Here is a 113,055-nt window from a genome sequence, read left to right on the forward strand (position 1 = left end):
GGGTGTGGGTAATTTTGTGGGGGGATTTCACTTGAATATAAAGTTTAACCGCCCCCCAGTTGGTGTTTCAGGTCCCTGCTAGTGGGTTCCGTAGACGTTGAACTCGGCGGCCGACCCGAAGACCGCCCCGTTGAGCGAACTCGTCCCGACGAACTTCACGTAGCGCCCGGGCTTCGCGGTGAAGTCGACCCGCTGTACGGCGGTGGAGTTCGGGAACTGTCCGGTCGCGACCGGCGTACCCCAGTCCTGACCGTCCGCGCTGACGTAGATCTCGTACCCCTTGAACATCCCGTTCGTACCACTCTGCCGCGGCAGGTAGCTGAACCCGTTCACCTGGTACGACGACCCGAGGTCAAGCGTCATGTAGTGCGGGAAACCGGCCGGCGTACTGACCTCGGACCAGGCGGAATGCCAGATAGTACTGGGGTTTCCGTCGAGCGCCGAGGTCGCGGCTCCGCCGGTGCCGACATCCTCACTGTCCACGGCCGTCACCTTGATGCGCGACTGCGGCACGATGCCCGGCGGTAGCACCGTGGCCTCGCCCGTGATCGTCGCCTGACCACCCGTTGCCGTCAGCACGTACTTTCCTTCCGGCGTTCCGGCCGGGGGAGTCACGTCCCAGGTGGTCTTCGCGGTCGCACCGGCGGCAACCGTGGCGTGCGTCGCCGGAGTCGTTGCCGTCACGGTCCAACCATCCGGGGCGGCGAGACCGAGCGTGATGTTGTTCGCGGCAACCACGTCGTTGTTGGTGAACATGGTCGTCACGGTGTTCGCCTCACCCGAGACGAGACCGGTCAGGCCGGTGACCGCGACCGACGTGCAGTCGGCCGGCTCCGACGTCGTACCGAGATCGGTGACGGCGAAGTTGTCCATGACGAAGTCGGACTGGTCGCCGCCGTCGGTGAGTTTGCGCAGTCCGACCCAGTAGTCGCCACCGCAGCCGGCCACGAACTCCTGGTTGTACGTCGCCTTGCTCCGCTGCTCGCCGATCGGAGTGGCCTTCACCTCGACCGAATCAGGCCGGTCGACTCCCTGGACCCAGGCGTACTGCCCGGCGCGACCACTCTCGTAGTCGAAGCTGACCTTGTACTTGTGGCCCGGCTGGAAGTTCACCGTCCACGGCGCGGTCCGGTAGACCAGACCCTCGTTCTCCTCATGCGACTTCAACGACCAGTCGCCGTCCAGCACGTCGTCGACCAGCTTCCCGTTCCACCCGGCCTGGGTGTACGGCGCGTGTTTGCGAGCGAGCACGGTTCTCGGGTCTGTCACTCCACCGGCGTCACCCTTCACGAACGGTCCCCAGCCCTGGTCGACGTTCTCGAAGTCGTCGACGAGTCCCGCCGCTGGCCGCTTGGTCTCCACCACACGAACGTCGTCCAACCGAACTCGCGCCGTACCTGCGGCTGCTCCGATGGTCAGGTCGGCGCCGGTTCCCTTGGCCTGGAAGACGACGCGGGCGCGCTGGTAGTAAGCGTCGTGTTTGTCGTCGGCGGCAACCATGTTCTGCGCGGTCGATCTGGTCACCACGTTCTTCACGCCGTCGACCGTGATCGTCGTCGGACGCGACTTGCCGGGCTCGACCTCCACCCATGCCGACGCGCTGTAGATCCGACCGCTGGTCAGCCCGGTGATGCGCTGGCTCAGGGACGACGCCTTCGTGCCGAGCTCAGCCACGTGCTGGCCGTTCTCGAGCGTCGCGCTGGTCGCGCCACCGTTCGCGTTCCAGGCCTCGAGGTTGCCGGCGTTGAAGCCGGGGTCCTTGAGGTGCGAGCTCTCGCCCCAGTTCGCGGGCTGCTGCTGCGGAGCGACGACCGGGTAGAGCACGTACGGCTGGCCCTTGACCGCGTCGACGGTGATCGTGCCGCCCTTGACCGGGACGCTGGTCACCTTGACGCGGCCGGTGTCGGTGAGCTTGTAGACCGAGAAGGTGCGCGCGCCGGCGAAGGCCGCAGGGACCTGCCAGGTGGTGCTGCCGCCGGCCGGGTTGTAGTGGTACAGCTTCTTGTTGTTGTCCCACGGGAGCAGGTACTTGTCGCCGTCGAGCACCTTCGCGTTCCCGACGTACACGGTGCGCCTGCCGTTCTCGACGGCGCCGCGGACACCGCCGGTGAACGAGATGTCATTGGTGTTCCAGTCCACGATCTTCTGCTGCTGCAGGAACTTCGCGGGCAGGTTGCGCTGCCAGATGTTGGCGTAGAACGCGTTCCAGTCGGTCTCGCCGGTCCAGCCCTCGAACTCGACGATCGCGGACTGGCCGAGGATCGGGTCGTTGTTCCAGACATCCTTCTCGTGGTTGCGGACGAACCGGATGATCTTGGAGTTCAGGCCCTTGTTGGTCGCGCCACCGTAGTCGAGGTCGTTGGCCCAGTGCGACCACAGCGAGGTGCGCTCGTGCCGGTCCGCCCACTCGGTGGCGATCTGCCAGCCCTGCGCGCCGAGCTGCCGGGTGAGTCCGTCGGCGAGCCAGCCGGACTGGTAGTACACGTCGATGTACAGCTCCTGCAGGTTCTTGTCGGTCTCGTCGCGGAGCTGCTGGAACCGCTTCACGATGTTGCCGGAGGCAAGATCAGGGCGCTGCTTGATGTAGTAGCTCTGGTTCAGCCAGTTCCAGCCCTTGGCGTTCTTGTCGACCAGGTCCTCGCTGAACGCGTTCGCCTCGGGGTAGGACTCGGTCGCGTTCACGTGCACACCGAACGCGGCGTTCCAGGACTTGCCCTGCTTCAGCAACGTGTTCAGGTCGGTGAGACCGCCGGCGCGGGTGTTGTAGTTGCCGCCGTAATCCGGGTGGGCGGAGTCGTGGCCCTCGGAGCCGTACCCCTTGAGGATCGCCATCTGGCCGAGACCGTCGGTGGACAGCGAGATCCGCTTCACGTCGTCGAGCGTGCGCAGGAACGGGTGCGTGGCCTGACTGGCGAAGTTGAACGGGATGTGGGTGACCACCCGGTCCTTGACCTGATCGCCACCGTTCGGCTCGGTCATGATCGAACGGAACGCGACCGCGCCGTCCTCCCAGTCGACGGTGTTGTCGTTGTTCGCGTCCGGCGTGACGACGACCTTCGCCCAGGGGAGCGGCTCGGTGTACGGCGAGGTGTCGGCGCGGTACGTCCACTGCCCGCTCCACACGCCGACCCGCGTGCTGCCGTCCGCCGCCTTGCGCGCGCGGTGCCAGAACCGCGCGCCGTCGTCGACCGACGGACCGGACGGCTTGTCGTACGTCGAGTTCGACTCGATCCCCGCGGCCAGCCCACTGGTGTTGACGAACGCGTACGCCGCTCCGGTCGCGGTCGTCTCGGCCGGAGTACTCGCGGTGACCGGCGTGATCTTGTCCGCCGTCCGCGTCGAGTCCGGATCGAGGGTCGTGAAGGCCGTCGTCGCGCCGGCGTCCGTGCTCGCCACCGACACCAGGTCGTGGTTCGGGATGTCGATCGTGTGCACCCGACTCGCGTCGGTGTCCCGCACCGCGTCGATCGCGAACGTCGTCACCCGGCCCGCCACGTTCAGGCTCGCGTCCAGCTCGACGCCGGGCAGCGCGTCGAAGGCGAGCGTGTACGACGCCTTGCCGGCGGCGATCGTGGCGGGTTCGGTGAGGTGCGCGACCCGCGCCACACCGTCGATCGTCACCGTCGAGATCGCGTCCGGCTGGCCACCGAGAGCCCGGCCGGAAGCGTTGTCGACGTACCTGATCACCCGGGGGAAGTCCGCCCCGACAGTGACCGTCAAATCCGCGGACCGCAGCGTCAGGTCGCCGGCGGAGCTCTGAGCGTGCGCACCTGAGGGCACGATCAACACACCGGCAGCCAGCGCTACAGCGAGTACTCCAGACCCCACTGAACGTTTCATGGCGAGAAAGTTCGCACGTAAGCGCGAAGCCGTCAAGAGAAACGAACACTAATGAACAAATCAGCGCAAGATGCCCAAAGATTCAGCTCTGCTCCGAGGTGGAAAAAGACGTGCAAAGTCAACGGTTGAAACCGTTGAAAACCTTCCACTTCACATGATTGATTGCCCTAGGTAGTCGATCGACTACCCATATCGAAGGAAGGGTCATCACCATGAGCCTCACCGCATTCGAGCTGGACCTCGATGTCATCCCCGCGTCCGACCCGGCCCTGGGCCGGCCGGCGCGTCCCGAGGACGCCCGGGACGTCGACGAGCGGAGCGGCCTGACGCCGACCACGGTGAACACGTACGCGGTCGGCATCGCCGCCTGCGTCCCGTGCTGCTGACGCCGGTCTGATCGGCGCACCGTGACACCACCGGACGAGTTCCGGCCGGGCGCCTTCGCGGTGCTGCGGCTGGCAGCCTCACCCGCTGCCGCCGCAGCACCCACCCGAGCCGCCCTCGACGATCTCAACGCCTACCTGTGTGAGGTGCTGAAGGACTCGGAGCTCCTGGAGGCCATCGACCTCTCGAGCCCGTCCCTCGCCGCATCACTCCGCCGCGTCCTGTCCGGTGAGGAACTGGACCGGGCCAAGCTCGAACGCGGAGCCCTCGCCACGTCCCGCTACCTCCTCCGCATGACCGGCCGCCCGACGCCGTTCGGTCTGCTGGCCGGCGTCGCGCCGGTGGCCTTCGACAACTCCACCAAGATCCGTATCGGCACCGCCCACACGCGGCACGTCCTGCCGGACGCAGGCTGGCTGCACGCTGAGCGCCAACGGCAACAACCCGCGCGCGTCGTCGCCAACAACCTGGCGGGGGTCCGCGGCGATCGCCTTGTCCTCCCGTACCTTCGCAAGCTGACCGAGCAAACCCCCGGCCGCGAGCTGACCCTCGCAAACTCCGAAGCCGTCCAGTTCATCCGGGAAGCGGCCCACCACCCGATCGAGTACGCCGTCCTGCGGGCGCGACTGGTCGACGCGACACCCGACGCCACTGCCGATGACGCAGACCGCTTGCTCGGCCAACTGCTGTCCCGCGAGATTCTGCTCGGCGAGTATGCCGACGTCTCATCAGCTGATGAGGTGCAGGTCGATCTTCGGATGGATGCCGATGTCCTGTTGCCGCAGGCGGTTGCGGAGGAGGCGGCTCGCGCGGCCTCGCTCTTGTGGCGCTTGTCGCCGCCCGGTGACGGGCTACCCGCGCTCGCGAGTTACCACCGCGCCTTCCTCGACCGGTATGGGACCGATCGGGTGGTGCCTGTTCTCGAGTTGATGGATCCGCATGTCGGGCTTGGTCCGCCGGCGGGGTACCAGATCCCGATTGGCGAACGCGGCCGCGAGGAGTTGCCGAGCAACACCTATCCGGCGGCTCGCGACCAGGCCCTCGCCGCCGCGCTGGGAGCCGATGCGCTGACCGGAGCCGATGAGCTGGTCCTGGACGACGAGTTGATCAGCCGGCTGGTGGCCGACTCGGATGATCAGCCGCCGGACTCGCTCGACCTCTGTGCGCAGCTGTTGGCCGACTCTCCCGAGGCTCTGGACCGCGGCGAGTTCTTGCTGGCCGCAACCAGTGGATCGATTGCCGCGGGAGCGATGATCGGGCGGTTCGCGTCGATGCTCGATCTCGAGGACCGATTGGGCGAGTTGCTCGACGTACCTGGGCCGTTGCCGGTGCAGCTGGAGTTCGCGCCGTACGAGCCGCGGTTCGGGAATGTGCTGCGGGAGCCGCGGGTGGTGCCGCACTCGTTGGCGGTCGGGACGTTCGCGGATCCGGATGATCCGGGGACCGTGGATGTCCGTGACGTGTGCGTCGGCAGTACCGGCGAGCGGCTGTACGTGTTCTCGGCGAAGCTCGGGCGTCAGCTCGCCGTCATCCGGCCGAACATGCTGAACGTCGTCACCGGCGCTCCCAACGTGGCGCGTTTCCTAGCCGCGATCGGTCTGGCCGGCCGTCGGTTCTGGACGCCCTGGCAGTGGGGCCGCCTCGAAGTACTACCTCGGCTGCCTCGGGTCAGGTATGGCCGCAGTATCCTCGCGCCCGCCTTGTGGCGAACGGATCCAGACCTGTCGACGGCGGCTGATTGGGACCAGGCTCTCGACAGCTGGCGCGAGCGTCTCGCGGTACCGGATGTGGTGCGGGTCGGTATGTTCGACCATCACCTCGACCTGGATCTGCGCGCCCCGCTGCACCGCCGCCTGCTCCGCGACCAGTTGCGCAAGGAGCCGTCGTCGGTGGTGAGCGAACCGCTGACCGGGTACGGCGTCACCGCGGGTCACGCCAACGAACTCGTCGTACCGCTGCTGTCCGTCGCCGAACGGCCGGAGGTCGCCGCCAACCCGTCGTGGAGTACGGCGACCCAGCGCCCGCCGCGGCACCTGCCTGGCGGCGAGTGGCTGTCCGCGAAGATCTACCTCGCTGCGGACCTGCAGGACGCACTGCTCGCCGGACCCGTCCGCCAACTCGTCGAACGCATGGGAGCCGAGCGCTGGTTCTTCCTGCGCTACCGCGACCCCGACGCGCATCTCCGGATCCGCTTCCACCACGGCGATCCCGCGATCCTCAACGCCTGGGCGACGGACCTGATCGACGCCGGCCGGATCCGCACCGTCGTACTGGACGAGTACGAGCCGGAGGTCGCGCGCTACAGCGGCCCCGAGGTGATGGCCGCGGCCGAAGACGTGTTCTGCGCCGACAGCCAGGCTGTCCTGGAGCAGTTGAGAATGCGCATGACCATCCCGAGGGAGTCACTCACGGCCCTCAATCAGCTGGACATCCTCGACAGCTTCGGCGATCTCGAACAATGGTTCGTCGACACCTACTCGATCGATCTCTCCAACGCCGTTCCGGCCGCCGACCGCAAGGCCTTCAATCAACTCTTGGAAAGCTTTGAGCCACTCGATTGCTGGCGGCAACGACGTGCGGCGATCGCGCGCTACGCCGGTGTCGGGATGCCCGCCGTGATGAGCGTTCTGCACCTGCACAGCAATCGGCTGCTCGGGACCGACCGGGCACTCGAGCGGCGCGCGTACGGCGTACTCCGGACAGCGTTGAAACAGCGGATCGACCGACGGAGGCACGGCCGATGAGGGAGCAAGCGGCGAAGCTGATCGACGAACTCGCGGACCGCCTGCGAGACCCCGAATCGGTGATCGAAGCAACGATCGCGAACGGTGCGGTGATCGATATCGCCGACCTTCGCTGCCCGCCCTGGGACCCATCCACGCTCTCCCGCGGACCGGCCGCACTGGCGATTCTCTTCACCGAGCTCGGCGAGCGCGACGTCGCGCACGAGTACCTGACCAGAACCGTCGCGTCCTCGGCGTCCGCACCGGTCGCCGGCGCTCTCGAAGGCCTGGGCGCGCTGGCGACGGCCACTCGGATCGCTGCCCGCGAACCTGGCGACTACGCAGGCATCCTGACGCGACTCGACGACCGAATGAGCGAGCATGCGCGCTGGCTGGTCAGGGTCCACGACGCGACGCGGCGGGCCGGCGTGCCGACCTGCGCCGGTGTCGTCGACGTGGTGAGCGGGCTGAGCGGTGTCGGGCGGTACCTGCTCTCGCGCGAGCGGTACGACGTACTCGCGGAGGTACTGACGTGTCTGGCGTCGCTGCGTGAGCCGCTGCTCGTGGACGGGATCGAGGTGCCGGGGTGGTGGTTCGACGGGACCGAGAAGACGATGGTCGGGCCGGGATTCGAGCGCGGACAGGCGAACTTCGGCCTGGCGCATGGGATCCCCGGCCCGCTGGCGTTACTGTCGCTCGCGTGGACGGCCGGGACCCGCATCGACGGTCAGCGCGAGGCGATCGCCCGTATGGCCGAGTGGTTGCTCGAACACCGTGAGACAGATGCCTACGGCAAGTACTGGACCGGTTTCGTGCCGCTGGATCTGTATGCGAACAGGGCGGATCGGCCGCCGCCGCAGCCGGCGCGTGCCTCGTGGTGTTACGGCGCACCCGGCATCGCGCGAGCGCTGCACTTCGCTGCGGAGGCGTTGGACCGCCCGGAGTGGACAGAGGCAGGACTCGATGCGTTTCGCTCGTTATTGGCGCGGCCGGTCGACGACTGGGGCATCAGTGACGACGCGTTCTGTCACGGCTGGGCGGGAATGCTCTATCTTTGCGTGCTGTTCGATCGGCAGCATCCCGGTCAGGAGTTCGGGGCGGCGGCCGATCAGCTGGCCGAGCGCTTGATCGAGCGCTTCGATCCGGCGCTCCCGTTCGGGTATCGCTACTACCAGCCCGCCGCTGATCTGCACCTCCACCTCCCGGGCCTGATGGAAGGGGCCGCCGGGATCGCGCTCGCCTTGAGCGCGTACACCCGGCCGCCCACCACCGGCTGGGACTCGGCCCTGCTGCTCAGCTGACGGCCGGCCCGATCTTGCCGGTCACCTCACCGAGCCCGAGGCGAGACCCGTCGGCGGCCGTCGCCCACGCCGCGATCGTGACCTCGTCGCCGTCCTCGAGGAAGGTGTGCTCCTTGCCGTCGACAATCAGTGGCTCGCGGCCGCCCCAGCTGAGCTCGATGAACGAACCACGCTGGTTCTTCCCGGCGCCGCTGACCGTTCCGGACGCGTACAGGTCCCCGGTGCGGACACTGGCGCCGTTGACAGTCATGTGTGCGAGCATCTGCGCGGGAGACCAATAGAGGTCCTTGTACGGCGGTGTGCTGACCAGGTGACCGTTGAGGAAGACCTCGAACGTGATGTCGTAGTTCACGAGGCGGTCGCCGGACAGGTACGGGAGGACAGGCGGGTCCTGCGCCGGCAGCGGTACGGCGGAGGCCGACAGCGCGTCGAGGGATACGACCCACGGGGAGATCGACGTCGCGAACGACTTGCCGAGGAACGGGCCGAGCGGGACGTACTCCCAGGCCTGCAGGTCGCGTGCGGACCAGTCGTTGACGATCACGACGCCGTACACGTGGTCCTCGAAGTCGTCGACGGACACCGGCTTGCCGAGCGGGGACGGCGTACCGACGACGTACCCGAGCTCGACCTCGATGTCGAGGCGCTGGGACGGGCCGAACGTCGGGGCGGGCGCGTCCGGGGCCTTGCGCTGGCCGGACGGGCGGACGATGTCGGTGCCGCTGGCAACGATGGTGCCGGCCCGGCCATGGTAGCCGACCGGGAGGTGTTTCCAGTTCGGCAGCAGCGGTTCGGAGTCCGGGCGGAACAGCCGGCCGAGGTTCGACGCGTGCTCTTCGGAGGCGTAGAAGTCGACGTAGTCGGCGACCTCGAACGGGAGCTGCATGGTGACCGCGGACTGCGGGATCAGGTGCGGCTCGACGGCGTCCCGGTCGTTCTCGTTCCGGACCAGGTCGAGCAGCCAGTTCCGGGTCGCGCGCCAGGCCGGACGGCCGAGCGCGAGGAACGCGTTCAGCGTCGGTTCGGCGAACAGTTGCGCGCCGTCCAGCATCTGCGCCGACGCGACCGGCGCGAGGTCGATGACCTGGTCACCGATCGCGGCACCGACCCGCGGCTCCTCGTCACCGTGCTTGAAGACGCCGAGCGGCAGGTTGTCCGGCCCGAACGGCGAGCCTGCCGGGATGTCGATCCAGGTCATTCAGTCCTCCAGCAACCGCAGGTTCGTCAGGTCCGCACGCGGCTCGTCGATACTGCACGACCCGAACGACGTGAACCAGCGGCGCGTGCTCGCCGCCTGGTCGTCGGACAGCGCCCGGGCGCGCTCGGCGAGCGTCTCGCCGTCGCGCTCGCCAAGCAGCGCCGCCAGTTCGTCCTGGTTCGCACCGTCGAGTGAGGCTCGGGTGGCCAGCAGGACGTTGAGGAAGCCGTGGTGCTCGAACCCGGTGTCCGCGGCCGTGTGCCGGACCGCGTTGTGCAGGCCGGCCGTGCACTTGAACGCGACCTCCCGATCGAGGCACGCGGTGATGAACGCGGCGACCTGGTGCTCGGTCGGGAACAGCGCCGCGTCGAGCCCGCCGGTGCGGAGCTTCGCGGCGTACCCGGCGTCCGCGACCACGTCGAGGGCACGCTCCCAGCCGCCGTCCAGCCCGACCTCGACGTACGCCGACTCCTCGTCCATGCAGTCGTCGCACGCGCGGACCACGCGCAGCGCGTTCCGGGACAGATCGTCCTCGTCCCGCAGCCGGACCTCGACCGCCGTCACCTCGACGTCCTTCGACCGGTCGCCCCAGCGGACCGTGGGCTCAATCCCGCCGGCGCCGCCGGAGATCACCACGGACACCCGGAGCGGGGCCGCTCCGGAGCGGGCGGCCTCGGCGGCGACCTTCATCAGGTCGTCGTCGGTGCAGACGAACGGGCCGACCAACTCGGCGTACGGCGACTGCAGGTGGGCGTGGTGCGCGGCGACCGCGTCGGGGAGCGGCAGGTTGCCCGGCGGGAACATCGACGCGTCGTCGACCAGGTGCCGGTACAGGACGGGGACGGTTGACATGACCCTGAGCCTAACGGATGCTTTCGTTAAGCGGACGCGTGCGTCCGAATATCGTACGCCGTGAAGAATTGATTCGGCAGGGAGCAGGGGTACAGCGATGGCGTTCTACCGGCAGGTCGGGGAAGTTCCGCCGAAGCGGCACACGCAGTTCCGGAAACCGGACGGCGGGCTGTACTACGAGGAGCTGATGGGGGAGGAGGGCTTCTCGTCGGACTCGTCGCTGCTGTACCACGCCGGCGTACCGTCCGCGATCGTCGACTCCCAGGTGTGGGACCTGCCGGATCTCGCCACCGTCGCCAACCACCCGCTCACCCCGCGGCACCTGAAACTGCACGACCTGTTCACCGACACCTCCAAGACGAACGCCGTCGAGGACCGCCGCCTGGTGCTCGGCAACGGTGACGTCCGGATCTCGTACGCCGTCGCGGAGCAACCGTCGCCGTACTACCGCAATGGCATCGGCGACGAGTGCGTGTACGTCGAGAAGGGCTCGGCGACCGTCGAGACCGTGTTCGGCGTACTGAACGCGGTCCAGGGCGACTACGTGATCATCCCGCGCGCGACCACGCACCGGTGGATCCCGGGGCCGGACGGCGTGCACGCGTACTGCATCGAGGGCAACTCGCACATCGCGCCGCCGAAGCGCTACCTGTCCCGGTACGGGCAGTTCCTCGAGCACTCGCCGTACTGCGAGCGCGATCTGCACGCGGCGGGCGAGCCGCTCGTCGAGGAAGGGACCGACGTCGAGGTACTGGTGAAGCACCGGGGGAACGGGGCCGGCGGGATCGTCGGGACGCGGATGACGTACGCGACGCATCCGTTCGACGTGGTCGGGTGGGACGGGTGCCTGTACCCGTACACGTTCAACGTGAGCGACTTCGAGCCGATCACCGGGCGGGTGCACCAGCCGCCGCCCGTGCACCAGGTGTTCGAGGGCTACAACTTCGTGGTCTGCAACTTCGTGCCGCGGAAGGTCGACTACCACCCGCTGTCCGTGCCGGTGCCGTACTACCACTCGAACGTCGACTCCGACGAGGTGATGTTCTACTGCGGCGGCGACTACGAGGCGCGGAAGGGCTCCGGGATCGGGCTCGGGTCGATCTCGCTGCACCCCGGCGGGTACGCGCACGGACCGCAGCCGTCGGCGATCGAGGCGTCGCTCGGCGCGGAACGGTTCGAGGAGCTGGCCGTGATGGTCGACACGTTCCGCCCGCTCGAACTGGGTGAGGCCGGCCAGGCCGTCGACGACGGCGTCTACGCCTGGACCTGGGCGGGGCGCCGCAAGAACTGAGCGTGCGGGCGTGTCCCCGGCCCGGGTGTGGGATTCTTTCCCCGTGAGTGCGGACGGGGACACATCGCAACAGGTTGTCGAGCAGGATATTGAGCAGGATGTCGAGAACGATGTTGAGCAGGATTCACCGCAGCTGACGTCAGAGGAGCCGCCCGAGGCGGCCGGACCGCCGGAGGTGCAGGTGGAGGTGGAGGTGCCGCCCGGACAGGCGCGTGACCCGGGCCTGCCGTTCGTGGTCGGGATCGACCGGAACGCGGTGGTGCATCGCCGCGCGGTCGTGCGCACCGTGGAGCGCCGCGGTGCCTGGGCGACGCTGGTGATCGCGGTGATCGGGATCGCCGCCGCCCTCTACGCGCTGGTCGCGTTCCGGGGCGCGGGGATGTGGCCGTTCGCGGTGCTGCTGATCCTGGCCATGGTCCCGCTCGCGCTGAGCACCGTGATGGTGTTCCGCATCCAGGCCGAGCGGCAGGAGTGGTACGCCGCCAACGAGCTCCCGCCCGTGGCGATGCGGATCTCCGCGAAAGGGCTCGAGCTCGCGTGCGACGGAGCGGCGTACCCGGTTGTCCTGCCGTGGGCGTCGGTGCGCGGCTTCCGCCAGCAGAAACTCCTCGGCCAGTACGTGCTCGACCTGTCGCTGGCCCGCGGCGTGAGCGCGACCACCGCCGGCGTCCGCGGCCTCGACCAGCCGTCCGTCCGCACGGTCGTCAAGCCGAACCCGCTGCTGCGCCCGATCGGCCTGTTCCTCGTCACCGCGCTCGACCAGCCGGTGCACATCATCGACGAAGCCATGCGGCACTTCTCCCAAGGTGCCGCCGGCATCGAACGCTGAGCCTGCCGGTCAGCAGGGGAGGGCTCGGAAGGTGTAGCCGAGTTTGGTGAGTTTGGTCAGGGCCTGATCGAGAGCGGCGACGGTCTGGGACCGGTTGCCGCCGCCGTCATGCATCAGGATGATCGCGCCGGGCCGCGCGCCGGCCATGATCGCGTGTTCGATGTGCGCGGTGCCGGGCTTCTCCCAGTCCTCGGTGTCGACGTCCCAGAGCACCTGCCGCTGGTGGTACGCCGCCGCGATCGCCTGGATCTTGGCGTTCGTCGCACCGGTCGGCGGGCGCAGGCACTTCGACTTCACGCCGGTGCTGATCTCCTGCCGGATCTTCGCCTCCGGCAGCAGCGTCAGCGTCTTGTGGTCGAACGTGTGGTTCCCGACGTGGTGACCGGCGGCCCGCTCGGCCGCGACCAGTTCGGGGTACTGCGCGACCTGGATCCCGAGCACGAAGAACGTGGCCTGCGCGTGGTGTTTGCGCAGTACCTGCAGGACCTTCGGCGTCCACTCGTGCTGCGGGCCGTCGTCGAAGGTCAGGTACAGGACCTTGCCGTGCGCGGCCAGGTTCCAGTCGTCAGCGAGTGGCTTCGGAGCCGGCGGTTTGGCGGCCGGGGGTTTGTGGGGCGTGGTCGGCTCGCCCCGCTTGGAGGTGACCGGAACGCTCAGCAGCCCGTGGCTGGGCGTCTGGGCGACCGGCGCGGCGGCGGACGTGACCGACGGCGCGGAGGGCGTGGCGATTTGGGCGAGGACGGCACCGCAGAGCAGGGCGGCGACCAACGGCAGAACTTTGCCGGGCGGCTTGGTCATGAGGGGCATCTTCTCTTGCGACCCGGGCCATCTGTCCACCGGGTGGGGGTGTGTCGCCCGTATCGTGGGCTCGCGTGCCGGAGATCCCGGCGAACGGACCAGTGAGGCGGCCGATGACGGACAGCGGTGAGCGTACGACGATGACCAGACGAACCCTGATCGGTGGCGCGACCGCCCTGGCCGCGGCCGGGTTCCAGGCCGTTCCGGCGTACGCCGGAAGCGGACCAGGCGGATCCGGAAAGACCGTCCGGCTGACCGTGATGGGGACCACGGACCTGCACGGCAACGTCTTCAACTGGGACTACTTCAAGAACACCGAGTACGACGACTCCGCGCACAACGACATCGGTCTGGCCAAGGTCTCCACCCTGGTGACCGCGGTCCGCGACCGGATCGCGCAGGACCGGCAGGCGCCGCACCCGTTGCTGCTGGACGCCGGCGACACCATCCAGGGCACCCCGCTGGCGTACTACTTCGCCAAGATCGAGCCCATCACCGGTGGCCACACGCACCCGATGGCGGCCGCGATGAACCGGATCGGGTACGACGCCGCCGCGCTCGGCAACCACGAGTTCAACTACGGCCTCGACATCCTCCGCAAGTTCCAGCGGCAGCTGCAGTTCCCGCTGCTCGGTGCGAACGCGCAGGACTCCACCACGGGTCTGCCCGCGTTCCCGCCGTACGTGCTGAAGCGGGTCCAGGTACCGGGCGAGAAGCCGATCACGGTCGGCATCCTCGGCCTGACCAACCCGGGCATCGCGATCTGGGACAAGGCGAACGTCGAGAACAAGCTCACGTTCGGCGGCATCGTCGAGCAGGCCCAGGTGTGGGTGCCGCGGGTCCGCAAGGCCGGCGCCGACCTCGTGATCGTCTCCGTGCACTCGGGGATGGACCTGTCCTCGTCGTACGGCGACGCGCTGCCGTTCCCGGAGAACGCGGCGGTCCTGATGGCCGAGACGGTCCCCGGCATCGACGCCGTACTCGTCGGGCACGCGCACCAGGAGATCCCCGAGCGGCTGGCGACGAACAAGACCAGCGGCGAGCAGGTGGTGCTGAGCGAGCCGCTGAAGTGGGGCATGCGGCTGTCGCTGTTCGATCTGGACCTGCAGAAGGTCCGCGGGCAGTGGAAGGTGGTCGGCCGGCACAGCCAGGTGCTGAACGCGAACACCGTCGCCGCCGACCCTCGTGTGGTGGCCCTGCTGCAGAAGGACCACGACAAGGTCGTCGAGTACGTGAACTCGAAGATCGGCACCTGCACCGAGGCGATGTCCGCGGCCACCGCGCCATGGGAGGACACCGCCGCGCTGGACTTCGTGAACTTCATCCAGGCCGACGCGGTCTCGAAGGCACTCGCCGGTACGCCGCAGGCAACGCTACCGGTGCTCGCAATCGCGGCGCCGTTCAACCGGGACGCGTCGATCCCGGCCGGCGACGTGTCGGTCCGCGACGTGGCGGGGCTGTACGTCTTCGACAACACGCTGCTCGCGGTGACGATGACGGGTGCTCAGGTGAAGGAGTACCTCGAGTTCTCCGCGCAGTACTTCAAGCAGGTCACCGGCACGGGCCCGTTCCCGTCGGACCAGGTCACCAACGCGCCGACCCCGACCGCGCCGCCCGGTACGCCGGACTACAACTACGACATCCTCGGCGGGTTGACGAAGCCGCTCACCTACAAGATCGACATCGCGAAGGCCGTCGGCTCCCGCATCACGGACCTCGCCTACGACGGCGCACCGGTGGCCGCCGACCAGCAGTTCGTGGTCGCGGTCAACAACTACCGCCAGTCCGGCGGCGGCAACTTCCCGCACGTCAAGACCGCACCGGTCGTCTACAACCGCCAGGTCGAGATCCGCCAACTGATGATCGACTACGTCACCACCACCGGCACCGTAGACCCCAAAACCTTCCACAGCACCGACTGGTCCCTGGTCTCCAACGGATCCACCATCACCATCACCAGCTGACGGCAGCTCGACAGGAGGTGTCCGGCGGGTGCAGGCCGTTTTACGCTCAGCGGCCTGACCCGCCGGGCGCTACCGGCCGACACGTCCTGTCGAGCTGCAGAAACCTACTGACCCTGAGCGGCTAGGTACTCCTCCAGGCCGGGGCCGTTGAGGGGGTAGTAGTCGGAGAGCCGGCCGCCTTCGTCGAGGCGGCGGCGGGCGAATTCTTCGCGGCCTTGGAGTTCGAGGGAGTCGGCCGACAGGGAGACGGCGACTTTCTGCGGTACGGCGACCGCGCCGTCCTCGTCGGCCACGATGATGTCGCCTGGGGTCACCAGTGTCCCGCCGACGCCGACCGGCACGTTGAACGCGGCCGGGAACAGCTCGGTCTGCGACGCGTAGTGCGGTGTCACGCCGGTGCACCACACCGGCACCCCGAGCGCGCGGATCCGGGCCGCGTCGCGGACCCGCCCGTCGACCACGATGCCCGCGCCGCCCCGGAGCTTGAAGTACCGGACCAGCATGTCGCCGAGGCACCCGGTGAACTGGCTCGCGTACGCCGACACCACCAGCACGTCACCCGGCTGAATCGACTCCAGCACGCCCCACAGCGCCGTCTTGCGCTCGGCGTACTCCTGGTCGGCGCTGGTGAAGATGTCCTCGCGCTGCGGCAGGAACTGCAGCGTGACCGCACCGCCGAACACCTTCACGTCGGGTGTCCGGTGCAGCGGCACCGGGCCGTTGATGAAGGTCCGGGTGATGCCCTGCTGGTGCAGCTTGGCGCAGGCAGTCGCCGCGCTCACGTCGGTCAACGCGCCGAGCATCTCGGCGGTCGGCCGGGAGAACGTCGCCGTCTGCACGGGGGACAGCTGTGCGTCGTAGGTCTCCGGATGCGCCGCCGCGCGATCACCGTTCAGGTCCATGTGCTGCCTTTCGCTGCGCCGATGACTTTATCGCCTATCGATGATAGATGTAACTGCCGGGACAGGTTCGCTGTCAACTGGATCTTGACTCCGGACCGCTTCTCCATAAGATCATCTATCGATAGGCGATCATAGGAGGTGAGGCAGATGGCAGCACGGCACTGGTGTGTGGCAGTCGCGGTAGGCCTGCTCGCGTCCGCGGTCGTCGCTCCGGCGCAGGCGGCCGGGCCGACCACCTACTACGTCGCGCCCTCGGGCGACGACTCGGCAGCCGGTACGTCGGCGGCGCCTTTCCAGCACATCCAGCGGTGCGCGACGGTGATGGTTGCCGGCGACGCCTGCGAGATCAGGTCCGGCACGTACCGCGAGACCGTCGTACCAGCGGCTTCCGGTACGTCGTCTGCGCCGATCACGTACCAGGCCGCGGCCGGCGCGACGGTCCGGGTCGACGGCACCGAGCCGGTCACCGGGTTCGCCAAGGTGACCGCGGCGGACCTCGCGACCCTCGAGGCGTCCGACTCCTACCTGGCCGGCTCGGACTTCGCGACCGCCGTCGGCCAGGGCCAGATCTACCGGGCGAGCGTGACGCTCGGCGCCGACGCGCAGATCTTCGTCGACGACCAGATGTACATCCAGGCGCAGTGGCCGTACCCCGGTCTCGACCTGATGAACCCGACCATCGAGCGCAGCCAGACCGGTACCACCAACACCACGATCGTGGACGCGAACCAGACCAGGCCGGCCGGTTACTGGAACGGCGCGACCGTCCTGATGAGCTACTGGTACGCCTCCCAGACCGGCACGGTCGCGAGCTCGTCACCCGGCTCCATCACCCTCGCCGCGGCGGCCGGTTGCGCGGGCATCAACGCCGGTGACACCCGCTACGCACTCTCGGGCAAACTCGGCGAACTCGCGCACCCCGGCGAATGGTTCTACAACGCCGGCACCCTCTACCTGTACGGCGATCCCGCGGGCCACGCCGTACGGGCGAAGTCCCGCGATCTCGCCTTCGACCTGACGTCGGCCAGCTACACGACGGTCCGGAACCTCGACCTCTTCGGCGCCACGCTCAAGACCTCGGGAACCGGCAACGTGTTCGACGGTCTCGACGCCCGCTACCTGACGCACTACACCCAGCTCACCGCGCCCGGCACCAGCTGCAACGTCTCGGTCGGCGCGAGCACCGGCCTCCAGCTCCGCGGCTCGAACAACGTCCTGCAGAACAGCACGATCGCCTACAGCGCGGGATCCGGCGTACTGCTCGCCGGGACCGGTAATCGGGTCGACAACAACAAGATCAGCACCGTCGACTACATGGGCACGTACGCGTCCGGCATCGCCGTCACTGGCAGCGGGGCGACCGTGACCCGCAACACCGTTACAGACGTCGGTCGAGCGGACGTGTCAGTTGTCTGGGGCAACGGATTCAGTCCGTCGACGATCTCGTACAACGACCTGTCCGGTTACGACCACCTGAGCACCGACGGCGCCGCGATCTACCTGTGCTGCGGTTCCGACATGGCCGGTACGACGGTGCACCACAACTGGCTGCACGACGCGGCCAACCTGCCCGGGATCAACGCGTTCGCGGAGGCCGGAGCGTACGCCGACAACGGGCAGAGCAACCTGGTTTTCCACAACAACGTCGGCTGGGGCAACCTGCACGGCACGGTCATGCTGCACGGCCTGAACGGCGCCAGCCCGAACAACCTCGTCTACAACAACGACGGCGGGGTCTACCTGCTCGGCATCACAAGTGCTTCCGGCACCCAGATCGTCAACAACCTCGGCGATGTGTCCAACCCACCAGCAGCCGGCTCCGGGATCACCCTCTCGAACAACCTGCCAGCCAGTACCGATCCGCAGTACGTCGCGCCGGCGAGCAACGACTACCGCCTGCAGGCGACGTCACCCGCGCGGAACGCGGCGACGCCGATCGCCGGCGTCACGGACGGATCAACCGACCCGGTGCCGAGCCTCGGCGCCTACCAGTACGGGGGAACGTTCTGGATTCCGGGGGCCACGTGGTGACCAGCTCACGACTGTGGCCCTTGACAACGACTAAGCACTGGAGTGTGAACGACATGAGACAACTGTGGCGTCGTGCCTCAATCGCCGCGGTTGCGGCGACGGCATTGATCGGACTGGCGGCCTGTGGCGGCGGCGAGTCCGGGTCGTCGGGCCAGTCCGGGCCGACCACGCTGCGGGTGATCGTCAACATCACCCCGAACCTCACCGAGGCGTACTGGACCGAGCTGTTCGGCAAGTACGAGCAGGCGCATCCGGACGTCAAGGTGAAGCTGGAGCTGACCGGCACGATCTCGGCGAGCGCCAAGCTGACGCAGGACCTGGCCGCCGGCGACCCGCCGGACATCGCGCAGCAGATCACGCCGACCAAGGACAACGTCAGCCTGCTGGCCGACCTGACCGACGAGGCGTGGGTCAAGGACACTCCGCTGAGCGAGCAGTACGCGATCGACGGCAAGCGGTACGTCGTCGGTGTCGGGGAGCAGATCCAGTCGCTCGTCTTCTACAACAAGGCCGCCTTCACCAAGGCCGGTCTCGACCCGGCGACCATCAAGACGATGGATGACTTCGGTGCCGCGATGGCGAAGCTGAAGGCGGCCGGCTTCACCCCGCTGCAGACCTCCGGCCAGTGGGTCCCGGGGGCGCAGTTCTCGATGATGGCCGACGCCGGCGTGCTGACCGCCGACCCGGACTGGACCGTGAAGCGCAACGACAAGCAGACCACCTTCAAGGACAGCGGGTACCTGCCGTACCTGAAGGCGTACAAGTCCTGGATCGAAGCGGGGTACGTCGACAAGAGCGCGCTCGGTCTGACCTACGCCGACGGGCAGACCGCGTTCCTGAACGGGAAGTCCGCGATGTACATCATGGGCTCGTACTTCGTCCCGGCCGTCGACCAGGCGAAGAAGAGCGACCAGATCGGTGTCATCACGATGCCGACCGACGGCGCCTACCCGTCCGGCCAGTTCGGCAACATCGCGAGTCCGTACGTCGTCGTCAACAACTCCAAGCACAAGACGCAGGCGACCGAGTTCGTGAAGTGGCTGGTCACCGACAAGGCCGCGGTCGAGAGCCAGCTGGCCTCCGACGGCAACCTGCGCAAGGGCTTCACCTACAAGACGTCCAGCCTCGGCACCGGCGTCCAGAAGATCCTCGACAGCACGCCGTCGGTGCTGGTGAAGTCCGGCACGCACCAGCCGATCGAGGGGTTCTCGGGTGAGCTGAACACGCGGGTCCAGTCCCTGTTCACCGGTGCCTCGCCGGAGCAGGTCGCCGACGGTTTGGACAAGTGGTGGAACTCGCAGAGCTGACTCGTCGGCGGCACGTGCGTACCGCGAGGCTCCGGGAGACGGCGATCTCCGTGGGCCTCGCGGGCCCGGCCGTGCTGCTGTACACCGTGATGACCATCGTGCCGGTCGGCGTCGCCGTCTACCTGAGCCTGACGAACTGGAACGGCTTCTCCGACGCCGTGTTCATCGGGCTCGGCAACTACCGGCACCTGTTCGACGACCCGAACTCGACCCGGGCGTGGTACGTCACCGCGATCGTGGCCGTGGCCGGCTCGGTCCTGATGCTCGGCGGCGGCCTGTCGTACGCGCTGATCCTGAAGGAGAAGTCGCTCGTCAACTCGTTCTTCCGGGCGCTCGCCTACTACCCGCATGTGATCAGCGCGCTGATCCTGGGCTACCTGTGGGCGGCGATCCTGGGCACGAACGGCGCGATCAACAACACCCTGCAGAAGTTCGGCGTCGGCCCGGTCGGGTTCTTGTTCGAGGAGAAGCTGGCGCTGGTGACGCTGATCGCCGTGATCGCGTGGGCCGGCTTCGGGTTCAACGTCGTCCTGTTCGTGGCCGCGTTGCAGACGGTTCCGGCCGAGCTGCTCGAGGCGGCGCAGATCGACGGGGCGAGCGCCCGGCAGATCAACACCCAGGTGATCATCCCGATGATCGCCCCGGTGGTGACGGTCGCGACCGTACTGAACCTGATCGGGCTGATCCGCACCTACGACCTGGTCGTCAGTTTGACCGGTGGTGGACCGGCCGGCGCGACACAGACGTACGGGTACCTGATCCTGGCCAAGTCGTTCGAAGGAACGAAGGTCGGCTACGCCACCGCGCAGGCGGTGTTCCTGATGGTCGTGTCGGCCGCGCTGGCGCTGGTGGTGACCGCGTTGCGGAACCGGCAGGACCGAGCGGCGACAGGTTAGGAGGCGGAGATGGCACTCGATCTCGAGACGAAACCCTCGATCCAAGCGGTCCCACGGCCGGAGCCTCCACAGACGGCACGCCGCAAGCTCGTCGTCCGCCCGGTCATGCTCGGACTGTTGTTCGTGCTGATGACGATCCCGGTCTACCTGTTGCTGGTGAACAGCTTCAAGGACCAGGAGGACATCCTCAACGGAGCGTTCTCGATCCCGTTCGGGAAGCTCACACTGGAGCATCTGCAGGCGGCGATCAGGAGTCCGCAGTTCAACGTGATCCGCGGGTACGGGTTCACGCTGTTCCTGGTGGTGGCCGTGGACGTGCTGTGCATCCTGTTCGCCGGACCCGCGGCGTACGTGATCGCGCGGAGCATGAAACGCCGTACCCAGATGTTGATGCTGTACTTCCTGGCCGGGACCTTCATCCCGGGCGCGGCGCTGATCATCCCGGTGATCTATGTACTGCGCTCGCTCGGGCTGGCGAACACGGTCGCGGGACTGATCGCGCACGACGTGGCGTCGACGCTGCCGGTGAGCATCTTCTTGTTCGTCGGGTTCATCCGGACCATCCCGGTGGACATCGACCAGGCGGCGCAGATCGACGGCGCCGGCCGGTACCGGACGTTCTGGACGATCATCTTCCCGCTGATGCGGCCGGGCGTGGTGACGGTGCTGATTCTGAACTCGATCGGCATCTGGAACGACTTCGTCAGTCCACAGATCCTGCTCAGTCCGGGCTCCGGGCGGTACACGGTGACGACGGCGATCTATGCCGGGATCAGTCAGTACTCGACGGACATGACGAAGGTGTTCCCGAACCTGCTGCTGGCGATCGCGCCGGTGATCATCTTCTTCATCTACATGCAGCGGCACATCATCAGCGGACTGACCGTCGGCGCAGTGAAGGGTTGAGAGAGGAGGTGCTCCGCGGAGCACCTCCTCCTTTCACTTCTTGGTAGTGCGCTTCGCCTTCTTCTTGGCCATCCGGGCGTCCGGCACCGGGCCGCGACCGCCCGCGTGGTTGGCGAACGCGTCCGCGGCGGCGTCGGCGTCCGGCTCGCGGAGCAGCTGGACGAGGCGGCCGTGCTCGTCGGCCATCGCGTCCCAGTCGCCCTCGAACAGCGGGTCGCTGATCGCCCGCAGGGCCCGCAGGTTCGGCTCCAGGACCTCCCACATCCGGGTCAGGAACGGGTTGCCGGCCAGCTGGATCACCTGCGTGTGGAAGGCGATGTCGACGTCGCGGAACATGCTCAGGTCGCCGGACTTGGCGGCCTTGTGCAGCTGCTCGACGAGGTCGTCGAGCTCGCGGAGGTCCTGCTCGCTCATCCGGGTGGCGGCCAGTTGCGCGGCCAGTCGCTCGAGCGGCTCGCGGACCTGGCGCGCGTACTCGACGTCCTCCTGCGAGATCTCCACGACGAAGTTGCCGCGCCGTGGGATGTGCACCAGCAGACCCTCGCGGGCCAGCTGCTTGACCGCCTCGCGCACCGGAGCCTGGCTGACCCCGAGCTGGCGGGCGATCTCGGACTCGACGACGCGTTCGTTCGGCCCCAGGTCGCCGTCGACGATGGCCTGCCGGAGCAGCTCGTACGCGCGCTCCGAGATCAGTGTGGCGCGGAACTGGTCCTTGTTGCTCGCCAGCGTGGAGGCGAAGTCACCCTTAGCCATGAAAGCCCCGATTCGTGCGATGTCCCGAAAACCCTTGTCATCATACTTCTCTGATCGCCTAGCAGGTATCGATAACGTTCGTCCCCTCCAAGAGGTTCCCGGCCAGACGATAGGCGCGAACGGCGGTCCCGTGCAGGACCAAGGCCCGTTCGTCGGCCGTCAATCTCGCCAGCCCACTGCACGCGAGCTCCAGTGAGTCCGCCCGCGACCCTCGCGGCAAGCAGATCGGCCAATCCGATCCGACCAGGCACCGCTCCGGCCCCACCGCGTCCACCGCCCGCTCAACCAGCTTCGCAACCCGTTCAAGCGGTACGCCGTTCTGCTGCGTGAGCAACCCCGAGATCTTCAGCAACACGCCCGGCTCTCGCGCCGCCAACCGCAGTCCACGCTCCCACTCGGTGAGATCACCAGTGCGGAGATTCGGGGGATTGCCGAGATGATTCACGACGACGGTGAGTCCCGGATGCGCCTGCGCCAGCGCGGCGGCGGCGCCGAGCGCGTCGGTCAGCAGGTTCAGGTCGAGCGTGACGCCGAGCTCCGCGAGAACCGGCAACAGCCTGGTCTCGTGCGGTTCCGGCAGGCCTGGCCCGCCGAGGCGCATGCCGTTCGGTCCTGCCTCGGTCAGCAGTCGCGCGAAGGCCGACGGCGCGATTCCTTCGTAGACCTTGAGATTCCCGACGTAGCCGGCGACCAGGTCGGGGCGTGTGAGCCGCAGTTCGCGCAGGGCGAGGGTCTCGCCGCGGTCGCCGCGGGACGCCTCCACCAGGATCGATCCGGCCAGGTCCAGGCCGTCGCCGCTGCGGTCCAGATCGCTCACCGTGAAGGTCTTGTCGTGCGCGGATCCGGGCTTGATCCAGCCGAAGCCGTGGCCGCTGTGCCACAGGTGCGCGTGACAGTCGATCAGGCGCATCGTCGTACCCCTCTCGCGGTCTTGACACCGTCGCGTCGGATCAGGCTAAATCATCGGGTATCGATCAGCGATAAGGGGTGTGTTTCTTCATGCTCAGCACGGAAACCGTGCACGCGACCCGTCGGCTGACCGCGCCGCCGGCGTGGGCCACGCTGGAGCGGGAGCTGTTCGCCCAGCAGGACCGGGCCTGGCGGGTGTTCGCCGATCGGTACACCGAGGGCGACGGCCGGCTGGTGTTCCGGGACCGGCTCGGGGTCGGGCTCGACGGCCGCGACGGTGTCGACGACTTCTACGAGCCGTTCTTCAACTGGCCGACGCTGTACCTGCTCGGTGGCAGCGCCGACCTGCTCGACGCGTCCCTGCGGCACTGGCACGGCGTGACCAACCAGCTGTCCGAGATGGGCATGCTGGTCGACAGCTACGAGCGCGGCTACGACTGGTTCCACCAGGGCGAGAGCATGGTGCTGTTCTACGCGCTCTGCCTGGCGCGGCCGGACGACGCCGAGCTGCGGCGGCTGGCCGGTCAGTTCGCCGACCTGTACCTGCCGGGCGGTCCGAACTACGACGCCGAGCACCGCGTGATCCAGGCGCCGCACAACGGTGCCGCCGGACCGCGCTGGGGGTTCATCGACGGCGAGAAGTACTTCCCGTGGAGCCTCCCGCTGCGTCCGTACGGTCTGCCGCTCGACTGGATCGGTGTCTCGTCCTTCGACGAGCTCGTCGACGACCCGTCCAAGGCACGTGAGTACGGGCAGATCATGTGGGACCGGATGGGCCGCGGTGACACGCTCGCGAACCTCGCCGCGACCGGACTCGCCACGAACGCGTATCTCTTCCACGGCGACTCGTCGTACGCCGACTGGGTCACGGAGTACGTCGGCACCTGGCAGGACCGGCTCGCCGGGCGGGAGGTGATCCCTGACAACGCCGGCCTGAACGGTGTGGTGGGCGAGCACCTCGACGGGCGTTGGTACGGCGGCCACTACGGCTGGGCCTGGCCGCACGGGATCGAGTCCGTCGGCTCGTCGGCGGTCGTCGGCGCGGTCAACGCCACCCTGGTCTCCGGCGATCGCGGGTATCTCGAGCTCGCCCGGAACCCGCTCGACGCGGTGCTGAAGCAGGCGGAGTACCGGAAGCTCGCGGACATGGGGACGCTGACGAAGCGCTGGCTGCGGCATCTCGATCCGGAGCGGCCGACGCTGGCGGTTCCGCAGCGGTACAACGACTCCGGCTGGTTCGACTACAACGTGATGCCGACCCAGCTGCCGATCGCGCTCTGGCACTTCAGCCGGGACGCGGCCGACGCCGAGCGGATCGACCGGCTGCGCGAAGGATCCGACTGGGACTGGACCGCCGTCCACGACCAGCGGAACAAGGACGAGGGCGGTCATGAGGAGCCCTGGTACGAGTTCCTCGCCGCGCGCAACCCGGCCTTCCCCGAACGGATGCTGCGCTCCGCGCTCGAGATCTCCGCCGCCCGTCTGGACCTGATCGAGAACGACGGCATCGACCCGACGGTCGGCCCGGACGCCCTGGACATCCACCACTGGCAGAACGTGAACCCGGTCGTCACTGAGGCGCTCCTGCAACTCACCACCGGCTCACCCCAGGTTCTGTACAACGGTGGCCTCACGCAACTACATGTCCGGTACTTCGACGTTGCCAACCGTCGGCCGGGTCTGCCGGACGATGTCGCGGCGCTCGTCTCCGACATCCGTCCCGAGCACACCGTCGTCGAGCTCGTGAACCTCGGCACCGCGCCGCGCTCGGTACTCGTCCAGGCCGGGTCCTTCGGCGAACACGTCGTACAGACCGTTGCGGTGGACGATGCCACGCCGGTGCCCGTCGACGGACAGTACGTGCAGGTCGAGTTGCCGGCGTCGTCGGAAGTGCGGTTGACGCTCGCGATGACGCTGCATGCCCGGAAGCCGGTGAACCAGTCGCCATGGGAGGCGTGATGCTGCCCCGCCTGGGCATCGGTACGGCGCCCCTCGGCGGACTGTTCCGCGAGGTGGCCGAGGAGGACGCGGCCGCCACGGTGAAGGCCGCGGCCGAGGCCGGCGTCCGCTACTTCGACACCGCCCCGCGCTACGGTCACGGGCTCGCCGAGGAACGGCTCGGCCGGACCCTCGGAGTCGTCGAGGAGCCGGTCATCTCGACCAAGACCGGTTGGCTGCTCGAGCCCGAGGGTGGGGCCCGCGCCGACTTCAGTGACCGCGGGATCCGCGAGTCCTTCGAGTCCAGTCTCGCGCGGCTCAACCGGTCCTCGGTCGACATCCTCTACCTGCACGACCCGGACGAGTACCCCGACGAGATCCGTCGTACCGGCTATCGGGCCGTGCGGAAGTTGCGCGATGAGGGTCTTGTGCGCGCCATCGGCTTCGGGATGAACCACAGCGCGCCGCTCGCCGCGTACGTCGACGAGTTCGACGTCGATGTGGTCCTGATCGCGGGACGGTTCTCCCTGCTCGACCACGATGCGATGGGCACGTTGCTGCCGTTGTGCCAACGTCGCGGCACGTCGGTTGTCGTCGGGGGAGTGTTCAACACCGGCCTGCTCGCGGATCCCAACCCCGCCGCGATGTTCAACTACCGCCCGGTGGATCCGGACGCGCTCGCCCGCGCTCAGCGATGCGGCGAGCTCTGCGCGCAGTACGGCGTACCGCTGCCGGTCGCCGCCATTCAGTTCCCGTATCTCCATCCGGCGGTGACGTCTGTCGTCGTCGGCTGTCGCTCCGCGGACGAGGTGACCGCGAACGTCGCCGCTCTTGAGCGGCCCGTGCCGGCCGAGCTCTGGCAGCGGCTGGCGTCCGAGGGCTTCGTCCCACAGTCGTTGGTCTAGGGCTTCTCTCCCACTCCCGAGAAAGGGGAACTTGTAAGTAGGTGTAATCGATAATCGACCAAAGGATGTTCTGCGATGAAGCGATATCTGGCAGCCGTGCTTGCCGCCGGTCTGCTGGCGACCGCAACTCCAGCGGTAGCCGCCACTACCGGCCCGGGCCCACGCGCCCTCTACGTCTCGACCACCGGCGACGATCACAACCGGGGAAGCATCGACAAGCCGCTCCGGACCCTGGAAGGCGCCCGCGACGCGATCCGCACGCTCAAGAAGGCGCACCTGCCCAAGGGAGGTGTGACCGTCTACCTGCGCCAGGGCAGCTACCAGCGCAGTGCGACCTTCGCCCTCACCGATCAGGACTCCGGCACCGCGGACTCCCCGATCACCTACAAGTCCTACCCCGGCGAGACCGCGACCCTCACCGGCGGCACCCAACTCCCGTACGACGGATTCGCGCCGGTGACCGACGAGTCGGTGCTCGACCGGGTGGTCGACAAGTCCGCCCGCCCGAAGATCCTCCAGGTCGACCTCCGCGCGCTCGGCCTCACCGACTACGGCGAGGTCAGCCGGCACGGCTACTGGCACGCGAACGACGTCAGCAAGACCCCGCCGATGGAGTTGTACGTCGACGGCGAAGGCCAGACGCTCGCCCGCTGGCCGAACAACGGCACCGTGCAGATGAACAAGATCATCGATCCGGGCCCGACCCACAACGACCCGGACCTCCAGGATCGCGGCGGCACATTCAGCTACAGCTACGACCGCCCGAAGTACTGGACCCAGGCCAAGGACATCTGGCTGGACGGGATCTTCGGGTACAGCTGGGAGTGGTCGTTCAACAAGATCCAGTCCATCGACACCACCGCCAAGACGATCACCCTGCGGTACGGCGAGATGTCCGGGCTGATGAAGTCCTGGTTCCCGGACTTCCACTTCGCGCAGAACCTGCTCGAGGAACTGGACGCGCCGGGCGAGTACTACATCGACCGCGACAAGGGCGTGCTCTACCTGGTGCCGAACGCGTCCTTCCTCGCCAAGCGCGGCGCGGTCACCGTGACGACCCTCGACGAGCCGATGATCCGCACCGACAACACGTCGTACGTGACGTTCGACGACCTGGTGATGGAGTACGGGCGTGCCACAGCGGCGGTCATCCTCGGCGGCAGTCATGTCACCGTCTCGCGCAGCGACATCCGCAACTTCACCGACGGCGGCGTCCTGATCAACTCGCCTGGCCGCTATACGTACGACGGTATTCCGGTGAACCGTGGCGGGACCGACCACGCGATCGTGTCCACCGAGCTCAGTCACATCGGCGGTGTCCCGGTCGTGCTGCAGGGCGGGAACAAGACCACTCTCGCGCCCGGCCGGAACAGGGTGCAGAACTCGCACATCCACGACTTCGCCTACTACCACAAGGCCTACAACGCCGGTGTGATGTTCGACGGCGTCGGCAACATTGCCCGGGGCAACGAGATTCACGACGCACCGCATCCGGGCATTATCGTGCAGGGGAACGACCAGCTGATCGAGGACAACGAGATCTACGACGTCTGCAAGACGTTCCAGGATCTCGGCGCGATCTACATGAACGCCGGGTCGACACCGCAGCAGCGCGGCAACGTGTTCCGGCGGAACTACTTCCACGACATCGGCAAGGGCCGCGCCGGCGTCGAGGGCATCTACGCCGACAACCTCACGATGGGCCTGACCATCGACCAGAACGTCTTCGCCGACATGGGCAACGACGCGGTGAAGAGCGGGTCCGGTGACTACGTGACCGCGACGAACAATATCTTTGTCGACACGAAGGTGCCCTACGACAACTACGAGATGTGGATGGGTAACCAGGAGGGCAACGTCGTCGACCGGTCGTACATGCCGGCCTGGAAGAAACTCTTCGCCGACAACAACAACTTCGAAGGGACGCCGTACCTGACGAAGTACCCCGAGCTCGGGCACTTCTTCGAGGACAACCACTACTACCCGGCGAACAACAGGTTCGCGAAGAACCTGGTCTGGAACCCGACACTCGCCCGGCAGTCCGACGTGAACGCGAACGGCGCGCGGGACGTGAAGAACCTGCTGAACTACGCCGACAACTGGGTCACGACCGATGATCCGGGGTTCGTCGACTGGCAGAAGGGCGACTTCCGGCTGCGCGCGGACGCCCCGGTCTTCGACCACATCCCGGGCTTCCAGGCGATCGCGTTCGACCGGATCGGAACCCACGGGCATGTCGGGCAGACGCGGACACCGGAGACCATCCCGCTGGAGTCGGTGGCGTTCCCGTCCAGCGACCTCTCGATCGACCTCGGCGACCAGGTCCCGTTCGCGGCGGCCGCCGTACCGTGGAACAGCACGAACGCCGCGGCCACCTACACGTCCAGCGATCCGACGATCGCGACGATCGACGCGAACGGGCTCGTCACCGCGGTCGCGCCGGGAACGGCGACGCTCACGGCGACCTCGAAGGCCGATCCGGCGATCAAGGACGAGGCGAACCTCGTGGTCCACGAGGGCGACGGCGTACTGCACTACACCGACTTCGAGTCGGGCGCGAACGGGTGGCCCGTCGACGGCAACCGCAATGTGGTCGACGACGGCTCGGGGAACCACGTGTACCGGATCGTCAACGGTGCCAACGCGCAGCTCCCGCGGGACTTCACCGAGTACGTTCTCGACTTCACGGTGACGACTCCCGCGGACCTGCCCGACGGCGCGGTCATGCTGGTCTACGACCGGACCGGGACCACCCCGGGCGGCTACATCAGGTATCGCCACCTGGCCTCGGGTCCTGTCTGGACGATCTACGACAGCAAGTGGGCGGTCATCCAGCAAGTGACCCTCGGCGCGGACGCGGCCTTCATGCCGGGGACGACGTACGCGGTCAAGGTCGCGGTCCAGCCGGGCGGGATCAAGGTGCTGGTGAACGGCCAGCAGGTCGTCGCCGGAGCGAACCCTGCTCCCGCGGCCGCCGGCAAGGTCGGCTTCTACGTCTCTGGCGTGAGCCGGTTGGACTTCGACAACGTCGGCTTCTCGATCGTCTCCACCCAGGTCAGCGGCATCGACCTCGGTACGACGCAACTCGCCCTCGAAACCGGTGAACGCCGGACCGTCGAGGCCACCGTCTCGCCGGCCGGCGCGTCGGACACGAGACTGGCCTGGACCTCCGACACCCCGGGGGTGGCGACCGTCGACAGCACCGGGAAGATCACCGCGGTCGCGGCCGGTACGGCGACCGTGAAGGCCACCTCGGTGTCCAACCCGGCCGTCTCCGCGACGCTGGCCGTCACGGTCCAGGACGGCCAGTACGCCGTCACCGACCTGACCACGCAGCTCTCGGACCAGGTGAACTGGACGACCTCGCCGAACCTGGACTTCAGCCAGGGCACGGTGCGGGCGACCGGCGAGGGCGTGTTCGGATACAAGGCCCAGAAGTTCGGTGACGGGCTGCTCCGGTTCAAGGCCGAGGTCGGTGCGTTCGCCGGCGGCTGGTACGGATTCCAGGTGCGCTCGCATGAGACCGGAGTACCGGCCTGGCAGAACTCGAACACCGGGTACCTGGTGGTGATCAAGGAGGACACCATCGAGCTGCAGAGCTGGACACCCGGGCAGACGCTGCTCGACGTGATCCCGAACGACGTGATCGCGCCGAACAGTACCCACGACATCGCGTTCGGCACGAGCGGCGGCAATCGTGTGGTGCTCAAGGTCGACGGCAGAACGGTGTGGAGCCAGCTCGACACCAAGGCCAACAACCCGATCGGTGCCGACGGCTACTTCAACCTCTACAACTACGCCAAGGGCAACCCGATCCGGCTGCTCCCCGCGTAGTCCTCGCGGCACCCGGTCTCTGTCCGCTCCATGACGGAGACCGCGGGCGGGGGCGGCGGCGTCCATGGGTCACACCGCCGCCGACAACTGGGAGTTCCGCTTGCCAACCATGAACCAGAGCAGGCTCCCGATGAACGGTGCCATCACAATGAACACGATCCACACCAGCTTCATCCCGGCCGTTGCCGAGGAGAACAAGGCGCTGAAGAAGGCGCCGACGACGAGTAGGACGTAAGCGATCAGGATGCCGACCAGCAGTGCGGCTCCCACGACCCCGAAGGTCTGGTCGGTCGTGCTGCTGGCGGCGATCTCGGTGAGCATCATTTGGCTGCCTTTGCTGGAGTGCTGTGCCAGTCCGGGTGGCCCGGCATCGGAGGGGTGGTGGCGCCGTAGATCCAGGCGCGGAAGTACTGCGTGAGGTCGCGGCCGCTGACCTGGTTGGCGACGTCGATGTAGTCCTGGGTGCTCGCGTTGCGGTCGCGGTACCGGTCGAAGAAGGTCTGCTCGATCCGGTGGAACGTGGCGTCGCCGACCAGGGTGTTGAGACCGGTGAGCATCAGCTGACCGGGCACGTCGGTGTCGAAGAGCAGCCCGAACGGAGCCTTGACCCGACCCATCGGACCGGAGTCGGTGCGGTGCTGCTGGTCCTGCTCGTAGAGTTCCTTGAGCTCCTTGGTCAGATCGATCTGGCCGCGCGCCGCGGCGTACTTGCGCTCGTAGTACCGCGCGTGGCCTTCGCTGATCCACATGTCGTCCCAGCTGCGGACGGCGACCGCGTCACCGAAGTACTGGTGCGTCATCTCGTGGACGAGAGTCGAGGACTCCTGCGCGGGCGGGAGCGAGAGACCGGCGCCGAACGTGGATAGCGTGGTGGTCTCCAGCGCGACACCGTCGTACGGGCTCGCGAGACCGAGGACGCCGTACTGCTCGAAGGGGAACGGGCGGCCGATCTGCCGCTCGAGCCACCCGAGCTGCGCCGGTGTCTCGCGGGCAGTCACCTCCATCGCGTCCGTGAACGTGTGCCCCTGGAGCGCGGCGAGCGCGAGATAGCTGCGCACCGGCAACTGCTGCGGCCCGGTCTGCCGCACTTCACGGAACTTGCCGACGGCAATCGGTAGGACGTCCGTCGGGACGGGGTGATCGGTCCGGTACACCCAGGTCGTGTCGCCGCCATGCACGTACTTCGTGATCAGCCGCCCGCCCGACAGCCCCATCCGGTCGCTCGGCGGGGAGATCCGGACCGTGAACCGGGCCTTGTCGCTCGGGTGATCGTTCGACGGGAAGGCGAGGTGCGCGCGGTCCGGCTGGCTCATCACCGCGAACCCGTCCGCGGTGTTGTTCCAGAACTCCATCGGGTACGGCGTCCCCGCGGGCCAGTGCATACTCGCCGGCGCCGGGTTCAGCGCGCGGTCGGCCGTGTACACCACTCGCACGCTGAACGGCACGTGGTCGGGCAACGCCCGCGCCGGCGTGACGGTCAGCTTCTCGCCCGCCTGTGAGAACGTCGCCGGCCGGCCGTTGACGGTCACCGACGAGATCGCCTGCCCGACCGAGTCGAGCCCGAACCGGGACAGCTCCTGCGTGGCCACCGCGCGTATCGTCACCACCCCCGGCATCTTGGTCGTCCCGACCCGATACCCGAGGCTGATGTCGTAGCTCTGCGCGTCGTACCCACCGTTACCGAGCCCGGGGAACAGCCGGTCGCCCAGATCTTCCGCGCCGGGCGTCGCCGCCTGCGCGGTGCTCACGCCGAGCGGGAGCAGCACGATGGTTGCCGCGAGCAAACTGCCGATCCGTCGTCTGGTTGCCATGTCCCCAAGAGTTCCGGATTCCGCCCCTCGAAACATCGGTCGCAGGGCTCGAACTTGGGTACTACCAAAGTGTTAATCCACGGTCGTTTCGTCGCAGGCCCTACGGTGGTGTCATGCGGCTCGAGTGGTGGGACGGCAAGCTCCGGACACTCCTGTTCGACATCGTGTTCGCCGCGGCGGTAACCGCGGGCATGTCGCTCGACATCACGAACAACGGCACCCTGCACTGGTACGGCGCGGTGTTCCTCGGCGTCCTGTTCCTCGGGATGCTGGTCCGCCGCCGGTTCCCGCTGCTCTTCGTCGCGGTCGCACCGGTCAGCCAGGTGTTCCCGAGTGTGCCGGTGACGATCTCGGCGTACACGACGGCGAGCCGCAAGGGACTGCATTGGCAGACCGCGGTGTCCGCGGTCGTCGGTGCGGTGGTGATCGTCATCTGGCCGGTCCCCGGCCGCGCGAACCTGACATGGGGCGAGCAGGCGGCCTCGGTCGTGCTGTTCGTCGGCGGGCCGATTCTGCTCGGGCTCTGGGTCTATCAGCGGCGTGCCCTCCTCGTCGCCCTCCAGGACCGGGCCGAACAGGCCGAGCGCGAGCGCGACCTGCGCTCCGAGCGTGCGGTGACCGCCGAGCGCCGCCGGATCGCGCGCGAGATGCACGACGTGGTCGCGCACCGGGTGAGCGCGATCGCCTTGCAGTCCGGCGCGCTGACCATGACCGCGCCGGACGAGCAGACCGAGCAGGTCGCCGAGGTGATCCGCAAGACCAGTACGGCGGCCCTCACCGAGCTCCGCGAGATCCTCCAGGTGCTGCGCGACGAGCTGCCGGGGGAGCCGGGGCACGTCGCGCCGTCGATCGGTGCCGTCCCGGTGCTGGTCGCGGATGCGGTCACGACCGGGCAGGTGGTCGAGCTGGAGGTCCCGGACCCGGTCCCCGAGGTGCCGTCGGCGGTCGGACGGGCGGCGTACCGGATCGTGCAGGAAGCGTTGACGAATGCAGCCAAGCACGCGCCCGGCGTACCGGTGACGGTCAGGATCGTTGTCGACGGCGACGAGTTGACGGTCGAGGTGACGAATCCCCGGAGCGTCGCGAGCATCGCCGTACCGGGGTCGGGGTACGGCTTGCTCGGGATGCGGGAACGGGTCTCACTGGCAGGCGGTCGGCTGGAGACCGGGTGGGTCGGTGGGACGTTCAGAGTCGGTGCGGCGTTCGGGCTGAAGGCGGCGGAATGATCAAGGTGTTGCTCCTCGACGACGAGGAACTGGTCCGGAACGGCATCCGGCTGATCCTGCAGGCGGGTGGCACCGCCGAGGTCGTTGCCGAGGACACCGATGGAGCGCGGGTCGTGGAGTTGGTCGAGAAGCACTCGCCCGACCTGGTGCTGACCGATATCCAGATGCCGACGGTGAACGGCATCGAGGTCACGCGTCGCGTCAACGCCTTGAGCGAGCCACCGCCCGTGGTGATCCTGACGACCTTCGACCTGGACGAGTATGTGTACGAGGCGTTGCAGGCCGGGGCGACCGGATTCCTGCTGAAGGACACGGCGCCGAGAGCTCTGGTGGACGCGGTCGGACAGGCTGCCCGGGGTGATTCCATGCTGTCGCCGAGCATCACGAAGCGACTCATCACCGCTTACACGACCAACCCTCGCGAGGTCACGCCCAAGGGTGAGGTGCTGGGTGAACTCACGCCACGCGAGCGGGATGTCGCGGTCGCGGTGGCCGAGGGGCTGAGCAACGCCGAGATCGCCCGCCGGCTGGAGCTTCGGGAGTCGACGGTGAAGGTACACATCACGCACATCATGGCGAAGCTCGACGTACCGAACCGGACCAAGATCGCCCTCCTCGTCCATGATGCCGGGCTCGCCTAAGACCAAAGGACTACGAACGTGTCGACCTGAGACCGATGTCCAGGGGTCGTGGCTTGTCTAGATTTCAAGGCATGTTGAAGATAGTTGCCCTCGCCGGGCTGGCCGCCGCCGTCGGACTCGTGCCAGCCGTCGGGATCGGGGACAAGGTGTGGCCGGAGCTCGGCAACACCGGGTACGACGTGGTGGGCCAGCAGCTCGCGGTGCGGTTCAACCAGAAGCTGACCGCGTACACCGCGAGCACGACGCTCACCGGCCGAGCGACGCAGAAGCTGACCGCGTTCGACCTCGACCTGCTCGGCCCGAAGGTGACCGGCGTCGACGTCAATGGCGTGCGAGCGGCCTGGAAGACCACACCGGAAGGTGAGCTGGTGGTCACCCCGGAGCGACCCGTTCGCGACCACGCGCGCTTCGTGGTGAAGGTCGACGTACGCAACGACCTACCGGATGCGGCGGAGAGCAAGTCCTACCCGTCCGGACTGTTGCGGCACGACGGGTGGGTGCAAGCCGTCAACCAGCCGGCCGGGGCGCGCCGGATCCTCGCGGTCAGCGACCATCCCGCGCAGAAGGCACCGGCCACGATCTCGGTCACCGCTCCGAGCTCGCTCAACTCGATTGCCAACGGCAAACTTCTCAGCACGGTCAAGGGCACCACCTACACGACCCGGGTCTTCCGTGAGCAGCGCAAACTCGCGACCGAGCTGCTCCAGATCGGTGTCGGCCCGTTCACGGTGCTGCACAGCAAGGGCCCACACGGTCTGGACATGAGGTACGCCGTACCGACCGCGCAGCTCGCCGACATCAAGCCGCAGCTCACGTCGTTCGACACGTCGATCCGCTTCCTCGAGGCACGACTCGGCCGGTTCCCGGGCGCGGAGGCCGGGTCGTACATCACGCCGATGGGCGGCGAACTGGAGACGCAGGGTCTCACGCTGATGACCGCCGACGCGATGACCAAGAAGGGCTTCGAGGAGAACGGGACCGACGCGGTCGTCCTGCACGAGGTCGCGCACGAATGGTTCGGCAACTCGGTCTCCCCGCGCCGCTGGTCCGACCTGTGGCTGAACGAGGGCCACGCCGTCTTCTACCAGAACGTGTACGCCGAGGGCCGGTACGGCGCGAGTCAGGAGAAGTCGATGCGGGACTCGTACGAGAACTACGGTGACAAGCTCTTCGCCAACGGCCCGATCGCGGATCCCGATCCGAAGACGCTCACCGGTGATCTGGCGAACCTGCGACCGTACTCCACCGCGGCGTACTCCGGTGGCGCGCTGACGCTGTACGCGCTGCAGCAGAAGGTCGGGACGACGACGTTCAACGCCATCGAGCGTGCCTGGGTGCACCGCTACGCCAACTCGACCGCGGGCACCGAGGACTTCATCCGGACCGCTTCGGACGTGGCCGGAACCGACCTGGCGCCGTTCCTCCACTCGTGGCTCTATGGCACGCACCTCCCGCCGATGCCCGGGCATCCGGACTGGAAACCGGGGAAGCCCTAGGCGAGCGCCGCGAGAAGCGTCGACGTACAGATCCGGCGGAGCTCGGCGCGGCTGCAGTGCGGGGCGATCAGCCAGTCGACCGTGAGCAGCCGAACGAAGACCAGCCAGCTCTGCAGGATGCTCGAGGTCAGGGCACGCCGCTCGCCGGCCAGGTTGGTTGCTTCGAGCACGCGTTCGCGCAGGACGGACAGTTCGTCGGAGATGATCGCCTGGATAGCGGGGTCGCCGGCGAGCGTCCGGTTGGCGGCGATCACCGTGGCCCGGTTCGCCTCGAAGTAGTCGAAGTGCGCGTCGAGCCCCGCCTCGATCTGCTCGGGCAGCGGCCGGTCGGACGTCAGGTGGACCTGGTCGAGCAGCCGGTCCGCCGCGCGCTGGTAGACGGCCGCGAACAGGTCACGCTTGGTGGCGAAGTACTGGTAGAGCAGTGCCCGCGAAACCTCGGCGTACCGGGCGACCTCCTCCATCGCGACATCGTCGTACCCGCGCCGGGCGAACAACTGCTCGCCGGCGTCGATGAGCTCGGCGCGCCGTTCCTCCGGCCGCAGCCTCCGTCGTGGCATGCCCGAAGTCTAGTGGACAGGTGTCTAGTAACCTCACTAATAGACAGTCGTCTACTAAGGGGTGCGGAATGCTGAAGTGGTTGATGCTCACGCTCGGGGCCGCGTGCGTGCTGATCGGGATCGCCCATGTCGCGGCCGGTATTCATTCCGAGCCCGGGCTGGCCGGGGCCGGGCCGACGGTGGACAGTCGGGAGCGGTTCTACGGCGCAATCTTCGCCGGCTACGGACTCGCCTGCATCTGGGTGGTCCGCCGCGCACCGATCGACAAGGTGCTGGTCAACTGGCTGGCCGGGATCTTCCTGCTCGGCGGGGTCGGGCGACTGCTGTCCTGGGCGATCGAGGGGCGGCCGCACTGGTTCCAGTTGCCGCTGACGGCGCTCGAACTCGTCGTACCGCTGATCATTTTTGGCTTGGCGCGAGGGCTTGACCAGCGGAAAGGCTAAGTGATTTAGTCAGTTTGTGACTTACTCAGCATCTGAGGCGCTGCCCAGCCTGTCCGACCGGTTGACCGAGTCGATCCTCGGCATCATCCGGGACGGCGGGCTGCGGCCGGGCGACGCGATCCCGTCGGCCCGTGAGCTGGCGAAACGGTTCGCGATCACCACGCCGACCGTGCGCGAGGCGCTCCGGAAGCTCGAGGCCACCGGCGCGGTCGAGTTCCGGCACGGGTCCGGGACGTACGTCGGTCCGACGATCAACAACGTCGTACTGGCGAATCCGCATCGGCCGCCGATCACCAAGGACTCCGTGCTGCAGTTGATCGGCGCGCGCCTGGTGATCGAGCCGGCTGTCGCCGCCCAGTCCGCCGTGGCGCGGCAGCCGGAGAACCTGGAGCGCCTGGAGGCTGCGGTCACCAACGCCCTGGTCCCGCCCGGTGGGCCGGCGTTCGCGCTGAACTTCCACATCGAGCTCGCGGCCGCGTCCGGCAACCCGTTGCTGCACGAGGTGCTCGCGTCGCTGCTGAAGGTCCGGGTCCGCGAGCAGCAGCAGATCCGCGCGCTGTACGACAACCGCGAGCGCGACCACGAGGAACACCAGGCGATCGTCGAGGCGGTCCGCGCGCAGGACGCCGTACAGGCCGAGCGGCTGACCCGCGAGCACCTGGACAACATCCGTCAAGCCGTCGAAGCCGCCCCGGAGTTCTCATGAGACTCGCCGAGATGACGACCGACGAAGCACTCGAGGCCGTCCGCACCGCGCCACTGGTGATCATTCCGGTCGGCGCGCAGGAACAACACGGTGGCGGGATGGCGATGTCCACCGACACCGTCCGCGCGGTCGGCGTCGCCGAGCGGGTCGCCGAACGACTGGCCGGCCGGGCGGTGATCGCCCCGCCCGTCCCGTACGGCGTCTCGCCGCACCACATGGCCTTCGCCGGGACGATGACGTTGTCCCCGGCAACTTTCCTCCAGGTACTCCGGGACCTCGTCGCCAGCCTGCGTGAACACGGCTGGAAGCAGTTCCTGGTGATCACCGGGCACGGCGGGAACAACGCCGCGCTGTCCGTGCTCGCGCAGGAGTACGTCCGCGGCGACGTGACGTTCGCCTGGACCCCGGTCACGTCCGTGGTGTCGGACCTCATCACCGACGTCGGCGCGGTCCACGGTCACGCCGGTGAAGCGGAGACCGCGCAGATGCTCTATCTCGCCCCGGAACTGGTTCAGGCGGATCGCCTGGAGCCGGGCGCGTTGACGCTCGAGGAGCTCACCGTTCCGGCCCGACTGGCCCGGGGGTCGCGCGGCCCGCGGCTGTCCGTCGGGTTCGACGAGTACCACAAGCGTGGTGTGCTGGGTGATCCCCGCCGCGCCACTGCAGAGGACGGCCGTCTCCTGGTGGAGACCGCCGCCGACCGGATAGCCGCCTTCGCCGACGAGTTGCTCTCGGCCTGACGCCGCACCCCGAACACTGGACCTTCGCTCAGGGAGGTCCAGGCGCGAGCCTGCCCGCCCGCAGGCCGCACGCCCCGAGGAGGGACCCCTGATGAACCTCGCACGCCCCAGAACCTCCAGCCGCACCGCCCGCAGGGTCGGCGCACTGCTGGCGGCGGCCGGCCTGGTGACCGCCGCCACCACGTTGCCGTCAGCAACCGCCGCAGCCCCAGGCAGCGCCGGGTGTGGGGCGCAAGCAGCCCCGGCCGGCGACTACACGCTGGTCTCCGGCGGCATCACCCGCACCTACCGCCTGCACGTCCCGGACAACTACCACCCGTCGAAGTCCTACCCGCTGATCGTCGTGTACCACGGTCGTGGCAAGACCGGTGCGCAGACCGAGGCGTTCTCGGGCCTCTCGAAGCTCGACGCGGTCGTTGCCTACCCCAACGGTGTGATCGGTGACGAGAACAAGCAGGCCTGGCAAGGAGCGCCGTACTCCGCCAAGGGTGTGGACGACGTGGGGTTCACCAGCGACTTGCTCGACGACCTGGAGTCGAAATACTGCGTTGACACCGATGCCGTCTACGCGACCGGCAAGTCGAACGGTGCTGGCTTCACCGGGATCGTCGCCTGTCAACTGGCGGACCGGTTCGCGGCGATCGCCCCGGTCTCCGGCGCGTTCTACATTGAGGGCACGCGTTGCGCGCCGAGCCGCCCAGTCCCGGTGCTCGACATCCACGGCACCGGCGACACGACGATCCCGTACGGCGGTGACGGCGAGCGCGACCTGCCGAGTGTGCAGACGTGGGTCCGCGACTGGGCGGTCCGTGACCACTGCAAGCAGGATCCGAAGACGAGTCAGCTCGGTGACGACGTACTGACGTTCACCTACAAGGGCTGCAGCGCCGATGTCGTGCATGTCGCGGTCACCGACGGCGGGCACACGTGGCCGGGGTCGGATTCCAGCTCGGGTCCGGGGTACGTCACCCAGACCTTCCAGGCGTCGACGCTGATCGGCGACTTCTTCAAGGCGCACACGTTCAAGGCGCACACGCGATGAGCACCGCGACCGAGACGAGGGAGCTGCCGCGCCTGGTGCGCGCGATGGCGGTCATCGAGCGGGTCGGCAACGCGCTTCCGCATCCGTTCTGGCTGTTCTGGATCCTGTCCGCGATCCTGGCGGTGGTCAGCGCGATCCTGTCGGCGCTGGACGTGTCGGTGATCTCGCCGAAGGACGGCAAGGAGGTCGCGGTCCAGAACCTGCTCTCCGGTGACGGCCTGCAGATGGCGGTCTCGACGGCGATCTCGAACTTCGCCGAGTTCCCGCCGATGGCGACGATCGTGGTCGTGATCATGGGCGTCGCGCTGGCCGAGCGCACCGGGTTCCTGCAGGCGTTGATGCGGGTCAGCGTGTCCCGGGTGCCGCAGTCGATGGTCGTGTTCGCGGTCGCGTTCGCCGGGACGATGGCGCATGTCGCGTCCGCGGCGGCGTACATCATCCTGGTGCCGCTCGGCGGGCTGGCGTTCCGCGCGGTCGGCCGATCGCCGATCCTCGGCATCGTGGTCGCGTACACCGCTATCGCCTCCGGGTATGACGCGAGTCCGATCCCAACACCGAACGACGCGATCTTCGCCGGCATCACCACCGCCGCCGCCAAGACGATCGACCCGGGCGCGCACGTGTCGGTGCTGTCGAACTGGTTCTTCAACATCGCCTCGTCGGTCCTGCTCGCGTTGGTGATCACGCTGGTGACGCGGCTGGTGCTGAGCAAGCGGACCGATCTCGACGCCGACCCGGACGCGCCGGGCGACGGTCCCGACCAGCTCGCGGTGTCGGACGCCGAGCGCAGCGGTCTGCGCCGCGCCGGGATCGTCTTCCTGGTCGCGGCCGCCGCGATCGTCGCCGTACTGATCCCGCACGGTTCACCGCTGCGCGGCAAGGACGGGAGCATCGTCGACTCCCCGTTCCTGGACGGGATCGCGATGGTCGTCGCCGTACTGTTCGGCCTGGTCGGGATCGCGTACGGCGTGACGGTGCGGAAGATCGAGCGCGCGGGCGACGTACCGAAGCTGATGGGGGAGGGGATCAAGCAGATGGCGCCGGTGCTGGTGCTGTTCTTCGCGATCGCCCAGTTCCTCGCGTACTTCGACTGGAGCAACCTCGGCGACCTGCTGTCGGCCGAGTCGGCCCGGGTCCTCGGTGATCTCGGAGCGCCGAAGGTGGTGATCTTCCTCGGCATCCTCGCGCTGCTCACGGTGATCAACGTGCTGGTCACCAGCGGGTCGGCGATGTGGGCGCTCACTGCTCCCATCCTGGTCCCGATGATGCTGCTGCTCAACGTCCCCGCCGAGACCACCCAGGCCCTCTTCCGCATCGCCGACTCGGGCTCCACCGCGATCACCCCGATGAGCCCGTACTTCGTGATGGCGCTCGGCTTCCTCCAGCGCTACCGCAAAGACGCCGGCGTCGGCACGCTAGCGTCGTACACCGTGCCCCTGGCCGTCGCAATGACCATCGCCTGGACCCTCCTGTTCCTCGCCTGGTGGGCCCTAGGCATCCCCCTCGGCCCCGGAGCCCCCGTCAGATAGCCCCCGCGCGCCGCAACGCGGGGCTCCTCCGCCGCCGTGCCGCGCGCGTCTCCCACCCACCCTCCGGCTCAGCGCCGGCACAGCTCCCGGCTGCCGCCGGACTGCTGCCGGCGACTGCCGACGAGTTGCGGCTGCCGCCGCGGGTTGACCGCCCGTTTGCTCGCGCCCGTTGGCAGAGCGCTGCCCGCCGGCGGGCACGAACGGCCTGGATGTGCTGACCTTGAACCCCGCTTGCGGACCTCGGACAAGCAATAGCCTGTCCGAGGTCCTCAGCTGCTGAGCTCACTACGTCGCCCGCAGCTGCTGCCGAGGTGCCTGGTGCCGCGGGCGACGACGGCGCTTGCTCGCCGGCCTGTTGATGGGCGGCATGTACCTCGCATCCGCCACTCACACCGAGTGGGAATGCGCGGGCAGCTGTCCGCGGGACGTTCCGTCGAAGGCGGCTGAAGGAACTGTCAGCCTGGAGCGCGGTGCATCTCCGTCGCCAACCGCGGTAGTCGTCGGTACGAGGTGCGCCCGCCGGAGGCGGTTGGAGGGCTGTCGGCGCGGAGCGGTGTCCTTTTAGGTGACGGTGATGCCGGCGTGGCGGAGGTCGGTTAGGGCTTGTTCGGTGGTGGTGGGGTGGATGCCGGCGGTGAGGTTGGTGAGGACCGTCGTGCCGAAGCCGGCCTGGCAGGCGTCGAGGGCGGTGGCGCGGACGCAGTAGTCGGTGGCGATGCCGCAGACGTCCACGTCGGTGACGCCCCGGCCGCGCAGCCAGTCGGTGAGGGCGTGGCCGCTGTCGTGGGACTTGCCCTCGAAGCCGGAGTAGGCGGCCGAGAACTCGCCCTTGTTGAAGATCGCGTCGAACGGCTGCGGGTCCAGGTTCGGGTGGAAGCTCACCCCGTCGGTGCCGGCCACACAGTGCGGCGGCCAGGAGTTCACGTAGTCGGGTTCCTTGGAGAAGTGGTCACCCGGGTCGATGTGGTGGTCCCGGGTGGCCACGACGTACTCGTACTGCCGGTCTCGCGGCTCGGCCTCGTGCCACTGGTGCAGCAGCTCGCCGATCCGGAACGCGACGTCGGCCCCGCCGGCGACGGCGAGGCTTCCGCCCTCGCAGAAGTCGTTCTGCACATCAACCACGATCAGTGCCCGGGTCATCGCGACGCTCCTTAAACCGGCGTACTCCCTGAGCCCACCGTACAAGCGTCGGAGCCGTCGGCGCCGCATTCCGATCTCATCCGGGGATGAGATCGCCGCCCGTCACGTGCAGCAGCTGACCCTGGATCGCCTTGGTCCGCGGTGACGTCAGGAACAGGATCGCGTCGGCCAGTTCGGCCGCGTCCGGTAGGTGCCGCGCCGTGAAGCCCGCCGCGATCCGCTCGAGCGCGGGCTGGGGGATGGCCCGGTGCTTGCCGTCCTCGAGCGTGATCCCGGGCAGCACGACATTGACCAGTACGCCGTCCGCGCCGAGATCGTGCTGCAGACTCGCCGCCAGGCCGTGCAGTCCGGCTTTCGCGGCGCCGTACGCCCAGGCACCCTTCATCCCGCGTTCGGCGAGGTCGGTCGAGATCAGCACCAGCCGCCCGTGCCCCGACTGCCGCAGCGCCGGCGCGACCTGCTGTACGAGGTGGAAGTTCCCCTCGAGGTTCGCCCGCAGGATTCCGGTCCACCATTCGGGGTTGGAGTCCTCGACCTTCTCCGGCCGCTCGTCGTACCCGAGCGTGCCCCAGCTGACCGCGTTCGCCACCACCGCGTCGAGCCCACCCCAGTGCTCGACGACCGACGCCACGGCCGTCTTGATCGTCTCCGGCGCCGCCAGATCCAACGGTACGACGTACGCCGCGCCGCCCGCCGCCTCGATCTCCTCGGCCACCGCCTCGGCCGCGTCCTTGCGGGAGTTGTAGGTGATCGCGACCCGCGCCCCCTCCCGCCCGTACGCGATCGCGGTGGCCCGCCCGATCCCCGATGACCCACCCGTCACCAGCACCGCCGCGTCCTTCAGTCCCAGGTCCATGACCCGTCCTTCCGTTATTCATTAGTCGGCTAAGCAGAAAACTTAGCCGACTAAAAAACTGCAGACAAGCCCCGGCTGGTTTCAGAGCAGCATGTGCTGAGCGTTATCGTTTGACGGCGCATAGTCATCAAGTCATGGGTCGGCCTTCCGCCGGAGCGGGCCCTGGGGGTTCGTTCATGAAGAAGGCTGTTCTGGCTGTTGTCACGGGTGCGGCCGTGGTTGCCGCGGCGCTGGTGCCGTCGGGGCCATCGGTGCAGGCGGCGACCGAGGACGTCGTGGTGCAGAGTGCGCCGCGGGGGTTCGGGTCGGCGCTGTCGTCGGTGCAGGAGAAGTCCTGGCAGACGAACGCGAGTGTGAACGCGCTTGCCGTCGCGGGGAACCTGGTGTTCGCGGGTGGGCTGTTCACCCGGGTGCGGCCGCCGGGGAACGCGCGCGGGGTCGGCGACGCGCCGCGGAAATACTTCGCGGTGTTCAACCGGTCGACCGGCGTACCGACGCGGTTCGCGCCGCAGGTGAACGGGCCGGTGTGGAGCGTGGCGACCTCGCTGGACGGCCGGCGGGTCGTCATCGGTGGTGACTTCACCGTCGTGGACGGAGTGCCGCGGTCGAAGGTCGCGATGTTCGATGTTGCCTCCGGCAAGCTTGTCGCCGGGTGGGACCCGGTGGTGAACTACCGGGTCGCGGCACTGCGGATCACCGGGACGACGGTGTACCTCGGTGGGTCGTTCGGCGCGGTCGACAAGCAGGCCCGCAACCGGGTCGCGGCGGTCACGATCACCAGCGGCGCGCTGCTGCCCTGGGACCCCGACGCGGACGACGACGTACACGCGATCGAGGTGTCGACCGACGGCTCGCGGGTCTTCGTGGGTGGTGGTTTCACCCGGATCGGGGGACGCGACCAGCACTCGCTCGCGATGCTGAACGCCACCACCGGCGCCGCGCTCTCGATGCCCGCCGCGGCCGCGATCCCGCCGAAGTCCGAGGAGTGCGACAGTCGGGTCAAGGACCTGGAAGTCCAAGGAAACAAGGTCTTCGCGTCCAACGCCGGCACGCACAGCGAGCAGTGCTACGACGGTGTGCTCGCCGCGGACACCAAGACCGGCAAGCTGCTCTGGCAGAGCAAGTGCCAGGGCGCGACCGAGGCGATCAAGGCGATCGGCAACTGGCTGTACAAGGGCTCGCATGCGCACGACTGCAGCGCCGACGGTGAGTTCCCGGACAAGACCGGCATGCACCACCTGCTCGTCTACAGCACGGTCACCGGCAAACTCGGCCCGTGGTTCCCGAACACCGATGCCGGCGGTACGACGCTCGTCGGTCCGTTGGCGTTCGCGTCCGGTGGCAACGACCTCTGGGCGGGTGGTGACTTCACCGAGGTGAACGGCGTACCGCAGGAAGGGCTGACGTGGTTCAGCAGCGCTCCGGGCGGTGCCGCACCGGCTCGGCCGGCCGCGCCGAAGGTCGCGAGCTCCCGGCCGAACAAGGTGACGATCGCCTTCGACACCGTGCTCGACCGGGACAACACCGCGCTGACGTACTTCGTCTACCGAGGCAGCACCCGGATCGGCAGCTGGTCGCGCTCGTCGACGTGGTGGACGAAGCCGACCGTCACGTCCGTCACCGACTCCCGGTTGACCAGCGGTCAGACGCTGGCGTACCACGTCGAGGTCAGTGACGGCCGCAACGTCCGGAAGGGCCCGTCGGTCGCGGTCCGCGTGCGCTGACCTCAGCAACGGCTCCCGCGCGCAGGTACGACGCGATCCGCAAGGTACGCGTCGATCTTCGCGCGGGCGCACTCGTTGGACAGGTAGAGCGTGTGTCCAGGGCCGTCGTGATAGATCGACCCGCTGCCCGGCACCTGGTCGATCACGCGCGTCGCGGCGTCGTACTCGCTCCAGTTACCGGCCATCAGCAGCGGCGGCAGACCATGCGGCAGCGCAGCGGGTTCGTTCTGTACCGGGACCGGCCAGCCGATGCAGGACAGCATCGACAGCTGAATGGTTCCGGCCACCCCGGTGTACGGCGCGGCAGCCTCCATCCGCCGAACCTGCCGCGCGAGCTGACGTTGACTGGTCGGATGCGGCCAATCGGTGCACTCCACGACTCCGGGCGAGGGTAGGACCGGGAACGGCGAGTTCGGCGGCGCGGGCACGAAGCCCGATGCGTCACCAGTCGTCGCGGCCTTCCGCAGCGCGGCCAGCAGCTTCGGGTACGACGCTTCGCCGCCGCGCGCCAGACTCAGACCGGTCGCCCGGATCTCGTTCCCGTCGTACGTCGTGCTTCCAGCGGGCAGCGGAGTGCGTTGCGCCCGGGCCACCACGCGCTGCCAGAGCACGGGCGCATCGGCGCAGTTTCCTTGCGTACGGCACCAATCGAAGAAGCGGGTCATGAACGTCTGCACGTCGCGGGCGAGCGCGGTGAGCTCGCGGTCCCAGTTGTTCGTGCTGTGGTTCCAGGTGCCGTCGAGGACGAGCGAACGGACGTGCTGCGGGAAGAGCCGCGCATACGTCTGCCCGATGAACCCGCCGTACGACGCCCCGTAGAAGTTCACCGTCGACTCGCCGAGTGCGCGGCGGATCGCGTCCACGTCGCGAGCGTGGCTGGCCGAGTCCATCGCCGCGAAGAGTTCGGGATCCTTCGCCTGGCATTTGGTCGCGGACGCCCGGTTCGTTGCGGCCAGTGCGTCGAATTCGGTCTGGTTCCGCGGCACTCGCGGCTGGCGGACGCCGGTCCACTCGCAAGGCAGGTTCGTGCTCAGACCGGGGGCGTTGGGTCCGCCGCGGAGATCCCAGGTGATGATGTCCATCTTCTGGCGCAGACCGGAGAAGGCCTCGCCACCGCCGTACGAGCGCATCAGGTCGATGTTGATCCCGACCGGACCGCCGAGGTTGACCAGCACGGATCCTTGGGCATTCGGAGCGGTCGCGCGCAGCCGGCCGAGCGTCAGCGTGAGTTGGCGCCCGTTCGGACGATCCCAGTCGACCGGGACCTTCAGGGTGGCGCATTCGATGCCGACGGTGCCTGGTCCGCCGGGGCATTCGCCCCAGGTGAGCGTTGGCGCGGGTGGAGTGAGGGCGCTGGTCGTCAGCAGGCCGCTCGCCGCGAGGGAGAGTAGTTTCAGCATGCCGGTCACGCTTCCGTGGATCATCCGCCGGCACATCGGACCACGGGCCGACGGACCCAGGTCCGAGGTGATCGGCCGCCGCGTCGGCTAGTTTCGACGCGTGACCGAGGAGTACGGCCTGAGCCGGCGACAGCTGATCGTCGCGGACTGCATCGTCGCGCTCGGGTACGCCGTCCTCGTCGAGCTCACGATGACGCCGACCGGCGCCGGCGTGCTCGTCGTGATCGGTCTCGCGATCCCGATCGCCGTACGACGTGTTTGGCCGGTGTACGCGTTCGGTGTGGTCGCCGTGGTGTCCGTGATCGCGATCGCTGCCGGTCTGTTGCGCGATCCGCTGCTCGCCGCCGCGTACGTGCTGTACGTCGTCGCGCTCACCAGAGCGTCGGCGCGGCCGCTGTCCAGCCGTCGACTGATCTGGATGGCGGGGAGCGTCGGGTTCGTCGTTCTCGTGCTCGCGATGGTGGCGGGCGCACCGGCCGGGCGAGCCGATGTCGCGCTGGTGTTGACCGGGATCGCGGCGCTGTACGGGGCGTGGATCCTGGGGCAGGTCGTGCGGGACCGGCGTGCGGCGGCGGCGCGAGCGGCGCGGGTACTGGCGGAGCAGGCGGTGGCGGAGGAACGGTTGCGGATCGCGCGTGAGCTGCACGACATCGTTGCCCACAGCATGGGATTGATCGCGGTCAAGGCCGGCGTCGCGAACCATGTGCTGGCGGTGCGCCCCGAGGAGGTGTCGGACGCGTTGTCGGTGATCGAGTCCACGAGCCGGGATGCGCTGGTCGAACTGCGGCACATGCTCGGCCTGTTGCGTACGTCGAGTGAGCCGGCGGACCTCGCGCCACCGGCCGGGTTGGCCGCGTTGCCGGAGATGGTTTCCCGGGTCGAGTCGACGGGCGTGCGGGTCGAGCTCGCGGTCGACGTACCGGACGAGCTCCCGGAGGCGGTCGCGCTGACGGTCCAGCGGATCGTGCAGGAGTGCCTGACGAACGTGACGAAGCATGCGCGGGCGCGGCGCTGCCGCGTGGCGATCAGCACGTCCGCGAACGGCGTACGGCTGGAGGTGACCGACGACGGGGTCGGTGGCGCTGTGGTGGAAGGGCACGGGCTGATCGGGATCCGGGAGCGAGTGAGCATGTACGACGGGACGCATCGGGCCGGGCCGCGCGCGGAGGGCGGCTTCGAGGTGGTCGTCGAGCTGCCACATCAGCGGGTGGCGCGGTGACCGATATCCGAGTGCTGGTCGCGGACGACCAGGCGTTGCTGCGCGGGAGCTTCCGGGTGCTGATCGACACGACGCCCGGGCTGATCACGGTTGGCGAGGCTGCTAACGGAGCCGAGGCGATCGAGATCGCGCGCCAGGAGCAGCCCGATGTGGTGCTGATGGACGTCCGGATGCCACACCTCGACGGCATCGAGGCGACGCGGCAGATCTGTCAGCAGGACGAGGCCGCTCGAGTGCTGATGCTGACGATGTTCGACCTCGACGACTCGGTGTACGCCGCTCTGCGAGCCGGCGCGAGTGGGTTCCTGCTGAAAGACGTGCCGCCGGCCGAGTTGCTGCAGGCGATCCGGGTCGTCGCGGCCGGCGAGGGGCTGCTCGCGCCGTCGATCACGCGGCGGCTGATCGCGGAGTTCGCCCGGACCGCCGAACCGGGGCAGGCGCCGCTGGTCGGGCTCGACGGGGTGACCGATCGAGAACGCGAAGTACTGGCTCTGATCGCCCGCGGGCTGTCCAACGAGGAGATCTGCGCGCACCTGCACGTGGGCCGCGGCACGGTGAAGACGCACATCGGCCACCTGCTCGCCAAGTTGCACGCGCGCGACCGCGCCCAGCTGGTGATCGCCGCCTACGAATCCGGTCTGGTGCAACCACGGCGGCGATGACTCCGAGCTCTGGTTCGACAGGCGAGACCCGCGGACCCTATGTCCGGACCAATGGCCGATACTTGACGCCAGTGAGGACACAGGTGAGGTACGCGTGACGGGCCTGCAGCAGCTGGCCGTCGTCGGGGCCGGCTTCGGCGCGGGCATCCTGACCTCGACCGTCGGCGTCGCGTCGCTCCTCAGCTTCCCGGTGCTGATCGCGCTCGGCATCCCACCGGTGGTCGCGAACGCGTCGAACACCCTCGGTCTGCTGCCCGGTGCGATGAGTGGCGCGATCGGCTACCGGCGGGAGCTGCGGGAGGTCCCGCGCACGCAGACGATCGCCGTCGTCCTGATCTGTTCGGTCGGGGCGATCGGGGGTGCCGCGCTGCTGCTCGCACTGCCGTCCCAGGTGTTCGCGGCGGCCGCGCCCTGGCTGATTCTCTTCACGTGCCTGATCGTCGGCGTCCAGCCGTGGATCTCGCGCTGGCTGCGGTCCCGCTCCACACATCCGCACGGCCTGCGGCGATCGATGTCACCGGCAACCGCCGTCTTCACCGCGTTGACCGGCGTGTACGGCGGGTACTTCGGCGCCGGCGCCGGCGTGATGATGATGGCCGTCCTCGGGCTCGGTCTGGACCTGGAGTTGCGGGTCGTCAACGGACTCAAGACCTTGGCGTTGTGCGCGGCCAACCTGGTCGCGAGCGTGATCTTCGTGTTCATCGCGGACCTCGACCTGGCCGCGGCCGGTCTGCTGGCGGCCGGCTCGATCGTCGGCGGGTACGTCGGCGCGCACATCGGACGCCGACTGCCCGCGACCTTCTTGCGGGTGCTGATCGTGCTGGCGGGCGTGATCGCCGCCGTACTGATGCTGCGTTAGACGTGCTGGTTGATCGCCCCGGCGGCGATCAGCAGGCAGATGCCGCCGTTGATGTACGGGTGGCTGACCAGGATCGCGACGAACTCGCGAATGGTTGCCGTCGGCCAGTAGTACGCCGCCGTCCGGGAGCCGACCACCTGACCGTTGACCTTCGCCTTGCGGGCGGTGAGCGCGGCGCGGAAGGCGTGGAAGTTGTTCGTGACGATCAGGCAGCGGTACTGCGGCCGCAACTGCACCATCAGGTCGCGGCTGAACGTCAGGTTCTCCCAGGTCGTCGTCGACTTGTCCTCGCGCAGGATCTGGTCGTCGGGCACCCCACGCTCGACCAGGTACGCCGCCATCGCGTGCGACTCGGGAAGATCCTCGCCCGGTCCCTGCCCGCCCGACGTGACGATCCGCGGCGAGCGGCCCTTCCGCAGCGCGCGCTCGTACACCTGCTTCGCACGGTCGAGGCGGCTGGCCAGCAGCGGCGGGACCCGCGAACCGATCACGCCCGAACCGAGGACCACGACGAAGTCCACCTTCCGCGAGGAGCGGATCCGGCTGTAGACGAACGCGTAGAGCAGGAAGCAGAGGAACAGGAACGAGATGTAGGTCAGCACCCCGAGCAGAACCGACCGTACGGCGGCCAACGGCTCCCAGCCGATCTTCTGCACCAGCACGCTGAAGATGACGAACCCGATGATCCCGAGACCGACCAGCAGCGACAGCAGGTTGGACAGCCGACGGCGCTCGCGGCGCAGCATCGTGACGCCGTTGATCACCAGGAAGACCGCGAGGACGGCGATCGCCAGCGGGATCGCGGCCACGATCGCCACCACCAGCCACCGGGCCGCGGTCTGGTTCACCGTCTCGACCGCGAAGATCACGCCGAGGCCGGCGAACATCAAGGTCAGGACCAGGAAGATCCCGTTCTTGAACAGCCGCCGGTCGCGCAGGAAGCTGACGCCGAAGATCAGGAACCAGAAGGCGGCGGCGCCGAAACAGATGACCATCGGGCGCCATCAAAGCACGCTCCGTCGCTGAGGTGGGGGACGCTCGGGGCGTGGCTCGGGGTGTGGACGGGCCAGCCGTTCCGGGGGCCGGTGTGCGAGGCTGCGGGGGACGGGGCCGGGTGGTCGAGGAGAGGCAGGGGCGACGTGAGTGCTGTCACGAACTGGGCTGGGAACGTCAGCTTTGCGAGCGAGCTGCAGCGGCCGCGGTCGGTCGAGGAACTGCAGGAGCTGGTCTCCGCCGCGGAGAAGGTGCGCGTACTCGGCACCGGGCACTCCTTCAACCGGATCGCCGACAGCACCGGTGCGCTGGTCAGCGTGCAGGACCTGCCGCAGGTCATCGAGATCGGCGAGCGCGGCGTGACCGTCTCCGCCGGTCTCCGGTACGGCGAGATCACGGCGGCCCTGCAGGCTCAGGGGCTCGCGCTGCACAACCTCGGTTCGCTGCCGCACATCTCGGTGGCCGGCGCGTGCTCGACCGGGACGCACGGGTCCGGCGACACCAACGGTCCGCTCGCCGACGCCGTCAACGCGATCACGTTCGTGAACGCCGCGGGCGAACTCGTCACGCTCACGCGGGACGACCCGGACTTCGCGGGGTCGATCATCTCGCTGGGCGCGCTCGGGGTGACCGTGAGCCTGACGCTCGACGTACAGCCGTCGTACCAGATCAGTCAGGTGGTGTACGACGGGTTGCCGGTCGAGCGGCTCTCGACGGATCTGGACGCGGTGACGGGCAGCGCCTACAGCGTGAGCTCGTTCACCGACTGGCTCGACCCGGACGTGATGGTCTGGCGGAAGCAGCGTGACCTGAGCCCGCCCGACCCCGAGTGGCTGGGCGCGCGCCTCGCCGACGGTGCGCGGCACCCGATCAAGGTGATGCCGGCCGACTACGCGACGCAGCAGGGCGGGGTCCCCGGTCCGTGGAACGAGCGGCTGCCGCACTTCCGGCTCGAGTTCACCCCGAGCAACGGGGACGAACTGCAGTCGGAGTACTTCGTGCCGCGGGATCGGGCCGTGGAGGCGTTCGAGGTACTGCGGGCCTTGGGCCAGCAGTTCGCGCCGGTCCTCCAGGTGTCGGAGGTGCGCACGATCGCCGCCGACGAGCTGTGGCTGAGCCCGAGCCAAGGGCGGGACACAGTCGCGCTGCACTTCACCTGGGTCCAGGACGAGTCCGTCGTACGGCCGGTCGTCGCGGCGCTTGAGGAACGGCTCGCACCGCTGGACGCGCGACCGCACTGGGGCAAGGTCTTCGAGGCCGACGCGGCTGTCCTCGCCGAGCGCTACTCCAAGGTCCCCGACTTCATCGCGCTGGCCGCCAAGTACGACCCGACCGGCAAGTTCCGCAATCCCTACCTGGACACCTACCTGCCCCGTTAGAAGGGGGTGTCCTCCAGGGTCGTGGTGATGGTCCAGAGGAGGTTGCGGAGGGTACGGCGGTCCTCGGGCGTGAGGCGGGAGAGCGCGCGGCGGCCGGCGCGGTCGTAGACCTCCTGGATCGTGTGGGCCAGTTCGACGCCGCGGTCGGTGAGTTCGATGCCGACCTGGCGCGCGTCGGTCGCGTTGCGGACCCGGCGTACCAGACCGGCGGCTTCCATGCGCTGGGTGGTCTTGGTGGCGGTGGGGACCTCGACGTCGAGCACCTTCGCGAGTCGCGCCACCGGGAGGGAACCGTGGTGCAGCAGCTTGGCGAGCACGAGTTCCTGGCCGGTGTGCAGCTCGGTGCCGGCGAGCTCCTCGGCGACCGCCTTCCGCGCCACGCGGTCCGCGAACCGCAGCGCGATCAGCACATCAGCCTCATCCGCCGGCGCCGCAGCCGACCACTCCACCTGCCCACGCCCCTCCGCGCCGGCCTCAGCTGCGGGTGCGGTTGGGTTCTGATCGGTGTCGGTCATGTGTGGCTCCGCGGGCGGAAGGGGTTCCTGGCGTCGTAGTCGCCGACGTACTCGGTCGGGATGGCGGGCTCGCCGCGGCTGAGTTGGCTGGCGGAGCGGGGGAGTTCGTCGCGGACCTTCTCGTGGTGGGCCTGGGACTCGGCCGGGGTGGTCCGGCCGACGACCTTGCCGGCCTCGACCAACGAGCGCAGCAGCACCCGGTCGTCACCGTCGTCGACCGGCTGCTCGCCGACACCGATCAGCTCGATCTCCGCGACCCCGGTCGCGGACCGGCGCCGCAGCGCCCACTTCCGGCCGCCGATCGAGATCTTGTCCGGGCTCTTCTTCGCGACCGGGACCAGTTCACCGCTCGCGTCCTCCCGGGCGACCAGCTTGTACACGAACCCGCAGGTCGGGTACCCGGACCCGGTGACCAGCGACGTCCCCACGCCGTACCCGTCGACCGGCGCCGGGGCCAGCGCGGCGATCTGGAACTCGTCCAGGTCGCTGGTCACGATGATCCGGGTCTTCGCCGCACCGAGCGAGTCGAGCTGCTCGCGGACCTGCCCGGCCAGCGACGGGAGGTCGCCGGAGTCCAGCCGGACCGCGCCCAGCTCGGGGCCGGTCAGCTCGATCGCCGTCCGGACCGCCTCGGCGACGTCGTAGGTGTCGACGAGCAGCGTCGTCCCCTTGCCGAGCGCGTCGATCTGGGACCGGAACGCGTCCTGCTCCCGGTCGTGCAGCAGCGTGAACGAGTGCGCCGCGGTCCCGGTGCTCGGAATGCCGAACCGGCGGGCCGCCTCCAGGTTCGAGGTCGCGCTGAACCCGGCGATGTACGCCGCGAGCGCGGACGCGACCGCCGCCTCCTCGTGGGTGCGCCGCGAGCCCATCTCGATACAGGGCCGCCCACCGGCCCACCAGGTCATCCGGGAGGCGGCTGAGGCGACCGCGGAGTCGTGGTTCAGGATGGAGAGGAAAACGGTTTCCAATAGCACTGCCTCGGCGAAGCTGGACTCGACCACGAGCACCGGGGAGCCCGGGAAGAAGATCTCGCCGTCGGCGTATCCGGAGACATCGCCGGTGAACCGGTAGTCCGCCAGCCAGTCCCGGGTAGCCTGGTCCACGATGCCGCGATCGGCCAGGAAGGCGATCGTCTGCTCGTCGAACCGGAACTGTTCGAGCGCGTCGAGGAGCCGGTTGACGCCGGCCACCACGCCGTACCGGCGGCCGTCCGGGAGGCGGCGGGCGAACAGCTCGAACACCGAGCGGCGCTGCGCCGTGCCGTCGGCCAGGCTGGCCTGCAGCATGGTCAGCTCGTAGTGGTCAGTCAGTAACGCCGTCGAGTGGCTCACAAGAGCAGCCTATTGCGAGACCGAACACGATCTATTGCGAGACCGAACACGATGATGGAGAGAATGGACCGGTGACCACCGCACCAAGCGAGCTCGAGAGCGCCGAGGTCGACGAGGCGATCGAGCTGAGCCCGCCCTGGGTGACCATCGTCTGGAACGATCCGGTCAACCTGATGGACTACGTGACGTTCGTGTTCCAGACGTACTTCGGCTACTCCAAACAGAAATCGGAGAAGCTGATGATGCAGGTGCACCAGGAGGGGAAGTCGGCGGTCTCGAACGGTAACCGGGAAGCGATGGAACGCGACGTGGAAGCGATGCACACCTACGGCCTGTGGGCCACCTGCGAGAAGTCGTGACGCGGTTCCGCAAGCGCCGTAAGACCGTCGTCGTCAGTTTCGCCGAGCACGAGGCGGACATCCTCGCGAACCTGCTCCGCAACCTGGTCGAGCTGCTGTACGACGGTCTGCCGCCGCGCTCGGCCGAGTCGTCGGACCCGCTCGCCGCGCTGCTGGAGTCGGACGGGCCGACCTCGCCGCCCGAGGACGTCGTACTGCAGCGGCTGTTGCCGGACGCGTACCAGAAGGACGACCTGGCGGCGGCCGAGTTCCGCCGGTTCACCGAGCGGGGGCTGCGGGAGGGGAAGGTCACCGACGCGAAGCGGGTGCTGTCCGCGCTGGAGGAGTCCGGCGCCGACGAGATCGCGCTGGAGCCGGACGAGCAGCTGTCCTGGTTGCGCGCGATCAACGACCTGCGGCTGGCGATCGGCACCCGTCTCGACATCAAGGACGAGGACGACTACAACACCTGGGAGAAGCTCGCCGACGACGACCCCCGCCGCCTCACGTACGACCTGTACGACTGGCTGGGTTACCTCCAGTCGGCGCTGCTGCACAACATGCGGTGAAGCAGTTCCGCGCTTCGCGCGGGGTGGAGGGGGCGGCTGGGTTATCTGCAGTCTGCTCTTCTGCATAACATGCGGTGAGTGAGCTATCCGAAGGTTGGTGCGCCGGACTTCCCTGGGGTCGAGCGTGAGGTTCTCGAGTACTGGGACCGGGATCAGACGTTCCGTGCCTCGCTGAAGGGTGCGGACGAGTTCGTCTTCTACGACGGACCGCCGTTCGCGAACGGGTTGCCGCACTACGGGCACCTGTTGACCGGGTACGTGAAGGACGTCGTACCGCGGTACCAGACGATGCGCGGGCACCGGGTCGAGCGCCGGTTCGGGTGGGACACGCACGGGTTGCCGGCCGAGCTCGAGGCGCAGCGGGTGCTCGGGCTGAAGACCAAGGCGGAGATCCTCGAGCTCGGGATCGAGAAGTTCAACGAGGCGTGTCGCGCGTCGGTGCTGAAGTACACCGACGAGTGGCGCAGCTACGTCACCCGGCAGGCGCGGTGGGTCGATTTCGAGAACGACTACAAGACCCTGAACCGCGACTACATGGAGTCGGTGATCTGGGCGTTCAAAACGCTCTACGACAAGGGCCTGGTGTACGAGGGCCTCCGTGTCCTCCCGTACTGCTGGAACGACGAGACCCCGCTGTCCAACCACGAGCTCCGGATGGACGACGACGTCTACCAGCCGCGCCAGGACCCGTCGGTGACGGTCGCGGTCGAGCTGGAGACCGGTGAGCGCCTGCTTGCCTGGACGACCACGCCCTGGACGCTGCCGAGCAACCTCGCGATGGCGGTCGGACCGGACGTCGACTACGTCGTGGTGAACGACTCCGAGGGCCGTCCGACGATTCTCGCGGAGGCCCGGCTGGCCGCGTACACGTCGCCGCACGGAGACATGCCCGGTCTCGGCGACGAGGTGCTGCGGCGGCTGAAGGGCTCGGATCTGATCGGCCGGCGGTACACGCCGCTGTTCGACTTCCTGGCCGACACACCCAACGCGTTCCAGGTCATCGCCGCGGAGCACGTGACGACCGACGACGGTACGGGCGTCGTTCACATGGCCCCGGCATACGGCGAGGAGGACCAGCTCGCGTGTGATGCCGCCGGGATCCCCACGGTCCTGACCGTGGACGACGGCGCACTGTTCACGTCGCTCGTTCCGCCGTACCAGGGGATGCATGTCTTCGAGGCGAACCGGCCGATCATCCGCGACCTGCGCGCGGCGGGCGCGTTGGTTCGCGAGGACAGCTACGTGCACAGCTACCCGCACTGCTGGCGGTGCCGGAACCCGCTGATCTACAAGGCGGTCTCGAGCTGGTTCGTCGAGGTGACCCGGATCCGGGACCGGATGGTCGAGCTCAACGAGCAGATCACCTGGGTGCCGGAGCACGTGAAGCACGGCCAGTTCGGCAAGTGGTTGTCGAACGCGCGCGACTGGTCGATCAGCCGGAACCGGTTCTGGGGTTCACCGATCCCGGTGTGGCGGTCCGACGACCCGTCGTACCCACGGATCGACGTGTACGGGTCGATCGAGGAGCTGGAGCGCGACTTCGGCGTACAGGTCCCGGATCTGCATCGCCCGTACGTCGACGAGCTCACCCGGCCGAACCCGGACGACCCGACCGGGAAGTCCACGATGCGCCGGGTGCCGGATGTGCTGGACGTCTGGTTCGACTCGGGGTCGATGAGTTTCGCGCAGGTGCACTACCCGTTCGAGAACACGGACTGGTTCGAGAGCCACTTCCCGGGCGACTTCATCGTCGAGTACATCGGGCAGACCCGCGGCTGGTTCTACACGCTGCACATCCTCGCGACGGCGCTGTTCGACCGGCCGGCGTTCTCGTCGTGTCTGAGTCACGGGATCGTGCTCGGCAACGACGGCCAGAAGATGAGCAAGTCGCTGCGGAACTATCCCGACGTCACCGAGGTGTTCGACCGGGACGGCGCGGACGCGATGCGCTGGTTCCTGATGTCGAGCCCGATCCTGCGCGGCGGCAACCTGATCGTCACCGAGGACGGTATCCGGGACGGCGTACGGCAGACGTTGATCCCGTTGTGGAACGCCTGGTCGTTCTTCACGCTGTACGCCAACACGGCCGGCGTCACCGGCACCTGGTCGACCGGGTCGACGGACGTCCTGGATCGCTACCTGCTGGCTCGGCTGCGCGGTCTGGTTCTCGACGTTCAGGAACACTTGGACCGCTACGACATCGCGACGGCCTGCGACGCGGTCCAGGGCTTCGTCGACGTCCTGACCAACTGGTACATCCGTCGTTCCCGCGACCGTTTCTGGGCCGGTTCGCAGGACGCGATCAACACGCTCTACACCGCGCTCGAAGTGCTGTGCCGGACGGCGGCGCCACTGATCCCGCTCGTGACCGAGGAGATCTGGCGCGGGCTGACGGGCGAGCGGTCGGTGCACCTGACCGACTGGCCGTCCGTGGCGGAACTGCCCGACGACCCGGAACTGGTCGCGCGGATGGAGAAGGCGCGCGAGGTGTGCTCGGTCGCGTCGTCGATCCGGAAGGCGGCCGGGATCCGGGCGCGACAGCCGCTGCTCACGCTGACGGTGGCGACCTCGGTCGACCTCGCGTCGCTGGTGCCGTTGATCGCTGCCGAGGTCAACGTTCGCGAGGTCGTGCTGACCACGGCCGACGCCGTCGACGCGCCGGTGTCGCAGCGGTTGACCGTGAACGCGCGAGCGGCCGGTCCGCGGCTCGGACGCGACGTACAGCAGGTGATCAAGGCGTCGAAGAGTGGCGACTGGTCGGTTTCTCCGGACGGCGTGGTGGTTGCCGGTGGCATCGAGCTGGCCGAGGGGGAGTACACCCTGGAGACGACGCTGGCCGACGGCGGTTCCGCGAGCGGGCTGCTGGCGGGTGGCGGGTTCGTCGTACTCGACACGACGGTGACGCCGGAGCTCGAGGCCGAGGGGGTCGCGCGGGACGTGATCCGGGCGATCCAGCAGGCGCGCCGCGACGCCGGCCTGGAGGTCGCCGACCGAGTCCAACTGACGCTGACCGCCGAGCCCGCTGTACTGGCCGCCGTCGAGACCCACCGCGCTCTGATCATGGCCGAGACGCTCGCCACCGCCCTGGAGCTCGCCGAAGGCCCCGAGCTATCGGTCGGTATTCGGCATCTCGACAGGTAGTGCACCGCCGAGACGCTGTACGCGCGGCGCCGATTACGCTCAGGTGCACTACCTGACCGGCTGACACCTCCTGTCGAGCTGCCGATCTGGCGCGGCGGCGGGTCGCCTAGGGTTGCGGGTATGGAGACGCGGACGTTGGGGCGGACCGGGCGGGACGTGGGTGTGGTCGGACTTGGCGCGTGGCAGCTCGGTGCGGACTGGGGGTCGGTGGACGAGAGCGACGCGCTCGCCGTACTGCGGTCCGCGGTCGAGGGCGGCGTGACGTTCATCGACACCGCGGACGTGTACGGCGACGGTCGCAGCGAGCGGCTCGTCGGGCAGGTGCTCTCGGCATACGACGGGTTGACGGTGGCGACCAAGATGGGTCGTCGGGTCGAGCAGGTGCCGGAGAACTACACGCTGGCGAACTTCCGCGCGTGGAACGACCGCTCCCGGCAGAACCTCGGCGTCGACACGATCGATCTGGTCCAGTTGCACTGCCCGCCGACGCCCGTCTACTCGAACGACGAGGTCTTCGACGCGCTCGACACGATGGTCGACGAGGGCCGGATCGCGGCGTACGGCGTGAGCGTCGAGACCTGCGCCGAGGCGCTGACCGCGATCGCTCGGCCGAACGTGGCGTCGGTGCAGATCATCCTGAACGCCTTCCGCCTGAAGCCGCTCGACGAGGTCCTCCCCGCCGCCCAGGCCGCCGGCGTCGGCATCATCGCCCGGGTCCCGCTCGCCAGCGGTCTGCTCTCCGGTAAGTACGACGAGCACACCACGTTCGGCGCCGACGACCACCGCACGTACAACCGCCACGGCGAGGCTTTCGACGTCGGCGAGACGTTCTCCGGCGTCGACTTCGGCACCGGCCTCGAAGCGGTACGCCGCCTCGCTCCCGCCCTCCCCGCCGGCGTCACGATGCCCCAGTTCGCCCTCCGCTGGATCCTCGACCAGCCCGGCGTCACGGTCGTCATCCCCGGCGCCCGCAACCCCACCCAGGTAGCCGGCAACACCTCCGCCGCCACCCTCGCCCCGCTCACCCCCGCGCAACAGTCCACAGTCCGCGAGACCTACGACACCCTCCTGAAGCCCCAGATCCACAGCCGCTGGTAACGCACTGTCCGCCATGTGGACCGACTCCGTGGTTGGCGGGGTCGGTCGCGCGGTCGCCGTACCGTGGAGGCGTGCTGGTCATCGAGAGGGCGACGTTCGACGCGATTGTGGCGCACGCGCGGAAGGATCATCCGGACGAGGCGTGTGGTGTGGTCGCGGGGGCCGAGGGGTCGGATCGGGCCACCCGGTTCATCCCGATGCTCAACGCGGCGATGTCGCCGACGTTCTACGAGTTCGACTCCGGGGACCTGCTGCGGCTCTACAAGGAGCTGGACGAGCGGGACGAGGAGCCGGTGGTGATCTACCACTCGCACACCGCCACCGAGGCGTACCCGTCGCGGACCGACATCAACCTGGCCCAGGAGCCCGGCGCGCACTACGTGCTGGTGTCGACGCGGGACGGTGCGGACTCCCCGGCGTACGACGGTCCGGTCGAATTCCGCTCGTACCGGATCATCGACGGCGAGGTCACGGAAGAAGAAGTACGCGTGGTTGGTTCTTATACAGAAACCTCTGAAGGAGAAGACTGAGTATGGCGATCGAGCTGCGCGTGCCGACGATCCTGCGCACCTACACCGGTGGTGCGAAGGCGGTCGACGGCGCCGGCGCGACCCTGGCCGAGTTCATCGACGACGTGAACGGCAACCACCCGGGCCTCAAGGAGCGCATCGTGGAGGGTGAGCCGGAGGAACTGCGCCGGTTCGTGAACGTGTACGTGAACGACGAGGACGTCCGGTTCACCGGCGGCCTGAAGACCGGCGTCAAGGACGGCGACGTCGTCGTCGTGCTGCCCGCGGTCGCCGGCGGCTGAGCCCCGACCCCGCCGGAAAGGACTGACGAGATGCGCTTCGACAGCCTGCTCGACTCGGTCGGCGGTACGCCGCTGGTCGGACTGCCGCGGTTGTCGCCGTCGGGCGACGTACGCCTGTGGGCGAAGCTCGAGGACCACAACCCGACCGGTTCGATCAAGGACCGGGCGGCGCTGCGGATGCTGCTGGACGCGGAGAAGGACGGCCGGCTCCGCCCGGGCACCACGATCCTCGAACCGACCTCCGGCAACACCGGCATCTCGCTGGCGATGGCGGCCAAGCTGCGCGGCTACCGGATGGTCTGCGTGATGCCGGAGAACACCTCCGAGGAACGCCGCCAGATCCTGCGGATGTGGGGCGTCGAGATCATCTCGTCCCCGGCCGCGGGTGGGTCCAACGAAGCGGTCCGGGTCGCGAAGCAGGTCGCGGAGGAGCACCCCGACTGGGTGATGCTGTACCAGTACGGCAACCCGTCGAACGCCCTCGCGCACTACGACGGCACGGCGCGCGAGATCCTCGAGGACCTGCCGTCGGTCACGCACTTCGTCGCCGGCCTCGGCACCACCGGCACGCTGATGGGCGCCGGCCGGTTCTTCCGGGAGTACAAGCCCGAGGTGAAGATCGTCGCCGCCGAGCCGCGGTACGGCGAACTCGTCTACGGCCTGCGCAACCTCGACGAGGGCTTCGTCCCGGAGTTGTACGACGAGACGCTGATCGACGCCCGCTTCTCGGTCGGCCCGCGGGACGCCGTCCGCCGGGTTCGGGAGCTGCTCGACAACGAGGGCATCTTCGCCGGCATCTCGACCGGCGCGATCCTGCACGCGGCGCTCGGCCAGGCGGCCAAGTGCGTGCGGGACGGTGAGTCCGCGGACATCGCGTTCGTGGTCGCGGACGGCGGCTGGAAGTACCTGTCGACCGGCGCGTACGAGGGCACCATCGACGAGGCCGAGGACCGGCTGGAAGGTCAGCTCTGGGCCTGATCGGCTGTTGCTGGTCGGTTGCTGGTCGGTTGCTGGTCTGGCTGCTCGGCGTCGAGGTGGCGGACTGGCAAGCCACGTTCCACGCAGGACCGGAGGAGACCGCGGCGACGGTGCTCGCCGGCTACCGGGAGACGGTTGCCGAGGCGAACGCGGCGGTCGCGTCGTGGGACGACCTCGCAGCTGCGGGGCCGAAGCCGGGTAGGCGCGGCGCACCGACGCGGCGGTGGACGCTCGTGCATCTCGTCGAGGAGACCGCCCGGCACGCCGGGCATGCCGACATCCTGCGCGAGCAGGTGGACGGCCGGATCGGGCGTTGAACTGCGTGGCCGGGCCGGCGGGCGGAGTGCCGGTCCGAGCCGTCGGTGCCTGTTGTTGCCTAGGGCACCTAGAGGGGGGTTACGTCATGTCCGCCTACGGTTCTTTGAACAGGACTCGGCGACCGAGCCGGGGATGGACCCCGCGACCCTTGCAGCTGCTGCAGGGGCGCTGGGCGTAGCTGAAGAGGCTGCCGTGGTGCCGGCCGGCACCTTTGCACCTGTTGCACTTGGCGTTCGGGTGCAGGGACAGCGAGACGACGTAGAAAGCCAACGCCGCCATCAGCACCACCAGCAGCATCCCGGTCGGCCCGATGGCCGTCGCGACGCTTGCCACGGTGCTGTTGTTCGACTCCGCGGCCCGGCTCGCCGTCTGCCCTGCGGCAGTCACGTGGTCGGGCTGTGGAGTTGGTGCGGTAGTCAGAGCCACCGCGATGTGGTGCGCCAGGTTCATGGCGTCACGAGGGGCGGTCGAACAAACATCGGTCCAGAGTGGCGTGCATCACGCGAAAAGGCAATTCCATAACGTAAAGATGTGGATAACCTCGGCGTGTCGTTCGCAACGGTTAGGTAAGGCTGCCTTCGGGTCTGCCCGCGAGCGGACCTGTATAAGCTCTGCGCTGTGGCAGACGCACCGGTGGGGATCTTCGACTCGGGCTTCGGGGGACTCACCGTCGCCCGCGCGGTACTCGATCAGTTGCCGCACGAACCGATCCTGTACCTCGGTGACACGGCGCGGCAGCCGTACGGCCCGAAGCCGATCGCCGAGGTCCGCGAGTACGCGCTCGAGTGTCTGGACCATCTGGTCGAGGCCGGTGTGAAGATGCTCGTCATCGCGTGCAACTCGGCGAGTGCCGCGATGCTGCGGGACGCCCGCGAGCGGTACGACGTACCGGTGGTCGAGGTGATCCTGCCGGCGGCGCGGCGTGCGGTCGCCGCGACGCGGAACCAGCGGGTCGGCGTGATCTGCACGCGGGCCACGGCGCAGTCGCTCGCGTACGAGGACGGGTTCGCGGCGGCGCCGCAGGTCGAGCTGTTCACCCGCGCCTGCCCGCAGTTCGTCGACTTCGTCGAGTCCGGGGTGACGTCCGGTCCGGAGCTGCTCGAAGCCGCGCACGAGTACCTCGATCCGCTGGTCGAGGCCGGCGTCGACACACTGATCCTCGGTTGCACGCACTACCCGTTGCTCACCGGCGTTATCTCGTACGTGATGGGTGACAACGTGACGCTCGTCAGCAGTGCGGAGGAGTGCGCCAAGGACGTGTACGGCGTCCTCACGAAGACCGGTCTGCTCCGCCCCGACAACCTCCCGGCGCCGCAGCATCGCTTCGTCACCACCGGCAGTCCGGACGAGTTCGCCGCCATCGGTTCGCGCTTCCTCGGGCCGGTGCTCTCCGCGGTCGATCAGTTCGCCTGGGTCCGCTGACGCCGCACCGTGTGACCTGCATCCCACCGGGGCTGTTGTCCAGGGCACCGGAAACGTCACGATGCCTGTGTAGTAACCGGATCGACGCGTCCGATGGTCCTGCGAACCGGCGGACGCGCCGGTAATCTTCCAGGTATGAAGCTCACCGTGATCGGTTGCTCCGGGTCCGTACCCGGGCCGGACTCGGCCGCCTCGAGCTATCTGGTCACGGCTGACGGGTTCCACCTGCTCCTCGACCTCGGTAGTGGCGCGCTCGGTGCCCTCCAACGGCACCTGGCCGTTCCGGAAATCGGCGCGATCGGCCTGTCCCACTTGCATCCTGACCACTGCATGGATCTGTGCGGGTTGTACGTCGCGGCGCGGTACGCACCGGGTTCGCCGATCCCACGCATCCCGGTGTTCGGACCGCCCGGTACGTCGGAGCGGATGGCGCTGGCGTACGACCTGCCGCTCGACCCGGGAATGGAGGAGGAGCTGGAATTCCATGCCTGGAAGGAAGTTCAGCAGGTCGGGCCCTTCACGATCCGGACCGCGCCGATGGTGCACCCGGTGCCGGCGTACGCGATTCGGGTTGAGTACGGCAACAAGTCGCTGGTCTACACCGGCGACACCGGGCCGAACGACGCGCTGATCGAGCTGGCCCGTGGCGCCGACGTGTTGTTGTCCGAGGCCGCGTTGCCCGACAACGATCCGAACAACCCGGTCGACCTGCATCTGACGCCGTCCGACGCCGGTGAGCATGCGAAGAAGGCCGGCGTGAAGCGGCTGATCATCACGCACGTACCGCCGTGGTACGACCGCAACACCCAGGCCGAGAACGCTCGGCGCACGTTCTCCGGTCCGGTCGAGATCGCGACACCGCATGCCGTTTTCGACATCTGACGGGGTCCGCCTGTGGACCGCGACCACAGGCGCGGCGACCGAGGGAGTCCCCGCGGTCGTGATCGTGCACGGCGGGCCCGGGCTCTGGAGTGATCACGCCGTACTCGCCGGGATGCTCGACGACCTCACTGTCGTGCACCGTTTCGACCAACGCGGGTGCGGCCGGTCAGGCCCGTCCGACGTCCAGACGATGGCGCGGCATGCTCAGGACATCGACGAGCTGCGCGCGTACTTCGGTCATGGGCGGATCGTGGTCATCGGGCACTCGTTCGGCGCGACACAGGCGCTGAACTACGCGGCGTCGTACGGCGATCACGTGGCCGGCGTCGTCTACTTCGACGGGGTCGGCATCGGCGACTGGCAGACGGCGTGCGAGGCGGAGGAGGCGCGGCGGCGGACTCCCGAGCAGACGGCGCGGCTCGAGAACCTGTCCGGCCGCAAGCGGACGCCCGCCGAGGAGACCGAGTTCCGCGTGCTGGCGTGGTTCACCGATCACGCCGATCGTGAGCGTGCGATGGCCTGGGCGCACGACAGTGCGGCCGTGGACCTGCCGATCAACTTCGCCGTGAACCGCGCGCTGACCGCCGAGGTCGAGAGTTGGGGCGACGACGGGATCGTCGCCCGGGCCGCGGCGATCACCGCGCCTGTCACCTTCGTGCACGGCGAGGGCGACCCACGCCCGGTGTCGGCGGTGCGTGAGCTCGCCGTGCACACGCCGAATCACACGTTTGCTGTGATCTCCGGGGCCGGCCACGATCCGTGGCTCGAGCAGCCGGAACTCGTGCGGGAGGTGTTGCGAACCGCGGTGAAGCGGTAGACAGATCGCGATTCTGAGATCTACTCTCAAATTAGAGTTGATCTCAGAAAGGTATCTGTCATGTCCGATGTCCCGTTGGATCCGCGCCGCTGGTGGGCGCTCGGAGCGATGTCCGTCAGCCTGATCGTGGTCGGGCTGGACCTGACCGTGCTGAACGTCGCGCTGCCGACCCTGGCGACGGATCTGCAGGCGTCGACGAGTCAGCTGCAGTGGTTCGCGAACGCCTACACGCTGGTGCTCGCCTCGCTGCTGCTGCCGGCCGGGCTGCTCGGCGACCGGTTCGGGCCGAAGCGCCTGATGCTCGGTGCTCTGGTGATCTTCGGGCTCGCGTCCACGGCCTGCGCGTTCGCCGACTCGCCCGGCCAGCTGATCGCCGCGCGGGCCGCTCTGGGCGTCGGTTCGGCGTTCCTGATCCCGCTCTCGATGTCGCTCCTGAATATCCTGTTCGCGCCCGAGGAGCGGCAGCGCGCGATGACCATCTGGCTGATGGCGAACTCGATCGGCATCCCGCTCGGCCCGCTGCTCGGCGGCTGGCTGCTGGATCACTACCGCTGGGGTTCGATCTTCCTGATCAACCTGCCACTGGTCGCCATCGGACTCGTGGCAGTCGCGCTGCTGATCCCCAGGACTGCCGGTCACCAGTCCCGCAGGATCGACGTACCCGGGATCCTGCTGACCGCGGCCGGCCTGGGGTCGCTGACCTACGGCTTCATCGCGGCGGGGGATCGCGGGTGGGGATCGCCGTGGTCGCTCGGTGGCATTGCGGTCGGGCTGCTTTTCCTGGCGGCGTTCGGGGTCTGGGCCCGGCGTACCGTGGATCCGTTGGTCGACCTGAAGTTGTTCCGGTCGCCGGGGTTCACGTGGGGAACGGTGCTCGCGACCTTGGCGTCGTTCGCGTTGGTGGGGCTGCTGTTCGTGCTGCCGCAGTTGTTCCAGGCCGTGCAGGGCGCGGACGCCTTCCAGGCCGGACTGCGGTTGCTGCCGATCATCGGCGGCATGCTGATCGGCGCCAAGGTCGCCGAGCGGCTGGTCGAGCGGGCGGGCGCGCGGACGTCCGTGGTGGTCGGGTTCTCGCTGATGCTGGTCGGGTTGGCGCTCGGGGCGTTCACGAAGGTCGGTGACGGGTACGGCTTCACCGCAGTCTGGGTCAGCCTCGTCGGGGTGAGTATCGGCTTCACGTTGCCGCCGATGAACGGGCTGGCGCTCGCGGCGTTGCCGATCGAGCGCAGCGGCTCCGGATCCGCGCTGATCCAGGCGTCGCGTCAGGTCGGCGGAACGCTCGGGGTGGCGATCCTCGGGACCGTGCTGAACTCGGCGTACCGGGACCACCTGGACGTTGGCGGACTCCCGCCCGCGGCCGCCGCCGCGGCCCGCGACAGTGCCTCCGCCGCGATCGCGATCGGTTCGCCGGACGTGACCCGTTCCGCGCGCGCCGCGTTCGTCGACGGGATGGACGTGACGCTGTGGGCGTGCAGCGGGCTCGCGGTGGTCTCGATCGTCCTCGCGCTGGCGTTCCTGCCACGCCGTACGCGGACTGCCGACACCGAGCGGGAGAAAGTTGCCACAATCGGAGCATGAGTGGGTTGCGTGAGCGGAAGAAGGCGAAGACCCGGGCGGCGATCCAGGAGCATGCGCTGCGGTTGTTCCGCGACCAGGGGTACGCCGAGACGACGGTCCAGGAGATCGCGGCGGCGGCCGAGGTGTCGCCGGCGACGTTCTTCCGGTACTTCGCCACCAAGGAGGACACGATCGTCCTCGACCGCCTCGATCCGGTGATGATCGAGCTGTTCCGCCGGCAGCCGCCCGAGCTGCACCCGACCGACGCGTTGCGCGCGGCGATCCGGGAGAGTCTCGGCGTACTGACCGAGGACGAGTGGGCGCTGGAATCCGAACGCCAGCAGCTGGTTCTCAACGCTCCTGAACTTCGCGTCCGGATGCTCGACCAGTTCTACGAAGGGATCGACCTGCTGGCCGAGCTCGCTTCGGAACGGACCGGTCGGCCGGCCTACGATTTCGTGGTTCGTGCCTGGGCCGGGGCGGTCGTCGGCGTGGTGATGGCGACGTACGAGACGGCGGTCAGTGCACCGCTCCCGCAGTACCTCAGCACGATGGACCGGGCCTTCGATCTGTTGTCCGGTGCATTTCCGATGGAACCGGTAGGGGACCCGGCACAGTCGTAGAGTTCGTCGCCGCGTCCGTGCGGCGTTCGACGAAGGAGACTGATGTCGCGCAGGTTGGGTGTTGTCGTCACGGTGCTGCTGGCGGGCGGGATGCTGGCGTCGTGCGGAGTGGAACACAAGTCCAGCGCGGCGCCGCCAGCGGCCGAACCGACGATCCCGCTCCAGACGTCCGTCGAGCCGACCGTTGAGCCAACCACTGCGACTCCGACGACGCCGACTCCGACGCCGACAGTGACCACTCCGTCGAACAACCAGGTGCTGACCAAGAACAAGCTCTACTCGGTCTCGATCAAGTCCACCGGTTGCCGCAAACCCAAGGCGAAGCCGACCAACCCGTCCGGAGTCAACGCGTTCTACCGCGGCCTCGAGCAGTGCCTGAACCGCGGCTGGCCGGCCACGGTCAAAGCAGCCGGATACACGTTCCGGCCGCCACGGATCCTCGTCATGTACGCCACGACCAATACGCCGTGCGGCCCGAGCGCTCCCTACGTGTCGTTCTACTGCACGACGGACAAGACCATCTACTTGCGCGGCGACGAGATCCTGATCAGCAATCGCGACTTCGGGTACATCGGGGCGTCGTGGTGGGCGTCGCATGTGGGGACGCACGAGTACGGGCACTACATCCAGGAGCTGACCGGCATCATGACGGCGTTCCAGGAGCTGTACGCCACCGCGCCGAACCAGGCGGCCAAGGCTCAGCTCGAACGGCGCCTCGAACTGCAGGCGTCGTGTCTCGGGCACGTGTTCCTGACGGCCAACCGGCACAGCTACCCGATCACCTCGCAGATGCGGAACGACTGGGGCTGGCAGATCATCAGCCTCGACAATCACGGCAGCAAGGCGAACCAGCAGTACTGGATCAACCGTGCCCGCGCGCTCAAGCGGCCGGGTGCGTGCAACACGTTCGCCGCACCGGCCGCGCAGGTTGCCTAGGCCACGTTCTCGCTGACGGGCTCGAGCACCGTGTCGCCCGGTCGCAGACCGAACGCCTCGGCTGCCGATCCGCCGCGGATGACCAGCTCGGTGAACCCGGTGCCGGAGCTGCCGGGGACGATGCCCGGTGAGTTCCGCGGTACGGCGGTCAGGTGCGGGTAGCAGGTCACGTCGACGATCCTGGTCGACCCGTCATCGTTGCGCTGGGCAACGGCCAAGGTGTCGCCCGGGACCAGGTCGAGCGCGCGGTCGAGCTTGCAGTTGCCGAAGTTGTCGACGACGCTCACCACTGGCTCCCCGTCGAGGACCTCCGGTACGGCGGTCTCGGTCGCGGGCAGCGCACGTCCGTCGGCGACCCACTTGGCCAGCAACGGCAGGTACCACAGGCTGCGGAACTGGGTGCCCGCGATCTTCTCGGTCTCGGCCGCGCCGAAGCCGGCCGCCGCGACGACATCGCGGATGTCCGTGACGTAGACCCGGTCGATCCCGAGCTCCCGGCGTACCAGGGAGAGGGCGCGGGCGTTGAAGGTACTCGCGACCAGGTGCTTGCCGTACCAGAAGAAGCAGAACGGTACGCCGTTCGGCCAGACGCCGTCGCGGGGCGCGATGTTCAGCAGCGTGATGGTCGGGTGGCCGTCTTCGCCCAGCAGCTCCAGAGATTGCAGGCAGTCGAGCAGGGTGAGCGCGGCGAACGACTCCGGATCGGGTCCGTCGGCCGCGACGATCGTCGGGGACTGGCCGAGGAGCGCGCCGATCCGGGTGCTGAGTCTGGCGCGGGCGTTGGCGTCGTAACAGTCGGTGATGTACGTGATCGGGTACATGACGTGGCTCCAAGAATGTGCACAGCGCTTGCAGTGGCTGGAAACGAAAGAGGCCCCCGACATCGGGGGCCTCTCGCTGCAAGCACACGTGCCTACGCCGCTAGAGTCCTCCGCATCGAGGGCTCAGCATTCGCATCGCGGCGTACCTGGTCACGTCAGGGATGGTAACACCCTCACTTCGCCTGACCGTTGTCGAAATAGGTCACCAGGGCCGGGTCGAGCGTGGGGATGTCCTGCGGTACGCCGTTCGCGCGCAGGGACTCGGTCGCGGCGTAGCCGGCGGCGACCGCGGCGCGGGCGGCGACCGGGGAGGTGAGCGTCGCGCCGCCGTCGCGGACGAAGCTCACGAACTCCGCGACCAGGTGCGGGTCGGCGCCACCGTGGTTCTCGTTGTCGCCGCCGATCTCGACGACCTGGTCCGCGTCCTCGCGGTACCCGGAGCGGCGGCTGTTCCAGACCTTCACCACGCCGCCCGGACTGTCACCGAAGTTCTCCAGCCGGCCGTGGGTGCCGATCACCGTGTAGTTGCGCCAGTAGTCCGGCGTGTAGTGGCACTGCTCGTAGGTGAGGAAGACGCCGTTGTCCAGCAGCAGGTTCGCCATCGAGATGTCCTCGACGTCCATCACCGGCGCCAGGCCCTTCTGCTCCAGCGGCGGCCAGTTGTCGTTGGACACGAACTCCCGGAACCGCTGGCCCGAGCGGTCCATGCGGTCGGTGATGTCGCCGTACAGGGTCAGTGCGCCCATCGCGTTCACCCGGGTTGTGTAGCCGCCGGCCAGCCAGTGCATCACGTCGATGTCGTGGGCGCCCTTCTGCAGCAGCAGCCCGGTGGTCCGGCTCCGGTCGGCGTGCCAGTCCTTGAAGTAGAAGTCGCCGCCGTGCCCGACGAAGTGCCGGCACCAGATCGCCTTCACGTCACCGATCGCGCCGTCCTGGATCAGCTGGCGCATGGTGAGGACGACGGGCATGTGGCGCATGTTGTGGCCGACGTACAGCCGGGCGCCGGACTCGTACGCCGCGCGCAGGACCCGGTCGCAGCCCTCGGTGGTGATCGCCAGCGGCTTCTCCACGAACACCGAGACGCCGGCCTCGAGGAAGTCGACCGCCGGTCCCTCGTGCAGGTCGTCCGGGGTGGTCAGGAACACGCCGTCGAGCTTCTGGTCCAGCAGCTCGGTGTGGTCGGCGTACGCGGTCGCCTCCGGATACAGCTCGAGCGCCGCGTCCCGCTGCGGTGCCGACGGGTCGGCGAGGGCGACGACCTCGGACCCCTCGCCGGGACGGTGCGCGTACTGCGCGATGCGGCTACGGGCCCCGAGCCCCACCACGCCAAACCGAAGATCAGTCATACCAGGCAACTCCTGCACATAGTTGTTTGTAGCAGCCTAACTCCGAGCAATTCTGCCAATCAATCACCCGTCCTCCAGCTGGAATTGGCTGAGAAGACATCCACCGCACATCGGCGTCTCGCTCCGTGCGCGGACCATGGCGGAATGTGAACCTCCACTACGTGGCACTGGGGGACTCGACCACCGTAGGCGTCGGGGACCCGATGAACGGCAGCAGTACGACGGATCTGTCCGGTGCCGGTGCGCGCCCGGGCGAGGGGTGGCGGGGCTGGGCCTCGCTGCTCGCCGACTCCCTGGCCAGCACCCACCGTGTGACGTTCTCCAACTTCGCGACCAGCGGCGCCACCGTGCCGGTCGTCGCGACCGAGCAACTGCCCTCCACCGGCGATGGCCCGATCGACATCGCCTCACTGATCGTCGGGGTCAACGACACCCTGCGATCGACGTTCGACGCGGGACGGATCCGCGAGCACCTGACCGAGTGCGCGGAACAGCTCACCAACCGGGGCGCCTTGCTGCTCACGGTGCGGTTCCACGACCACGGCAAGGTGTTCGGTCTGCCGCGCTGGCTGCGGCGGCCGCTGTGGCACCGGATCGAGCAGGTCAACGTCGCCTTCGACGACCTGCACGCCCGGTACGGCGGGATCCGGCTGGACATGGCCGACTATCCCGAGGTGTACCGGCGGGACTTCTGGAGCGTCGACCGGCTGCATCCCGGTGAGCTCGGACACCGCAAGCTCGCCCGGGCCTTCGCCGACGAGCTGGCGGTCCGCGGGGTGCGGATCGGCGTACCGCCGGATCTGGACTGTGCGCACCGGTCGCCGAGCCGCTGGGCGGACGCGGTCTGGCTGGTGAAGGAAGGAGCGCCCTGGGTAGGACGCCGCGCCAACGACCTGCTGCCCTGGGCCGCCCGGATGGCGGTCACGCAGCTCCGGCCGGGCGCTTCGCCGCTCACGTCCAATGCGGAGGTCCAGCGCCTGGAGGCATAGGGTCGGGGGCATGGCCCGTATCGATGGACGTACTGCTGATCAGCTCCGACCGGTGACGGTGACCCGGAACTGGCTCGACCACGCCGAGGGCTCCGTGCTGGTCGAGTTCGGTCGGACCCGGGTGCTCTGCGCCGCGAGCGTGACCGAGGGTGTGCCGCGCTGGCGCAAGGGCTCCGGTCTGGGCTGGGTCAGCGCGGAGTACGCGATGCTGCCGCGGGCCACCAACACCCGTTCGGACCGCGAGTCGGTGAAGGGCAAGATCGGTGGCCGCACCCACGAGATCTCCCGGCTGATCGGGCGTTCGCTGCGAGCCGTGATCGACTACAAGGCACTCGGCGAGAACACGATTCTGCTGGACTGCGACGTACTGCAGGCCGACGGCGGGACGCGGACGGCGGCCATCACCGGCGCGTACGTCGCGCTCGCGGACGCGGTCTCGTGGCTGCGGGAGCGGAAGCTGCTGAAGAGCGAGCCGCTGACCGGCACGGTGTCCGCGGTGTCGGTCGGGATCATCGCCGGGGCGCCGATGCTGGACCTCTGCTACGAGGAGGATGTCCGCGCCGAGACCGACATGAACCTGGTGATCACCGGCGACGGCAAGTTCATCGAGGTCCAGGGGACCGCCGAGGGCGCGCCGTTCGACCGGGCCGAGCTGGACAACCTGCTGGCGCTGGGCACGACGGGATGCGCCGAGCTCGCCAAGATCCAGCAGGAGGCGCTGGCGTGACGAAAGTACTGCTGGCGTCGAACAACAAGAAGAAGCTCGAGGAACTGCGGCGGATCCTGACCCCGATCGTGCCGGGCATCGAGGTGCTCGGGCTCGGCGACGTCCCGCCGTACCCGGAACCGGCCGAGACCGAGCCGACGTTCGAGGGGAACGCGTTGCTGAAGGCGCACGCCGCGCTGAAGGCGACCGGTCTGCCGTCGATCGCGGATGACAGCGGGATCTGCGTGGACGCACTGAACGGCATGCCCGGGGTGCTCTCGGCGCGCTGGTCAGGGCCGGCGAAGGACAACCACGCGAACAACGTGCTGCTGCTCGGCCAGCTGGAGGACGTACCGGATGAGCGCCGCGGGGCGTCGTTCGTCGCGGCCGTGGCGTTCGCGCGCCTGGAGGGCCCGGACGACATCGTCCTCGGCGAGATGCGCGGCTCGGTGATCCGGGAGCTCCGCGGCACCGGCGGGTTCGGGTACGACGTACTGTTCCAGGCCGAGGGCTACGACCGGACCACCGCGGAACTGTCGATCGAGGAGAAGGACGCGATCAGCCACCGGGGCAAGGCGCTGCGGACACTGGCGCCGATCGTGGCCAAGGCGTTGGGGAGTTAGTCATGTTGTTCCAGGGCTCTGACCGAGATGGTGTTGCCGACGGCAAGATCACCGTGGCGTACCGGCGCTGGGCCGAGCCACGGGTGGTCGAGGGGCGGGTCTACCGCACCAACGCCGGGCGGATCGAGATCGAGAGCATCCGTGAGGTGAACCCCGAGCTGATCGCGGACACCGACGACGACGTCGCGCTCGCCGATCGCCGGAACGCGAAGGACGTGCGCCGGCGGTTGCGGGGCGACGAGACGCTGCCGACCTTCCTGATCCGGTTCCACCTGGTCGAGGGGCCGGATCCGCGCGAGGAGTTGGCGGCGCAGGCGGAGCTCTCCGCGGAAGACCTCGCCGATCTGCGCGAGCGGCTGGCGCGGTTCGACGAGCTCAGCCATCACGGGCCGTGGACGATCCAGACACTGCGACTGATCCAGACCACGCCGGCGACCCGGGCCGGGGACCTGGCCGCGTCGGTCGGGCGCGAGACGGCGCCGTTCAAGCTGGACGTGCGGAAGCTGAAGAACCTTGGGCTGACCTACAGTCTCGAGGTCGGGTACCGCCTGTCGCCGCGCGGCGCGGCGTACCTGGATGCCGAGGGCAACTAGCCCCTGTGTAGCCCGAGGGTCGCGAGCAGATCCTCGTGCAGCTCGAACCAGACCCGGTGACAGGAGTCCACGTCACTGCGATCGACGTACGCCGTCTCTCCCGCGGTAGCGCGTTTCAGTGCGGCCGCGAAGCGGGTGTCGTAGTCGCGGAAGCGGGGGAGTGCGGCGACCAGTCTGGCGGTGATCGGGCCGAGGGCGCGGTCGAGCACGGCCAGTTCGTGCAGTACGCCGGCGTCCCAGGCGGCGTCCGAGTGGTCGTTCGCGGCCAGTGGATCGGTGCTCGACGGTCGCAGTTGCCAGTCGGTGCAGGCCTGTTGCAAGAGAGCGTTGAGTGGCAGGAACTCGTCGTACACCTGGTGCACGGTGGCTCTGCCTTCGCCTAGCTCGGTGGTCAGGAGGCGTTCGTTCTCGGTGCGTCCAGTGTCGGTGAGCGACCATCCCGACGTACCGGCGAACTCGCTGTGCGTCAGCCATCCTTGGGTATCCGCGAGCTTGAGTGTGTCCTCGACGGCGGGGTGCGGCAGGTCGAAGCGTTGGGCGATCTGGGGCGTGTCCGCGAAGCCCAGCAGTCGCACCGCATGAAGGACGAGAAGCATCACGACGTCGCGTCCTGCCGCGCGGCCAGCCGGTTGAACCGCTGCTGACAGGCTTGCGGCGAACTGAACCCCATCGCGTCCGCCATGTCCGCCCAGGTCAGCCCGGAACTCCGCGCCAGGAACAGCAGCCCGGCCTCGAGTTCGTCGACCTCGGCCTTTGCCGCCGGCAGCAAAGTCAGCGCATCCAGCAGGTCGTCGTCGGTCAACTCGGCGGCACGCCAGAGCGCGAACTGCACGAAGTCCACCGCGGCCATCGGCATCGGCGCCGGGCGCCAGGGCCGCGCGGGGAGCTCGCTCGCGCCTCGCTCGAGCAGGCGGTCGCGGGCCTCGCGCTGACGCTGGGCCTGCGCCTGGTCCGCCTGTTCCTGGTTGCGTCGCATCCCCACACAGTGGATCATCAACAGAACGTTGTCAACATAGTGTTGTCAACGTTTCGTTGATAGGAGTTTGTGCATGCTGGTCCCGCTGACTGCGGCCACGCCGGACCGCTGCGGCGCCAAGGCGGCCACTTTGGGGACGCTTCTCCGCGCGGGCCTCCCGGTGCCGGATGGCGTGGTGATCCCGTTCGATGGCACGGTCGGGGAGGAGTTGGGCAGGTGGCTCGAGAGTGTGGGCGATCCGCCGGTTGCCGTGCGCTCGTCGGCCTCGAACGAGGACATCGCGGGTACGTCGGGTGCGGGTCAGTACGAGAGCTTCCTCGGGGTGCGAGGCGTCGACGCTGTTGCGGACGCCGTGCGGGCGTGCCGGGCGTCGCTGTGGTCGGAGCGCGCAACCGCGTATCGGGCTGGGCAGGAGGTGGGCGGCGGTCCGTCGATGGCGGTGATCATTCAGCTGCACGTCGACTCGGACGTCTCGGGGGTGATGTTCTCGGACGCAGGCGGCTCGACGCTGATCGAGTCTTCCTGGGGTCTGGGGCCGAGTGTTGTCGAGGGGCGGGTCAATCCCGACAGCTATCGCGTGGCTCCCGACGGGTTCGTTGCCAGCGTCGTCGCCGACAAGCCGACGTCCTTGCGCCGCGAAGGATCACGCTTGGTGACTGTCGACGTACCCAGCACCCGGCGGCGGGCGCCGACCTTGTCTACTGCGGCCGCCACTCACCTGGCGACGCTCGCCTCAGAGGTCAGCACGCTCCTGGGCTCTCCCCAGGACATCGAGTGGGCAATCGCCGCCGACACCGTCTGGCTCCTCCAATCCCGCCCCATCACCACCAACCCACCAACCCCCGCTCCGACGCTCCACACCGGCGAGCGGGTGCTGACTGGTACTCCCGGTAGTCGGGGGACGGCGACCGGTCCGGCGCGGGTTGTCCTGGCGCCGGGGGACTTCTCTCAGGTCCGCCCGGGTGACATCCTCGTCTGCCGGTTCACCGACCCCGCCTGGACCCTGCTCCTCGCGATCGCTGCCGGCGTCGTCACCGAGACCGGCGGCATCCTCTCCCACGCCGCCATCGTCGCCCGCGAACGCGGCATCCCCGCCGTCCTCGGCGTCCCCCACGCCACCACCCAGCTGTCCAGCAACACCCTCCTCACCATCGAAGGCACCACCGGCACCATCCACCTCTGAAGGACATCCGGACTCGTCAGGCGCGATTACTCCCAGTTACTGTGCTCCCTTGGATCCCGAGGGGGGCTCGGGGACAGGGGGAGGACCAGTCATGTCTCAGCAATACCCGCACCACACGAACAATCAGAACCACCAACTCCTGCCGATGAATGGCGCCAACGGGCCGTACAACCCGCACGGCCCGCAGAACTTCCAGAACCCGCAGAACTTCCAGAACCCGCAGCCGAAGAAGCCGAAGCGATGGCTCCCCTGGGCGATCGCGGCAGGCACCTTCCTGGCGGGTCTGGGCATCGGCGCCGCCGGGAACTCGACGAGCGACGCCCCGAGCGCGAATGCCGGCGTACCGCAACCGACCGTGACGAAGACCGTGCCCGGCCCGGCCGGCGCCACCGTCCCCGGCCCGACGGTCACCCAGACGGTGCCCGGCCCCGCGAAGACGGTCACCGCGCCGCCGCCGGGCCCGAAGGCCGCGATCTCCGAGGACGGCACGTACCTGGTCGGCACCGACATCAAGCCCGGCACGTACCGCAACGGCAACGAGGGCGACTGCTACTGGGCCCGCCTGAAGAGCACCAACGGCGACCTCGACGCAATCATTGCCAACGGCAACGGCGGCAACCAGGTCATCACCATCAAGAAGACCGACAAAGCCTTCGAAACCCGCTACTGCGGCCCCTGGACCAAAATCAGCTGACCGTACGCCGATCCACGGAGAACTCGAGTCCGCCACATCGCCCACCGTCCGAGCTGGGGAGGATCGTGTACCCGAAACGGGCAGCAAATCCTCCCCGGCCGGTCAGCCGGTCGCCAGACCGCGGCCTGCGGGTGCCGAGATGCTTTCCCGGTCCGCGCCGAGTACGTCGGGCAATGCGTGCGCGACCCCATCAGCATCAGACTCTCCGCGGGCAGGGATGCCCGAACCGCCCAGAACGTTGGGCTTGCGCCACGTGCCGGCGGCGTCGATCACGGCAGACGCCCGGAGCTCGGTGCCGTCGGCGAGGCGGATCAGGAACGGCGCGCTCTCGCGACCGGCGGTGCGGATCGGGTCGAACCCGGCTCGGGGCACGGCGACCACCTGCGCGGTGTACCGGATGCGGTCGGCCAGTTCTGGCGTCTTGGTGAGCGGCCTCAGGTAGGCGTCGATCAGGTCCCCGCCGGTCGGAAGCGCGTCCAGGTCGGGCTCGGTCAACTGACCGACCCGGCCGGCCAACCGATCGACGTCGTACGCCGGGTTCGCGACGAGATCCGCGACCACGTGGAAAAGCTCGTCGCCGAGCTGCGCGGCGCATAGACGGTTGTGCCAGAGGCGGGAGTTGAACCCGCACGCCCGGGGGCGCCGGCACCTAAAGCCGGTGTGTCTGCCGTTCCACCACTCTGGCTGAGGAGGCCGATGCCTCCCCTTGGACAGACATCCTAGGGGAGGCGGTGGCCTCGGGTGGGGTCAGCGGCTCTGCAGGGCGTCGATGAAGACGTTCTTCAGGTCGCTGGGGTTGCGGGCGACGTACGCCTGGCCGCCGGTGGCCTGGGCCAGGGCGCTGAGCTCGTCCGCGTTCGCCTCGGGGCCCATGCCGAGGGCAATGATGCGGACCGGGCGGGACGGGTCCTGCAGGCCCTGGAGGGTCTGCACGGCCTGCTCCCGGGTCGGGCTGCCGGGGTCGTCGTTCTTGCCGTCGGTGAACAGCAGGATCGTGTTCACGGCGTTCGACTTGTAGTCCTGGCGGACCGCCCGGACCGCGGCGATCGCGGTGTCGTACAGCCCGGTGCCACCGCCCGCGATCGGGTGCTGGCTGGTCAGTTGCGCGACGATCTTGGCGCGCTGGTTCTTCGACAGCGGCGCGATCGGTACCAGCGGCTTGTAGTCGGCCTTGTCCGTCCCGATCTGCGTCGAGAACGTCCACAGGCCGAGCTGCGCGCTGTCCGGGAACAGGTTCAGGCCGCCGGCCGCCGCCTCGACCGTGAGCTGCCAGCGGGTCTTGCTGCCGACCTTCTCGGCCATCGAGCCGGAGACGTCGATGACGGCCAGTGAATGCGTCGACAGCGACAGCCGGGTCCAGTTCTGCAGCGTCGTGTCGATCGCCTCGCTGGTCGGCTTACTGAGCTGCGTGACGTCACCGACGCCGCGGCCGCCGCTCAGTGCGCTCATCGTGGTGTCCCGGAAGCCGGCCTGGTCGCGCGCCTGCGCGGCGCCGTCGCCCAGCAGCTCGCCCGCGAGCGCCTTGGCTGCTTCGTCGGCCTGCTCGGTCTCGGACTTCGCGGTCACGACGATCGGGTAGTCCAACGACAGGGTGCCGGTGGCCGGCAGGATCGCCCGGAGCTGTGCGTCCGGGTGTCCTTCCTGGTACTTCACGAAGCTCTGCTCGGACGCCGGTACGACGGTCGTGCTGCCGTCCTGGTCCGCGCGACCGAACAGTGCGTTGACGTCCGTGTACGGCTTGGCCATCGAGCCGAGGCGCTGGGCCAGCGGTACGACGACCTGCGCCACCTGACCGTCGGCCGCAGAGGTCTTCTGCCGCTCCATCTGCACTGCCAGCAGCGTGAGGGCGCCGGGTGAGGTGTTCAGCGGGTCCAGCAGAGCCGGCTGGGAGCCGGCCAGCAGTCGCAGCCAGGACGAGGTGTCGCCGAAGTTGGACCTCCGGCCGACCAGCACCATCGGCGAGGTGGCGATGGAGGCCACCGCGATGGTCGGGACGTTCTCACCGTCGTCGGCCTGCGCCACCCACAGCGACGAGTCCGGCACCCACAGGTCGGGCCGGTTGTCACTGCCGTGGGCGACGTCGCGTGCGATCTGCGCCGAGGGAGCGGGGCTGATAGTGAACTGCAGGCACGGGTTGCCGTCCTTACCACCCTTGGCCGCCAGCGACTTGGCTGCGGCTTCGAGCGAGGACTGCATCTCGGGCGTGGTCGCGAGCTGGATCTGTATCGGGTCGGCACATCCCTTACCGCCCGCGAGCAGACCGTCGGCACCGCTCGAGGATCCGAACGAGCGCACCACGAAGACCGCGCCCAGCGACACCACCAAAAGTCCGATCGCGGTGATGTACACCGAGCGACGGTTGTTGTTGGGTCGCGTCACCGCAGAGGAATGTTTTCCCATCGCGGCAGATTCCTCCCTCCCAGAGGCTGACTGCGCGCGCAGATTACCCGGTTTCGCGACGTCACGGTGGACGTCGGGAACGGTCGTGACACACCCGTCGCTGAACCGGAACCCGTCGCGGAGTACGGCTCTTTCACAGGAACGCTGGAAAACTCACCGAGTGTGCCGACTCCGCTCCGGTCCGCTCAGCAATTGGTGTGACCCGAGTCACAATAAAAGTTTGGTCAAACGACCGTTCTCTGGACCACCGTCATGAAACGGTCGAGGGTTTCCCTCCGCGAACCGGTGTCCGGCGGGTACTCACAGCCCCAGATCGCGGCGCAGCTTGGCGACGTGGCCGGTGGCCTTCACGTTGTACTGCGCGACCGCGATCTTCCCGTCCGGGTCGACGACGAACGTGGACCGGATCACCCCGGTCACCTTCTTCCCGTACATCGTCTTCTCGCCGAACGCGCCGTACGCCGTCAGCACGTCCTTGTCCGGGTCGCTGAGCAGCGGGAACGTCACGCCGTCGCGCTCGCGGAACTTCGCCAGCTTGGCCGGCTTGTCCGGCGAGATCCCCAGGACGGCGTACCCCGCGGCCTGCAACGAGTCCAGCGAGTCTCGGAAATCGCACGCCTGCTTGGTACATCCCGGCGTCATCGCGGCCGGGTAGAAGTAGACGATCACGTTCTTCCCGCGCAGGTCCGCCAGCGCCACGTCGTTGCCGTCGGCATCGGGCAGGGTGAAGTCGGGTGCAATGTCGCCGACGGACAGACGATCGGACATCAGGTCCTCCACGTGTAGTTCTGGTGCGGGCAATGTTACGTGCGGAAGAAGTCCGCCTTGTCGGGGTGCGAGCGCGCGGCTCGTGGGTGAAGATGCGCAGATGAGCCGCCACTCCGCCCGCCAGTTGTTCGACGGCTATCTGGATCCCCGTCGCCCGCACGCCGGTGCGTACGACGAGATGTTCGATCCGGTCGACGGCGTGCGTACGGCGTACAGACGGCTGCACGACTCGCTGCGGCCGCTGCAGCCGGCCGATCTCACCACCCGCTCCGAGGCTCTGGACCGGGCGCTGGTCGACCAGGGCGTCACTTTCAGCCTGTCGGGTGAGGAGCGGCCGTTCCCGCTGGATCTGGTGCCACGGGTGATCACTGCGGCGGAATGGTCCCGGCTGGAGCGTGGTGTGGTCCAGCGGGTGCGCGCGTTGGAGGCGTTCCTCGCCGACATCTACGGCGAGCAGCAGATCGTCGCGGACGGAGTGCTGCCGCGTCGGCTCATCACCTCCTGCGAACACTTCCATCGGCAGGCAGCAGGCATCGCACCGCCGAACGGCGTGCGGATCCATGTCGCGGGGATCGACGTGGTGCGGGACGAACAAGGCGACTTCCGGGTGCTCGAGGACAACCTGCGCAGCCCATCCGGTGTGTCGTACGTGATGGAGAACCGCCGGACGATGGCGCGGGTGTTTCCGGACCTGTTCGCGAAGCACCGGGTCCGGTCGGTCGGCGACTACGCGGTGCATCTGCTCCGGGCGTTGCGGGCCGCGGCTCCAGCGAGCGCGACGGACCCGAATGTCGTAGTACTGACGCCGGGTGTCTACAACTCGGCGTACTTCGAGCACTCGTTGCTGGCGCGGCAGATGGGGGTCGAGCTGGTCGAGGGGCGGGACCTGTTCGCCCGGAACAACGTCATCTACCTGCGGACCACCGAGGGCGAGCAGCGGGTCGACGTGATCTACCGGCGCATCGACGACGAATTCCTGGATCCTGTGCAGTTCGAACCGGACTCCGTGCTCGGTGTGGCCGGACTGGTGAACGCAGCGCGCGCAGGGAACGTCGTGATCGCCAACGCGATCGGAAACGGTGTCGGCGACGACAAACTCATCTATACGTACCTGCCCGAGATCCTGAAGTACTACCTGGGTGAAACGCCCCTCCTGCCGAACGTGGACACGTACCGGTGCTGGCAGCCGGTAGAGCAGGCCGAGGTACTGGACCGGCTGGACGAGCTCGTCACGAAGCCGGTGGAGGGCTCAGGTGGGTACGGCATCGTGTTCGGACCGGATGCGTCGCCGAAGGAGCTCCAGGCGCAGCGTCGCCGGATCAAGGCCAATCCACGGGGCTGGATCGCGCAACCCGTCGTACAGCTGTCCACTGTGCCCACCAAGGTGGGTGAGCGGCTGCAACCGCGGCATGTGGACCTGCGGCCGTTCGCAGTGAACGACGGGGAGGACGTGTTCGTTCTGCCCGGTGGACTGACCAGAGTGGCGATTCCGGAAGGCAGTCTGATCGTCAACTCGTCACAGGGCGGTGGTTCCAAGGACACCTGGGTACTGGCGCCACGAGCCTCCGAGGAGGACGCCGAGCTTCGCGGACCCGGTCTGGGCACGCCCGCGGTGAAGTCGGACAGTACGCCGGAGCAGGGGCCCGAACTGAACGTCGCCCAACAGCAGCAGCAACAGTGATGGGGAGGTGCTGACGATGCTCGCACGCAACGCCGAGTCGCTCTACTGGATCGGACGGTACGTCGAACGCGCGGACGACACCGCACGGATCCTCGATGTCTCGGTCCACCAACTGCTCGAGGACGCCACCGTCGACGCCGACACCGCCAGTCGCCGGCTGCTCTCGGTCCTCGGCATCACCCCACCCGACGGCAGTGAACTGGACGTGTGGGGCCTGACCGAGCTGGTCGCCATGTCCCCGGAGACCGGGTCGATCGTGTCTTCGATCTCCAGTGCGCGCGAGAACACCCGCGTGGCCCGTGAGGTGGTGTCCAGCGAGCTGTGGCAGTGCATCAACGCCATGTGGAACGCCGTACCCGAGCGGCAGCGTGCAGCGCGCCGGTTGGGGCCGCATGAGTTCTTCACGTTCGTGGAGGATCGCGCCGCGATGTTCGCGGGGTTGGCCGACTCCACGATGAGCCGTGACGACGGATGGCGGTTCCTGGTGCTCGGCCGGTCGGTGGAGCGCGTGGACATGCTGGTGCGGCTGCTGATGTCCCGAGTGGGCGACCGTCCCACCTCACCCGGCTGGGTGACCGTACTGCGTTCCGCGGGCGCACATGACACGTACCTGCGCACGTACCGCGGCGCGCTGGACGCAACTCGGGTGGTGCAGTTCCTGCTGCTCGACAAGCTGTTCCCGCGGTCCGTGTTCCACGCGCTGCAGCAGGCGGAGTCCTGTCTCGACGACCTGGACCGCGGGCCGTCGGCACGCATCGGTGCGAGTGCTGAGGCCGCACGGCTGCTGGGCAAGGCCAGGAGCGATCTGGAGTTCCTGCGCCCGGCTGACCTGCTCGACGACCTGACCGGCAGACTGCAAGAGCTGCAGACGACGGTCCGTGAGGTTGGTGAGGCAGTGTCGCGGCAGTACTTCCACGTGGTGCCGTGGATCGAGTGGAACAACGCGGAGGTGAACCTGTGAAGTGGCGTCTCCGCGTCGTCCACACGACGGGCTACCGCTATGCCACGGCGGTCACGCAGTCCTACAACGAGGCCAGACTGACCCCGCGGCACGACAGTCGGCAGAACCTGATGGTCGCCCGGCTCGAGACGTTCCCTGCGGCCCGTGCGTACAAGTACATGGACTACTGGGGTACGGAGGTCAACGCGTTCGACCTGCAGACTCCGCACACGGAACTGAAGGTGATCGCGGCATCGGTCGTCGAGACGACCGACCAGGACGCTCCGGCCTCCGAGGTCACCTGGGCGCAGCTCAAGACTCCCGATGTCCTCGACACCTACGCCGAGTACCTGGAGTGGACCCGCTACGTCCCGAAGCACCGGGAGTTGGCAACTGTCGCCCGTTCGCTCCGCAAGGGTCGTACGCCTGACGAGGCGGTCCTCGCGATCTCCAAGTGGGTCCACGACACGCTGAAGTACCAGCGTGGCACCACTGGTGTGCATTCGTCCGCTGTCGACGCTTGGCAAGCCGGTGAGGGCGTCTGTCAGGACTACGCGCACCTGACGCTGGTCATGCTCCGCTCGGTCGGTATCCCGGCCCGCTACGTCTCCGGGTACCTCCACACGAAGCCAGACGCCGCAGTGGGCGAGAAGGTCGTTGGCGAGAGCCATGCGTGGGTGGAAGCATGGACCGGTGAGTGGTGGGGCTTCGACCCGACCAACGACATCTCCATCGGACATCGGCACGTCTGGGTGGCCACCGGGCGGGACTACGCGGACGTGTCGCCGCTGAAGGGCATCTACTCCGGTGGGGCGGCGACGGCCATCGAGGTGACCGTCGACATGACCCGGTTAGCCTGAGCCCATGCGGGCCATGACAATCACGCCGGGCAAGTCCGACTCGGCGACAGTGGGTGAGGTCGCGGAGCCTCCGCTCGTCGACGGTTCGATCCTGGTGGAGGGCCTGCTCACGGGTATCTGCGGCACCGACATCGAGATGGTCTCCGGACTGTTCGGCAGCGGCCGGCCCGGAGCGGATCACCTCGTCATCGGGCACGAGTCGCTCGGACGGGTGCTGGAGGCACCGGTCGGCTCCGGCTTCCACGCGGGCGACCTGGTGGCCGGCATCGTGCGCCGACCGGACCCGGTGCCGTGTCCGGCGTGCGCGCGCGGCGAGTGGGACTTCTGCCGCAACGGGCAGTACACCGAGCGCGGCATCAAGGAGATGGACGGGTACGGCGCCGAACGCTGGCGAGTCGACCCGTACTTCGCCGCGCCGGTGCCCGCGGCGCTCGGAGAGCTCGGCGTCCTCGTGGAGCCTGCCAGCATCCTGACCAAGGCGTGGGAGCAGGTGGACCACGTCGGCTCCCGATCGTGGTTCGGTCCGCGCCAGGTGCTCGTGACGGGTGCCGGTCCGATCGGTCTGCTGGCGGCACTGATCGCCCGGCAGCGCGGGTACGACGTACACGTGCTGGACCGGGTGACGGACGGGCCGAAGCCGGAGTTGGTACGGGCGCTGGGCGCGACGTACCTCACCGACCTGGGGCAACTGGATGCCACACCGGATGTGGTGATCGAGGCGACCGGGGTGGGGCAGCTGGTGTTCGACTGCGCCTCGCTGCTCCCGCCGGCCGGTGTGATGTGCCTGGCCGGGATCCACCCCGGTCCGGCGACCGTCGACGTACAGCTCGACGCCCTGGTCCGGCAGCTGGTGGTGCGCAACGCGGCCCTGGTCGGGACGGTGAACGCGGCGAAGCGGCACTACGCGCAGGCTGTGGAGGTGCTGCTCGCGGCGGATCGGGCCTGGTTGGAGGGGCTGATCACCCGGTCAGTGCCGTTGTCGCGGTGGCCGGACGCGCTGGTGCGCGAGCCGGACGACATCAAGGTGGTCGTGGACTTGCGGGGATGACCTGCGAGGATGGTGGTGACGAGGGGCAGACCGGGGCTTCCCCGGGTCGGCCCACCGAAGGAAGGGAGCGCCGACAGGTGTCGGACACGAAAGCTAGGACCGCCGAGCAGATCGAGGCGGACATCGCCGCCACCCGGGTGCGGTTGGCCTCGACCGTGGACGAGCTGGTCGACCGGGCGAACCCGAAGAACGTGGCCCTGCGGCAGGTCGAGCAGGCCAAGTCCCAGGTCTTCGACGAGCAGGGTCAGCTGCGCACCCAGAAGATCGTCGCGGTTGCCGGCGCCGTCGTCGGCGTGGTCGGCGTCCTGCTGGTGATCCGCCGGCTGGTGGGTCGCCGGTGACGTCTCGCAAGCGGCTCGACGACGACAAACTGCCGATCCGGATGCTGCACGACCGCGTCCTGGTCTCCCTCGAGCAGGAGGGTGAGCGCAAGTCGTCGGCGGGCATCCTGATCCCGGCCACCGCGCAGATGGGCCGCCGGCTCGCCTGGGCCAAGGTGGTCGCGGTCGGTGCGAACGTGCGGACCGTGGAGGTCGGCGACCGGGTGCTGTTCGACCCGGAGGACCGCGCCGAGGTGGAGGTGCGCGGCGACGACTACATCCTGCTGCGCGAGCGGGACCTGCACGCGGTCGCGGCCGGCCGTCTGGAGGACGGCCAGACCGGTCTCTACCTCTGAGATCCGTTATCTCTGGAACCGGAACCGGGCCGGTGCGTCGGCGCCGCCGGTGACCAGGTCGCGGACCAACGCACCCACCAGCGGTACGAACTTGAAGCCCTGGCCGGAGAACCCGGCCGCGACCGTGATCGGTCCGGCGCGGTCGATGACGAAGTTGGACGTCGGCGTGTTGTCGTAGAGGCAGCTGATCGCCGTGGAGCGGTCGGTGTCGAGTCCGGGGTACCACTGCTCGACGTATCGCAGTAGCTCCGCGTCCCGCTGTGGCTCGGTGCGGAAGTCGCGGGTGTCGGGGTCGACTTCCGGTCCAGAGGCGTGCAGGCCGACTTTGACGCCGGAGCCGGGCTCGAACAGGCCGTAGGCGTTTGGACCCGAGTGGACGAAGCTGGGCCACTCCAGCTCGGCGGACACCGGCGCGAAGAACCGGGGCTGCTCCTGTGTCACGGTGAACGGCGGCAGCGGCACCAGACCGCCCAGCAGCTTCGGAGACCACGGTCCAGCCGTCACCACCACGTGCTGCGCACGCACCGCACCACCTGGTACGTCGAGCTCCACGAAACCGTTGTGGGTCCGCAGCGCTCGCACTGGCGACTGCACGCGGAAATCGACACCCCGGCGAGCAGCCAGGACCTGCAGCGCGTGGACTGTCCTGTCGGCGTACAGACGACCTGACCGCGGCTGGTAGAGCACAGGTGTCTCGAAGCGGAAGCCGGGCCAGCGCTCGGCAGCCTCCGCCGCGGTCAACACCGAGCCGTTTGCCGCGTGCAACGACCGGAACGCCTCCACCGCGGTGTCGTCCATGCCGTGGTCGATCCCACCGGTCTCCTCGAGCAGAGTCTCGCCCGACTCGGCCTCCAGCTCCCGCCACAACGGGCGGGCCCGCTCGGTCAGCGCCGCGATCTCGGCGTCGTCCGCCGCCGGCCGGAACAGCCGGGTCGCCCCGTGCGACCCGCCACGCTCGTGCCCGAGCGTGAACTGCTCCAGTACGACGACCTCCCGCCCCGCGGCCGCCAGCGCCCGCGCGGCCGCCGACCCCATCGCCCCGGCCCCCACCACTGCCACGTCGTACGTCATCCGACCCCCTCTGATCGAGGCTCGAAAGACTAGTCGGTTTCTCGCGGAGCGGGCGGTCGGCGGCGGGCGCGGCGGGGGACGGGGGAGAATAGGCGGGTGATCTTCGAGACCTCCAGCCGGTTGCCCGATTTCCCGTGGGACAAGCTCGCCCCCTACACGCAGAAGGCGGCGGCCCATCCCGACGGCATCGTCGACCTCTCGGTCGGCAGCCCGGTGGACCCGGTGCCCGAGCTGGTCAAGCAGGCGCTGGCCGACGCGGCGGACGCCCCGGCGTACCCGACGACGCTCGGTACGTCGGCGGCGCGGCAGGCGGCCGTGGACTGGATGGCCCGCCGTCTCGACGTGACCGGGGTGGACCCGAAGCGCAACGTGCTGCCCGTGATCGGCACCAAGGAGCTGATCATGATGCTCCCGACGCTGCTCGGCATCGGCGCCGATGACACGGTCCTGATCCCGGACCTGGCCTACCCGACGTACGAGGCCGGCGCGGCGCTCGCGCGGGCCACCAGCGTGCCGGTCGCGGACCCCACGGCGTACGACGGTCCGGTCCGGGTCGCGTACCTGAACTCGCCGCGCAACCCGTCTGGTGAGATCACCCCGGCGGCCGATCTGCGGCGTGCGGTCGAGTGGGCGCGCGCGAACGACGTGCTGCTGGTCAGCGACGAGTGCTACACCGAGTTCGGCTGGGACGAGAAGCCGGTGTCGGTGCTGCACCCCGATGTGTGCGGCGGCAGCTTCGACAACCTGCTCGCGGTGCATTCGCTGTCCAAGCGCTCCAATCTGGCTGGGTACCGCGGTGGCTTCGTCGCCGGCGACGCGACGGTCGTGGCCGAGCTGCTCGCCGTACGGAAGCACGCTGGTCTGATGGTGCCGTCGCCGATCCAGGCCGCGATGGCGGCCGCGTTCGCCGACGACGCGCACGTCGAGGAGCAGCGTGCCCGCTACCTGCGTCGCCGTGCGGTACTGCGGGATGCGCTGACCGATGCGGGCTGGGAGATCACCCTGTCCAACGGCGGGCTGTATCTGTGGGCCTCGAACCCGGCGTACGACGCGTACGGCTCTGTCGGCGCTCTGGCGGACCGGGGCATCCTGGTCGCGCCTGGCGCGTTCTACGGGGCAGCCGGGGAACGGAACGTCCGGGTGGCCTTGACTGGGACCGACGAACGCATCGACGCCGCGGTGAAGCGACTGCAGGAGTGAAAGAACTTTCCGCTGTGGTGTGACGTCTTCCTGTTGTCACTGCCTCTTAAAGGGGTAAGTGATGTTCAGGGAGGGTGGGCGGATGCGGCGCTTTGCTGGCGTGGCGGTTGCGGTTGCGGTTCTGTTGAGTCTCGGATCGGTCGGTGCCGCGTACGCGGACGAGACTCCGACGCCGAGCGTGTCATCGGCTCCTGCCGAGACACCGACACCAACTCCAACACCAACGCCGCCACCGGCGTCAACGCCTACCCCGACGCCCTCGCCGGAGCCGAAGACCACGCCCACTCCGGCCGTGGCGGCGACTTGGTCGATCACGCTGGACCAGCCGGCCGCCTCCTGGGAGGACAGGCCAACGGTCTTCACCGGAAAGATCAGCCAGGCGATCACCGGGTCCTACATCACCTTGTGGCAACGCGTCCCCGGCGCCTGGGTACTGCGGGCCTCCACGCGGACCACGGCCGGCGGCGTCTACCGGTTCAGCTGGACCTCGGCGTACACCGGGTCGTGGGCGTTCCGGACGATGATCGGCGTCAAGGCCGAGACGGCACTCGCGATCTCGGACTACCGGACCGTGCCGATCCAGGACCGGAAGATCGTAATCAACACCCCGGCGGCCTGGTACGCGACGCTGACCGGGGTGTCGGTCACCGGGAAGATGGTGCCGGCCGAGCCGGGCAAGGAGCTCGCGCTGCAGGACTATCTCGGGAGCGGCAAGTGGCGGCTGCTGAACGTCGCCACCATGGATGCCAAGGGCAATTTCCGGCTGCGGGTCCCGGACGACCTGCCGTCCACCCGCACCGTCCGGGTGGTCACCCGGAACGTCAGCCAGACCGCGATGGAGTACTCCGGCCTGGCGACGATCGTCGTCAAGGCGGCCATGAACCCGAAGGTGTACGCCGTCTCGGCCGCGATGGTGCCGAACACGTACCGGGCCGGCTGTCCGGTGAAGCCCTCTTCACTGCGGCTGCTGCAGCTGAACTACTGGGGCTTCGACGGCCGCGTGCACCGCGGTGAACTGATCCTCCGGGACGCGGCGGTCGCGAAGATGATCACGGTCTGGACATCGTCGTTCGCGGCCAAGTTCCCGATCCGGCAGATGCGCCGGGTGGACGTGTACGGCGGCAACGACGTCAGGTCGATGGCGGCCGACAACACCTCCATGTTCAACTGCCGCCGCGTCACCGGCGACCCGTACTCGTTGTCGCCGCACTCCTACGGGTGGGCGATCGACATCAACACCGTGGAGAACCCGTACCTGGCCGCGAACGGTGTCTGGTACCCGTCGAACGGACTGGCGTACCGCAACCGGTCGGTGTCCCGCCCCGGCATGCTGTTCGCGAGCAGCACCACCACGAAGTCACTGATCGGCCAGGGCTACTTCTGGGGTGCCGGCTGGGCCAAGCCCGACTACCAGCACTTCGAGCCGAAGTGAAAGCCCTAGTAGGTGCGGTCTTGTTGGCTGCGGCGCTGGTCGGTTGCAGCTCCAACTCCGAGGCCCAGCAGACCACACCGACTCCCACGCCGATCCCCAGTGTGGTTGGTGGAACGGTCCCAGTGCCGACGAACACGCTCAACACCACTGAACCGACAGATGCCGCCGTCCCACCGGAGGTGCCCGAGCAAGCGACCGCACCGCCGCCTGCCAACGCCGGACCGCTGTCAGCAAGCAACCTGCCCGCACCGGAGAAGCTGGGGAACGGCTGGAAGACCTACACCGACCCAGGTGGCGCTGAGGCCGGCTTCATCGGCAACAACACTTGGACCCGTCGCCGCGATGCGCATCAGGCGTCCTATGAAGCGCTACCGTCCGGCTGCGCCGCTGAACCCGTTGCGGGCTCGCTGCCAGTTCCGGCGTACGCGCTGACCGGCAGCTACCGCAACGCCGACGCGCTGCCCGCCACCGCGCTGCTCCTCCGCTTCAGCAACGCTGACCAGGCGAAGAGCTACTACGAGGGCTATGGGGCGCGTATGAAGTCGTGCGGCTCGGGTGGCGACCTGTCTGTCAAGCAGCTCTGGTCGGACGAGTCAGCAGCGGCAGCTGTTCGTTCGTACGCCGGTGCGGAGTCGTACGTCGACCTGTCTGTCCTGCACGGATCGACGGTCGCTCTGCTCGCCGCCACGTCCGCCAGCCCCGAGCAGCAGGCCGACTGGGCGCGGAGCGTCGTACCAGAGCTGGAGGCCGTGATCGACTAGAGCCGGTCGGCGTCGATGACCGCCTGCGCGAACTCCCGGGGCGCCTCCTGCGGCACGTTGTGCCCCACGGCGAAGGTCCGGTGCTGGTAGCGGCCGGTGAAGTGCACGCGGTACGAGCTCCCGTTGCCGTCCGGCGTGAACGGGTCGTACTTGCCGTCGATGGTGATCGTCGGTACGCCGATCTTCGGGGCGTTCTGCAGTTTCGCCTCCAGTTCGGCGTACTCCGGCTCGGCCGGGATCAGGCTCTGGCGCCAGCGGTAGTTGCCGATCACGATCGCCTCGTAGTCCGGGTTGTCGAACGCCGCGGCGGTCCGGTCGTACGTCGCCGCGCTGTACTTCCACGTCGGCGAGTTGAACTTCCAGATGAACTCGCCGATCTCCTTCTTGTACTGGTGCAGGCCCAGCACGCCGCGCTCGGTGGCGAAGTAGTACTGGTACCACCAGGCGTTCTCGGCCGCGGGCGGCAGCGGCATGTTGTTCGCCTCCAGGTTGGTGATCAGGTAGCCGGTCACCGAAACCAGTGCCTTGACCCGCTCCGGCCACAGCGCCGCGATGATGTCGGCGGTCCGCGAGCCCCAGTCGTAGCCGGCCAGCACCGCCCGGTCGATGCCGAGAGCATCCATCAGCGCGAGCGTGTCGAGCGCGAAGGCAGCCTGGTCGACATTGCGCGGGGTGGACGCCGAGCGGAACGTGGTGCTGCCGTGCCCGCGGAAGTACGGCGTGATGACGCGGTACCCACGCTGGGCGAGCAGCGGGGCGACCCGCTCGAAGCTGTGGATGTCGTAGGGGAAGCCGTGCAGGAGGAGGACCGGGGTGCCGTGCGTCGGCCCGAGTTCGACGTACCCGATGTTGAGGACGCCGGCATCGATCTGCCGGACCGGGCCGAAGGAGAGGTCGGGGGTGGCAGCGGCGCCGCCGGTGACGGCCGGGACGGCTGCGGCGGTCAGGGCTGCGGCGCCGGTGGTCCGGAGGAGGGTGCGGCGGCTGAGGTTCATGACTGGCCTTTCGGGGTGGGCTGAGGTCTCAACCCTCGCCCGGGCGGCACCGGGCTCGCGTCCGTGAGACCCCCTGGTCCCGCACCCGGGTGCCCGGCCCGGAGTGGAAAGTCGGGACAGAAGTTGTATTACCTTTCAGTATTTCGTGACCTAGACTCCGGTTATGGGTGACTTCGACCGGTATGCCCGCAGCACCACGCACCTGGACGCGCCGTTCGCGGTGATCGACCTCGACGCGTTCCGGCGGAACGCGGACGACCTGGTCCGCCGCGCCGCGGGGACGCCGATCCGGATCGCCTCCAAGTCGGTCCGCTGCCGTGGACTGATCGCCGCCGCGCTCGAGCGGCCCGGGTTCCACGGCGTCATGAGCTACGCGCTGCCCGAGGCGCTGTGGCTGGCGCGCAACGGCGTCGACGACATCCTGCTCGGTTACCCGACCACGCACCGGTCGGCGCTGCGCGAACTCTCCGAGGATCCCGAGGCGGCGACCCGGATCACGCTGATGATCGACTCGCCCGAGCACCTGGCCTACATCCGGGCCGCCACCACCGGCGAGGCCCGGATCCAGGTCTGCCTCGACGTCGACGCGTCGCTGCGCGTCTTCGGCCAGCACCTCGGCGTCCGTCGCTCGCCGCTGCGGACCCCGTCCGACGTGGCCGTGCTGGCCCGGACGGTCGCCGCAGACGACGCATTCGAGCTGACCGGGGTGATGTTCTACGAGGCGCAGATCGCCGGTCTGCCCGACACCTCACCGGCGGTCCGCTGGGTGAAGCGCCGCTCGGCCGCCGAACTCGCCGACCGCCGCGGCGCGGTCGTCGATGCCGTCAAGCAGGTCGCGCCGCTCCGGATCGTGAACAGTGGCGGGACGGGCAGCCTCGAGATCAGCAGTGCCGATCCGGTCGTCACCGAGGTCACCGCCGGCTCCGGTCTCTACGGCCCGACCCTCTTCGACAAGTACGACGTCTTCCAGCCCGAGCCCGCGATGGCCTACGCCCTCGACGTCGTACGGCGTCCCGCGCCGCGGATCGCCACACTGTTCGGTGGTGGCTACGTGGCGTCCGGACCGGCGAAGAAGTCGCGGTTGCCGTTGCCTGCCTGGCCATCCGGTCTGAAGCTGCTCGGGACCGAAGGCGCCGGTGAGGTGCAGACTCCGGTCCAAGGACAATCGGCCGAACGGCTACGTCTTGGAGACAGAGTGTGGATGCGTTACGCGAAAGCAGGGGAGATGCTGGAGCGGTTCGATGTTGTCCACGCGATCGACGGTGACGAGGTGGCCGAGCTCATGACCTACCGGGGTGAAGGGAAGAACTTCGGATGAGCAGCTGGCGGAACTGGGCCGGCACCGAGTCGGCGACCGGCATCGAGACCCTGCGACCGGGCTCGACCGACGAGCTGGCGGCCGCGGTCAAGTCCGCCGCCGACCAGGGCAAGAAGCTCAAAGCGGTCGGGTCCGGGCACTCGTTCACGGGCTGCTCGGTGCCGCAGCAGGTGATGATCCGGCTGGACGGACTGTCCTCGATCGTCAACGCAGACAAGGAATCCGGCCTCGTCACGCTCGGCGCGGGCACCGGGCTGCGCAAGCTGAACGCGGGCCTCGCAGCGTTCGATCTCGCGATGGCAAATCTCGGCGACATCGACAAACAGACCATCTCCGGCGCGATCTCTACCGGAACGCACGGGACCGGCGCGAAGCTCGGCGGTCTCGCCACGCAGGTCGTCGCGCTCGATCTCGTGACCGCGGACGGCTCGGTGCTGCACTGCTCCGCGGACGAGAACCCGGACGTCTTCGCCGCGGCCCGGGTGTCGGTCGGGGCGCTCGGCGTGATCAGTTCGCTGACCCTGCAGTGTGTGCCGGGGTTCCTCCTGCAAGCCCAGGAGATGCCGTTGCCGTTGGCCGACGTACTGGACGGGTTCGATGAGTTTGCCGATGGCAACGATCACTTCGAGTTCTACTGGTTCCCGCACACCGACATCGCGCTGACCAAGCGGAACAACCGGGTCGGCGCCGACGTCGATGCGGCGCCGGTCGGACGGGTCCGTGGGTGGGTCGACGACGAACTGCTGTCCAACAAGGTCTTCGAGCTGACGAACCGGCTCTCGGTCCGCCGGCCGGCGATGGTGCCGCGGATCAACCGGCTCGCCTCGCGGGCGCTCTCCGCGCGCGAGTACGTCGACGCGTCGTACAAGGTGTTCTGTTCCGAGCGGAACGTGGTCTTCCGCGAGTCGGAGTACGCCGTACCGCGGGAGCACGTGGTCGAGGTGCTCGGCCGGTTGCGGGACTGGATCGACACTTCCGGGTCTCGAATCCCGTTCCCGATCGAGGTTCGAGTGGCCGCGGCGGACGACATCTGGCTGTCCACGGCGTGCGGGCGCGAGACGGCGTACATCGCGATCCATCAGTACCACCGGCTGCCGCACGACGCGTACTTCCGGGCCTTCGAGAGCATCGTCGCCGACTACGACGGGCGTCCGCACTGGGGCAAGCTGCACACGCTGACCGCGAGCGACCTGCGCACCCGGTACCCGCATTTCGACGACTTCGTTGCCGTTCGCGACCGGCTGGATCCGCAGCGGACCTTCGAGAACGCCTACACCGCGCAGGTGTTCGGGCGTTAGCCTGCGAGCATGAGCACTGTGGACCGGCTGGAACCGGTGGTCGAGGACTGGCAGACGGCGCTGGCGGTGGTCGCGCACCCGGACGACCTGGAGTTCGGCGGGGCGGCGGCGATCGCGCGCTGGACGGGCCAGGGCAAACAGGTCGTCTACTGCCTGCTGACGTCCGGCGAGGCAGGGATCGACGGGGTCGACCCGGCTGAGTGCGGACCATTGCGTGAGGCCGAGCAGATCGAGTCCTCCCGGATCGTCGGCGTCTCGGCGGTCGAGTTCCTCGGCCAGCCCGACGGCACCATCGAGTACGGCGTACCGCTGCGTCGCGTCATCACCGCGGCGATCCGGCGGCACCAGCCCGAGATCGTGATCACGAACAACTTCCGGGACAGCTGGGACGGCGACGTACTGCTGAACCAGGCCGACCACATCAACACCGGCCGAGCCACGCTCGACGCGGTCCGGGACGCCGCGAACCGGTGGATCTTCCCGGACGCGGGGGAGAAGTGGAGCGGCGTCCGGCAGGTGTGGGCGGCCGGCTCGCCGAACTCGCGGCACGGCGTCGACACCACCGACACATTCGAGCTCGGCGTCCAGTCGCTGAAGGCACACAAGGCCTACATCGACGGGCTCGGCTGGCCGGATTTCGACGCGGAGGAGTTCCTCGAGGGCACGTCGCGTCCGGCGGGCACCCTGCTGGGCACGAAGTACGCCGCGCGCTTCGAGGTCTTCACTCCTTGAGGTGGGCCTGCAAGTGCGGCGGCGTCGGCTTCGGCCGGCGCGGCTCGCGATCCCCGGCCATGCCACCGGGGCCGTCGCCGGGGCCGACCCAGGAGCGGACCAGTGCGCGGCCGCCCTTGCGGGTCATCCGGAGCAGGTCGATCTGCTGCACCTGGGCGGCCGGGATCCCGAGCTGGGCGAGGCTGCGGTTCGCCATCGCGCAGGCCGCGTCGTGCTTACGCGGCGACAGCTTCTGCTGCAGGACGACCGCGATCGACCCGTCCGGCAGATCCTCGATCCGCTGCAGCCGCATGCCCTTGTCGAGCGACCAGGACTGCAGGGCGAGGTCGATGTAGTCGGAGTTGGACAGCCGTCGTTCGGTCTTCGCGCGCGCAACCACTTCGTAACGGGCCATGCATCGATCATCACTCGCGGGTGCGACGATTTCCAGGAATCTGCGCTCAGCGAAGTGCGTCGATGGCGGCCGCAACCTCGGCCGGGCTGGAGATCGGCGTCAGGTGGTTCGCGTTCGGGATCAGCGTCGGCGCCGGCGCACCGATCCGAGTCGCGGTCTCGGTCGCGTTGCCGCCATCGGAGTCGAGCGCGCCGAACACCACCGACTTCGGGACCGGCAGCTCGCGCAGCTTGGCGAGCCGATCGGGAGCGACCGCCGGGATGCCGTTGGCGGTCATCTGCCAGATCGCCTTCTCGGCACCGGGCTGCCGGAACGGGCGCGTCCACTCGTCGACGTCCATCGCCGGGCAGTTCGGGGCGCACACGCTGTTGTAGATCTTCTTCAGCAGCCAGCCCTGATCCAGCACCAGCCGGAACAGCGACGTCCGGTACGGCGGGACGATCAGCCAGCGCGGCGGCCCCGGCCGACCGCCCGGCAGCGGCAGCCCGTCACCGTCGAGGAACATGATCCCGCCGACGCGGTCCGGAGCCTCCAACGTCGCCTCGGCCGCCACGCCCGCGCCCAGTGAGTGCCCCACCAGGATCGGTTTCGGCTGCCCCGGGCCACCCAGATGCATCGCGTCCAGGAACCCGAGCAACTGCCCCGCGAGATGCTCGATCGTGTACGGCGCCTTGCGCTCGGAGTATCCGTATCCGGTGATGTCGTAGGCGTAGACGCGATGGTTCTTCGCGAGTAGCGGGACCAAACGCGACCACGTGTCGACGGACTCCGCGGCACCGTGGATGAGTACGACGGGCGTTCCCGACGTACCCCAGGAGTCGTAGCGGGTGTTGATGTCGCCGGCCCGGACGAACTTCAGCCCGGGTGGTGGCGCGGCGGTCCCGTTGGTGGCGAGGTTGTAGCCGAACGACGCAGCGGTGACGACGAGCCAGAGCCCGAGGAGTCCCAGGAACCCCCGCCACAGGAACCGTTTCACGGCACCTAGTGTGCCCGGCTGCTACAACCCGAGGATGCGTTGGGCCTCGGACAGCACGCCGGGGGAGGTGAGGGACTGCCAGCGCGGGATCTGTTCCTGCAGGTACGGGCGGAGCTTGAGCGCGCGCTTCGGGTCATGATCGAGGACGTCGAGCTCGTTGACGATCGTCAGGTCGACGAAGTCCCGCAGCGTCTCGGTGCCGAGTTCTTCCGACGTACCGGTGAAGCGGTCGGTGACCGTGTGGTGCTCGGCGAGGTCGCGCCAGGTGGTCTCCCGGTCGCAGGCGCCGTACCGGTACACGATCGCCTCGGCGTCGGTGCCGATCACCGACTCCAAGACCGGGCGTTCGGTCTGCCAGTCGAACAGGTGGGTCGGGAAACCGTCGGTCCCGTACGCCGCGTGCGCGAGCCCGGCCAGCACCAGCGTGTCGCCGGCCCCGAGCGAACCGAGCCGCTTCGCGACCCGGTGCAGATGGACGTACAGACTCCCGCCCGCGTGGTCGATCTCGTCGGCGCCGCGCACCAGCAGCAGCGAACCCAAGTCCTGGAAAGTGCTCATCTGACCCCTTCTCACCCCGGAGCGGCCAGGGCCCTCGGACCGGCCCAGGTCACCCACGGTAAGGCCAACCCCGCACACCCGCCCAGACTTTCGGCGTGCCGTTTCAGTCACATCCCGTTCATTCCCCGTTCGGCCGGGTGACAGCGCTCGGCCAGTACTCAGGACAGTGGTCAGGACTCCACCTGAGCCGGCCCCGGAGCGGGCCCTGAAACCGGCGCGTAGCTGTTCCACGCCGCCGGCGCTCACGCCACGATGAGGACATGAGCAACACCGCAGCCCGCTGGACCCTGATCGGCGTCCTCGCCACCACAACGGTCCTCGTCATCACGGTCACGAGCGCCCTGAGCTCGTCGGCCGAGGACCACCCACCCGCACCAACCAGCCAGGTGGCCGGCCACTAGTTCGTTGCTAGCGGCAATGGGTTCACCAGCAGGGTACGGCGGGCCTCGTCCAGCAGCGGGTCTGGGGACAGCAAACGGGGACCGCGGACAGGAAACGGAGACCGCGGACAGGAAACGGAGACTGCGGACAGGAAACGGGGACCGCGGACAGGAAACGGGGACTGCGGACAGGTAATACCAGGTCTCCGGTCCCCAGTGCCTGTCTGAACCCACGAGTCGTCCCGTCGCTCGCGCCCGACGGGCTCACGACCCGCCGAACTTCGCGCCGGAGGTTTGGCGGGTTGTGGCGCTGGCGGTGGTGCAGGCGTGGTGCAGGCGTGGTGCCGGGGTGGTGCAGACGCGGAGTGTGGGGAGGGGAAGCGGGGACTGCGGACAGGTAATAACAGGTCCCCAGTCCCCAGTACCTGTCTCAACCCACGAGTCATGCCACCGTCCAGTAGCTCACCGACCTGCCGAGCGTCGCGCGGGAGGTGGCTAGACGCGGTGGCGCGGGAGGTGGCTAGACGCGGTGGCGCGGGAGGTGGCTGGACGCGGTGGCGCGGGAGGTGGCGCTGGGCGCTGACGCTCCGCGGTGGGCTGGGACGGCGCGGGTGGTGCAGGCGTGGAGTGTGGGGAGGGGAAGCGGGGACTGCGGACAGGTAATAACAGGTCCCCAGTCCCCAGTGCCTGTCTCAACCCCAAGACCATGCCACCGCCCACTAGCTCACCGACCTGCCGAGCGTCGCGCGGGAGGTGTGGCGAGACGCGGTGGCGCGGGAGGTGGCTAGACGCCGTGGCGCGGGAGGTGGCGCTGGGCGCTGACGCTCCCGGTCGGCTGGGACGGCGCGGTAGGCGCGTGAGGTGCGGGAGGCGTGGGAGGTGGGGCTGGGCGCTGATGTTCCGCGGTGGCGCTGGGATGGTGCGGGAGGCGCGGGTAGACGTGGCGCGCACTGGTGTCGGGGCGGCGCGAGAGGTGTGGCTCAGCACCGCGCTCGCGGTGCCGGCGGCGGCCGAGGTGGCGCTGGCGCTCGCGGCTTGGTGGGGCGGGAGATGCAGAACCCGTCCGCAGCCACCTCACGGGTGCGGACGGGTTCTGTGTTTGTCCCCGTGGTTGATCAGGGAAGGTGACCGACCACGGGAGCCTGGGGGTGTCGGGAGAAGTGGGCAGGGGCGGGCCCGGGGGAGGCTCAGTCGAGGTCGGCGAGGGCCTTGCGGGCGGCTTCGAGTTCGGCCTCGAGGGCGGCGACCTTGGCGGCCTGCTGGGAGCGGGCCTCTTCGATGACCTCGTCGATCGGGGTCGACAGGTCCTCGTGCAGCTCCTTGGCGGCGCGGGACACGGCGGCCGCGGCGACGGCCAGGTCGCGGGCGAGGTAGGTGGTGCCCTGCTTGAGCTCGGCCTTCCACTCGCCGTCGGCCGTACCGGTCACCGTCAGCGTGAGCTCGATCGTCTTCGTCTTCTTGCCGGCGGCCTTCTTCGCCGGCGCCTTCTTCGGCTTGGCGGGCTCGGCCGGAGCCGGCGTGGCTGCCTCGTCGGCAGCTGGGGTGTCGGTGGTGGCGTCGGGGGCGGCCGTCGACAGGTTCACCGCGTCGGGAGTGTCGGTGAGGTCGGACGGCGTCTCTACTGCCAGAGTGTCTACAGTCATCGTTGCGGCGATCTCCTTCGGAACTGGCGCAGTGCGACCATTAGAACACATGTTCGATTCGCACGCCAACCAGCTTGCCCAGGAAGCGATCGATCTGGTCCTCCAGCGGCGGTAGGTCAGCCTCCGGCTCGTTGATCCGGATCGAGACAGCGCCGTGGACCGCGGAGCGGAGATCGAGTGCCACCGCGGCCGCGTCGTCGGCCGGTGCGAGGCCGGCGTCCATACACGCCTGTACGGCGGCCGTCGCGCGGGCCGACAGTTCCTCCTTGAAGACCAGGTGCATGCGCCGGTTCAGCGTGCTCTCGTGCAGCACCTTGTAGAGGCCGGCGTAGTCGCGAACCCACCTGCCGAGGAACAGTAGCCGCGCGCGTAGTCGCCGTACTGGGTTGTCGCCGGCGTTCGCCTCGGCCTGCTCGAGGTCGTGTAGCAGGTCGGTCGTGCTCTGTTCGAGTGCGGTGAAGACGAGTTCGTCGCGGTCGGTGAAGTGGATGTAGACCGAGGTCGCGGCGATGCCGACCTCGCGGGCGACGGCGCGCAGGGAGAGGGCCTCGTCGTCACCGAGTTCGTTCAGCATCCGCAACGCTGCGTCGATGATCTCGCGTCGCAGCAGCTCACCTTGGCCGCGACGGTTCCGGCTCCGCGTCGTTCCAGCATCCATGGGGCCGATTGTATTGCAACGGCCGTTGCCCTACAGTCGTAGCACTACAGCTGTTCACTTAAGGATGATCATGAGCGAACGCAACAAACGAACCGTCCTGGACTTCTACGAGAGCGCCCTCAACCAGAAGGACTTCCAGGCCGCGGTCAAGCTGATCGGCGACTCCTATGTCCAGCACAACCCGCGGATCGCGGACGGGATCGACGGCTTCGAAGACTTCCTCGCGACCCTCCGCCGCGACTTCCCGGACCTGAAAGCCGAGGTCAAGCGGCTGTTCGCCGACGGCGACCACGTGATCGCCCATGTGTACGGCGTCCGCGTGCCCGGCCAGCCTGGGACGGCGATCGTCGACATCTTCCGCCTCGATCAGGACGGCAGGATCGTCGAGCACTGGGATGTCATGCAGCCGGTTCCGGCAGCGGCCGCCAACTCGAACGGGATGTTCTGATGACCGTGGAAGCGCCGGCCGCGGTGGACTCGCGGCGGTGGTGGGCGTTGGGGGCGGTGGCCACGGCGCAGTTGATGGTCGGGATCGACCTGACCATCGTGAATATCGCGCTGCCCTCGGTGCAGCAGGATCTCGGCATGTCGGACCCGACCCGGCAGTGGGTGATCACGCTGTTCGCGCTCGGGTACGGCGGACTTCTGCTGCTCGGTGGACGGATCAGCGACCTGATCGGGCGCCGTCGTGCGCTCCTGATCGGCCTGACAGGTTTCGCACTGGCCTCAGCGCTCGGCGGGGCTGCGAACGGTCCGGCGATGTTCCTCACCGGACGCGGACTGCAGGGCGTCTTCGGCGCGCTGCTGACTCCAGCGGTACTGGCGACCCTCGCCTCCTCGTTCCCGCTATCGGCGGAGCGTGGCAAGGCGTTCGGGATCTATGGCGCTGTGATGGGCAGTGCATCCGGCCTGGGCGTGCTGGCGGGCGGCGTGCTCACGGAGTACCTGGACTGGCGGTGGTGCATGTACGTCAACCTGCCGATTGCCGCACTCGCGGCGGGAGGAGTCCTGTACGCCGTACGGCCAGTCCCACCGGTCAGCGGAGTCAAGGTCGACCTAGTAGGTGCACTGCTGGCGACCGTAGGCCTCATGGCCGTGGTGTTCGGGTTCGCTCGCGCGGAGTCCGACGGTTGGAGCGCACCGGCGACGTACGCGACTCTCGCGGCCGGAGTGGTGTTGATTGCGGCCTTCCTGGCCGTGCAGGCGCGGGTGAAGTCCCCACTCTTGCCACTGCGGGTTGTCGCCGATCGCCGGCGAGGTGGTTCCTATCTGGCTGTCTTCAGCCTGGCGGTCGGAATGTTCGCCGCGCTGTTCTTCCTGACGTTCTACCTGCAGACCATCCAGCACTACTCACCAGTGAAGGCCGGTCTGGCCTTCTTGCCACTGACGGTGGGTCTGATGGTCGGAGTGCGAGCGGTGAGCCGGCTACTCGCCAAAGCGGCAGTGCGCTCGCTCATCTGTCCCGGACTGCTCACCATCGCCGCAGGGCTCGCACTGCTCGGGTTGCTCAAGGAAGACAGCAGTTACTGGCTGCACGTCATGCCCGTGTTCCTGCTGGTTGGCCTGGGCACCGGATGGGTTCTGGTGACCGCCAACAGCACTGCCACCCTCGGCGCCGGCCCCGACAGTGCGGTGGCCGGCGCCATGGTGATGACATCGCAGCAGATCGGAGCATCGCTCGGTACCGCGCTCCTCAGCACGGTCGCCGGGACGGTAGCCGCCCACTCCGATGCCGTCCACGGGTTCAACGTGGCCAGCCTCGGAGCGGCAGGTTTCCTCTGTGTCGCGGCGGTCGCGGTCTACTGGGTGCTCTCCGAGCGGTCGCCGGACCACTCGAGGTGGAAGCTGCCCTCACGGTCGACCCGCTTGTAGGTGTGCGCACCGAACAGGTCGCGCAGCCCCTGGATCAGCGCGGCCGGCAGCCGCTCCGCCCGCAGCCCGTCGTAGTACGACAGCGCGGCTGAGAACCCAGGAGCGGGTACGCCGACGGTCGCCGCGGTCGCCACGACGCGGCGCCACGCCTCCTGGCCGCTGGCGACAGCGTCCCGGAAGTAGTCGTCCACGAGCAGTGACGGCAGGTCCGGGTTCCGGTCGTACGCCTCCTTGATGCGGTCCAGGAAGCGGGCCCGGATGATGCAGCCGCCACGCCAGATCGTCGCCATCGCGCCGAGGTCGATGTCCCAGTCGTACTCCTCGCTCGCGGCCCGGATCGCGTCGAAGCCCTGCGCGTACGCGACCAGCTTCGACGAGTACAGCGCGTGCCGTACGTCGTCGATGAACGCCGCTCGGTCGACATCGGCCTTCACGTCACCCGGTCCGGGCAGTACGCCGGCCGCCGCCTCCCGCCGTACGACGTCACCCGACAGGGACCGTGCGAACACGGCTTCCGCCATGCCGCTGACCGGAATGCCCAGGTCGAGCGCGGACTGCACGGTCCAGCGGCCGGTGCCCTTCTGCTCCGCCTGGTCCAGGACGATGTCCACGAACGGGCCGCCCGTGGTCGGGTCGGTCTGGCTGAGCACCTCGGCGGTGATCTCGATCAGGAACGACTCGAGGTCGCCGGTGTTCCAGTCGCGGAACACGTCGGCGAGTTCGGCCGGGGACAGGCCGAGCACGTGCCGGAGCAGGTCGTAGGCCTCGGCGATCAGCTGCATGTCGGCGTACTCGATGCCGTTGTGGAGCATCTTCACGAAGTGCCCCGCGCCGTCCGGACCGACGTGCACGCAGCAGGGCTCGCCGTTCACGTGCGCGGAGATCTTGGTCAGCATCGGCTCCAGCGCGGCGTACGACTCCGGCGAGCCGCCCGGCATGATGCTCGGGCCGTTCAGCGCGCCCTCCTCGCCACCGGACACGCCCGAGCCGACGAAGTGCAGGCCCTGCTCCTTCAGCGCGGCCTCGCGGCGACGGGTGTCCAGGAAGTGCGCGTTGCCGGCGTCGACGACGATGTCGCCCTTGTCGAGCAGCGGTACCAGTTCGTCGATGACGGCGTCGGTCGGGGCGCCGGCCTTGACCATGATGATGACCCGGCGCGGCAGCTCCAGCGACTCGACGAAGCCGGCCAGGTCCGTCGACGGGACGAACTCACCCTCGGAGCCGAACTCCGCGACCAGCGCGTCGGTGCGCGCCTGGGAGCGGTTGTGCAGGGCGACGCTGAACCCGTTGCGCGCGAGGTTCCGGGCGAGGTTGCGGCCCATCACCGCCAGTCCGGTGACGCCGATCTGGGCTTTGGCAGAACTCATCGAATCTCTCCCGCGGTCTCAAGTTGTGTGCAGGGTCCAGTCTGCTGCCAAAAGCACGGGCGTGGTCCAGCGGGTGCCAAGTCCTGGACAGTAACTGACCGGCCGCGACCTCTTCTCAAGCCCGGTGCATCGATGGTAGACATCTCAGAAATCGATTTCCCGCCACGGAGGAAAGGCCGCCCAATGCTCCGTCGTGTCATCGCTCTTGCTGCCTGCGCGCTCCTCGCTCTCCCCGTCAACAACGCCGCAGCGGCCCCACCCGGTAGCGACAACGGCCCGGTCGGCTGGGACGTCTACCGCCACCTCGATCGCCTCCCCGAACTGCAGACCGGCGTACGGACGAAGCAGTTCTCCAGCTTCGGCCGCGACGGGACCAACAACGACGGCTTCGACGGCACCTACTCCTGCCTCCGTACGACGGACGCGGGCTGCGTGATCGCCGAGGACTCGGGACCGGGGGAGGTCGCCTCGATCTGGTTCACCCGGGACGAGGGCAACGTGACGAAGACCGGCACGATCACCGTCGAACTCGATGGCAAACAGGTGCTGAAGGGATCGTTGCATGACATCGTCAACGGCAAACTCGGTGCGCCGTTCAGTTACCCGCTGGTCGCGAACGGCGTACAGACCAGCGGTGGCGTCTACATCCGCGTCCCGATGCCGTACCACTCCTCGATGCGGATCACCACGCAGGCGAACCCGCTCTTCTACCACGTCGACTACCGCCAGTTCCCGGATGCGAACGGTGTCCGGACGTTCGACCCGACCGACAAGGCCGAGGACGTCCTGGCGATGCTGAACGCCGCGGGCACCAAGGACCCGAAGCCCGCGCAGCCGAACAGCACCACGACGAAGACCCCGCTGAACCTTGCCCCCGGCAAGCAGGTCACGCTCGCGAACGCCAACGGCCCCGGTGAGCTGAGTGCGCTCCGGCTGAAGCTCCCGGACATCGTCGGTCTGGACCTGAAGAACTTCGCCGACGACGGCCGCGCGTTCCTCGGCGGCAGTACCTTCACCCTGAAGATCGATCCGGCGAACACCGGCGTGAGGCTGACCCGACGGATGGATCTGCGGATCGGCAACCAACGCGCGAAGATCCTCGTCGACGGCGCTCCGGCTGGTGAGTGGGCGCCATTGAAGGCGGAGGGCGCGCAGTGGTCCGACCAGTCGGTCGACCTCCCGGCCGCGCTGACCGCGGGCAAGTCGCAGATCACGATCACCAACCAGTTCGTCTCGTCCGACCTGGACTTCAACGAGTTCCTGTACACGGCCGACTCGACGGTCGGCGGCCAGGTGAAGCGCACCGACACCCTCGACGTCGGCCCGAACCACGTCGCCGACGAGCAGGCTCACGGCTATGCGATCACCAAGCAGAACTGGAGCGGCGAACACGCGATGGCGTACGCCGCCACCGCCGCGGACGCCGCGCGCGTCAAGCCCTCCGACTCGTTGCTGGCCGGAGTCCGCGTCCAGGTGACGATCGACGGTCAGAAGCGCGTCGACGCCCCACTCGGCGAGTTCTTCGGCTCCGGCCTCGGCGAGAACCCGGTCCACTCGCTCTTCTTCGCGATGGACCCCGACGGCTGGTACTCGTCCTGGTGGCCGATGCCGTACGTCGCCCGCGCCACGGTCACGCTGGTCAACACCACGACGTACCCGCTGAAGGGTCAGGCGGAGGTGACGTCGGCGCGGGACGCGAGCAAGGCGGCCGAGCTGGCGACCGGCAAGATCGGCTACTTCACCGCGATCTCGAAGCGCGGGGAGACCACGCAGGGCAGCGACTGGACGTTCGCGGACGTCGCCGGCCGCGGCAAGTTCGTCGGCGTCTCGCAGACCATGGAGGGACTGCTTGCCGACGGCAACACTCGCGGGTACCTCGAGGGTGACGAGCGGGTCTCGGTCGACGGCGAACGGACCCCGGCGATCCACGGCACCGGCACCGAGGACTACTACGAGTCCGGCTGGTACTTCAACGCCGGCACCTACTCCACCCCGTTCCACGGGAACTCCGCGCACGAGGTACGCGCCGGGTTCTGCACCAACGAGTGCGACGGGGCCTGGAGACTGCACATCACCGACTCGGTCGCGTTCGAGAACCAGCTCGACTTCGGGATCGAGCACGGCCAGCAGGACGACCACCCGGCGATCTACGGCTCGACGGCGTTCCTCTACACCGCGGCGAAGTTCGGCGCCCGCGAGACCGACCGCATCGACACCGGCTCGGCCACCAGCCGCGAGCAGCACGGGTACGCCGACAACGGGAGCCAGGCCGATCTGAGCGCGGTGTACGAGGGCGATCACGACGACATCACGCTCACCGACCAGGTCCGTTCCAGCACGCAGCCGATCCGGTTCAGCGTGAAGATCGACCCGGCGAACCGCGGCGTGACGTTGCGCCGGACCAGTGATCAGAACACGGCGGGTCAGTCCGCTCAGGTGATCGTCAACGGCAAGGACGCCGGCACCTGGCTGCAGCCGCTCGGCAACACCCACCAACGCTGGCTCGACGACAACTATCAGTTGCCCGCCGCAACCACCTTCGGTCGGAACCGCGTCGACATCGAGCTCCGCCCGACCGGACCCGCCTGGACCGCGTCGGCGTACGTCGTCCAGACGCTCGTGACCCCGTACGACGACAAGCGGGCGCCGGGCACGGTCGATGGCCTGACCGCTACGGCGCGGATCGACAACGCGATCAACGTGACCTGGAACGACACCAGCGACGACAGCGGGATCGCGGCGTACCAGGTGTACGGGACGAAGGCCGGGGGAACGGAGAAGTTGCTCGGCACCACGCCACTGCCCGGCTTCCTGCATCGCGGTCTGGGACTACACGAGACCTGGACGTATCGGGTCGCGGCCGTGGACCTCGCCGGTCACGTGGGGCCGAAGTCGGCAGCGGCGCAGGGCACCAGCGGTAGCACGCTGCGAGTCGAGGGCGAGGCGATGCTGCCCCCGGTGTCGTCGACCGTGGCCGTCGATCCGCAGGGCAACTGTTGCGGTGTCAGTTGGTCGGGTGGTGCGCAGGCGTGGATCCACGGCACGAAGGCGGGCGACAAGACGGTGCTCGGCTTCACGGTCCCGACGGCCGGGGCGTACAACCTGTCAACGATCCTGACGAAGGCGGCCGACTACGGGACGGTCCAGGTGCAGATCGATGGCAACCCGCCGGTGAGCTTCGACGGGTACCAGGCCTCGGGCGTCGGCACGCAGGCGGTGGACCTCGGGTCCGTCCAGTTGGCCGCGGGTACGCACCAGTACGTCGTGACCGTTACCGGCAAGAACCCGTCCGCAACCGGCTACCTGGTCGGCGTCGACGTGCTGGATCTTAAGCTCGCGGCGTGAACCCTTTGAATCCCCGTCGTACCGCTCTCGTGTTGATCGACCTGATGCCGCGGATCGTCGCGTTGGACACCGCTCCGTTGAAGGGGCCGGAGGTGCTCGAACAGTCCGTCGCGCTGGCCGCGGCGACAAGGTCGGCCGGCGGACTCGTCGTGACCGTCCGGGTCGAGCGGCCCGGCGTCGAAGTACAGCCGGAGGGGAGCAGCTTCGCACCCGAGGCCGCTCCGCAGCCGGGGGACCTGGAGATCGTGAAGCGGGCGGTGGGTGCCTTCGGGCGCTCACCGCTCGACGCCGAGCTCCAGGCCCGCGGCATCGCGAACGTCGTCCTGACCGGCATCGCCACCAACTTCGGCGTCGAGTCGACCGGCCGCGAAGCCTCCGACCTCGGCTACGAGACGTTCTTCGTCACCGACGCGATGACCGGCCTGGACGAACACGCCCACGACTTCGCCGTCTCCTACGTCTTCCCCCGCATCGGCGCCATCTGCACCAGCGCCGAGTATCAAGCCGCGCTCGGTTAGGCGAAGCGGGCGGCGTTCTCCTGGACCCATTGCTCAAGGGTCCGGGCCGGGTGGCCGGTGACCTGTTCGACGGTGTCATTGACGGTCGTCTCGTCGACGGTTCCGTCGCCGAAGAAGCCCTCGATCGCCCGGGCGTACGGCTCGGGCATCGCGGCGAACAGCTCGTCGTGCGTCTCCTGCCGGCTCATCGGGTACGCCGTCAGCGCGCGCCCGATCCCCGCGCCGACGATTGCCACCTGCTCGACCGGCGTCAGCGCGACCGGGCCGGTGAGCCGCAGTACCTCACCGTCGTGCTCGCCCTGCAGTGCGCGGGCCGCGACGTCGCCGATGTCGAGCGGATGGATGGTCGAGATCGGTACGTCGGGGAACTGCACCCGCACCTCGTCGCCGGCCTCGAGCTGGTCGAGCCACCGCAGCGTGTTCGACATGAACGAGTTCGGCCGCAGGAAGGTCCACTCAAGACCGGCCGCCCGGACGGCCTCCTCGGTCGCGTGGTGGTACGCCGCGATCGCGTTCGTCACGTCGCCGTCGAGCGAACTGCTCGACAACACCACAACCTTCCGGACACCCGCACGAACCGCGTTCGCAAGCAGCTCATCAAGCCGGTCGTAACCACTCAGCAGAAAGATCCCGCTGACACCGGCCAACCCATCGACAAAGCTGTCCGGCCGATTCAGATCGCCGTACACCGCCTCAACCCCGGCGGGCAGGTCGATCGTCGAACGGATCAGTGCGCGGGCCGAAATGCCTTGTGCTGCGAGGGATTGGGCCACCGCGCCGCCGGCGTTGCCGCTGGCGCCCGTAATCAGGATCGTCACCCGGTCACCTTGTCATATCGGGAGTCCGCGCGGAGGGCCTCGCGAAGGCAGAGGCCCGGATCGTCCTGGTGGTAGATCCGTTCGCTGGGCTCGATGTTGTCGAGGAACCGCTGGTAGGTCAGCGCGTACGTCAGGGGCCCGAGCAGGCTCATCGCCGGCAGCACCCGCAGCGGATCACACCCCGGGACCTCACCCCGCCAAGCCGCTGACCAGACCTGGGCAGCATGGTCGCGCTTCTCCGGTGGCAGGAAGTCTCTCAGCCGCTTGATGTCGAGCCCCGGATGACCGATGACTGTGTCCGCCCAGTCGACGATCACTTCCTGGGTCCCGTCCGACCGCCAGTTCCCGGGATGGAAGTCGCCGTGCACCAGCGTGGTCGGTAACCCCGCGGAGTCGAGCTCGCCGACGATCGCCGGAAGCCGGGCGGTCAGTCGCCGGAGGCCGTTGACCTCGTCGTCAGACAAGGCGGCCTGCGGGATCAGCGCGGTGAGCTCTTCGACCAGGTCTCGGGGTGCGGTGGGGCGGTCAGGCGCCGCAGCGAGTGCCGCCTGAACCGCGACCCAGCGGCTCACCACGCGCTCGATGGTCGGTAGATCTGGATCCCAGCAGTCGGTCCCGGTCGCGTGGGCGAGCAGCGACCAGCCGTTCTCCCGGGAGGTCGCGAGGACGGTTGGCGCCAGCGTCTCGTCGTACCGCTGGACGTTCTCGATGATGTCGGCGTCGAGGCTGCAGAACGTGCTGGTCGCCTTCGCCCACGCGCCTGGGAAGCGGATCAGGCAGGACAGGTTCCACGTCTTCACCTGGGTGGCGTCGAGTGGGCCGATCACGCTCCGGGCCCAATCGATCAGCCGGCTCGGTCCGTCGACCTCGGCCCAGGCTGCCCGCAGCGGATCGGGCGCGACGACCGAGTCCCATTCGGGTGACGCCGTCGCGTCCAGTACGCCGGACCGCGGTTCGGCCAGCGCCTGCACGTGATAGACGACGTGTCCACCGCGCCCCCGGAGGGCATCGTCGGCGTGCACAAGCCGAAGTACCACGGTCGGAACTCCGAGCAGGTCGTCGAGGTGGTGGGTGACTGCCTCTACCTCCGACCACCAGCCGGGCTCGACCTCGAACGTCGGCGCCCGGCCGATGTACCGGGCGCCGACGCTGATCAGGGCCTCGACCGTCTTGGTGTTCACCTGCTTAGTGTCGCGTGACGCGGTGCCAGGTTCGGGGGCCTGATTTGAGGACGGCGGGGGTTGTTAGGTCGATGGGTGTGGTCGGGTCGTTGGTGCGTACGCCGTTGATGGTGACGGCGCCCTGGCGGAGTAGTCGGCGGAGGTCCGAGTTGCTGTCGTTCGGGCGGGCCGCGCGGAGCAGGTCGAAGGCGGTCGCGACCTCGGTGGTGAGGACGATCGCGGGCATGTCGGCCGGTTCGGCACGCTGCGAGAACGTGTGCCGGAACGCGTCGAGCTCGGTCTTGGCGACGCCCGCGCCGTGGTACCGGGTCACGACCGCGGCGGCCAGCCGGAGCTTCGCGTCGCGCGCCGCCGGACCACCGGTCGACGCGGAGTCGCCGAGCGCGGCCACGTCGTCCAGCGGGAGTTCGGTGTAGACCCGCGCGTACGGCTCGACCAGTGAGTCCGGAATGCTCATCAGCTTCCCGAACTTGTCCCGCGGACTGTCCGTCAGCCCGATGTAGTTGTTCAGCGACTTCGACTGCTTCGCCCGGCCATCGATCCCGGGCGTGATCGTGGTCGTCATCACCACCTGCGGCGGCGTCCCCAGTCGCTGCTGGAAGTGCCGTCCGAGCTGCTCGTTGAACAGTTGGTCCGACCCCACGATCGTCAGGTCGCTGCGCATCGCGAAGCTGTCGTAGCCCTGCAGCACCGGGTACACGAGTTCGTGGACGGCGATCTCACGCCCGGCCGCGACCCGCTCGCGGAACATGTCCCGGCTCATCAACTGCGCCTGCGTGACCTGGGCGAACAGACTCAACAGCTCCGCAACCGGCATCGCGTCGTACCACTCGGAGTTGCGTCGTACCTCGAAGACCTCGGGGTCGGTACGCAGGACCAGCGAGACCTGTTCGAGGAACGACGCCGCGTTCGCCTCGATCTGCTCGGGGGTGAGCACCGGCCGGGTCTCGGAACGGCCGGTCGGGTCGCCGACGCGGGTGGTGAGATCGCCGAGCAGGAACACCACGCGGTGCCCGGCGTCCTGCAGTTGGCGCATCATCCACAGGTTGACCGCATGCCCGAGATGCAGCTCGGGCGCGGTGCAGTCGACGCCGTACTTGATCCGCAGCGGGCGGCCGGACTCCAGCCGCTCACGCAGGTCGTCAGCGCCGACGACAGTGTCGGTGGTACGGCGTAATCGCTCGATCACGGCATTCATGGGATTCCTCTCGGCAGGACAGCGCGAGGCACCCGACCGCGATCGCCAGTGCCTCCGGCAACGGAAAGAGGCAGGAACCGGACGGTTCCTGCCTCGGAGGCTCTGGGTGGAGCGACTGCGCGGACTACCGAAGGCCGGCTCCTCCCAGAGCCGGTCGATAGGTCACGCGGTGCTTGATCACGTCCTCAGGTTAGCAGAGCCGTGCCCTAGTGCCCGCGTCGGAGCACTAGGCTCGGGGGTGTGATCGAGGAACGGGTTGTGCTGGTGGACGACGGCGGGCGGGCGCTCGGGACCGAGGCGAAGGCGGCGGTCCACCACACGGCGACGCCGCTGCACCTCGCGTTCTCCAGCTACGTCGTGGACACGGCCGGGCGGTTGCTGCTCACCCAGCGTGCGTTCGGCAAGCCGACCTGGCCGGGCGTCTGGACCAATAGTTGCTGCGGGCACCCACTTCCGGGCGAGCCGCTCGAGCACGCCGTACGGCGCCGGCTCGCGGACGAGCTCGGGATCGCGGTCGACCCGTCGGCCGCCGTCGACCTGGTGCTGCCCGAGTTCCGGTACCGCGCGGAGATGCCGAACGGCCTGGTCGAGAACGAGATCTGCCCGGTGTACCGAGTGTGGTGGACCGGTGACCCCACGCCGAATCCGTCCGAGGTCGCCGACTACCGCTGGGCGCAGTGGGACGAGCTGCGCGACATTCCGGACCTCTCACCGTGGTGCCTGCTACAACTGGACCAGCTCACCACGCCGCCTATCGACTGGCCGATCGCGGACCCCAGCCGACTACCACCGGCTGCCCAGATCTAGCTCGAGAAGATCCCCGTGTACGGCGACCGCCGCCGTACTCGCGTGACCCGCGGCACCGATCGCGAGGAGCGCGGGATTGGCCGCCGTACCGACCGCGTAGACGCCAGGGACAGTCGTCCGTCCGCCGTCATCGGCAACCACCGCGCCGTCGGTCACCTGGCACCCCAGGCGCTCCGCGAGGTCGCTCTGCTGATGCTGCCGCACCACCGCGAACACTCGCCGCGCAGTCAGCTCGGTGCCACCAGCGAGCAGGATTCGTGACGTCGAGGCCGTCGCCTGTACCTCCTCGACTGCCTCGGTGCGAACCACCACCCCGGCTCGGCTCAAGCGCTCCACATGCTCGTCCGCGAGCTTGTCGCCGTCCGTGCAGAGCACCACGTTGTCGCTCCACCGGCTGAGCAGCAACGCCCGCGACACCGACTTCTCCGGAGCACCACGCATCCCGATCTGCACCAGCGCCTCGCCGCGTACCTCCCACCCGTGGCAATGCGGGCAAGCCACGACGGACCGCCCCCAGCCCGCGGCCAGGCCCGGTACGGTCGGCAACTCGTCCCACAGCCCAGTCGCGAGTACGACGGCCCGCACCGGCACCCCGTCGACGACGAATCCGTCATCGCCCGCGATCACATCCTCGATGCGGGTGTTCCGGACCTCAACGCCGTACGTCGCCAGCTGACGCCGTCCGGCGGCGAGAAGCTCGGCCGGGGAAGCGTCCGCGACGCCCAGATAGTTGTGCACATGCTCCGCGGCCCGGTTCCGTGGCTGCTGGTCGTCGAAGACCACCACCTGCCGGCGAGCCCGCCCGAGCGTCAGGGCGGCCTGGAGCCCGGCCACACTCCCACCGATCACCGCTACGTCCATGCGGTCACCTTAGGGCAAGCGGTTCAGAATTCGAGACCGGTATCTCATTTGGTGGTCATCAAAGCGCTGAGCAGTTCGGGTCCCGGCCAGACCCGGCGGGTGCGCTCGGCCTCGCGAATCAGCGTGACGAGGGTCCGGTTGACCGGCGCCGGCCGGTCGAGTGACTCCGCGAGCCGTACGACCTCGCCGTTCAGGTAATCGATCTCGGTGGGCCGGCCGGCCTCGAGGTCCTCCCACATCGACGTCCGCGCCAGCGGGTCGATCGCGAGCATCTTCCCGGCCACCCGCCGGAAAACGAAGTCCGGCAGGCGGAGGACCGCCGGGAACCAGCGCATCGGCAACGGCAGTAGCTGCGCCGGCTCGATCTTCGCCGCCTCGAGCAGCCCGAGGGTCTCGCTCTGCGCGGCCGCGAGGCAGCGGCGGTAGGCGCGCTGCGAGAGCTCGTCGCGCAACGGCAGGTTCGACAGCGCGTTGATCGGGTTGTTCAGGTTCAGCAAGAGCTTCGACCACTGCACCGGAACGATGTCGTCGTGCTGTTTCAGCGGCAGTCCCGCCCGCGCGAACGCCTCGACGTACGGCGCCAGCGCAGCATCCCGCTGTACGTCGAGGGCGCCCTCCGTGCCCTGATGGAACACCCCAGCGCCCCGGTTCAGCACGTTGAACGGAACCATCCCCGGTACGACGACCTGCGCATCCAACCGCGATCGCAGTACCTCGCCGTTCCGGATCCCGTTCTGGAAACTCACCAAGACCGCGCCCGGCTTCAGAACGCCTGCCAGCTCCTCCGCGGCACCTGCCGTCGCCGCGGACTTCACCGTCACGAGCACCAGATCGGCCTCGGCGGCTCCGGCCGGTGTCGTCTCGAACCGCACGTCCTCGACCCGAAGGTCGGCGCCGAGATAGTCGGTCAGCCGCAGCCCGGACGACGCCACCGCGACAGCCATCCGTTGCCGGCCGACGAACGTCACCGGCGTCCCCGTCGCGGCGAGCCGGCCACCCACGTAGCAACCGATGCCGCCCGCACCATAAACCGCGATCCGCACCACGACAACGTACCGAAGAACGGGTGGTGTTCGGGAGTAATACGTAGTGACCCGTTCCGGCAGGCCCTACAGACCACCCACTACCCGTTCTTCGGTACCGGCCCCGGGGCAAACCCGACCAAGGAACCCCAGGGAGCTAGTGCAGCCGGACCCTCGGGTCCAGGACGGCGTAGCCGATGTCGACCAGGATGTTCGCCACCACGACCGCCGCCGACGCGAACAGCACGATGCCGATGATCACCGGCAGGTCCTGCTGGTTGATCGCCACGATGGCCGTCTGCCCCAGCCCGGGCATGCTGAACACGGTCTCGATGACGACCACACCGCCGACCAGCTGACCCAGGTCGATCCCGAACTGCGTGAGCACCGGCGTCAGCGCGCTGCGCAGACCGTGCCGGTAGATCACGCGGCGCTCGCGGATCCCCTTCGAGCGAGCGGTCCGGATGTAGTCCTCGCCGAGCACGTCCAGCATCGAGCCGCGGGTCAGCCGGGTATACGTTGCGGCCAGCAACAAGGCCAGCGCCACCCAGGGCAGGATCAGGTGCTGGAACCACGGACCGATCCCGCTGGTCAGCGGCACATAGCCACCGGCCGGGAACCAGGCGAACCCCGCGACGGTGAGCCGGAAGTACAGGAAGTACAGCAGCAACAGGGCGAGCAGGAACGACGGGAACGAGTAGAAGACCAGCGAGAACAGCGTCAGCCCGCGGTCGGCGAACGTTCGCGGGTGCGTCGCCGAGACCACGCCGTTGAAGATCCCCAGCACCATCCACAGCACGGCGGCGCCGAGAGCCAGTGACAGCGTGATCGGCAGCGCCTGCGCGATGATGTGGGTGACCGACACCTGGTGGTAGTAGTCGTACCCGAGGTTCCCCTTCAACGAGTTGCCGAGGAAGTCCAGGTACTGCCTCCACAAGGGCAGGTCGAGACCCAGACGATGCCTGATCAGCGCGATCGTGTCCGGCGTCGCCTGTCGGCCGGCGAGGGTCTGGGCGACGTTGTTCGGTGCGATGAAGAACAGTCCGAAGACGGCCACCGTGACCAGCCACAGGACCAGGATCCCGTGACCGATCCGGCGCAGCAGGAACCAACCCATGTCAGGTCCGATCCGCGCGGGGGTCGAAGGCGTCCCGGACCCCGTCACCGAAGAGGTTGAAGGCGAGCGTGGTGATCAGCAGGGCCAGCCCCGGGAACAAGATGAACCACCAGGCGGTCGTGTAGTAGTTCTGCGACGTACTGATCATGCCGCCCCAGTCGGCGGTGGGTGGTGGCAGTCCGAGTCCGAGGAACGACAGGGTGGCCTGGACGACGATCACCACCGGGATCAGCAGCGTGGTGTAGACGATCACCGGCGCGAGCACGTTCGGCAGGATGTCGACGAACATGATCCGCCGGTCGCTCGCCCCGAGGGAGCGGGCCGCCTCGACGAACTCACGCTCCCGCAACGTCAGGACCTGGCCGCGGACGATCCGGGCCACCGCCGCCCAGCTGAAGAAGCCGATCACCAGGACCGTGACGGTCAGGCTCGGGCCGGTGATCGCCACCAGCGCGACCGCGACCAGCAGGAACGGCACACACAGGATGACGTCGATCAGCCGCGCCAGAAGCGTGTCGGTGATCCCCCCGAGGAACCCCGCCGCGAGACCCAGCACGACGCCGACGGCGACGGTGATGGCGGTGGCGAGCACACCGACGAGCAGCGAGATCCGGGCGCCGTACGCGATCCGGACCAGGATGTCCCGGCCCAGGTCGTCGGTGCCAAGCCAGAACGTGCCGTTCGGCCCGCGCGGCAACCCGTCCGGAGTCAGCCCGATGTCGCGGTACTGCTCGTTCGGCGGATGGCCCGTGACGGCCGCGAAGACCGGCGCGAAGATCGCCATCAGCACGATCAGCACGATCACGACCAGCGAGATCATCGCGACCTTGTCCTTGCGCAAGCGCCGCATGGCCAGCGAGAACGGACTACGGCCCTCGATCACCCGCGGCTCGTCGAGCACATCGACGAGTTCAATGGTTGAGGTCATGGGGTTTCCCGGTCTGGACTGAGGAGCGGAGGGAGCGAAGCGACTGCAGCGACGAGGGAAGACCGGGAGCCGAGGCCCCAGGACCACGCCGGTGCCGGAGACCCGGCCAAAAGCAGAGTCATGATGCCTTCAAGTCGGGGACTGCGGTGGACAGGTCCTCGCCCACCGTGAGTGGATGGAAGCAGGCCGTGCGGTGCTCGTCGGTGTCGTCGAGTACGGCGATCAGCGGCGGCTCGCTCTGGACGCAGTCGGCCCGGGCTTTCGGGCATCGCGTGTGGAACCTGCACCCCTCCGGTGGGTTCGTCGCGGCGGGAATGTCGCCCCCGAGGATGATTTGCTCGCGGCTGTCGGCGGTGTCCGGGTCCGCCACCGGCAGTGCCGACAGCAGCGCCCGGGTGTACGGGTGCCGGGTCTGCCCGAACAGTTCGTCGGTCGGTGCGAGCTCGACGATCTTGCCCAGGTACATCACCGCGATCCGGTCGCTCACGTGCCGAACCACGGACAGGTCGTGCGTGATGAACACGTACGTCAGGTCGAACTCCTTCTGCAGGTCCCTGAGCAGGTTGATGACCTGGGCCTGGATCGACACGTCCAGTGCGGATACCGGCTCGTCGCAGATCATCAGTTTCGGACGCAGTGCGAGCGCCCGGGCGACCCCGATCCGTTGCCGTTGGCCACCGGAGAACTCGGCCGGGAACCGGTTGTAGTGCTCGGGATTCAGCCCGACCAGCTCCATCAGTTCCTGGACCTTCTTCTTCCGATCGTTGCCCGAGGCAATCTTGTGGATCGCGAACGGGTCGCCGATGATCGAGCCGACCCGGCGCCGCGGGTTGAGCGAGCCGTACGGGTCCTGGAAGATCACCTGGATGTCGCGCCGCAGCGGCCGCATCGACTTCCGGGACAACTTGGTGACGTCGTTCCCCTCGAACCACACCGACCCCGACGTCACGTCGTACAGCCGGGCCATGCAGCGGGCCAGCGTGGACTTGCCGCAGCCGGTCTCGCCGACCAGGCCGAGGGTCTCGCCCTTGTGCACCTCCAGCGTCACGTCGGAGACCGCCTGGACCACTTCGCGGGAGTGGGTCGGGAACTCCTTGCGGACGTGGTCCACCTTGAGCAGTACGTCGTCGTTCACGATGCGGCCGCCTCGGTCTTGTCGTGCGGGAGCCAGCAGGCCGACTGGTGCCGGGGATCGCGGGCGACGTCGGTGAGCGGCGGCACCTCGGTGCGGCATTTGTCGAACGCGTGGTCGCAGCGGGGCGCGAACGGGCAGCCCTTGCGCTCGCCGATCAGGCTCGGTGGCGTCCCCGGGATCGGTGTCAGCCGGTCACCGCTGCGGGCCGGCAACGAGGCCAGCAGGCCCTGCGTGTACGGGTGATGGTTGTGGTAGAAGATCTCCCGGCGCGGCGCCCGCTCCATCACCGAGCCGGCGTACATCACCACCACCTCGTCGGCCATCTCGGCCACCACTCCGAGGTCGTGGGTGATCAGGATGATCGCCGTACCGAACTCCTCCTGGAGCCGGCGCATCACGTTCAGCACCTGGGCCTGCACGGTCACGTCGAGCGCGGTGGTCGGCTCGTCCGCGATCAGCAGCGCCGGGTCAAGGGCCATCGCCATCGCGATCATCACGCGTTGGCGCATCCCGCCGGAGAACTGGTGCGGATAGTCGTCGATGCGTTCCTCCGCGCGCGGGATGCCGACCATCGTCAGCAGCTCGGCGGCCCGCTTCCGGGCCGCCTGCTTGCTGATCTCCAGGTCGTGCGCGCGGATCATCTCGACGATCTGCCAGCCGATCCGGTACAACGGGTGCAGGCTGGACAGCGGATCCTGGAAGATCATTCCGATCTGGGCGCCCCGCAGCCGCCGGAACGTGGCCTCGTCCGCGGTGATCAGGTCCGTCCCGTCGAAGAACGCGGTACCGGACACCTCCGCGCCGCGGGTCAGGCCGGTGATCGTCTGGGTGGCGACGCTCTTGCCGGACCCGGACTCTCCCACGATCGCGAGCGTCTGACCGGCTTCCGCGTCGAACGACACCCCCCGGACGGCACGGACGGTGCCGTCCGGGGTGTCGAAGGAGACCCTGAGGTCCCTTACTTCAAGCAGGGCCATGGGGCCTCCCGTCCTGGACTGAGGAGCGGAGGGAGCGAAGCGACCAGAGCGACGAGGGAAGGACGGGAGTCACAGCCCCGTGGCCCCCGCGCCGGAGGCGCGGCATTCAATACAGCCATGAGGTTGTCAGCCGCCCTGCTTGTCCTTGGTGAGCCAGACGTTCGTCGGATCGAAGCCCTGCAGAGCCGGTACGTAGACGGCGTTCTGCACCTGCGGGGCGTGGTAGTTCGCGTTCTTCGGGTTGGTCAGCGGGTAGAACGGCGCGTCGGCCATCACCTGCGCGTCGGCCTTCGCCCACAGAGCCGCCGTCTGGTCGTCGCTGGTCGCCATCGCGGCCTGCTGGATCATCGTGTTGGTCTGCGGGTTGTTGTACAGCCCGAAGTTGCTGCCGATCGGCGGGAACGACGGCTGCCCGGAGAACAGCGGGTTGAAGAACGACAGGGCCGCGTTGCCGTACCAGTCAGCGCCCCAACCGGCCAGCGAGAGGTCCCAGACGCCGCGTTGCGCGACGGTCGGCACCTGCAGGTACTTCACGTAGAAGTCCGCGTTCGGCGACGGTACGCCGGTCACCGTGATACCCGCCTTGGACAGGTCCTGCTGGATGGTCTGGAATGCCTTGCTGCTGCCCTCGGACGCGTTGCGGTACAGGAACTTCAGCGTCAGGTGCGGGAAGCCCGCCTCCTGCAGCAACTGCTTGGCCTTGTCCACGTTGTACGGATACGGGTCGTTCTGCTTGGAACCGAGGATGTTGTCCGGCAGCACGTGCGTCAGCGGCGGGTTGATCGTCGGACCGCCGATGACCTGGAGGATGTTGGCGCGGTTGATCGCGTAGCTGATCGCCTGCCGCACCTTCACGTTCGCCAGCG

Annotated in this window: 106 protein-coding genes and 1 tRNA gene (1 of these 107 only partly in view); 64 read left to right on the forward strand and 43 right to left on the reverse strand. The window is 68.5% G+C overall.

Annotation, left to right across the window (positions count from 1 at the left end; genetic code table 11):
* Positions 1-78: 78 nt before the first annotated feature.
* Entirely contained in the window at positions 79-3,840 is a 3,762-nt protein-coding gene (locus ACWGID_RS06280; protein WP_452194992.1) for an endo-alpha-N-acetylgalactosaminidase family protein, read from the reverse strand.
* 212 nt (positions 3,841-4,052) lie between these two features.
* Here ACWGID_RS06280 and ACWGID_RS06285 point away from each other — a divergent pair, with 212 nt between their 5' ends.
* The 3 genes from ACWGID_RS06285 to ACWGID_RS06295 are packed head-to-tail and all read left to right on the forward strand — an operon-like array spanning position 4,053 to position 8,248.
* Positions 4,053-4,226: a hypothetical protein gene (locus tag ACWGID_RS06285; RefSeq protein ID WP_452194994.1), complete on the forward strand. Its 174-nt coding sequence runs from the start codon at positions 4,053-4,055 to the stop codon at positions 4,224-4,226.
* Between the two features lie 21 nt (positions 4,227-4,247).
* Positions 4,248-6,968 (forward strand): lantibiotic dehydratase, encoded by a 2,721-nt coding sequence (locus tag ACWGID_RS06290; RefSeq protein ID WP_452194996.1) that lies wholly within the window; start codon positions 4,248-4,250, stop codon positions 6,966-6,968.
* Positions 6,965-8,248, forward strand: coding sequence for a lanthionine synthetase C family protein (locus ACWGID_RS06295; protein ID WP_452194997.1), 1,284 nt, complete (start codon positions 6,965-6,967; stop codon positions 8,246-8,248). Before ACWGID_RS06290 ends, ACWGID_RS06295 begins: the two co-directional genes overlap by 4 nt.
* On the opposite strand, the gene fahA is transcribed toward ACWGID_RS06295, so the two are convergent.
* Both fahA and ACWGID_RS06305 read right to left on the reverse strand, forming a co-directional pair.
* Positions 8,241-9,446 (reverse strand): fumarylacetoacetase, encoded by a 1,206-nt coding sequence (fahA, locus tag ACWGID_RS06300; RefSeq protein WP_452194999.1) that lies wholly within the window; start codon positions 9,444-9,446, stop codon positions 8,241-8,243. The two genes, ACWGID_RS06295 and fahA, sit on opposite strands and share 8 nt — an antisense overlap.
* Positions 9,447-10,298, reverse strand: a complete 852-nt coding sequence (locus tag ACWGID_RS06305; RefSeq protein ID WP_452195001.1) for a hypothetical protein — start codon at positions 10,296-10,298, stop codon at positions 9,447-9,449.
* 97 nt (positions 10,299-10,395) lie between these two features.
* On the opposite strand from ACWGID_RS06305, the gene ACWGID_RS06310 reads away from it, so the two are divergent.
* Together ACWGID_RS06310 and ACWGID_RS06315 are read left to right on the forward strand one after the other, a co-directional pair.
* Positions 10,396-11,589 (forward strand): homogentisate 1,2-dioxygenase domain-containing protein, encoded by a 1,194-nt coding sequence (locus ACWGID_RS06310; RefSeq protein ID WP_452195003.1) that lies wholly within the window; start codon positions 10,396-10,398, stop codon positions 11,587-11,589.
* 43 nt (positions 11,590-11,632) lie between these two features.
* Complete coding sequence (locus ACWGID_RS06315; protein ID WP_452195005.1) at positions 11,633-12,418, forward strand: hypothetical protein; 786 nt, start codon at positions 11,633-11,635, stop codon at positions 12,416-12,418.
* A gap of 9 nt (positions 12,419-12,427) precedes the next feature.
* On the opposite strand, the gene ACWGID_RS06320 is transcribed toward ACWGID_RS06315, so the two are convergent.
* Complete coding sequence (locus tag ACWGID_RS06320; RefSeq protein WP_452195007.1) at positions 12,428-13,216, reverse strand: polysaccharide deacetylase family protein; 789 nt, start codon at positions 13,214-13,216, stop codon at positions 12,428-12,430.
* 140 nt (positions 13,217-13,356) lie between these two features.
* Between ACWGID_RS06320 and ACWGID_RS06325 the strand changes: the two genes are divergently transcribed.
* Positions 13,357-15,180: a bifunctional metallophosphatase/5'-nucleotidase gene (locus ACWGID_RS06325; RefSeq protein WP_452195009.1), complete on the forward strand. Its 1,824-nt coding sequence runs from the start codon at positions 13,357-13,359 to the stop codon at positions 15,178-15,180.
* A 104-nt stretch (positions 15,181-15,284) separates the two neighbouring features.
* On the opposite strand, the gene ACWGID_RS06330 is transcribed toward ACWGID_RS06325, so the two are convergent.
* On the reverse strand, positions 15,285-16,082 hold the full coding sequence (locus tag ACWGID_RS06330; protein WP_452195010.1) for an RraA family protein: 798 nt from the start codon (positions 16,080-16,082) through the stop codon (positions 15,285-15,287).
* A 147-nt stretch (positions 16,083-16,229) separates the two neighbouring features.
* Here ACWGID_RS06330 and ACWGID_RS06335 point away from each other — a divergent pair, with 147 nt between their 5' ends.
* From ACWGID_RS06335 to ACWGID_RS06350, 4 genes are read left to right on the forward strand one after another with little or no spacing between them, the layout of a single operon-like run.
* Positions 16,230-18,113 carry a right-handed parallel beta-helix repeat-containing protein gene (locus ACWGID_RS06335; protein ID WP_452195012.1) on the forward strand — a complete coding sequence of 628 codons (1,884 nt, stop codon included), beginning with the start codon at positions 16,230-16,232 and terminating at the stop codon, positions 18,111-18,113.
* Positions 18,114-18,166: 53 nt separating this feature from the next.
* Positions 18,167-19,420 carry an ABC transporter substrate-binding protein gene (locus tag ACWGID_RS06340; RefSeq protein WP_452195013.1) on the forward strand — a complete coding sequence of 418 codons (1,254 nt, stop codon included), beginning with the start codon at positions 18,167-18,169 and terminating at the stop codon, positions 19,418-19,420.
* Positions 19,399-20,316: a carbohydrate ABC transporter permease gene (locus tag ACWGID_RS06345; RefSeq protein ID WP_452195014.1), complete on the forward strand. Its 918-nt coding sequence runs from the start codon at positions 19,399-19,401 to the stop codon at positions 20,314-20,316. Before ACWGID_RS06340 ends, ACWGID_RS06345 begins: the two co-directional genes overlap by 22 nt.
* A gap of 9 nt (positions 20,317-20,325) precedes the next feature.
* Positions 20,326-21,222, forward strand: a complete 897-nt coding sequence (locus ACWGID_RS06350; RefSeq protein WP_452195016.1) for a carbohydrate ABC transporter permease — start codon at positions 20,326-20,328, stop codon at positions 21,220-21,222.
* A 33-nt stretch (positions 21,223-21,255) separates the two neighbouring features.
* Here ACWGID_RS06350 and ACWGID_RS06355 read toward each other — a convergent pair whose 3' ends face one another.
* Together ACWGID_RS06355 and ACWGID_RS06360 are read right to left on the reverse strand one after the other, a co-directional pair.
* On the reverse strand, positions 21,256-21,975 hold the full coding sequence (locus ACWGID_RS06355) for a GntR family transcriptional regulator (RefSeq protein ID WP_452195018.1): 720 nt from the start codon (positions 21,973-21,975) through the stop codon (positions 21,256-21,258).
* A gap of 58 nt (positions 21,976-22,033) precedes the next feature.
* Positions 22,034-22,885: an amidohydrolase family protein gene (locus ACWGID_RS06360; protein WP_452195020.1), complete on the reverse strand. Its 852-nt coding sequence runs from the start codon at positions 22,883-22,885 to the stop codon at positions 22,034-22,036.
* Between the two features lie 89 nt (positions 22,886-22,974).
* Between ACWGID_RS06360 and ACWGID_RS06365 the strand changes: the two genes are divergently transcribed.
* The 3 genes from ACWGID_RS06365 (at position 22,975) to ACWGID_RS06375 (ending at position 29,561) form a co-directional block, all read left to right on the forward strand.
* Positions 22,975-24,843 carry a hypothetical protein gene (locus ACWGID_RS06365; protein ID WP_452195021.1) on the forward strand — a complete coding sequence of 623 codons (1,869 nt, stop codon included), beginning with the start codon at positions 22,975-22,977 and terminating at the stop codon, positions 24,841-24,843.
* Positions 24,843-25,727: an aldo/keto reductase gene (locus ACWGID_RS06370; protein WP_452195022.1), complete on the forward strand. Its 885-nt coding sequence runs from the start codon at positions 24,843-24,845 to the stop codon at positions 25,725-25,727. The genes ACWGID_RS06365 and ACWGID_RS06370 overlap by 1 nt, the downstream gene beginning before the upstream one ends.
* Positions 25,728-25,802: 75 nt before the next feature.
* Positions 25,803-29,561 carry an Ig-like domain-containing protein gene (locus ACWGID_RS06375; RefSeq protein WP_452195023.1) on the forward strand — a complete coding sequence of 1,253 codons (3,759 nt, stop codon included), beginning with the start codon at positions 25,803-25,805 and terminating at the stop codon, positions 29,559-29,561.
* A 69-nt stretch (positions 29,562-29,630) separates the two neighbouring features.
* Here ACWGID_RS06375 and ACWGID_RS06380 read toward each other — a convergent pair whose 3' ends face one another.
* Positions 29,631-29,885 carry a PLDc N-terminal domain-containing protein gene (locus tag ACWGID_RS06380; RefSeq protein ID WP_452195024.1) on the reverse strand — a complete coding sequence of 85 codons (255 nt, stop codon included), beginning with the start codon at positions 29,883-29,885 and terminating at the stop codon, positions 29,631-29,633.
* Positions 29,882-31,372, reverse strand: a complete 1,491-nt coding sequence (locus ACWGID_RS06385; RefSeq protein ID WP_452195026.1) for a M1 family metallopeptidase — start codon at positions 31,370-31,372, stop codon at positions 29,882-29,884. The genes ACWGID_RS06380 and ACWGID_RS06385 overlap by 4 nt, the downstream gene beginning before the upstream one ends.
* 113 nt (positions 31,373-31,485) lie before the next feature.
* Between ACWGID_RS06385 and ACWGID_RS06390 the strand changes: the two genes are divergently transcribed.
* The 3 genes from ACWGID_RS06390 (at position 31,486) to ACWGID_RS06400 (ending at position 34,735) form a co-directional block, all read left to right on the forward strand.
* A complete protein-coding gene (locus ACWGID_RS06390; protein ID WP_452195028.1) occupies positions 31,486-32,598 on the forward strand; it encodes a sensor histidine kinase in 1,113 nt (370 codons plus the stop codon).
* A complete protein-coding gene (locus ACWGID_RS06395; protein ID WP_452195029.1) occupies positions 32,595-33,239 on the forward strand; it encodes a response regulator in 645 nt (214 codons plus the stop codon). The genes ACWGID_RS06390 and ACWGID_RS06395 overlap by 4 nt, the downstream gene beginning before the upstream one ends.
* 71 nt (positions 33,240-33,310) lie before the next feature.
* Positions 33,311-34,735 carry a M1 family metallopeptidase gene (locus ACWGID_RS06400; protein ID WP_452195031.1) on the forward strand — a complete coding sequence of 475 codons (1,425 nt, stop codon included), beginning with the start codon at positions 33,311-33,313 and terminating at the stop codon, positions 34,733-34,735.
* Here ACWGID_RS06400 and ACWGID_RS06405 read toward each other — a convergent pair.
* Complete coding sequence (locus ACWGID_RS06405) at positions 34,732-35,295, reverse strand: TetR/AcrR family transcriptional regulator (RefSeq protein ID WP_452195033.1); 564 nt, start codon at positions 35,293-35,295, stop codon at positions 34,732-34,734. The genes ACWGID_RS06400 and ACWGID_RS06405 overlap by 4 nt on opposite strands.
* 68 nt (positions 35,296-35,363) lie before the next feature.
* Here ACWGID_RS06405 and ACWGID_RS06410 point away from each other — a divergent pair, with 68 nt between their 5' ends.
* The 5 genes from ACWGID_RS06410 to ACWGID_RS06430 all read left to right on the forward strand — a co-directional run bounded on the left by ACWGID_RS06410 (position 35,364) and on the right by ACWGID_RS06430 (position 39,755).
* On the forward strand, positions 35,364-35,738 hold the full coding sequence (locus tag ACWGID_RS06410; RefSeq protein WP_452195035.1) for a DUF4345 domain-containing protein: 375 nt from the start codon (positions 35,364-35,366) through the stop codon (positions 35,736-35,738).
* Positions 35,739-35,754: 16 nt separating this feature from the next.
* A complete protein-coding gene (locus ACWGID_RS06415; RefSeq protein ID WP_452195037.1) occupies positions 35,755-36,444 on the forward strand; it encodes a FadR/GntR family transcriptional regulator in 690 nt (229 codons plus the stop codon).
* A gap of 11 nt (positions 36,445-36,455) precedes the next feature.
* Entirely contained in the window at positions 36,456-37,184 is a 729-nt protein-coding gene (locus tag ACWGID_RS06420) for a creatininase family protein (RefSeq protein WP_452195039.1), read from the forward strand.
* Positions 37,185-37,275: 91 nt separating this feature from the next.
* A complete protein-coding gene (locus ACWGID_RS06425; protein ID WP_452195040.1) occupies positions 37,276-38,226 on the forward strand; it encodes an alpha/beta hydrolase family esterase in 951 nt (316 codons plus the stop codon).
* A complete protein-coding gene (locus ACWGID_RS06430) occupies positions 38,223-39,755 on the forward strand; it encodes an AbgT family transporter (RefSeq protein WP_452195042.1) in 1,533 nt (510 codons plus the stop codon). The genes ACWGID_RS06425 and ACWGID_RS06430 overlap by 4 nt, the downstream gene beginning before the upstream one ends.
* A gap of 561 nt (positions 39,756-40,316) precedes the next feature.
* On the opposite strand, the gene ACWGID_RS06435 is transcribed toward ACWGID_RS06430, so the two are convergent.
* Both ACWGID_RS06435 and ACWGID_RS06440 read right to left on the reverse strand, forming a co-directional pair.
* Positions 40,317-40,895: an isochorismatase family protein gene (locus ACWGID_RS06435; protein WP_452195044.1), complete on the reverse strand. Its 579-nt coding sequence runs from the start codon at positions 40,893-40,895 to the stop codon at positions 40,317-40,319.
* A 76-nt stretch (positions 40,896-40,971) separates the two neighbouring features.
* A complete protein-coding gene (locus ACWGID_RS06440) occupies positions 40,972-41,751 on the reverse strand; it encodes an SDR family NAD(P)-dependent oxidoreductase (protein WP_452195046.1) in 780 nt (259 codons plus the stop codon).
* Between the two features lie 176 nt (positions 41,752-41,927).
* Between ACWGID_RS06440 and ACWGID_RS06445 the strand changes: the two genes are divergently transcribed.
* Positions 41,928-43,475, forward strand: a complete 1,548-nt coding sequence (locus tag ACWGID_RS06445; RefSeq protein WP_452195048.1) for a fibronectin type III domain-containing protein — start codon at positions 41,928-41,930, stop codon at positions 43,473-43,475.
* A 2-nt stretch (positions 43,476-43,477) separates the two neighbouring features.
* Here ACWGID_RS06445 and ACWGID_RS06450 read toward each other — a convergent pair whose 3' ends face one another.
* Positions 43,478-44,875, reverse strand: a complete 1,398-nt coding sequence (locus ACWGID_RS06450) for an alpha/beta fold hydrolase (protein ID WP_452195049.1) — start codon at positions 44,873-44,875, stop codon at positions 43,478-43,480.
* Positions 44,876-44,975: 100 nt separating this feature from the next.
* On the opposite strand from ACWGID_RS06450, the gene ACWGID_RS06455 reads away from it, so the two are divergent.
* The 3 genes from ACWGID_RS06455 to ACWGID_RS06465 all read left to right on the forward strand — a co-directional run bounded on the left by ACWGID_RS06455 (position 44,976) and on the right by ACWGID_RS06465 (position 47,615).
* Positions 44,976-46,094, forward strand: coding sequence for a histidine kinase (locus ACWGID_RS06455; RefSeq protein ID WP_452195051.1), 1,119 nt, complete (start codon positions 44,976-44,978; stop codon positions 46,092-46,094).
* Complete coding sequence (locus tag ACWGID_RS06460; RefSeq protein WP_452195052.1) at positions 46,091-46,756, forward strand: response regulator; 666 nt, start codon at positions 46,091-46,093, stop codon at positions 46,754-46,756. The genes ACWGID_RS06455 and ACWGID_RS06460 overlap by 4 nt, the downstream gene beginning before the upstream one ends.
* Before the next feature lie 94 nt (positions 46,757-46,850).
* Positions 46,851-47,615: a sulfite exporter TauE/SafE family protein gene (locus ACWGID_RS06465; protein WP_452195054.1), complete on the forward strand. Its 765-nt coding sequence runs from the start codon at positions 46,851-46,853 to the stop codon at positions 47,613-47,615.
* On the opposite strand, the gene ACWGID_RS06470 is transcribed toward ACWGID_RS06465, so the two are convergent.
* On the reverse strand, positions 47,612-48,610 hold the full coding sequence (locus ACWGID_RS06470) for a YdcF family protein (RefSeq protein WP_452195056.1): 999 nt from the start codon (positions 48,608-48,610) through the stop codon (positions 47,612-47,614). The genes ACWGID_RS06465 and ACWGID_RS06470 overlap by 4 nt on opposite strands.
* A gap of 144 nt (positions 48,611-48,754) precedes the next feature.
* Between ACWGID_RS06470 and ACWGID_RS06475 the strand changes: the two genes are divergently transcribed.
* Complete coding sequence (locus ACWGID_RS06475) at positions 48,755-49,987, forward strand: FAD-binding protein (protein WP_452195058.1); 1,233 nt, start codon at positions 48,755-48,757, stop codon at positions 49,985-49,987.
* On the opposite strand, the gene ACWGID_RS06480 is transcribed toward ACWGID_RS06475, so the two are convergent.
* Both ACWGID_RS06480 and ACWGID_RS06485 read right to left on the reverse strand, forming a co-directional pair.
* Complete coding sequence (locus ACWGID_RS06480) at positions 49,984-50,502, reverse strand: MarR family winged helix-turn-helix transcriptional regulator (protein ID WP_452195060.1); 519 nt, start codon at positions 50,500-50,502, stop codon at positions 49,984-49,986. The two genes, ACWGID_RS06475 and ACWGID_RS06480, sit on opposite strands and share 4 nt — an antisense overlap.
* Entirely contained in the window at positions 50,499-51,788 is a 1,290-nt protein-coding gene (locus tag ACWGID_RS06485) for a nicotinate phosphoribosyltransferase (RefSeq protein WP_452195602.1), read from the reverse strand. Before ACWGID_RS06485 ends, ACWGID_RS06480 begins: the two co-directional genes overlap by 4 nt.
* Positions 51,789-51,904: 116 nt before the next feature.
* On the opposite strand from ACWGID_RS06485, the gene clpS reads away from it, so the two are divergent.
* The 8 genes from clpS to ACWGID_RS06525 all read left to right on the forward strand — a co-directional run bounded on the left by clpS (position 51,905) and on the right by ACWGID_RS06525 (position 59,085).
* Positions 51,905-52,192 carry an ATP-dependent Clp protease adapter ClpS gene (gene clpS / locus ACWGID_RS06490; RefSeq protein ID WP_452195062.1) on the forward strand — a complete coding sequence of 96 codons (288 nt, stop codon included), beginning with the start codon at positions 51,905-51,907 and terminating at the stop codon, positions 52,190-52,192.
* Complete coding sequence (locus ACWGID_RS06495; protein WP_452195064.1) at positions 52,189-52,740, forward strand: DUF2017 domain-containing protein; 552 nt, start codon at positions 52,189-52,191, stop codon at positions 52,738-52,740. The genes clpS and ACWGID_RS06495 overlap by 4 nt, the downstream gene beginning before the upstream one ends.
* Positions 52,741-52,818: 78 nt before the next feature.
* Positions 52,819-55,881: an isoleucine--tRNA ligase gene (ileS, locus tag ACWGID_RS06500; protein WP_452195066.1), complete on the forward strand. Its 3,063-nt coding sequence runs from the start codon at positions 52,819-52,821 to the stop codon at positions 55,879-55,881.
* Between the two features lie 120 nt (positions 55,882-56,001).
* Positions 56,002-56,979 (forward strand): aldo/keto reductase, encoded by a 978-nt coding sequence (locus ACWGID_RS06505; RefSeq protein WP_452195068.1) that lies wholly within the window; start codon positions 56,002-56,004, stop codon positions 56,977-56,979.
* 71 nt (positions 56,980-57,050) lie between these two features.
* Positions 57,051-57,509 (forward strand): Mov34/MPN/PAD-1 family protein, encoded by a 459-nt coding sequence (locus tag ACWGID_RS06510; RefSeq protein ID WP_452195070.1) that lies wholly within the window; start codon positions 57,051-57,053, stop codon positions 57,507-57,509.
* Positions 57,510-57,511: 2 nt separating this feature from the next.
* Positions 57,512-57,790 (forward strand): MoaD/ThiS family protein, encoded by a 279-nt coding sequence (locus ACWGID_RS06515; RefSeq protein WP_452195072.1) that lies wholly within the window; start codon positions 57,512-57,514, stop codon positions 57,788-57,790.
* A gap of 30 nt (positions 57,791-57,820) precedes the next feature.
* Complete coding sequence (locus tag ACWGID_RS06520; protein ID WP_452195074.1) at positions 57,821-58,768, forward strand: PLP-dependent cysteine synthase family protein; 948 nt, start codon at positions 57,821-57,823, stop codon at positions 58,766-58,768.
* A 29-nt stretch (positions 58,769-58,797) separates the two neighbouring features.
* Positions 58,798-59,085, forward strand: coding sequence for a mycothiol transferase (locus tag ACWGID_RS06525; protein ID WP_452195076.1), 288 nt, complete (start codon positions 58,798-58,800; stop codon positions 59,083-59,085).
* 94 nt (positions 59,086-59,179) lie between these two features.
* Here the strand turns inward: ACWGID_RS06525 and ACWGID_RS06530 are convergent, their stop codons facing one another.
* A complete protein-coding gene (locus ACWGID_RS06530) occupies positions 59,180-59,473 on the reverse strand; it encodes a hypothetical protein (protein ID WP_452195077.1) in 294 nt (97 codons plus the stop codon).
* Positions 59,474-59,704: 231 nt separating this feature from the next.
* Here ACWGID_RS06530 and murI point away from each other — a divergent pair, with 231 nt between their 5' ends.
* The 6 genes from murI to ACWGID_RS06560 all read left to right on the forward strand — a co-directional run bounded on the left by murI (position 59,705) and on the right by ACWGID_RS06560 (position 65,323).
* A complete protein-coding gene (gene murI / locus ACWGID_RS06535) occupies positions 59,705-60,508 on the forward strand; it encodes a glutamate racemase (protein ID WP_452195079.1) in 804 nt (267 codons plus the stop codon).
* Positions 60,509-60,643: 135 nt separating this feature from the next.
* Positions 60,644-61,390, forward strand: coding sequence for an MBL fold metallo-hydrolase (locus ACWGID_RS06540; RefSeq protein WP_452195081.1), 747 nt, complete (start codon positions 60,644-60,646; stop codon positions 61,388-61,390).
* Positions 61,371-62,207 (forward strand): alpha/beta fold hydrolase, encoded by an 837-nt coding sequence (locus ACWGID_RS06545; RefSeq protein WP_452195083.1) that lies wholly within the window; start codon positions 61,371-61,373, stop codon positions 62,205-62,207. The genes ACWGID_RS06540 and ACWGID_RS06545 overlap by 20 nt, the downstream gene beginning before the upstream one ends.
* A gap of 60 nt (positions 62,208-62,267) precedes the next feature.
* A complete protein-coding gene (locus ACWGID_RS06550) occupies positions 62,268-63,785 on the forward strand; it encodes a DHA2 family efflux MFS transporter permease subunit (RefSeq protein ID WP_452195085.1) in 1,518 nt (505 codons plus the stop codon).
* A complete protein-coding gene (locus tag ACWGID_RS06555; RefSeq protein ID WP_452195086.1) occupies positions 63,782-64,387 on the forward strand; it encodes an acyl-CoA-like ligand-binding transcription factor in 606 nt (201 codons plus the stop codon). Before ACWGID_RS06550 ends, ACWGID_RS06555 begins: the two co-directional genes overlap by 4 nt.
* Positions 64,388-64,429: 42 nt before the next feature.
* A complete protein-coding gene (locus tag ACWGID_RS06560; protein WP_452195088.1) occupies positions 64,430-65,323 on the forward strand; it encodes a neutral zinc metallopeptidase in 894 nt (297 codons plus the stop codon).
* Here the strand turns inward: ACWGID_RS06560 and ACWGID_RS06565 are convergent.
* The gene (locus ACWGID_RS06565; RefSeq protein WP_452195090.1) at positions 65,320-66,144 is read right to left on the reverse strand and encodes an SAM hydroxide adenosyltransferase; all 825 of its coding nucleotides are present in this window, start codon (positions 66,142-66,144) and stop codon (positions 65,320-65,322) included. The two genes, ACWGID_RS06560 and ACWGID_RS06565, sit on opposite strands and share 4 nt — an antisense overlap.
* Positions 66,145-66,317: 173 nt before the next feature.
* Positions 66,318-67,490 carry a Gfo/Idh/MocA family protein gene (locus tag ACWGID_RS06570; protein ID WP_452195091.1) on the reverse strand — a complete coding sequence of 391 codons (1,173 nt, stop codon included), beginning with the start codon at positions 67,488-67,490 and terminating at the stop codon, positions 66,318-66,320.
* 161 nt (positions 67,491-67,651) lie between these two features.
* Here ACWGID_RS06570 and ACWGID_RS06575 point away from each other — a divergent pair, with 161 nt between their 5' ends.
* The 4 genes from ACWGID_RS06575 to ACWGID_RS06590 are packed head-to-tail and all read left to right on the forward strand — an operon-like array spanning position 67,652 to position 70,401.
* Positions 67,652-68,479, forward strand: coding sequence for an SGNH/GDSL hydrolase family protein (locus ACWGID_RS06575; RefSeq protein ID WP_452195092.1), 828 nt, complete (start codon positions 67,652-67,654; stop codon positions 68,477-68,479).
* Between the two features lie 10 nt (positions 68,480-68,489).
* A complete protein-coding gene (gene rph, locus ACWGID_RS06580) occupies positions 68,490-69,206 on the forward strand; it encodes a ribonuclease PH (RefSeq protein ID WP_452195094.1) in 717 nt (238 codons plus the stop codon).
* Positions 69,203-69,808, forward strand: coding sequence for an RdgB/HAM1 family non-canonical purine NTP pyrophosphatase (gene rdgB, locus ACWGID_RS06585; RefSeq protein ID WP_452195096.1), 606 nt, complete (start codon positions 69,203-69,205; stop codon positions 69,806-69,808). The genes rph and rdgB overlap by 4 nt, the downstream gene beginning before the upstream one ends.
* A gap of 2 nt (positions 69,809-69,810) precedes the next feature.
* Positions 69,811-70,401: a hypothetical protein gene (locus tag ACWGID_RS06590; protein WP_452195098.1), complete on the forward strand. Its 591-nt coding sequence runs from the start codon at positions 69,811-69,813 to the stop codon at positions 70,399-70,401.
* Here ACWGID_RS06590 and ACWGID_RS06595 read toward each other — a convergent pair.
* Positions 70,398-70,997 (reverse strand): transcriptional regulator, encoded by a 600-nt coding sequence (locus ACWGID_RS06595; RefSeq protein WP_452195100.1) that lies wholly within the window; start codon positions 70,995-70,997, stop codon positions 70,398-70,400. The two genes, ACWGID_RS06590 and ACWGID_RS06595, sit on opposite strands and share 4 nt — an antisense overlap.
* Complete coding sequence (locus ACWGID_RS06600) at positions 70,997-71,377, reverse strand: hypothetical protein (RefSeq protein ID WP_452195102.1); 381 nt, start codon at positions 71,375-71,377, stop codon at positions 70,997-70,999. The genes ACWGID_RS06595 and ACWGID_RS06600 overlap by 1 nt, the downstream gene beginning before the upstream one ends.
* A 73-nt stretch (positions 71,378-71,450) precedes the next feature.
* Between ACWGID_RS06600 and ACWGID_RS06605 the strand changes: the two genes are divergently transcribed.
* Both ACWGID_RS06605 and ACWGID_RS06610 read left to right on the forward strand, forming a co-directional pair.
* The gene (locus ACWGID_RS06605; RefSeq protein ID WP_452195104.1) at positions 71,451-72,560 is read left to right on the forward strand and encodes a PEP/pyruvate-binding domain-containing protein; all 1,110 of its coding nucleotides are present in this window, start codon (positions 71,451-71,453) and stop codon (positions 72,558-72,560) included.
* Between the two features lie 91 nt (positions 72,561-72,651).
* Positions 72,652-73,254, forward strand: coding sequence for a hypothetical protein (locus ACWGID_RS06610; protein ID WP_452195105.1), 603 nt, complete (start codon positions 72,652-72,654; stop codon positions 73,252-73,254).
* A gap of 102 nt (positions 73,255-73,356) precedes the next feature.
* Here ACWGID_RS06610 and ACWGID_RS06615 read toward each other — a convergent pair whose 3' ends face one another.
* From ACWGID_RS06615 to bcp, 4 genes are all read right to left on the reverse strand, one after another.
* A complete protein-coding gene (locus ACWGID_RS06615; protein WP_452195107.1) occupies positions 73,357-73,815 on the reverse strand; it encodes a hypothetical protein in 459 nt (152 codons plus the stop codon).
* A 43-nt stretch (positions 73,816-73,858) separates the two neighbouring features.
* Positions 73,859-73,939 (reverse strand) — tRNA-Leu (locus ACWGID_RS06620).
* A 62-nt stretch (positions 73,940-74,001) separates the two neighbouring features.
* Entirely contained in the window at positions 74,002-75,633 is a 1,632-nt protein-coding gene (locus tag ACWGID_RS06625) for a substrate-binding domain-containing protein (RefSeq protein ID WP_452195108.1), read from the reverse strand.
* Positions 75,634-75,954: 321 nt separating this feature from the next.
* Positions 75,955-76,422: a thioredoxin-dependent thiol peroxidase gene (gene bcp, locus ACWGID_RS06630; RefSeq protein ID WP_452195110.1), complete on the reverse strand. Its 468-nt coding sequence runs from the start codon at positions 76,420-76,422 to the stop codon at positions 75,955-75,957.
* Positions 76,423-76,522: 100 nt separating this feature from the next.
* Here bcp and ACWGID_RS06635 point away from each other — a divergent pair, with 100 nt between their 5' ends.
* From ACWGID_RS06635 to ACWGID_RS06660, 6 genes are all read left to right on the forward strand, one after another.
* On the forward strand, positions 76,523-78,103 hold the full coding sequence (locus ACWGID_RS06635) for a circularly permuted type 2 ATP-grasp protein (RefSeq protein WP_452195112.1): 1,581 nt from the start codon (positions 76,523-76,525) through the stop codon (positions 78,101-78,103).
* Positions 78,104-78,119: 16 nt separating this feature from the next.
* Complete coding sequence (locus ACWGID_RS06640) at positions 78,120-79,064, forward strand: alpha-E domain-containing protein (RefSeq protein WP_452195113.1); 945 nt, start codon at positions 78,120-78,122, stop codon at positions 79,062-79,064.
* Positions 79,061-79,903, forward strand: a complete 843-nt coding sequence (locus tag ACWGID_RS06645) for a transglutaminase family protein (protein WP_452195115.1) — start codon at positions 79,061-79,063, stop codon at positions 79,901-79,903. Before ACWGID_RS06640 ends, ACWGID_RS06645 begins: the two co-directional genes overlap by 4 nt.
* A 4-nt stretch (positions 79,904-79,907) precedes the next feature.
* Positions 79,908-80,951 carry a glucose 1-dehydrogenase gene (locus tag ACWGID_RS06650; RefSeq protein WP_452195117.1) on the forward strand — a complete coding sequence of 348 codons (1,044 nt, stop codon included), beginning with the start codon at positions 79,908-79,910 and terminating at the stop codon, positions 80,949-80,951.
* Between the two features lie 77 nt (positions 80,952-81,028).
* Positions 81,029-81,292 (forward strand): DUF3618 domain-containing protein, encoded by a 264-nt coding sequence (locus ACWGID_RS06655; protein WP_452195119.1) that lies wholly within the window; start codon positions 81,029-81,031, stop codon positions 81,290-81,292.
* Complete coding sequence (locus ACWGID_RS06660; RefSeq protein WP_452195121.1) at positions 81,289-81,627, forward strand: GroES family chaperonin; 339 nt, start codon at positions 81,289-81,291, stop codon at positions 81,625-81,627. The genes ACWGID_RS06655 and ACWGID_RS06660 overlap by 4 nt, the downstream gene beginning before the upstream one ends.
* Positions 81,628-81,633: 6 nt before the next feature.
* Here the strand turns inward: ACWGID_RS06660 and ACWGID_RS06665 are convergent, their stop codons facing one another.
* On the reverse strand, positions 81,634-82,698 hold the full coding sequence (locus ACWGID_RS06665) for an FAD-dependent oxidoreductase (protein WP_452195123.1): 1,065 nt from the start codon (positions 82,696-82,698) through the stop codon (positions 81,634-81,636).
* 99 nt (positions 82,699-82,797) lie between these two features.
* Here ACWGID_RS06665 and dapC point away from each other — a divergent pair, with 99 nt between their 5' ends.
* The 3 genes from dapC (at position 82,798) to ACWGID_RS06680 (ending at position 86,091) form a co-directional block, all read left to right on the forward strand.
* A complete protein-coding gene (gene dapC, locus ACWGID_RS06670) occupies positions 82,798-83,898 on the forward strand; it encodes a succinyldiaminopimelate transaminase (RefSeq protein ID WP_452195604.1) in 1,101 nt (366 codons plus the stop codon).
* Positions 83,899-84,190: 292 nt separating this feature from the next.
* The gene (locus ACWGID_RS06675; protein ID WP_452195125.1) at positions 84,191-85,330 is read left to right on the forward strand and encodes a M15 family metallopeptidase; all 1,140 of its coding nucleotides are present in this window, start codon (positions 84,191-84,193) and stop codon (positions 85,328-85,330) included.
* Positions 85,331-85,452: 122 nt separating this feature from the next.
* Positions 85,453-86,091: a hypothetical protein gene (locus tag ACWGID_RS06680; RefSeq protein WP_452195127.1), complete on the forward strand. Its 639-nt coding sequence runs from the start codon at positions 85,453-85,455 to the stop codon at positions 86,089-86,091.
* Here ACWGID_RS06680 and ACWGID_RS06685 read toward each other — a convergent pair.
* On the reverse strand, positions 86,088-87,086 hold the full coding sequence (locus ACWGID_RS06685; protein ID WP_452195129.1) for an alpha/beta fold hydrolase: 999 nt from the start codon (positions 87,084-87,086) through the stop codon (positions 86,088-86,090). The two genes, ACWGID_RS06680 and ACWGID_RS06685, sit on opposite strands and share 4 nt — an antisense overlap.
* 163 nt (positions 87,087-87,249) lie before the next feature.
* On the opposite strand from ACWGID_RS06685, the gene ACWGID_RS06690 reads away from it, so the two are divergent.
* Genes ACWGID_RS06690 through ACWGID_RS06700 form a run of 3 tightly spaced genes read left to right on the forward strand, consistent with a single transcriptional unit; the run spans position 87,250 to position 90,434 of the window.
* Positions 87,250-88,404, forward strand: coding sequence for an amino acid deaminase/aldolase (locus ACWGID_RS06690; RefSeq protein ID WP_452195131.1), 1,155 nt, complete (start codon positions 87,250-87,252; stop codon positions 88,402-88,404).
* Complete coding sequence (locus tag ACWGID_RS06695) at positions 88,401-89,702, forward strand: D-arabinono-1,4-lactone oxidase (protein WP_452195133.1); 1,302 nt, start codon at positions 88,401-88,403, stop codon at positions 89,700-89,702. The genes ACWGID_RS06690 and ACWGID_RS06695 overlap by 4 nt, the downstream gene beginning before the upstream one ends.
* Before the next feature lie 9 nt (positions 89,703-89,711).
* Positions 89,712-90,434, forward strand: coding sequence for a PIG-L deacetylase family protein (locus tag ACWGID_RS06700; RefSeq protein WP_452195135.1), 723 nt, complete (start codon positions 89,712-89,714; stop codon positions 90,432-90,434).
* Here ACWGID_RS06700 and ACWGID_RS06705 read toward each other — a convergent pair.
* Genes ACWGID_RS06705 through ACWGID_RS06715 form a run of 3 tightly spaced genes read right to left on the reverse strand, consistent with a single transcriptional unit; the run spans position 90,424 to position 92,362 of the window.
* Positions 90,424-90,828, reverse strand: coding sequence for a hypothetical protein (locus tag ACWGID_RS06705; RefSeq protein ID WP_452195137.1), 405 nt, complete (start codon positions 90,826-90,828; stop codon positions 90,424-90,426). The genes ACWGID_RS06700 and ACWGID_RS06705 overlap by 11 nt on opposite strands.
* Positions 90,829-90,874: 46 nt before the next feature.
* Entirely contained in the window at positions 90,875-91,804 is a 930-nt protein-coding gene (locus ACWGID_RS06710) for an alpha/beta fold hydrolase (protein WP_452195139.1), read from the reverse strand.
* A gap of 21 nt (positions 91,805-91,825) precedes the next feature.
* A complete protein-coding gene (locus ACWGID_RS06715) occupies positions 91,826-92,362 on the reverse strand; it encodes a DUF6817 domain-containing protein (protein ID WP_452195141.1) in 537 nt (178 codons plus the stop codon).
* A 260-nt stretch (positions 92,363-92,622) separates the two neighbouring features.
* On the opposite strand from ACWGID_RS06715, the gene ACWGID_RS06720 reads away from it, so the two are divergent.
* On the forward strand, positions 92,623-92,763 hold the full coding sequence (locus ACWGID_RS06720) for a hypothetical protein (RefSeq protein ID WP_452195143.1): 141 nt from the start codon (positions 92,623-92,625) through the stop codon (positions 92,761-92,763).
* A gap of 1,166 nt (positions 92,764-93,929) precedes the next feature.
* On the opposite strand, the gene ACWGID_RS06725 is transcribed toward ACWGID_RS06720, so the two are convergent.
* Both ACWGID_RS06725 and ACWGID_RS06730 read right to left on the reverse strand, forming a co-directional pair.
* Entirely contained in the window at positions 93,930-94,385 is a 456-nt protein-coding gene (locus tag ACWGID_RS06725) for a DUF6319 family protein (protein WP_452195145.1), read from the reverse strand.
* Between the two features lie 40 nt (positions 94,386-94,425).
* The gene (locus ACWGID_RS06730; RefSeq protein ID WP_452195147.1) at positions 94,426-95,043 is read right to left on the reverse strand and encodes a TetR family transcriptional regulator; all 618 of its coding nucleotides are present in this window, start codon (positions 95,041-95,043) and stop codon (positions 94,426-94,428) included.
* Positions 95,044-95,113: 70 nt separating this feature from the next.
* On the opposite strand from ACWGID_RS06730, the gene ACWGID_RS06735 reads away from it, so the two are divergent.
* Together ACWGID_RS06735 and ACWGID_RS06740 are read left to right on the forward strand one after the other, a co-directional pair.
* Positions 95,114-95,491: a nuclear transport factor 2 family protein gene (locus tag ACWGID_RS06735; RefSeq protein WP_452195148.1), complete on the forward strand. Its 378-nt coding sequence runs from the start codon at positions 95,114-95,116 to the stop codon at positions 95,489-95,491.
* Complete coding sequence (locus ACWGID_RS06740; RefSeq protein ID WP_452195150.1) at positions 95,491-96,915, forward strand: MFS transporter; 1,425 nt, start codon at positions 95,491-95,493, stop codon at positions 96,913-96,915. Before ACWGID_RS06735 ends, ACWGID_RS06740 begins: the two co-directional genes overlap by 1 nt.
* On the opposite strand, the gene gndA is transcribed toward ACWGID_RS06740, so the two are convergent.
* Positions 96,843-98,282 (reverse strand): NADP-dependent phosphogluconate dehydrogenase, encoded by a 1,440-nt coding sequence (gene gndA / locus ACWGID_RS06745; RefSeq protein WP_452195152.1) that lies wholly within the window; start codon positions 98,280-98,282, stop codon positions 96,843-96,845. The genes ACWGID_RS06740 and gndA overlap by 73 nt on opposite strands.
* A 183-nt stretch (positions 98,283-98,465) precedes the next feature.
* On the opposite strand from gndA, the gene ACWGID_RS06750 reads away from it, so the two are divergent.
* Positions 98,466-101,627: a DUF2961 domain-containing protein gene (locus ACWGID_RS06750; protein WP_452195153.1), complete on the forward strand. Its 3,162-nt coding sequence runs from the start codon at positions 98,466-98,468 to the stop codon at positions 101,625-101,627.
* Positions 101,624-102,145, forward strand: coding sequence for an isochorismatase family protein (locus tag ACWGID_RS06755; protein ID WP_452195155.1), 522 nt, complete (start codon positions 101,624-101,626; stop codon positions 102,143-102,145). Before ACWGID_RS06750 ends, ACWGID_RS06755 begins: the two co-directional genes overlap by 4 nt.
* On the opposite strand, the gene ACWGID_RS06760 is transcribed toward ACWGID_RS06755, so the two are convergent.
* The 3 genes from ACWGID_RS06760 to tyrS are packed head-to-tail and all read right to left on the reverse strand — an operon-like array spanning position 102,142 to position 105,342.
* On the reverse strand, positions 102,142-102,963 hold the full coding sequence (locus ACWGID_RS06760) for an NmrA family NAD(P)-binding protein (RefSeq protein WP_452195157.1): 822 nt from the start codon (positions 102,961-102,963) through the stop codon (positions 102,142-102,144). The genes ACWGID_RS06755 and ACWGID_RS06760 overlap by 4 nt on opposite strands.
* Positions 102,960-104,144 carry a phosphotransferase gene (locus ACWGID_RS06765; protein WP_452195159.1) on the reverse strand — a complete coding sequence of 395 codons (1,185 nt, stop codon included), beginning with the start codon at positions 104,142-104,144 and terminating at the stop codon, positions 102,960-102,962. The genes ACWGID_RS06760 and ACWGID_RS06765 overlap by 4 nt, the downstream gene beginning before the upstream one ends.
* Before the next feature lie 4 nt (positions 104,145-104,148).
* The gene (gene tyrS / locus ACWGID_RS06770) at positions 104,149-105,342 is read right to left on the reverse strand and encodes a tyrosine--tRNA ligase (RefSeq protein ID WP_452195161.1); all 1,194 of its coding nucleotides are present in this window, start codon (positions 105,340-105,342) and stop codon (positions 104,149-104,151) included.
* Between the two features lie 240 nt (positions 105,343-105,582).
* Here tyrS and idi point away from each other — a divergent pair, with 240 nt between their 5' ends.
* Positions 105,583-106,149 carry an isopentenyl-diphosphate Delta-isomerase gene (gene idi / locus ACWGID_RS06775; RefSeq protein ID WP_452195163.1) on the forward strand — a complete coding sequence of 189 codons (567 nt, stop codon included), beginning with the start codon at positions 105,583-105,585 and terminating at the stop codon, positions 106,147-106,149.
* Here idi and ACWGID_RS06780 read toward each other — a convergent pair.
* From ACWGID_RS06780 to ACWGID_RS06810, 7 genes are all read right to left on the reverse strand, one after another.
* On the reverse strand, positions 106,126-107,010 hold the full coding sequence (locus ACWGID_RS06780; RefSeq protein ID WP_452195164.1) for an NAD(P)/FAD-dependent oxidoreductase: 885 nt from the start codon (positions 107,008-107,010) through the stop codon (positions 106,126-106,128). The two genes, idi and ACWGID_RS06780, sit on opposite strands and share 24 nt — an antisense overlap.
* Before the next feature lie 44 nt (positions 107,011-107,054).
* Positions 107,055-108,053, reverse strand: coding sequence for a 2-dehydropantoate 2-reductase (locus ACWGID_RS06785; protein WP_452195166.1), 999 nt, complete (start codon positions 108,051-108,053; stop codon positions 107,055-107,057).
* 136 nt (positions 108,054-108,189) lie between these two features.
* On the reverse strand, positions 108,190-109,149 hold the full coding sequence (locus ACWGID_RS06790; protein ID WP_452195168.1) for an ABC transporter permease: 960 nt from the start codon (positions 109,147-109,149) through the stop codon (positions 108,190-108,192).
* 1 nt (position 109,150) lies between these two features.
* Positions 109,151-110,077 (reverse strand): ABC transporter permease, encoded by a 927-nt coding sequence (locus tag ACWGID_RS06795; RefSeq protein ID WP_452195169.1) that lies wholly within the window; start codon positions 110,075-110,077, stop codon positions 109,151-109,153.
* A 118-nt stretch (positions 110,078-110,195) separates the two neighbouring features.
* Positions 110,196-111,212 (reverse strand): ABC transporter ATP-binding protein, encoded by a 1,017-nt coding sequence (locus ACWGID_RS06800; RefSeq protein WP_452195171.1) that lies wholly within the window; start codon positions 111,210-111,212, stop codon positions 110,196-110,198.
* Positions 111,209-112,189, reverse strand: coding sequence for an ABC transporter ATP-binding protein (locus ACWGID_RS06805; RefSeq protein WP_452195172.1), 981 nt, complete (start codon positions 112,187-112,189; stop codon positions 111,209-111,211). The genes ACWGID_RS06800 and ACWGID_RS06805 overlap by 4 nt, the downstream gene beginning before the upstream one ends.
* A gap of 126 nt (positions 112,190-112,315) precedes the next feature.
* Positions 112,316-113,055: the 3' portion of an ABC transporter substrate-binding protein gene (locus tag ACWGID_RS06810; RefSeq protein ID WP_452195174.1), read on the reverse strand. 1,057 nt of this gene lie beyond the right edge of the window; only the last 740 of its 1,797 coding nucleotides appear in the window; the start codon falls outside the window, past its right edge — the gene reads right to left on this strand; it ends in the stop codon at positions 112,316-112,318.

The organism is Kribbella sp. NPDC054772 (genome assembly GCF_053611945.1).

Excerpts from the sequence above, each read along its gene's own strand:
- ACWGID_RS06280 (WP_452194992.1), bottom strand. The coding sequence starts at position 3,840 with ATGAAACGTTCAGTGGGGTCTGGAGTACTCGCTGTAGCGCTGGCTGCC.
- ACWGID_RS06285 (WP_452194994.1), top strand. The coding sequence starts at position 4,053 with ATGAGCCTCACCGCATTCGAGCTGGACCTCGATGTCATCCCCGCGTCC.
- ACWGID_RS06295 (WP_452194997.1), top strand. The coding sequence starts at position 6,965 with ATGAGGGAGCAAGCGGCGAAGCTGATCGACGAACTCGCGGACCGCCTG.
- fahA (WP_452194999.1), bottom strand. The coding sequence starts at position 9,446 with ATGACCTGGATCGACATCCCGGCAGGCTCGCCGTTCGGGCCGGACAAC.
- ACWGID_RS06305 (WP_452195001.1), bottom strand. The coding sequence starts at position 10,298 with ATGTCAACCGTCCCCGTCCTGTACCGGCACCTGGTCGACGACGCGTCG.
- ACWGID_RS06310 (WP_452195003.1), top strand. The coding sequence starts at position 10,396 with ATGGCGTTCTACCGGCAGGTCGGGGAAGTTCCGCCGAAGCGGCACACG.
- ACWGID_RS06320 (WP_452195007.1), bottom strand. The coding sequence starts at position 13,216 with ATGACCAAGCCGCCCGGCAAAGTTCTGCCGTTGGTCGCCGCCCTGCTC.
- ACWGID_RS06325 (WP_452195009.1), top strand. The coding sequence starts at position 13,357 with ATGACCAGACGAACCCTGATCGGTGGCGCGACCGCCCTGGCCGCGGCC.
- ACWGID_RS06330 (WP_452195010.1), bottom strand. The coding sequence starts at position 16,082 with ATGGACCTGAACGGTGATCGCGCGGCGGCGCATCCGGAGACCTACGAC.
- ACWGID_RS06335 (WP_452195012.1), top strand. The coding sequence starts at position 16,230 with ATGGCAGCACGGCACTGGTGTGTGGCAGTCGCGGTAGGCCTGCTCGCG.
- ACWGID_RS06340 (WP_452195013.1), top strand. The coding sequence starts at position 18,167 with ATGAGACAACTGTGGCGTCGTGCCTCAATCGCCGCGGTTGCGGCGACG.
- ACWGID_RS06350 (WP_452195016.1), top strand. The coding sequence starts at position 20,326 with ATGGCACTCGATCTCGAGACGAAACCCTCGATCCAAGCGGTCCCACGG.
- ACWGID_RS06355 (WP_452195018.1), bottom strand. The coding sequence starts at position 21,975 with ATGGCTAAGGGTGACTTCGCCTCCACGCTGGCGAGCAACAAGGACCAG.
- ACWGID_RS06360 (WP_452195020.1), bottom strand. The coding sequence starts at position 22,885 with ATGCGCCTGATCGACTGTCACGCGCACCTGTGGCACAGCGGCCACGGC.
- ACWGID_RS06365 (WP_452195021.1), top strand. The coding sequence starts at position 22,975 with ATGCTCAGCACGGAAACCGTGCACGCGACCCGTCGGCTGACCGCGCCG.
- ACWGID_RS06370 (WP_452195022.1), top strand. The coding sequence starts at position 24,843 with ATGCTGCCCCGCCTGGGCATCGGTACGGCGCCCCTCGGCGGACTGTTC.
- ACWGID_RS06375 (WP_452195023.1), top strand. The coding sequence starts at position 25,803 with ATGAAGCGATATCTGGCAGCCGTGCTTGCCGCCGGTCTGCTGGCGACC.
- ACWGID_RS06380 (WP_452195024.1), bottom strand. The coding sequence starts at position 29,885 with ATGATGCTCACCGAGATCGCCGCCAGCAGCACGACCGACCAGACCTTC.
- ACWGID_RS06385 (WP_452195026.1), bottom strand. The coding sequence starts at position 31,372 with ATGGCAACCAGACGACGGATCGGCAGTTTGCTCGCGGCAACCATCGTG.
- ACWGID_RS06390 (WP_452195028.1), top strand. The coding sequence starts at position 31,486 with ATGCGGCTCGAGTGGTGGGACGGCAAGCTCCGGACACTCCTGTTCGAC.
- ACWGID_RS06395 (WP_452195029.1), top strand. The coding sequence starts at position 32,595 with ATGATCAAGGTGTTGCTCCTCGACGACGAGGAACTGGTCCGGAACGGC.
- ACWGID_RS06400 (WP_452195031.1), top strand. The coding sequence starts at position 33,311 with ATGTTGAAGATAGTTGCCCTCGCCGGGCTGGCCGCCGCCGTCGGACTC.
- ACWGID_RS06405 (WP_452195033.1), bottom strand. The coding sequence starts at position 35,295 with ATGCCACGACGGAGGCTGCGGCCGGAGGAACGGCGCGCCGAGCTCATC.
- ACWGID_RS06410 (WP_452195035.1), top strand. The coding sequence starts at position 35,364 with ATGCTGAAGTGGTTGATGCTCACGCTCGGGGCCGCGTGCGTGCTGATC.
- ACWGID_RS06420 (WP_452195039.1), top strand. The coding sequence starts at position 36,456 with ATGACGACCGACGAAGCACTCGAGGCCGTCCGCACCGCGCCACTGGTG.
- ACWGID_RS06425 (WP_452195040.1), top strand. The coding sequence starts at position 37,276 with ATGAACCTCGCACGCCCCAGAACCTCCAGCCGCACCGCCCGCAGGGTC.
- ACWGID_RS06430 (WP_452195042.1), top strand. The coding sequence starts at position 38,223 with ATGAGCACCGCGACCGAGACGAGGGAGCTGCCGCGCCTGGTGCGCGCG.
- ACWGID_RS06435 (WP_452195044.1), bottom strand. The coding sequence starts at position 40,895 with ATGACCCGGGCACTGATCGTGGTTGATGTGCAGAACGACTTCTGCGAG.
- ACWGID_RS06440 (WP_452195046.1), bottom strand. The coding sequence starts at position 41,751 with ATGGACCTGGGACTGAAGGACGCGGCGGTGCTGGTGACGGGTGGGTCA.
- ACWGID_RS06445 (WP_452195048.1), top strand. The coding sequence starts at position 41,928 with ATGAAGAAGGCTGTTCTGGCTGTTGTCACGGGTGCGGCCGTGGTTGCC.
- ACWGID_RS06450 (WP_452195049.1), bottom strand. The coding sequence starts at position 44,875 with ATGCTGAAACTACTCTCCCTCGCGGCGAGCGGCCTGCTGACGACCAGC.
- ACWGID_RS06470 (WP_452195056.1), bottom strand. The coding sequence starts at position 48,610 with ATGGTCATCTGTTTCGGCGCCGCCGCCTTCTGGTTCCTGATCTTCGGC.
- ACWGID_RS06480 (WP_452195060.1), bottom strand. The coding sequence starts at position 50,502 with ATGACCGACACCGATCAGAACCCAACCGCACCCGCAGCTGAGGCCGGC.
- ACWGID_RS06485 (WP_452195602.1), bottom strand. The coding sequence starts at position 51,788 with ATGCTGCAGGCCAGCCTGGCCGACGGCACGGCGCAGCGCCGCTCGGTG.
- ACWGID_RS06505 (WP_452195068.1), top strand. The coding sequence starts at position 56,002 with ATGGAGACGCGGACGTTGGGGCGGACCGGGCGGGACGTGGGTGTGGTC.
- ACWGID_RS06515 (WP_452195072.1), top strand. The coding sequence starts at position 57,512 with ATGGCGATCGAGCTGCGCGTGCCGACGATCCTGCGCACCTACACCGGT.
- ACWGID_RS06520 (WP_452195074.1), top strand. The coding sequence starts at position 57,821 with ATGCGCTTCGACAGCCTGCTCGACTCGGTCGGCGGTACGCCGCTGGTC.
- ACWGID_RS06540 (WP_452195081.1), top strand. The coding sequence starts at position 60,644 with ATGAAGCTCACCGTGATCGGTTGCTCCGGGTCCGTACCCGGGCCGGAC.
- ACWGID_RS06545 (WP_452195083.1), top strand. The coding sequence starts at position 61,371 with ATGCCGTTTTCGACATCTGACGGGGTCCGCCTGTGGACCGCGACCACA.
- ACWGID_RS06550 (WP_452195085.1), top strand. The coding sequence starts at position 62,268 with ATGTCCGATGTCCCGTTGGATCCGCGCCGCTGGTGGGCGCTCGGAGCG.
- ACWGID_RS06555 (WP_452195086.1), top strand. The coding sequence starts at position 63,782 with ATGAGTGGGTTGCGTGAGCGGAAGAAGGCGAAGACCCGGGCGGCGATC.
- ACWGID_RS06560 (WP_452195088.1), top strand. The coding sequence starts at position 64,430 with ATGTCGCGCAGGTTGGGTGTTGTCGTCACGGTGCTGCTGGCGGGCGGG.
- ACWGID_RS06565 (WP_452195090.1), bottom strand. The coding sequence starts at position 66,144 with ATGTACCCGATCACGTACATCACCGACTGTTACGACGCCAACGCCCGC.
- ACWGID_RS06570 (WP_452195091.1), bottom strand. The coding sequence starts at position 67,490 with ATGACTGATCTTCGGTTTGGCGTGGTGGGGCTCGGGGCCCGTAGCCGC.
- rph (WP_452195094.1), top strand. The coding sequence starts at position 68,490 with ATGGCCCGTATCGATGGACGTACTGCTGATCAGCTCCGACCGGTGACG.
- ACWGID_RS06590 (WP_452195098.1), top strand. The coding sequence starts at position 69,811 with ATGTTGTTCCAGGGCTCTGACCGAGATGGTGTTGCCGACGGCAAGATC.
- ACWGID_RS06595 (WP_452195100.1), bottom strand. The coding sequence starts at position 70,997 with ATGCTTCTCGTCCTTCATGCGGTGCGACTGCTGGGCTTCGCGGACACG.
- ACWGID_RS06600 (WP_452195102.1), bottom strand. The coding sequence starts at position 71,377 with ATGCGACGCAACCAGGAACAGGCGGACCAGGCGCAGGCCCAGCGTCAG.
- ACWGID_RS06605 (WP_452195104.1), top strand. The coding sequence starts at position 71,451 with ATGCTGGTCCCGCTGACTGCGGCCACGCCGGACCGCTGCGGCGCCAAG.
- ACWGID_RS06610 (WP_452195105.1), top strand. The coding sequence starts at position 72,652 with ATGTCTCAGCAATACCCGCACCACACGAACAATCAGAACCACCAACTC.
- bcp (WP_452195110.1), bottom strand. The coding sequence starts at position 76,422 with ATGTCCGATCGTCTGTCCGTCGGCGACATTGCACCCGACTTCACCCTG.
- ACWGID_RS06635 (WP_452195112.1), top strand. The coding sequence starts at position 76,523 with ATGAGCCGCCACTCCGCCCGCCAGTTGTTCGACGGCTATCTGGATCCC.
- ACWGID_RS06640 (WP_452195113.1), top strand. The coding sequence starts at position 78,120 with ATGCTCGCACGCAACGCCGAGTCGCTCTACTGGATCGGACGGTACGTC.
- ACWGID_RS06650 (WP_452195117.1), top strand. The coding sequence starts at position 79,908 with ATGCGGGCCATGACAATCACGCCGGGCAAGTCCGACTCGGCGACAGTG.
- ACWGID_RS06665 (WP_452195123.1), bottom strand. The coding sequence starts at position 82,698 with ATGACGTACGACGTGGCAGTGGTGGGGGCCGGGGCGATGGGGTCGGCG.
- ACWGID_RS06685 (WP_452195129.1), bottom strand. The coding sequence starts at position 87,086 with ATGAACCTCAGCCGCCGCACCCTCCTCCGGACCACCGGCGCCGCAGCC.
- ACWGID_RS06690 (WP_452195131.1), top strand. The coding sequence starts at position 87,250 with ATGGGTGACTTCGACCGGTATGCCCGCAGCACCACGCACCTGGACGCG.
- ACWGID_RS06695 (WP_452195133.1), top strand. The coding sequence starts at position 88,401 with ATGAGCAGCTGGCGGAACTGGGCCGGCACCGAGTCGGCGACCGGCATC.
- ACWGID_RS06700 (WP_452195135.1), top strand. The coding sequence starts at position 89,712 with ATGAGCACTGTGGACCGGCTGGAACCGGTGGTCGAGGACTGGCAGACG.
- ACWGID_RS06705 (WP_452195137.1), bottom strand. The coding sequence starts at position 90,828 with ATGGCCCGTTACGAAGTGGTTGCGCGCGCGAAGACCGAACGACGGCTG.
- ACWGID_RS06715 (WP_452195141.1), bottom strand. The coding sequence starts at position 92,362 with ATGAGCACTTTCCAGGACTTGGGTTCGCTGCTGCTGGTGCGCGGCGCC.
- ACWGID_RS06720 (WP_452195143.1), top strand. The coding sequence starts at position 92,623 with ATGAGCAACACCGCAGCCCGCTGGACCCTGATCGGCGTCCTCGCCACC.
- ACWGID_RS06725 (WP_452195145.1), bottom strand. The coding sequence starts at position 94,385 with ATGACTGTAGACACTCTGGCAGTAGAGACGCCGTCCGACCTCACCGAC.
- ACWGID_RS06730 (WP_452195147.1), bottom strand. The coding sequence starts at position 95,043 with ATGGATGCTGGAACGACGCGGAGCCGGAACCGTCGCGGCCAAGGTGAG.
- ACWGID_RS06735 (WP_452195148.1), top strand. The coding sequence starts at position 95,114 with ATGAGCGAACGCAACAAACGAACCGTCCTGGACTTCTACGAGAGCGCC.
- ACWGID_RS06740 (WP_452195150.1), top strand. The coding sequence starts at position 95,491 with ATGACCGTGGAAGCGCCGGCCGCGGTGGACTCGCGGCGGTGGTGGGCG.
- gndA (WP_452195152.1), bottom strand. The coding sequence starts at position 98,282 with ATGAGTTCTGCCAAAGCCCAGATCGGCGTCACCGGACTGGCGGTGATG.
- ACWGID_RS06750 (WP_452195153.1), top strand. The coding sequence starts at position 98,466 with ATGCTCCGTCGTGTCATCGCTCTTGCTGCCTGCGCGCTCCTCGCTCTC.
- tyrS (WP_452195161.1), bottom strand. The coding sequence starts at position 105,342 with ATGAATGCCGTGATCGAGCGATTACGCCGTACCACCGACACTGTCGTC.
- ACWGID_RS06780 (WP_452195164.1), bottom strand. The coding sequence starts at position 107,010 with ATGGACGTAGCGGTGATCGGTGGGAGTGTGGCCGGGCTCCAGGCCGCC.
- ACWGID_RS06790 (WP_452195168.1), bottom strand. The coding sequence starts at position 109,149 with ATGGGTTGGTTCCTGCTGCGCCGGATCGGTCACGGGATCCTGGTCCTG.
- ACWGID_RS06795 (WP_452195169.1), bottom strand. The coding sequence starts at position 110,077 with ATGACCTCAACCATTGAACTCGTCGATGTGCTCGACGAGCCGCGGGTG.
- ACWGID_RS06805 (WP_452195172.1), bottom strand. The coding sequence starts at position 112,189 with ATGGCCCTGCTTGAAGTAAGGGACCTCAGGGTCTCCTTCGACACCCCG.